The organism is Chromobacterium alkanivorans (assembly GCF_016937655.1).
Taxonomy (GTDB): domain Bacteria; phylum Pseudomonadota; class Gammaproteobacteria; order Burkholderiales; family Chromobacteriaceae; genus Chromobacterium; species Chromobacterium alkanivorans.
Genome location: NZ_JAFHKL010000001.1, coordinates 449051 through 563970, shown reverse-complemented (window position 1 = coordinate 563970; position 114920 = coordinate 449051). Strand labels below are relative to the sequence as shown.

Here is a 114920-nt window from a genome sequence, read left to right as displayed (position 1 = left end):
GTAAGCCAGGTAAGGGTAGACCGCGGTGGCGCCGTAGCCGATGATGCAGGCCATCTGGTGCGCGTCGCGCACCGTGCCGGTTTCCAGCACGATATTGGTTTTGCAACGCAGGCCGCTGTCGATCAGCGCGTGATGCACCGCGCCAGTGGCGAACAAGGCAGGAATAGGCAGCCGTTGCGCCGTCACGTGGCGGTCGGACAGCACGACGATGACAGTGCCCTCCTCCACAGCTTCGACCACATGCCGGCTCAGGCTCTCTATCGCCTGGCGCAGATCGGTCTCGACCGGGTCGTAGCACAGATCAAAGGTCGTCGCCTTCAGATAGGGCTCCGGCCGCGTGGTGACGCGGGTGAATTTCTCGTGCGACAGCACCGGCGAACGCACTTCCAGCCGCTTGGCGTGCTCGGCGCTCTCCTCGAACATATTGCGCTCGGGTCCGAACACCGTATTCAGCGACATCACCACCGCTTCGCGGATGGGGTCGATCGGCGGGTTGGTCACTTGGGCGAACTGTTGGCGCAGATAATCAAACGGCGAGCGCACCTTCCGGCTCAGCACCGCCATCGGCGTATCGTCCCCCATCGAACCCACCGCCTCCTGGCCGTCCTCGGCCAGCACGCGCAGGATCTGATCCCGTTCCTCGAAGCTGATGTTGAACAACTTCTGCAGGCGCGCCAGCTCGTCCTTGGACAAAGGTTCGACTCCGGCGTCGTCCTCGATCGACAGCTCCAGGTATTTGGCGCTGTCCTTGATCCATTGCCGGTACGGCTTGGCGCTCTTGAGCTGAGCGTCGATTTCCTCCGGCAGCAACAGCTCGCCGGTGGCCAGATCCGCGGCGAACAGCTGACCCGGCTTGACCCTGCCCTTGCGCACCACGTTTTCAGGCTGGTAGTCCCACACCCCCACTTCGGAGGCGATGGTCAGCACATTGTCCCGGGTCAACACCCAGCGCGCCGGCCGGAGACCGTTGCGGTCCAGCATGCAGGCGGCGTAGCGGCCATCGGTGAGCACGATGCCGGCCGGGCCGTCCCAGGGCTCCATATGCATGGAGTTGAATTCGTAGAAGGCGCGCAAGTCCTTGTCGGTGGAGTCCACATTCTGCCAAGCCGGCGGCACCAGCAGGCGCAGCGCGCGGAACAGCGGAATGCCGCCCATCAGCAGGCCTTCCAGCATATTGTCCAGCGACATCGAGTCGGAACCGTCGGTCTGCACGATGGGACGCACCGCGTCCATGTCCAGATGCGGAGAGGCCATGATGCGCTCGCGCGCGCGCGCCCAATGACGGTTGCCCTGCACGGTGTTGATTTCGCCGTTATGGGCGAGGAAACGGAAAGGCTGCGCCAGCTTCCATTGCGGCCAGGTATTGGTGGAGAAGCGCTGATGGAACACAGCCAGGCTGGACTCGAAGCGGGGATCGTTCAAATCCAGAAAGAACTTGGACAGGTTCTCCGGCGTCACCAAGCCTTTGTAGGACAGGGTGTGCGGCGACAAGGTCGGCAGATAAAAAAACGGGTCGTCCGCCTTATTGGCTTTCTCAGCCTGGCGACGACCCATGTACAAACGGCGCTGGAACATTAATTCGTCCATGCCGAACGGACAGTTAACAAAGACCTGGACCATGGCGGGAAGCGATGCCAAGGCCGCCTCCCCACAGGCGCTGTCGTCGGTGGGAACCTGCCGAAAGCCGGCCACCTCCAATCCCTGGGATTCCAGGAACTCGCGCAGACGGCGCAAGCTGCGCTCGCCCTGTTCCGAATCGGGATGGTGGAACACCAGACCGGCGGCGTACACTGGCTTCAGCGCCAAGCCGGCCTCAGCGGCGACTTCGCGCAAAAAACCGTCCGGCTTGCGAAACAGCAGGCCGCAGCCATCGCCGGATTTGCCGTCGGCGGCCACTGCGCCGCGATGAGTCAGTTTGGCCAGCGAGGAAATGGCGGTATCCACCAGCCAGTGACTGGGTTTATCGTCAAGCTGGGCGATCAAGCCAAAACCGCAGCTATCCTGTTCGAAGTCCGGATGGTACAGGGTGCCCTGTAGCCAGCGTTGTCTGTCCATAGCTTTGTCCTGCTTATAATGTGAAACGAATGTTTCGATTCTAAGGGCAAGGAGCTTGACCCTGCAACCGGTTTTTGTGCACCGCATTAGACGATAAAAATCATCAAGTTACAGCATGTTTTTTAATTTTTCGATGTCGAAAAATCGTATTTTTACGACGGATTAATTGTGATTTTGTGACGCGAACGTTCAATAAAACGACTGTCAAGCCGCCTTGTCAAGGACATCCAAAATGGCTCTTTTAATCGAATCAAGTATATTGTCAAACAATAGCCAAGCATAATGCCCATCCTGTCCCCTTCCCCCGCCAATCAGGAGCTGATCCGTCACCTGGCCGAGCAGGCGTTTTCCCGCTCCGCCGGCGCCCCGCTGGTGGGCGGCAATCACCTGGAATTGCTCTACGACAGCGCGGAGAATTTCCCGGCCTGGGAACAAGCCATCGCCGACAGCCGGGAGTCGATATTCATAGAGATGTATATCTTCGCCAACGACGCGTTCGGCCTGCGGGTGCGGGACCTGCTGACCGAGCGCGCGCGCGCCGGGGTGAAGGTTTGCGTGCTTTACGACTGGCTGGGCAGCTGGAAAACCCATCTGGGCAGTTTTTTCAAGCCCTTGCAGGCCGCGGGAGCGGAATTGCGCGCCTACAACCCCCCGTCGCTGACCGCCGGCCTCAGCATGCTGGGCCGCAACCATCGCAAGCTGATCGTGATTGATCGCCAGACCGTCTTCGTGTCCGGCCTGTGCATCAGTTCCAGTTGGGAAGGGCGGCCGGAACGCGGCCAAGAGCCCTGGCGCGATACCGGCGTCAAATTCAGCGGACCGCTGGCGGCCGACGCGCTGGCCGCCTTCGCCGACAGCTGGGCCAGCTGCGGCGGCCCGCTGCCCGAGGAATGGCTGACCCCGCCGCCGGCGGAGAACCGCGGCGCCGTGGCGGCGCGTCTGATCGCCACCACGCCCGCCACCGCGCAAATGATGCGCCTGGATTTGCTGATCGCCTGCTTCGCCCGACGCACGCTGTGGCTGACCGACGCCTACTTCATGGGCACCAGCATGTATCTGACCGCGCTGAAACAGGCCGCGCGCGACGGCGTCGACGTCCGCTTGCTGGTGCCGCGCTCCAGCGACATCGGCTGGATCGCCACCGTGTCGCGCACCCAGTATCGCCCGCTGCTGGAAGCCGGCGTGCGCGTCTTCGAATGGGACGGCCCGATGATCCACGCCAAGACCGCGGTGGCGGACGGCCGCTGGGCGCGCATCGGCTCCACCAATCTCAATCTGTCCAGCTGGCTGGCCAACCGCGAACTGGACGTGGCGGTGGAGGACCAGGCCTTGGCGGAAAAGCTGGCCGAGCAATTCCTGCAGGATCTGGACCACGCCACCGAAGTGATTCTGGCCGGTCAACGCCGCCGCCCGACGCTGACCAAGCCGCGTCCCAAGGACTATCACGGCCTGCTGTTGCCGCCGCACACCGCCGCCATCAGCGGCGCCAGCGCCGCCGCGCGGCAAGCTGCGCGGATCGGGGACGCGCTGGGCGTGGTGGTGCGCGGCACCCGCAACGTCGACGCCAGCGAGGCGTCCGCCTTCCTGACCATAGGCATGGCCCTGCTGATCTTCGCCGGCCTGATCGCCTTCTTCCCCTGGCTGGTGGCCGCGCCCTTGCTGTTTCTGCTGCTGCTCAGCGGCGGCGCCATCGTCGCCAAGGCCCTGGGCTTGTACTGGGCCCGACGTGGCAAAAAACAACAGCCGCCGCCGGCTGCGCCGGCAAGCGGTCAAGATGGCGCGCCTCAGGACAAATGCGATTAAAAACAATCCGTTGACCAGGGGCTGCGTTCCCCTGGCCGCTTCGCCGCACCGCGCCTGGCCGCCGCCGGGCGTTTTTTTCGCCGAAAAGTTTTTGCTGCGCAACAACATGACAAGCAAAAGGTCTAAAATGCGCGCTTTCTTGGGATGTTCTCCAGGCCGGCAGACGTGAAGCCCGCGCGGATTCCAGCGCGAGCCGACTACGGACCGCGGCGCAAAGCGCCCTGTTTTTATTCGCGCCTCAAGGCCAGCCTCCATGGCGGCGGCGGACCCCGCGTCTGCCCGTGCGTACAGAACTGCGCCCCAACGCGCACCGAGTGACACCGCAAAGGGTTACAGGTGCCCGCGGCTCCGGCCCCGCCTACGGCGAACCGGCGGCCAACCCGCGTCCCGCCCCGCGCGTGTCCGAGTTAAAGCAACTAAGGACTCAGGTATGCGTTTTCATTTCCCCATCGTGATCATCGACGAGGACTTCCGCTCGGAAAACACCAGCGGTTCCGGCATCCGCGAACTCGCCGCCGCCATGGAGGCGGAAGGCATGAGCGTGATCGGCTACACCAGCTACGGCGATCTGACTTCCTTCGCCCAGCAGCAAAGCCGCGCCGCCGGCTTCATCCTGTCGATAGACGACGAGGAATTCCACACCGAGGACGCGGCGCAGGAAGCGCTGGGCAAGCTCTACGGCTTCGTCGCGGAAATCCGTCGCCGCAATCCGGACATCCCGGTCTATCTGTACGGCGAAACCCGCACCGCGCGCCACATCCCCAACGACATCCTGCGCGAGTTGCACGGCTTCATCCACATGCACGAGGACACGCCGGAGTTCGTCGCCCGCCACATCATCCGCGAAGCCAAAAGCTATCTGGACAGCCTGGCGCCGCCGTTCTTCCGCGCGCTGGTGGACTACGCCCACGACGGCTCCTACTCCTGGCACTGCCCCGGCCACTCCGGCGGCGTCGCCTTCCTGAAAAGCCCGGTGGGTCAGATGTTCCACCAGTTCTTCGGCGAGAACATGCTGCGCGCCGACGTCTGCAACGCGGTGGACGAACTGGGCCAGTTGCTGGACCACACCGGCCCCATCGCCGCCTCCGAGCGCAACGCCGCGCGCATCTTCAACGCTGACCATCTGTTCTTCGTCACCAACGGCACCTCCACCTCCAACAAGATCGTCTGGCACAGCTGCGTGGCGGCCGGCGACATCGTGCTGGTGGACCGCAACTGCCACAAATCCAATCTGCACGCCATCATGATGACCGGCGCGATCCCGGTGTTCCTGATGCCGACGCGCAACCATTACGGCATCATCGGCCCGATTCCGAAGTCCGAATTCCAGCTCGACAACATCAAGAAGAAAATCCAGGCCAATCCCTTCGCCCGCGAAGCGCTGGCCAAGAACCCGCAGGCCAAGCCGCGCATCCTGACGCTGACCCAGTCCACCTACGACGGCATTCTCTACAACGTGGAGGAAATCAAGCATCTGCTGGACGGCGAGGTCGACACCCTGCACTTTGACGAAGCCTGGCTGCCCCACGCCGGCTTCCACGATTTCTACGGCGACTTCCACGCCATCGGCGAAGGGCGGCCGCGCTGCAAGGACAGCCTGATCTTCTCCACCCAGTCCACCCACAAGCTGCTGGCCGGCATCAGCCAGGCCTCGCAGATCCTGGTGCAGGACCCGGAGCAGCGTCAGCTGGATACCGCCTGGTTCAACGAGGCCTATCTGATGCACACCTCCACCAGCCCGCAATATTCCATCATCGCCAGCTGCGACGTGGCCGCGGCGATGATGGAACAGCCGGGCGGACAGGCGCTGGTGGAAGAGTCGCTGGTGGAGGCGCTGGACTTCCGCCGCGCCATGCGCAAGGTGGACGAGGAATACGGCCGCGACTGGTGGTTCAGCGTCTGGGGCCCGGACGACCTGTCCGACGACGGCATCTGCGACCCGGCCGAGTGGCAGTTGCGTCCGGACGAGCGCTGGCACGGTTTCGCCGGCATCGAGGACGGCTTCAATATGCTGGACCCGATCAAGGCCACGGTGCTGACCCCGGGCCTGGATGTGGACGGCAGTTTCGAAGAGATGGGCATTCCCGCCGCCATCGTCACCAAGTACCTGACCGAACACGGCGTGGTGGTGGAAAAGACCGGGCTGTACAGCTTCTTCATCATGTTCACCATCGGCATCACCAAGGGCCGCTGGAACACGCTGATCTCCCTGTTGCAACAGTTCAAGGACGACTTCGACAAGAACCAGCCGATGTGGCGGGTGATGCCGGAGTTCATCGCCAAATATCCGCAATACGAGCGCGTCGGCCTGCGCGATCTGTGCCAGCGCATCCACCAGCTCTACAGCAAGCACGACGTGGCCCGCATCACCACCGAGATCTATCTGTCGGAAATGGAGCCGGCGATGCGCCCGGCCGACGCCTTCGCCAAAATGGCCCACCGCGAAATCGAGCGCGTGCCGGTGGAACAGCTGGAAGGCCGCGTCACCGCGGTGCTGTTGACGCCGTACCCGCCGGGCATCCCGCTGCTGATCCCCGGCGAGCGTTTCAACAAGACCATCGTCGACTATCTGCGGTTCGCCCAGGACTTCAACCGCGAGCTGCCCGGCTTTGAAACCGATGTGCACGGGCTGGTGGCGGCGGAGCTTGACGGCCGCAAGGTCTACTGCGTCGACTGCGTGAAATGAGGAACGGCGGGCGGCGCTCCGCCCGCCGCACACTTTCTACACAATAATCCTTAACACACCAGGCTGGCGCGCCCTCGGCGGCGTGCGATAATCGCCGCCATGATGTCATTGGATCGCCGCTACGCCCTCACCGCCTGGCTGTTGCTCAGCCTGGCGGGCTGCCTATGGCTGGGCTGGCGCCAGTTTGGCGAATTGGAGCAGCGCTTCCGCCAGGAATCCTTCATCACCCTGCGCCTGCTGAGCCAGAAAGCCTCGCAACACGACGCGGTGCTGGCCACGCTGGCCGCCTCGGAGCAAAGCCGTTTGCCGGCCGACATGCTCAAGCGCCTGCAAACGGCCATGCCGCAGTTGAGCGCCATCGGCTACTGGCGGCAGCAGCAATGGCATGGCGACCCCGGCGGCCTGCGCCCGCCTCTGGCCTTGCTGTGGCAGGCCCAGCAACAAGGCCAGACCATTCTCGGCTTCGACTCGCAACAACGCTACTGGCTGCAAAGCCCAGACGGCTGGGCGCTGCTGATCGACCCGCTGCGCATGCTGGTCCAGGCCGAACTGCCCGAACCTCTGGAAAACATCTCGCTGCAATTGCGCGGCCACCGCATCGAATTGCTGCAACGCAAGGCCGGCGGACAAGCCAATGACTGGGACTTGAGCCTGGATCGCAAGCTGCCCAGCGCCAGTCAGCCCTTCCGCCTGTCCAGCCGCACCGCCTTGAGCTGGAACAGCTTGCCTTGGATGGAAATCCTGTTGTGGAACGCGCTGCTGGCCGCCGTCGCCGTCGCGCTCTACGCCAGACATCGCCAACGCGCCTCGCAACAGCGCCAGCAGCAGCAGGACCGGCTGGCCGCTCAAGCCCGGCTCAATACCCTGAATGAAATGATGGCCGGGCTGGCCCAGGAACTCAACCCGCCGCTGACCGCCATCATCGCCAATACCCGCCAGCTGGAACGGACGCTGGACGAACCCTCGCAACGCGAAGCCGCGCGCGATACGCTGCAGGCTACCGGCGCGCAGGCGCGCCGCGCCGCGGCGCTGATCAGCCGGCTCAGCCGTCTGCTGGCCCATCCCAAAGCCACGGAAACCACCCCGCTGGATCCCGACGCGCTGGTGAACTCCCTGCTGTTCCTGCGCCAGGCCGAGCTGGCCAATCAGAACATCACGCTGGAGTGGCATAACTTAAGCCCGGAAGAATGGCCGCGCGCGGAGCGCACCGCGCTGGAGCAGATCCTGCACAACCTGGTGCAGAACGCCTGCGACGCGCTGCAGGAACAAGGCGGCCGCATCGTGATCAGCGGCGAAAGCGACGGACACAACTACCGCTTCAAAGTCATAGACAACGGCCCGGGCATTGCCGACGCCATCCTGCCCAAGATTTTCCTGCCCTTCTTCACCACCCGCTCGCGCGGCATGGGCCTGGGCTTGCCGCTCTGCGAAACCTTGGCGCGGGCCCAGGGCGGCAAGCTGCACGTGCAAAACGCCGCCAACGGCGGCGTCATCGCCCAACTGATCCTGCCCTGGGCCAAGCGCGGCGCATGAGGCGTTGAACAGGCGCTATCAGTCCTTGCTCGCCAGCGCCAAGCGCAAAGCCAAGCCGCCAAACACCGAGGCCAGCAGCCATTGCGGCAGCCGGCTGCTTCCCAGCCTGTCGCCAAGCGCGCGCCCGAAACGGCTGGCCGCCAGGATGATCGCGCCGTTGATCAGCAAGCCTATCGCGTTCAGCAAGGTCGCCAGCACCATGATCTGCAACGAGACCGGCCCCGCGGCCGGATGCACGAACTGGGGAAACAAGGCCAACACGAAGAGCGCCATCTTGGGATTGAGCAGATTGGTGATCAGGCCCTGGGCCACGATGCGCGGCATCGACTGCGCGCCCGCCGCGCCGGGAACGCTCAACACGCTGCGGCTACGCAGCGTCGTCCAGGCCAGGTAGAACAGATAAGCGGCGCCGGCGATGCGCACCGCATCGTAGGCCAGCGGCGCGTGCATGAACAGCTGCGCCAGGCCGAAGGCCGCCGCCAGCGCATGGCAGTAAGTGCCCATCTGGATGCCCGCCAAGGTGGCGAAACCGGCTCGGCGTCCCTGGCTGGCGCTGCGGCTGGCGATCAACAGCATGTCCGGCCCCGGCGTCGCCGCCAGCGCGACGCAGGCGAGGCTGAACAACAATAGCGTGGACAAATCAGGCATGACGGACATTCCGGATAAATACAAACCGATATGATACGAGCCTGCCCGGCGGAATCAAAGCCTCACTCCAGCGCCGCGCCGCGTTCTCCCAGCAAAGCTCTCAACACCGAACGGTGGCAGCGCGTCTCGTCCTGGCAATAACAGCCGATGGAAAAGTGGCTGCCGTGCGACAACGCCGCCAGCAAATCCAGCTCGCGGCTTTGCGCCGGCGCCTTCATCTCGGCGCGATACGCGCGCTCGAACGCCTGCCACTCGGCGGGACTCTGCGCCGCCTGCGCCTGTTTCACCAGTTCCGCGCTGGGCGCCAGGTTGGGAAACCACACGTCGTACCAGTCGCCGCTGGCAAACGCCTCCTTGGGCACCCCGCGCGGCGGCCGCCGCACCGTGCCGATGCGCGTGCCCTCCTGCGGGTGGCGCGGACTGCCCAATTGCACGACGCGTACCGTCATAGCTCGTTCTCCCAAACCGCGCGGCCCAGGCGCGCGCGCAACAACATTGTCATCGATGGCGAACCCTGCGTAGACTAAGGGCCCGCCCCCCCAACCAGAACAATCCTCATGCAACACTATCCGCTTTATCTGCTGATGGCCGCCGCCACCGTGCTCAGTCCCGGCCCCGGCATTTTGATGACCCTGACCAATTCGCTGCGCTTCGGCCTGCGCGGCACGATGGGCGGCATTCTCGGCACCGCCTGCGGCTCCTTCATCGTCGCCGGCGTGTCGGCCACCAGCCTCGGCCTGCTGCTGGCCGCCTCGGCGCTGGCCTTCACCGTGATGAAGTGGATAGGCGCCGCCTATCTGTTCTACCTGGGCGTCAAGCTGCTGCGCGCGCCGGCTTTCCGCTTCGATGAGATCCAAACCCAGCCGCGCGGCTTTGCCCGGCGCTTTGGGGAAGGCATGGCGGTGCAACTGACCAATCCCAAATCCATTTTCTTCTTTCTGTCCATCTTCCCCCAGTTTATCGACACCCAGGGCGCTTACGCGCCGCAGTTCCTGCTGCTGGTCGGCACCTTCAGCAGCCTGATCATCCTGATCCACACCGTGTACGCGCTGACCGCGCAACGCGCGCGGCGCTGGCTGGCCAGCGAACGCGGCGGCAAGTGGGTGAACAAGGCCGGCGGCATAACTTTTCTGCTGTTCGGCGCCCTGCTCGCCAACGCCAACAAGTAATAGCGCCATGCATCTGCAACGGGAATCGCCGCGGCAACGCGATGTATTGGAACTGATTCGACAACTGGACGAATACCAGGCCGCCCTCTACCCTGCGGAAAGCAATCACTTGATGGCCCCGGCGGAGCTGGAGCGCCAGCAGGTTTGCTTCATCGTCGCCCGCGACGACAAGCATGCGGCGGTCGGCTGCGCCGCGCTGGTGCCGCATGAGGATTACGGTGAAATCAAGCGCATGTTCGTGGCGACGTCCCAACGCGGCAAGGGCGTGGCTCAGGCGCTGCTGGCGCGCCTGGAGGAAGAAGCCCGCGCCGCCGGCCTGTCCGCGCTGAAACTGGAAACCGGCGTGTCGCAGCCTGAAGCCATCGGCCTGTACCGGCGCGCCGGATTCGATCCCTGTCCGCCGTACGGCGACTACCGGCCCGACCCGCTCAGCCTGTTCATGAGCAAGGCCTTGTAGGCCGGCCGGCTTGCGACGGCTACCAGCCGTTCTCCAATACCAGATGGCCCGGCGCGCTTTGCCGGCTCATCCGGTAGCCCATCTTCATCAGCTGCCTATGGGTGTCCTCCACCATGGCCGGGTTGCCGCAGATCATGAAGCGCGAGTGCTCCGGCGACATCGCTAGCCCCGCCGCCCGCTCCAGGCCTCCATTGGCCAGCAAGGCCGGAATGCGCTCGTTCAACACCCCCTCCGGAGCGTCGCGCGTCACGATGGGCAGGTATTGCAGCTTGTGCCCGTGCTCGTCCCACAGCGGATGCTCGCATAAAGCGGCGATGACATCCTGATAGCTGAGCTCAGCTGCGTGCCGCACGCAATGCGCCAGCACAATGCGTTCGAAGCGCCGCCACTGGCCCGGATCCTGCAGAATCGACAAATACGGCGCCAAGCCGGTGCCGGTGGCCAGCAGCCACAAATCCTCGCCCGCCGGCAGCCGATCCGCCAGGAAGAAGCCCATCGCCTTCTTGTCCAACATCACTTCCGCGCCCACTTGCAGCCGCGCCAGGCGCGAACTGAACTGGCCGTCCGGCACCACGATGGAATAAAACTCCAGATACTCGTCGGTCACCGCGGAACACATCGAGTACGCCCGCCACACCTGGCCGCCCTGTTCTCCCAGCGGCAAGCCCAGCCGCGCGAACTGCCCCGGCTCAAACCGATAGGCGTCCGGCCGCCGCAAGCGGAAGCTGAGCAGATTGTCCGCCCAGCGCCGCAGCCACAAGATGGGTTGAACCGTGTATTTCTCTTCGATCGCTGTATCCATTGCTCGCCAATACCCAAGTAAATTACTCAAGTATTGTGCTCCAGATCGACCCCGGCTTCAAGCCTGCGCCGCCGCGGCGCTCAACGGTAGGCGGCCAGCCACTCCTCGTGCAGCGTGGCGACCAGCTGCCCGGCCGGCAACTCGCGGCCGGCGGCCACGTTCTCCCCCGCCCACAAGGACAAAAAGTCGCGCAACCCGGCCTTGGCCGCCGCGGCGCGCAAGGGCCCGGTCAAGGCGTTCATCACCGGATACGCGGGCACCAGCTCTTCCTTGTCGGCCATCAACTCCATATAACGGTTGTTCAGGCCGCGCGCGGGGCGGCCGGAAAAGGCTCGGGTCAAACGGGTGCCGCCGGGCGCGGCCTTGGCCAGCTCGCTTTTCCACAAGGCGGAAATGCCGGATTCCGGGCAACGCAAAAACGCGGTGCCCAGCTGGCACGCCTGGGCGCCGTGGCGCATCGCGGCGGCGATGTCGCGTCCATGCATGAGGCCGCCGGCGGCGATCACCGGCAGCGGCTGGTTCTGCGCCAGCTCGTAAACCAGCGACAACGTGGGCCGCAGGCTGTCCTGCGGCCGGCCGATGAAGGTGCCGCGATGGCCGCCGGCCTCCCGGCCCTGGGCGCAGATCGCGTCCGCGCCCAGCTCGGCCCAGGCCAGCCCTTCCGCCATATTGGTGGCGGTGCCGATCACGTCTATCTTGGCCTGCTTCAACAATTTGAGCTGATTGCGGTTGAGGATGCCGAAGGTGAAGCTCGCGACCGCCGGCTTGGCTTCCAACAGCGCTTCGAACTGGCGCGCGAACGGCTCGCAGAAGCGCTCCGGGATTGCCGGCGCCGGCAGGCCCAGCTCGCGGTGCAGCGGCGCCAGCCACTCCAGCGCCTGCTGCAAGACCTCCCGGCTGGGAGCCGGATCGTCCTGCACGAACAGATTGATGCCGAAGGGCTTGTCGGTGAGACGCCGCACCGCGGCGGCTTCGCTGAGTAAGCGTTCGGGCGGCAGCAGCGCCGCCGCCAGGAAGCCCAGGCCCCCGGCCTGGCTGACCGCGGCCACCAGGGCCGGGGTGGTGGCGCCGCCCGCCATCGGCGCCTGAATCAAAGGGGTGTGCAACTGCCAGCGACGGCACAAAGCGGAAGCCATATTTTTCCTCGATTACGCCCTCTCGGGCGTCGGTTGAAAGACAGCCCAGCCAGATCAGTCCGCCAGAGCCTGCTCCAGGTCGGCCAGGATGTCGTCGATATCCTCAATGCCTATCGACAGCCTTACCCCGCCTTCGCGTATGCCCAATTGCGCTTTCTGCTCCGGCGGCATGCCGCCATGCGACATGGTGTAGCTGTGATTGATCAGCGACTCGACTCCGCCCAGCGACTCGGCCAGCGCGAACAGACGCAAGCGCTCGGCCAGCCGGCTGGCGGCCTCGCGGCTGTCGTCCTTCAGCCAGATGCTGACGATGCCGCCGAAGCGGCGCATCTGACGGCCGGCCAAATCATGCCCCGGATGCTCCGGCAGCCCCGGGAAGAACACCCGCTCCACCTTGGGATGCGACCGCAGATAATCCGCCACCCGCTCCGCGTTGTCGCAATGCCGATCCATGCGCAAATGCAGGGTTTTGATGCCGCGCAGGGTCAGGAAGCAATCCTGCGGCCCCGGCACCGCGCCGGCGGCGTTCTGAATGAATTTGATCTCGCGGTGCAGCGCGTCGTCGCTGACCGCCACCAGGCCCAGCAGAACGTCGGAGTGGCCGGCCAAGTACTTGGTGGCGGAATGCACGACGATGTCGGCGCCCAAATCGAGCGGGTTCTGCAGATAAGGCGTGGCGAAAGTGCTGTCCACCGCCACCCGGACGCCGTGCGCGTGCGCGGTCTTGGCCAGCTCCGCGATGTCCACCATGCCCAACAGCGGGTTGGTGGGCGACTCCAGCCACAACAACTTGGTCCGCGCGCTGATCAGCGTTTCCAGCTTCCGGCTGTCGCTCAAATCCGCGAAAACGACCTTGACGCCCGCCGGCTCCATCACCTTGGTCAACAAGCGGTAAGCGCCGCCGTAAAGATCCGCCACCGCAATCACTTCGTCGCCCGGCTTCAGGCAGCCGCGCAGCACCGCGTCTATGGCCGCCATGCCGCTGGCGAAGGCCAGGCCGTGACGGGCGTTTTCCAGGCTGGCCAGGCAGGCTTCCAGCGCCGCCCGCGTGGGATTGCCGGTGCGGGCGTAAACAAAGGGCATGGATTCGCCGACATGCCCGTATTCGAACACCGAAGTCTGGTACACCGGCGGCATCACCGCCTTGCCATGATCTGCGTTGTCATAGCCGACATGAATGGATCTGGTTGCAAATTTCACGGCTTTTCCTCAAAAAATCATTTACTTGTCCGCTTTGTCGGACAAACCGACCGCAATCAAGCGCCTAGCGCGCCGCAGCCATGACTCTTTCATCATTTTTCGAAAACTTCAAGGAAACCGCCGCTAAAACGGCGACTACTCCCTTGATCTTGACTAAATTCTTAGCAGCTTTGACTTTACATCCACGCGCTTTAGGACTATTTTGCAGCGTTTCGCATTCAAACAATTGTACGAATGAAGCTAGAACGCGTATTTGACATCCTGCCCCGCCAACTCGAACGCCACCCGCGCACCGACTGCCTCGCCGCCAAGGCCGGCAAGGAATGGCGCAGGCTGTCCACCGAGGAAGTCGCGGACAGCGTCAACCGCTTCAGCCTGGGTCTGCTGGAATTGGGCATCGCCAGCGGCGACAAGGTCGCCATTGCCGCCGACAACTCCATCGAATGGGTGCTCGCCGATCTGGCGCTGCAACAAATCGGCGCCGTCAGCGTGCCGCTCTACCCCACAATGACCCTTGATGATGCACGCTATATCCTGACTCATGCCGAGGTCAAGCTCGCTTTCGTCGGCAATGCCGCATTGCAACGCAAATTGCATGAGGCGCTGGGCAAGTTCAGCTGCCCGATCTACGGCCTGAGCCAGATCGAAGGCTGCCCGTCCTGGACCGAGATCCTGGCCTTGGCCAAGCCGGAACGGCAAGCCGAGCTGGAAGGCCGCCGCGACGCGATCCAGCCGGACGACGTTTACACCATCATTTACACCTCCGGCACCACCGGACGCTCCAAAGGCGTGATGCTGTCGCACCGCAACGTGCTCAGCACCGTGATCGCCACCGCGGAGTTCACCCGCCTGCCGCACGGCGAATGCCGCGCGCTGAGCTTTTTGCCGCTGTCGCACATCTTCGAGCGCGCCGGGGTGTTCTACTATATGTACAGCAGCGCCGGCGTTTACTTCTCCAGCGTGGAATGCCTGTCCTCCGCGCTGGCCGACATCCGTCCGCACACCTTCAGCGCGGTGCCGCGCGTGCTGGAGAAAGTCCACGACAAACTGGTGGGCAAGGCCCGTGAATTCAGCGGCCTCAAGCGTCGCCTGTATCTGTGGGCGGTGGAGCGCGCCGAGCGCTTCGACCCCAATGCGCGGCGCTCGCCGCTGGAGGCCGCCAAGCACGCGCTGGCCGACAAGCTGGTCTACCGCAAATGGCGCGCCGCGATGGGCGGCGAACTCAAATGGATCAATGTCGGCTCCGCCGCGCTGCAGCCGCGGCTGGCGCGGCTGTTCTGGGCCTGCGGCGTGTCGGTGGCGGAAGGCTACGGCATGACCGAATCCGCGCCGGTGATCTCCGCCAACCCGTTCAACGCCAGAGACACCCGCATCGGCAGCGTGGGCCTGCCGCTGCCCGGCGTGGAAGTGCGCCTGGCCGACGACGGCGAAATCCTGGTGCGCGGCGACAATGTGATGCTCGGGTATTACAAGGAGCCGGCGCTCACCGCCGAAGCGTTGAACAACGGCTGGCTGCACACCGGCGACATCGGCGTGCTGGAACACGGCTACTTGCGCATCACCGACCGCAAGAAAGAAATGTTCAAAACCAGCAACGGCAAATACATCGCGCCGCAAGCGCTGGAGAACAAGCTGAAGGAATCCGCCTTCATCGACCAGATCATGGTGGTGGGCGACGGTCAGAAATACGCGGCGGCGTTGATTGTCCCGCTTTTCGAAAAACTGAAGGAATGGTGCGCCGAACACGGCGTCGCCTACACCACCGACAGCGAGATGAGCAGCCATCCCAAGATCGTCGAGCTGATAGACCGCGAAATCAAGCGCTTCAACCGCTACTTCGGCAACTGGGAGCACATCAAGAAATTCACCCTGGTCGACAAGCCCTGGTGCGTCGACGCCGGCGAATTGGCGCCCACGCTGAAGCTGCGCCGCAAGGTGATTGCCGAGCGCTGCCGCGCAATGATAGAAAATCTCTACGCTCCGGCCTGAGCCCGATGCGACAAAGCCCCGCAACGCGGGGCTTTTTCTTTGGACACGTTCAGCGCTTGTGCGCCAGCTCCAAGCGCTGCTCCACATAGCGCTGCACCCGCTCGAAGCTGGCGCTCAACACCCAATAGATCGCCGCCGCCGCCAGATACAGCGGCAGAGGCTGGAAGGTCTGGGCGATCACCTCCTTGGTCGCCAACATCAACTCGGTCACGGTGATCACCGAGACCAGCGAGGTGTCCTTGATCAGACTGATCAGCGAATTGGACAGGCTGGGCACCGACAAGCGCAGCGCCTGCGGGGCGATGATGTGACGCATGGTCTGCCACCAGCTCAAGCCCAGCGACAGGCCGGCGTCCCACTGCCCGCGATGCACGCCGGCGATGCCGCCGCGCAGGCTTTCCGACAGGTAGGCGGCCACGTTCAGCGTCAAGGCCAGAATGCCCGCCGTCACCGGTCCCAATTCGATGCCCGCGCCCGGCAAACCGTAATAAATGACGAAAATCTGCACCAAGAGCGGGGTGCCGCGCATTGCGCTGACATAGAAAGCGGCCAGTTGAGCCAGCAGCGGCACCCTTGCGACGCGCAGCAAGGCCACGACAAAGCCCAGCGCCAGTCCCAGCACCATCGCGGCCACCGCGAACATCAAGGTATAGCCCGCGCCTTGCAACAACACCGGCAGCGCCGATTCGAACAGGACGATCCAGTCAGTCATTCACGTTTTTCCAAAAAACCGACGCCCCCGCGCAAGCAGGGGCGTCTTGCCCTATCCACTCGAAACCGAACGGCCGCTTATTTCTTGGCCGCCGCCGGCGCTTTCGACACATCGATGCCGAACCATTTCACCGAGATCTTTTTGAAGCTGCCGTCGGCCTTCATCTCGCCCAGCGCCTTGTCTATCGCCGCCTTGAACTGCGGATTGTTCTTGGCGAACGGAATCGCCATCGTCGCCACCTCGCCCACCGGCGCGCCGGCCTTCAAGGGCAGCTTGGCCTGCTTGATGGCGAAGGGGATCAGCAAGCTGTCGTTCAGCGCCGCGTCCACGCGGCCGCTGGCCAGGTCCTGCAGATACTCAGGCGCGCCGGGATAGGTTTTCACCTCGATGCCGGGCACGGCCTTGGCCATATCGGCGTAATTGCTGCCCTGACCCACGCCCAGCTTCTTGCCTTTCAGTTCCGCCAGGCTCTTGAAGGCGCGGGTCTCGTTCTTGCGTACGATCAACTGCGCGCTGGAGTAAGTGTAGGGCTGGGAAAAGTCGAACACTTCCTTGCGCTTGTCGGTCACGCCCACTTGGTTGACCACGATGTCGAACTTGCCGGCCTGCAAGCCCGCCAGCAGGCCGCTCCACTCCGCGGTAGTGAACTCCGGCTTCACTTTCAGGCGCTTGGCGATTTCGGTGGCGATCTCGACATCGAAGCCGGTCAATTGCTGTTTGGCGTCCTTGAAATTGAACGGCGGATACGTGCCTTCCAAAGCGATTTTCAGACTGCCGCGCTGCTTGACCGTGTCCAGCAAGTCCGCCGCGAACGCCTGGCCAGCCAGGCCCGCCATTACAAGAACCGTCATCAGCTTGCGCATATCAATATAACCTTTAGTGATTTTGAAAAACAAAATAACAAAAAGCGAGAATATCACCAGCCATGGCCGCTGCCAAGTTCTAGATAGAACAATGGCCGCGAACCGCGGCCATTTAGTCAAGCCCGCCTTACACGGCGACTTGCAAGCGCTGACGCATGGAGCCCCAAGCTTTGCGCCCCAAGCCAATCAACACCGCCAAGGCAACCCCTCCCAGACCGGCCAGCAACACCATCGCCGCGCGCTTGGGTCCGGCCTTTTCCAGAGGCTGACTCGCCGGCAACACCACCTGCACATCCTGCGACATCAGGGCTTTGGCCACCAAAGCCTGTTTCTGCAGTTCCTCCAGCGTGGCCTGGTAGAAGAACAAATCTCGCATCGTGGCCAACTGCCGCGGGGAGATGGACTTTACCAATGGATTGCTGCGCTCCAATTCCGCGCGCAATTGCAATAAGGACGACTGTACCGGGCTATTCCCCTCCATTTGCTGGGCGTTCATTTGCGCTTCCAGACGCGCGAAACTCTCGATCACTCGCGCCGACTCGCTGTTCAAGAAGGCCTCCGCCACGCTGCCCAACTGTTTCTGCTGCCGTCTCGCCTCCGACACCTGGCCTTGTACCGCCTTGATCCGCTCCTGCACTACCAGGTATTTCTTGCTCTGCTCCGTCACATGCAAGCCCAGAATCCGCTGCCGGGTCTGCTCCACCAGGTAGTTGGCGAGCTGGGCGGCAAATGCCGGGTCCACATCGGTGACCGAGACCTCAAGCAAACCGTCTTTGCCGGCGGTGACTTTGAGGTTGTCCAACAGGCTGAGCTTGGCCTTGTCCGCTCCCTCCACGTCGTAATGCTTGGCCAGCTCAAAATGAGCCGCAGTCACACCCAGCATCGCATTGTCCTTCAACACGCTGGCTCCGCCCTGAGGGCCTAAGGGCGCCGGCACCAGGAGCAGGGAGGTTGCCGCGTACCTGTCCTGCATATTCAAAACCAAGGCCACTGCCGCCAACGCAGCGATGATGGGCAGAAACACCATCAACCGCCATTGTTCCTTACAAAAACGAACGACATCAATCAAACCAATCTCATCAACAATTTCAGCTTGGCGTTCCAAAACGTATTCCCTTTTATCAACATCCAGCCGGCATCACATTGCCGCGTTCCAGTTTACTTCCAAAAAAAAGGCATGAGCCAGAGCTGCATGCCTTTATTTTCGATCCGTTAAGATCACACATTAAATAAGAAGTTCATCACATCGCCGTCCTGCACCACATACTCCTTGCCTTCGGCGCGCATCTTGCCGGCCTCCTTGGCCTTGGCTTCGCCGCCCAGCGCGATGAAATCAGTATAGGCGATGGTCTGCGCGCGGATGAAGCCGCGCTCGAAGTCGGTGTGGATCACCCCGGCCGCCTGCGGCGCGGTGTCGCCGATGTGTATAGTCCAGGCCCGCACTTCCTTGACGCCCGCGGTGAAGTAGGTCTGCAGGCCCAGCAGTTTGTAGCCGGCGCGGATCAGGCGATCCAGGCCGGGCTCTTCCAGGCCCAGCGTTTCCAGGAACTCGGCCTTGTCGGCGTCGTCCAGTTCGGCGATTTCGGATTCGATCGCCGCGCACAGCGCCACCACCGGCGCGCCCTCTTTGTCGGCCAGCTCTTGCACCCGCTCCAGCAGCGGGTTGTTGCTGAAGCCGTCTTCGGCCACGTTGGCCACGTACATCGCCGGCTTGATCGTCAGCAGGCACAGCGGCTTGATCAAGACCTTCTCTTCCGGGCTCAGCTCCAGCGAACGCGCCGGCAGGCCCTGGTCCAGATGCGGCACCAGTTTTTCCAGCACCGCGATCAGCGCGCGTGCGTCCTTGTCGCCGGACTTGGCTTTCTTGCCTTCGCGCGTCATCGCCTTTTCCACCGCGGACAGATCGGCCAGCGCCAGTTCGGTGCCTATGGTTTCGATGTCGGCGATCGGATCCACCTTGCCGGCGACGTGAACGATGTTCTCATCCTCGAAGCAGCGCACCACGTTGACGATGGCGTCGGTTTCGCGAATATTGGCCAGGAACTGGTTGCCCAGGCCCTCGCCCTTGGAGGCGCCCGCCACCAGGCCGGCGATGTCGACGAATTCGACGATGGCCGGCTGGATGCGTTGCGGATTGATGATCTTGGCCAGTTCGGCCAGCCGCTGATCCGGCACTTCCACGATGCCGACATTGGGCTCGATGGTGCAGAACGGATAGTTGGCGGCTTCGATGCCGGCCTTGGTCAGCGCATTGAACAGGGTGGACTTGCCCACATTGGGCAGGCCGACGATACCGCATTTCAGACTCATGTCCGCATTCCTTCGAATTCTTGAAAAATCTTGTTCTGCCGCAGCATAGCGGCTAGCCGGCGATTTGCCCAGCCGCTCATTTGGCCGCGGTGTGCAATTCCTTCATCGCCGCCGCCATCTTGCCGCCTACGGCCGCCGGCAACTGCCGCAAAGCCTGTTCGATCGCCTCGTCCAGCGCCTGTTGCTCCTCGGCGCGCGGCTTCTTCAACACGAAATTGGCGACCTCGTTGCGGTCGCCCGGATGGCCGATGCCCAGTCGCAGGCGCCAGAAGGCCGGCGAACTCAGCCGCGCGACGATGTCCTTCAAACCATTGTGGCCGCCGTGGCCGCCGCCCTGCTTGAAGCGGGCCGCGCCCGGAGGCAGGTCCAGCTCGTCGTGCACGACGAGAATCTGATCCGGCAGAATCTTGTAAAAATGGGCCAGCGCCAACACCGCCTGCCCGGACAGATTCATATAGGTCATCGGCTTGAGCAGCCAGACGTCCTGCCCCTCTATCTCCACGCGGGCCACGTCGCCGTGGAACTTGCCGTCCGTGCGCCAGCTGCCTTTATGGCGCCAGCACAACTCGTCCAGCAGCCAGAAACCGGCGTTGTGGCGCGTTCTTTCGTATTCGGGGCCGGGGTTGCCCAAACCCACTATCAGGCGAATGCCGGACATATTCTCTTGTTCCAAATGAAAAAGCTCGTTGCGGGCCGACGGCTAGCAACGAGCTTTTCAACCGTTACCGTCAGACGGCACGGCAGCTAGATTACACGCGAGCGAAGTCGATGTGCATCACTTGCTGTTTGTACGGGTGCATTTGGAACGCAGCCACTTTAACTTGTTCTTTCTGGCCGTCGATCACCAGATCCAGAACGGAAGTGTGGAACGCTTCGTTCTTCAGCGCGTAGTACATGGTGTTGTGGTCCAGAACGATGGATACGGCTTCTTTGGAAGCGCCGTAAACAACGGCCGGAACCTGGCCGGCGTGACGCAGGCGGCGGCTCGCACTCGTACCCGACTCTTCACGCTTGCTGGCGGTAAATTCAAAAGACATGGCAAAACTCCAGTTTCAGATTAAAAGCACCCGGCCCGCCGCGACCAGCGGGCCCGATGTTCACGGCAGGCAGGCGCCCGCCGCAACCAGTTCCTCATTGAAGAGGTAGGACACCGATTCTTCGTTGTTGATCCGGCGCAGCGTCTCGGCCAGCAGGCCGGCGATGGAGGCCACCCGGATGTTCGGGCAGGCTTTGGCCTCGGCGGTCAACGGGATGGTGTCGGTCACCACCACCATATCGATGTCGGAATTCTTGATGCGATCGATCGCCTGACCGGAGAAGATCGGGTGAGTCGCATAGGCCAGCACGCGCTGGGCGCCGCGCTCTTTCAGAGCGCTGGCAGCCTTGCACAGGGTGTTGGCGGTGTCGATCATGTCGTCGACGATCAGGCAGGTGCGGCCGGACACGTCGCCGATGATGTTCATCACTTCGGCCACATTGGCCTTGGGGCGGCGCTTGTCGATGATGGCCAGATCGGTGTTCAAGGCCTTGGCCATCGCGCGGGCGCGGACCACGCCGCCCACGTCCGGGCTGACCACGATCAGGTCTTCGATGCGCTGCGAGCGGATGTCCTTCAACAGCACCGGCGTCGCGTAGACGTTGTCCACCGGGATGTCGAAGAAACCCTGAATCTGGTCGGCGTGCAGGTCGACGGTCAGCACGCGGTCGATGCCGGCGCTGGTCAGCATATTGGCCACCAGCTTGGCGGAAATCGGCACGCGGGCGGAACGCGGACGACGGTCCTGGCGCGCATAGCCGAAGTACGGGATCGCCGCGGTAATACGACCGGCCGAAGCGCGTTTCAGCGCGTCGGCCATAGTCAGGATTTCCATCAGATTGTCATTGGTCGGCGCACAGGTCGACTGCAGAATGAACACGTCGCGTCCGCGGACGTTTTCCAGCAGCTCCACCGCCACTTCGCCGTCGCTGAACTTGCCGACGTCGGCGCGTCCCAACGAGATATCCAGATGTTTGACTACGTTTTGGGCCAGTTCCGGGTTCGCGGTCCCGGTGAATACCATCAAACTGTCGTATGCCGCCATGATTCTTGTGCCTTAGCTAGATAAAGAAAAAGCGTGTAAGGGATTCTTACACGCTTTTTTCATGCTCTCTCTTATTGAGAGAAAGTCTTGGCTGGGGAGGTAGGGATCGAACCTACGAATGCCGGAATCAAAATCCGGTGCCTTACCACTTGGCGACTCCCCAGTAACCTTTATTCAGCGTTGTCGATCAAGGGATGGACATCGAGTCCTTTTGCTAAAAATCCCTTATATTTTATCGACACCGCCTGATAAACTTTATCGGCTTCGTCTTTAGACTGGCACTCCAGAAACACACAGGAGCCGGAACCAGTCATCAGCGGCGAACCATATTTTCTTAATTCGGTCAGCACTTCATTCACCGCTGGGTACATATTCGAAACAACGTTTTGCAGATCGTTTCGTCGTTGCTGCGTTGTTTCGAGGATTCGCATTATGCCCACGCCCCCTACCTCTGTCAACACCTCTTGCGAAAAATTTTGAAATACTTTGCCGGTGGGCACCTGCACCTGAGGATGAATTACCACATACCATGCCGGCTTCAATTTGATTTCATTCAGTTTTTCGCCCACGCCGGTGGCCAGCGCGCTGCGGCCGAAAATAAACACCGGAACATCCGCTCCCAGCTTCAAACCCAATTCCTGCAACACCGCCCGCGGCAGATTCAGTCCCCACATGCGGTTAAGGGCCAGCAAAACGGTGGCGGCGTCGGAGCTGCCGCCGCCCAGACCGCCCCCCATCGGTATCTTTTTGTCCAGGCGGATGCCGACCCCCTGCCGGCAAGCGGCATGGGCTTGCAACAGCCGCGCCGCGCGCACCGTCAGATCCTGCTCCGAGTCCATGCCGGCGATCGGCGTTTCCAGCACGACGCGGCCGTCGTCGCGCAAGGCCAGCGACACCGTGTCGTTGAAATCGATGAAACGGAACACCGTCTCCAGCAGATGATAGCCGTCCGGGCGTTTGCCGACGACGTGCAATAAAAGGTTGAGCTTGGCCGGAGCCGGAAAGTCTTGGAATACGGGGGAACTCATCAACAGAACACCATGGCAATCATTGAAATCACACGAGCGGAGCAATGCGCGTCAGCGCCAATCGCGGGCCACCACTCTTACCGTCAATCCGTCTCGGACCAAGTCCACGCGCTTGGGATAGCGCTCGCCGGACTCGGCTTCGCGCACGAAGCGGATGCGCCAGCCCTGCTGCAACAGCTCGCCGTCGGGACGGATCTCGCTCGCCTCGCCCGGCACCGGCATGCCGCGGATCCACCAGGCCAAGCCGGACAGCGGCAGCGGCCAGCCCAGGGTTTTCTCGGTCAGGCTTTCCACATCCGGCGCCTGCCAGGCCTTGCCGTCCGCCAGCAGGGTGACGCCGCCGGCGTCGCGGATCACTTCGGCCACGGTATTGCCCAACGGCGAGTTGATCGCCAGTTGGTCGCGCTCGGGCTGATGCCGCCAATCGAAGTTGGCGACATGCCCCTTGCCGTCCAGATTGACCGACAAACGCCCGCTGACCGCGAAGGGCTGGTCCGCGGACTGCGTCGCGGAGGGCATGAACACCGCCTCGCGCGTCGCGCAGCCGGTCGCCGCCAGAGACAAGGCCAGAATCAGACCGCCCCACCTCATCAATGCGCTCCCAGGCGGCGCATGGTCTCGCGCAGCACGTCATGATCTGGGCTCGCCTCCAAGGCCTTGTTCCACACCGTCAGCGCCTCGTCCTTCTTGCCCAGCTTCCACAGCACTTCGCCCAGATGGGCGGCCAGCTCCGGGTCCGGCAACAGCGCGTAGGCCTTCTGCAGCGTCTTCAAGGCCGCGTCCAGGCGGCCCAGCTTGTACTGCGCCCAGCCCAGGCTGTCCAGGATGGTGGGATTGTCCGGCTCGCTCTTCAGCGCCTTCTCGATATAGCCCAGCGCTTCCTGATGACGGCTGGTGCGATTGGTCAGGGTATAGCCCAGCGCGTTCAGCGCTTGGGCGTCGCCCGGCTTTTCCTTCAGCACTTGCTTGAGATCGCGCTCGGCGTTGCCGACATTGCCCAGGGTGTCCGACACCAGCGCCCGCTCGTACAGCAGCTCAGGCGCCTTGGGCATGCGCAGCAGCGCCTTGCTCAGCAAATCGTGGGCCTTGCCCGGCTGCTTGGCTTCACGCGCCAGCTGGGACTGCAGCAGGGCCAGGGTGATTTTCTCCTGGTCGTTGCCGCCCAAGGGCGCCAGACGCGCCAGGGCCAGGTCCAGCTTGCCGTCGCCGGCCTCCATCACCGCCAGCCGGCCTTGCGCCGGCAGGAATTGCGGCCCGGCGCCCACCATCTCGTACCAGCCCTTGGCCGCGCCGACGTCCTGGCGCTCCTCGGCGATCTGCCCCAGGGTGTAGCGAATGAAATTGGCCTCGGGATGCCCTGCCGCCAGCGCCTGGCGCAGATGCCGCTCCGCGGCGGGCAGATCGCGCATCTGGTAAGCCATCAGGCCGGACGCGTAGAGCAGGTCGGGATTGTTGGGATTGCCGGGCAAGAGCTGATCGAAAGCCTGTCTCGCCTCGGCGAAGCGCTTGGCGCCCACCAGCAGCCGCGGCTTGGCCAGCTTCAGCTCCAGGCCGGCGTTAGGCCGCCGCGCCAGTTCGCGCTGCAGAAAATCGATAGCCTGATCCAGCTGCTCGCGGCGCAGCCGATCCACTTGCCAGGCCACCGGCAAGTCCCAGGCCGGCGCGATCTGCGCCAGCCGGTCGAACTCGCGGTTCATCGTGGCCTGGTCGCCGGCTTCGGCGGCCACGGCCAGCAGCGCGAAGCGCGCCTCGGCCAGGTCCGGATAACGGGCGGCGAACTGCTTGACCAGCTCGTAAGCGGCTTGTTTGTCGCTCTGGCGCGAGGTCAGCCGCGCCAGCTGAACGAAGATGGCCGGCGCGCGCTCCGGCTCTTTCTGCAGCAGCGCCTCGATCAGCGGCTTGCTTTCCGCCAGCTTGCCGGCGCGCAGCAGGGTGATGAACAGCTGTTCTCTCGCCGGCACCGAATCCGGCGCCAGCTCCATCCACAGGGTCAAGGCTTCCGAGGTTTCCTTCAGCAAGCCGGCGAACATCGAGAATTCAGCCGCGCGCTGCGCCAGCCGCGGATCTCGCGTCTGCCGCGCCAGCTCCAGATAGGTCACGGCGGAAGCGCCCACCGAGCCGCGCTGGGCGGCGATTTCGCCCGCCACCACGCCATAAAGGATTTCCGGCGTCAGCTCCGCCTTGGGCAATAGGGTTTCGTCTTCTTTCTGCGTTATCGCGGCCTCGTCGCCGGCCGGTTTGCCGGCGTCGACCGCCTTCGCCGCGCCCGGGTGCTTGAAATTGGCGCATGCCGACAGCAGCGCGACCATCAGCAAAGGGAGTGTTTTTTTCAGCCGTTGCATTCGCATGGAGTCAGAGACCTGCTTATAAACCTGTTGAATGCGTAGAATAGCATGACCTGTTTTTATCTTCGCGCCATTCTACCCATGCCTGAACTGCCAGAAGTCGAAACCACCCGCCGCGGGATTCTGCCCCACCTCTTGAACGCCAAACTGGACGGCGCCGTGGTCCGCCAAGCCGGATTGCGCTGGCCGGTGCCGCCGGAACTGCACGCCGCCTTGCGCGGCCTGACGATACGCTCGGTGGAGCGCCGCGCCAAATATCTGCTGCTGGGCACCGACGCCGGCACCCTGATCATTCACCTGGGCATGTCCGGCAGCCTGCGCTTCCTGCCGGCGGACACGCCGCCGGAAAAGCACGACCACGTCGACCTGCTGCTGGGCCCCAATGTGCTGCGTTACCGCGATCCGCGCCGCTTCGGCGCGGTGCTGTGGCATGTCGGCGCCATCGAACACCACCCCCTGCTGCAAGCGCTTGGACCCGAGCCGCTGTCCAACGGCTTTGACGGCGACACGCTGATCCGGGCCTCGCAACGCCGCGGCAGCGCGGTCAAGCTGATGCTGATGGACAATCACGTGGTGGTGGGCGTCGGCAATATCTACGCCAACGAAGCCTTGTTCCACGCCGGCATCCATCCCGCCCGCGCCGCCAACGCGGTGCGCGACGGCGAATACCGCCGGCTGGCCGAGGAAATCCGCAGCGTGCTGAGCCGCGCCATCCAGGCCGGCGGCAGCACGCTGCGCGACTTCGTGCACAGCGACGGCAAGCCCGGCTACTTTCAACAAAGCTATATGGTGTACGGCCGCCAGGATGAAGCATGCCGGCAATGCGGCACGCCGATCCGGCATTTGCGCCAGGGCCAGCGCAGTTCCTACTATTGTCCGCTGTGCCAGCCATGCTAGAGTTACGGCCTCAACCTTGCGCACCGAGCCTCGAAGCATCTTGAAGTCAATCGCCACAACCTCTTTGCTCACCCGGATAGCACGCGTCGCGCGCCTGTTCGGCCACCTGGCCATCGGTGTCTTCATCCTGGTCACCCGTTATTCCCGGCTGGCCCACGCCGAGCGCGCCGTCGTCACCCGGCGCTGGGCCGCTCACGCGCTGAAGATTCTGGGCATCAGCGTGCGGATCCAGGGCGTCAATCCCGGCTTTTACCCGCCCAACACCCTGCTGGTGGCCAACCACATTTCCTGGCTGGACATCTTCGTGCTCAATAGCTGCACGGTGTCCCGCTTCGTCGCCAAGCGCGAACTCCGCTCCTGGCCGGTGCTGGGCTGGCTGGCGCATTTGGGCGGCACCCTGTTCATCGACCGCAGCAAGCGCAAGGACGCCAGCCGCGTTTACAAGGCGCTGGCCCACGCGATGGAAAACGGCGCCTGCATGGCGGTGTTCCCCGAGTCCACCACCTCGGACGGCCTGAACCTGCTGCCGTTCAAGGCCTCGCTGTTCGAAGCCGCCTTGCTGTCGCGCGGCACCGTGCAGCCGGTGGGCCTGCGCTATTACGACGCCGATGGCGAGCAAACGCTGGTGCCGGCCTTCATCGGCGAACTGACCTTTCTGCAAAGCGTGCGCAAAGTGCTGGCGATGCCGGCAATGGAGGTGGAGGTCAGCTACGGCCAACCGCTGAAAGCCTGGGAAAACGGGCTGGACACCCGCTTCGCGCTGGCGCAGCAAGCGCAGCAGGAAGTGGCGCGCGCGCTGCGCCTGAGCCCGCCTCCGGCCGCGGAAGCGCCGCAGGAACAGAATGCGGAGCGGCAACTCTGAAAACCTGGGCCAAGTCCCGCCCATGCAAAAGCCCCCGTTCCGGGGGCTTTTCTCATCCATCGCCGACTACGCTCACAGACTGAGCCGCGCCATCAGATTATCGAACAAATCGTCGGCCAGCTTGGCGTAGCCCTGCTGCGAGAAGTGCACCATGTCCGGCCGCGCCAATTGCTGCGCCTGCCAGCGCTTCATGCTGCACGGTCCGCCCATCGCCTGTTCCCAGTCCCAGTACAGCACATGGCTGTCGCGCGCGACTTTCTGCTGGATGCGCTTGACCGCCGCCAATTGCAGCGGCCGCCCCGGCGAGCACTCCTTGCTGGCCGCGCCGCGCTTGCGGCCGGCGTCCTGCGCGCCCAGCATCAGGATGGCGGCCTGCGGCAGGTCGCGGCGCACAGTGTTGATCGCCGCCTGCAGATTGAGCTGGTACTCGATCAGGTCCAGGCGGTCATCAAAGGCTTCGTTGGCGCCGTAGGCCAGGATCACCAGATCGCTGTTGCGCTCCGCCAGCTGGGCGCTCCAGTTTTTGCCCCAACGCTGCCAGATCGACAGCTGGGCGCCGTTGCTGCCTATGCTGTCCAGCACCACGCCGGGCGCCAGCCGCTCCAGCTCGACGCCGCCCAACTCCACCGCCGGCAGCGCGCCGGCGCGCACCACGAAGGGGAAGTACAGCTTCTGCTCCACCGTCTGCCAGCCCTTGCCCGGCTCCGGCGGATTCAATTTGCGGCTGCCGTGGCCGTCGTCCACTTCCAGCGCTCCGGCGCCGTCCTGAGCCGCGCGCACGCGGAAACGCGCCCGCCACAAGCCGTCCAGCGGGTTGCGCGGCAACACGCTGATGGCGGCGCCCGGCCTCTGGGCCTGGGCGATATAGCCGCCCAGCGGGAAGTCCGGATCGCCGTCCTTGCGGCTATTGATCAGCGCCCAGCCCTCGCTGCGCTGGATCACCAGGGCGTGGCGCTGGCCGGGCACCGCCATTGGCGGCGTCCAGCCGATGCCGGCGTCGCCGAACTTGGCTTGGAAGCGCTCGCGCAGCGTGCCGGTCAGATAATCGGCCGCGGTGTGCGAGTCTCCCAGCTGGGTGACGCGCACCGGCTGCACCGCGGTGGAAATCGCCTTCAGCCGCGAGGCCAGCCTCGCCAGATTGATCTCGCCGAAATCCTGCACCGGCGCGGCCAGCGCCGATGCCGCCGCCAGCCAGCCGGCCAATGCCGCGCTGATTCTCAACTTCATTCAAACCTCAATTCTGCCAACACGCGCCGCGCCAGCAATACCTGGCCCTGGCGCGTGAAATGAATGCCATCGGCGGTGCGCACCGCCACTTCGCCCTGATCGGGCAGGGTCATGAATTTGGTGAACGCCTCGTCCGCGCTGCCCAGGGCTTCGCGAGTGGACAGATAACGCTGGCCGGCGCCTTCGACTTCCTCGCGGAAGAGGCCGTTGATGTAATGCACGCCGCGATTGAGCTTGTCCTTGCCCATATTCGGCGCACCCAGCCACAGCAACTGCGCCCTATGCTTGCGGGCCGAAGCCAGGATGGCGCGGATGCGTTCGCGGTAGCGTTGTTCCCACTCCTCGGAAGCGAAGCGGATGTAGCGGCTGCCGCCCACCATGTCCCAAGTATCGTTGGCGCCCAGGAAGACCACCACCAGGCCGGCGTCGGGATTCGCCGCCAACTGCCGTTCTATCGTGTCCGGCCAATTGAAAAAGTCCGGATAGGTCAGCCCCGTGCTCTGCTTGCTGAGATCCAGCGCCTTGATCTGGTGCAGCTTGAACAAGGGCCGCAACAAATGCGGCGCCACGCCCTGCATCATGGAGTCTCCGGCCAGCAACACCTTCTGCCCCGGCCGCAGCAAGATGCGAACGTCCTTGGCCGCCGCGGGCGGCGGGGCCGACGGCAATGACGACGGCGGCAACGGAACCGCGTTCGACGCCGGCGCCGTAATCCGCTGCGCGGCGGCTTCCGCCGGCGCTGCCGGCGACGGCAAGTCCGGCCGCAGGCAGCAGGCGTTGAAATAGGCGATCATATCGTCGTCCCAGCGATCCAGCCGGGTCAACAGCCCTCGGCTCTGATCGCGGAATTCCCGCCCCAGTTCCGCGCCCAGACGCCAGACGCTCAACTCGGACAGGGCTTCCAGCTGGCTGGGACGATGAAAAGTCTGCCGCCAATAGGCGTTGATCGAACTCTGTTCAATCCAGCACAACAGCAACATGCTGCTGCCGAGGATGGCCAGGGCCTGGCGGATGGCGGAACGGGCGATCATGTGACGCTTGCCTCAATGCGGTAAGAGATGAAACGCGCAGCGGCGCGACTAAAACTGGTAATAAATAAAACCCGGAATGCCCGGCGGCGACACCACGATGATCAGCAAGGCGCAGCCCGCCAGCAAGCTGGGCTTGCCCCACCACGGCAGGCGGCCCAGCTGGGCGATGCCGCGTTCACATGCCGCGCCCAGATAGGGCAGCGCGGCGAACGCCGCGGCGCTCAGCGCCAGAAAGCCAGGCGCGTTCAGCGTCAGCTCCTGGCCGGTGCCGGCCATGGCTTCCAAAAAGCTCCAGGCGTCCTCCAGCGAAGCCGCGCGGAAAAACACCCAGGCCAGGCAGACGTAATGAAAGGTCAGCAGGCGCGCCAGCCAGGCCAGCCGCCGCGACAAGGCCTCCTTGCCCAGCAGCTTGTCGCCCAGGTTCAAGCCCACCACGCCCAGGCCGTGCATGCCGCCCCACGCCAGGTATTTCAGGCTGGCGCCGTGCCACAGGCCGGACAAGAGCATCGCCAGCAGCAAATTGAGCTGGGCGCGGGCAAAGCCCAGCCGGTTGCCGCCCAGCGGTATATAAATGTAATCGCGAATCCAGCTGGACAACGACATATGCCAGCGCCGCCAGAAATCGCGCAGATTGTGGGCCAGATACGGCGCGTCGAAGTTGCGCGGCAGCTGAATGCCCAACAGCAAGGCCAAGGCGGTGACCAGATCGGTGTAGCCGGAGAAATCCAGATAGATCTGGAAGGCGTAGGCGTAGAAAGCCGCCCAGACCTCCAGCGCGTGATAGGTTTCCGGCGCGCTGAACACCGGGTCCACCCAGGCGCTGGCCAGCCAGCCGGCCAGCCACAGCTTCTTGGCCAGGGCCAGCACGATCAGGCCCAGCGCACGGTCCAGTTGCAGGATGTGACGGCGCGCGCCGCTGCGCAGCTGCTCCAGCAGGCCGGTGGCGCGGCAGATCGGCCCGGCCAGCAAGGTGGGGAAGAAGGCCAGAAACAGCCCCAGCTCCCTGGCTCGGGCGAAACGCAATTCGCCGCGGTACAAAGACACCAGATAACTGACCGATTGAAAGGTATAAAAGGAGATGCCCACCGGCATCAGGAAATCCACCGCCGGCAATATCGCGGCAATGCCCAACGCGTGCAGGCCCGCTTGCGCGCTTTCGCGGAAGAAATCAAAGTATTTGAATACCGCCAGATTGCCCACCGCCATCAATAAGCCCGCGCGCAACCAGCGCTTGGGACGGACGGAATCGAGCATCCGCGACGATATCAGGGTCAATAACAGGGTATAAACGGCCAGAATCAGCGCAAAACGCCAATCAAGCTTGGCATAAAAGGCGTAACTGCCCAATAACAGCAAACCATTCTGCCAATCCGTGCGCTTGCGGCACAGCCAATACAGGGCGAAAAAGGCCAGGAATGCCAGTGCGAACTCAATCGAAAGGTAACTCATACAAATAAAAAAACGGCTCTGGCAAGAGCCGCGATTATGACAGCCCTAGGGCCCGGCTGACTATGGCTTGCCGATATTTTATTTACGGCGGCAACGCCGCCGATACTCTTTAAGCGGTGATTTCGCGATAAGCCGAACACGGCAAGGAGAATAAGGCCTGGTCGCCCAAACGCATCGCGGTCAGGCTGCCTCCCCACAAGCAGCCGGAGTCGATCGCCGCCACGTCATCGGTGATATGCACGCCCAGCGCCGACCAGTGGCCGCAGATAATCGGCATCTCGCCCTGCCAGCGCCCCGGCGCCTCGAACCAGGGTGTCAGGCCGGCCGGCGCGTTTTCCAGCTCGCCCTTGTAATTCAGGTCGATTTCGCCGTCGCGGTTCAAGAAGCGCATCCGGGTCATCGCGTTGACGATCACGCGCAGCCGGTCCGAGCCGCGCAGCTCCTCGTTCCAGCGCGTCGGCCGGTTGCCGTACAGGCGCGACAGGAATTCGCGATGCCTGGGGCCGGACAGCCCGGCCTCCACCTCTTCCGCCAGATCCAGCGCGCGGTCTATGCTCCACTCCGGCAGCAGGCCGGCGTGCACCATCGCGTAGCCGTGGCCGGCTATCATCATAGGCTGGCAGCGCAGCCAGTCCAGCAGCACCTTGCCGTCGGCGGCGTTGAGGATGTCCAGCACCGTGTCGCTGCGATGCAGTTTGCCGAAGCCCTCGGCCACCGCCAGCAAATGCAGGTCGTGGTTGCCCAGCACGATCTCGACCTGATCCTGATGCTGGAACACCCAGCGCAGCACTTCCAGCGACTGCGGGCCGCGGTTGACCAGGTCGCCGGTCAGCCACAAGGTGTCCTTGCCCGGATTGAAATCGATTTGCCGCAACAATTGCTGAAACGGCTGGAAGCAGCCCTGGATGTCGCCGATAGCGTAGATGGCCATATGCACCTCATGAGTGGCGGATCGATCTTGAGACGTCATCCGCGGATAGCGCCATGATACCGCATGCTACAATGCACTGGCTGAGTTACCGATTTACTGCGCCCCGCCGGGCCCCTTCCCCGATACCGCCATGTCCGCTCCCTTGCTCAATCCGCCGCAACGCGCGGCGATCCAGTATCTTGACGGCCCCTTGCTGGTGCTTGCCGGCGCCGGCTCCGGCAAAACCCGGGTCATCACCTTCAAGATTTCGCACCTGATCCGCGAAGGCGGCATCAATGCGCGCAATATCGCCGCCATCACCTTCACCAACAAGGCCGCGCGCGAGATGCTGGAACGGGTGGGCAAGCTGATGACGCCGGCGGAAATCCGCGGCATCACGGTCTCCACCTTCCACTCGCTGGGCATGCAGATGCTGCGCCAGGAAGCGCCGCATCTGGGCTATAAGCCGCAATTCTCCATCCTCGACGCCTTCGACGCCGGCAAGATCATTTCCGACATTCTGAAGACCACCTCCAAGGACGAGGTGCGCAAGGTGCAGAGCCAGATTTCGCTGTGGAAGAACGACCTGAAAACGCCGGACCAGATGCTGCTGGAGGCCCAGGACCAGTGGGAAAGCGTCTGCGCCACCACGTACTCGGCCTACCAGGACACCCTGAGCGCCTACCAGGCGATGGACTTCGACGACCTGATCCGCCTGCCGGTGCAACTGTTCCAGCGCAATGAGGAGGTGCTGCAGAAGTGGCAGCACAAGCTGCGCTACCTGCTGATAGACGAATACCAGGACACCAATACCTGCCAGTACCAACTGGTCAAGCTGCTGACCGGCCTGCGCGGCATGTTCACCGCGGTGGGCGACGACGACCAGTCCATCTACGCCTGGCGCGGCGCCAATATGGAAAACCTGCGGCTGCTGCAAAGCGACTTCCCCAAACTCAAGATCATCAAGCTGGAGCAGAACTACCGCTCCACCGCCCGCATCCTGCGCGCCGCCAACTCGGTGATCTCCAATAACCCCAAGCTGTTCGAGAAACAGCTGTGGAGCGAACTGGGCCTGGGCGAACCCATCCACGTGATCCAGTGCAAGGACGAGGAGCACGAGGCCGAGACCGTGGTGCAAAGGCTGCTGGCGCACAAATTCGAATACCGCACCGAGTTCAAGGACTACGCCATCCTCTATCGCGGCAACTACCAGGCGCGCATCTTCGAGCAAGCCCTGCGCAACCAGCGCATCCCTTACCAAATGGCCGGCGGCCAGAGCTTTTTCGACAAGCCGGAAATCAAGGACATGCTGGCCTATATGCGCTTGATCGCCAATCCCGACGACGATCCGGCCTTCATCCGCGCGCTGACCACGCCCAAGCGCGGCGTCGGCGCCGCCACGCTGGAGCGCCTGGGCGCCTGGGCCGGCGAACGCGGCAAGAGCCTGTTCGCCAGCGCCCATGAGGAAGGCTTCCGGCTGCAGGTGCAAAAAGCCCAGCTTGAACCGCTGGAACAGTTCTGCGACTTCATCGCCAACCTGCAATACCGCGCCACCCGCGAGGACGGCGGCCCGCTGGCGATGGAGATGATGCAGGCGATAGGCTACGAAGCCTGGCTTTACGATAGCGAGGACAGCCCGCGCATCGCCGAAACCAAGTGGAAGAACATCCTGGAAATGGTGGCCTGGCTCAGCCGCAAAGGCGAAGACAGCGGCAAGAACCTGGTGGAGCTGACCCAGACCATCGCGCTGATCACCATGCTGGAAGGCCGCGAGGAAGGCGAGGTGGACGCGGTGAAGATGTCCACGCTGCACGCGTCCAAGGGTCTGGAGTATCCCTACGTGTTCCTGGTCGGCACCGAGGAAGGCATCCTGCCGCACAGCGAATCGGTGGACAACGGCATGGTGGAGGAAGAGCGCCGGCTGATGTACGTCGGCATCACCCGCGCCCAGCGCACGTTGACGCTGACCTATTGCGTCAAGCGCAAGCGCGCCGGCGAATGGCAGTTCGTCGAGCCTTCGCGCTTCATCAGCGAAATCAACGGCGACGATCTGCGTCATTTCGGCAAGCCCGGCGCCGAGCCCATCGTCAGCAAGACCGAAGGCAAATCGCGGCTGGCCAGCCTCAGCGCGATGCTGGCCAATAAGGAAAAGCCGGCCGAATCCTGAGAAGCGGTTCACGATGCGCTATGCGTCAGCGGCGCCGCATTGAAAACCGCGAAGCATGCTCGGCGCCACTCGCGCATTCCGCTTTCTCAGCGGCATTCGCCTTAGCGCATTCTAGCGCGCCACATCATGGGCGACATCCGAGAAACGCTCGCTCCGCGCGAACTTAGGAGCGCGCGGCCGGTCCATCTAGTCGGTCCCGCAACGCAAAAGAAAATGGCGCCAGCGGCGCCATATGAAGAATGAGGAACATCTCTGGGTGAAGCGAAAGTGGAAAGCCACTGAATCCCCACACCAAGCCGCGAAGCGCCTGACGCTTCACGACCTAAACAGATGAACCCATCATGCACCATGCGCACCCCGAGGGCACCTGTCCCTTGTTACAGCGGGGTTTTGTTGACATAGCACATTGCCATTTCATCCGAGCAAAATCTCCCAAAAAACATAGAAAACCCGGCTTTTTGGCGATAAAAAACGCCTTGCAGCATTGCAAGGCGTTTTTTGCTGCGGCGATCAGCCGCTTACTTGGAATTATTCACCATGTACTCAACAGCCGAGCGGAATTCGGCGTCGCTGCCGGTATAGCCGCCCTTGGCCGGCATCGCGTTCAAGCCCTTGATGCCGATCTTGACCACTTCGTCCAGGCCCGGCTTCAGGCGCTCGGCCCAAGCCGCCTTGTCGCCGAACTTCGGCGCGCCGGCGATGCCTGCCGCGTGGCAAGCCATGCACACACTGTCGTAGATTTTCTTTCCCACCACGGCCGGATCTGCCGCCGCGGCCGCGCCGCCTGCGCCGCCCACCGGCGGCTCAGTGAACTTTCCGCCCGCGGAGTTGCCCATATAGGCCACCGCGCGTTTCACTTCGTCATCGCTCAGGTCGGTGGCGCCGCCCTTGGCCGGCATCGCGTTGAAACCCTGCAGCGCGTGCTGGGTCAGCGTGTCCCAGCCCTTGGCGATGCGCGAACCCCATGTGGCGGTGTCGCCGAACTTGGGCGCGCCGGCCAGGCCGGTGCCGTGACAGGAAATACAGATGCCTTTATAAACCTGTTCGCCAGTGCGCATGCCCGGAGGCGCGTCGCTGGCCTTGGCTTCGCCGACCGGTTTCAGGCGAGACGCGATGGCCTCCTTGGTCATTACTTCGGCATCCACGTTGTAACCGCTGGTGGCCAGCTTGGCCAGAAGCCAAATCGCCACCACAAGAAAGACAACGACGCCAACCAGCACTTTGATGACCTGGCTGGGAGCCATTACGTTCTCATTACTCATTACGAGCCTCGCCTGGAATTAATGACATTTAAAATAGGATAATTATACGGTAAGCCTGAAGGCAAGGCAAAACCATACACTGGACTCGGGTAAGGAAGTTGCGCTATGATGCGGACCTGCCTCAAAGCAAGCACAGCGCACCCGTAGCTCAGTTGGATAGAGTGTCAGTTTCCGAAGCTGAAGGTCACAGGTTCGATCCCTGTCGGGTGCGCCACAACTCCTCGATATTTTCCGTTTTCCCGCTTTTTCCCCTCTATTTTCAGCGCCGCGCGCCAAAACCGCGTTTTCCTCGCATTGCGTCCGCGCCGCCGCAATGAAAAAAGCGGGCCGCTCACGCGTCCCGCTTCGTTCAATCCGCTCGGCCTCAGGCCAGCGTGGCCACCGGCTCGGCGGCGTCGTCGTCTTCTTCGCCGAGGAAGCCGCCGCTCTGATGCGCCCACAGCCGCGAGTACAGGCCGCCCTTGGCCAGCAGGCTGCGGTGGTCGCCCTCTTCCACGATGCGCCCCTTGTCCAACACGATCAGCCGGTCCATTGCCGCGATGGTGGACAGGCGGTGGGCGATGGCCACCACGGTCTTGCCTTCCATCAGCCGGTACAGGCTGCGCTGGATCGCCGCTTCCACTTCCGAATCCAGCGCGCTGGTGGCTTCGTCCAGCAGCAGAATGGGCGCGTCCTTCAACATCACCCTGGCGATGGCGATGCGCTGGCGCTGGCCGCCGGACAATTTGACGCCGCGTTCGCCGACATGGGCTTCATAGCTGACGCGGCCCTTGGGATCGGTCAGGGTCAGGATGAAGTCGTGCGCCTCGGCGCGGCGCGCGGCGGCCTCCATCTCGGCGTCGTCGGCGTCCGGCCTGCCGTAGAGCAGGTTGTCGCGCACCGAGCGGTGCAGCAAGGAAGTATCCTGCGTCACCATGCCCACCTGGGCGCGCAGGCTGTCCTGCGTCACCCGCGCGATATCCTGGCCGTCGATCAGAATTCGGCCGCCGTCCAGATCATAGAAACGCAGCAGCAAGTTGACGATGGTGGATTTGCCGGCGCCGGAGCGGCCGACCAGGCCGATCTTCTCGCCCGGACGTATCGTCAGCGACAGCTGCTCGATCACGCTCTTGCTGCCACCGTAGCTGAAGTCCACCTGATCGAAGTGGATCTCGCCCTGCTTGACCACCAGCGGCTTGGCGTCGGCGCTGTCGTTGACCAGCACCGGCCGCGACAGGGTGGCGATGCCATCTTGCACCGTGCCCACTTGCTCGAACAGCGAGGCCATCTCCCACATGATCCAGTGCGAAATGCCGTTCAGGCGCAGCGCCATCGCCGTGGCCGCCGCCACCGCGCCGACGCCGACTTCGCCCATGCTCCACAGCCACAAGGTGGCGCCGGCGGTGCTGGCGATCAGCAACATGCTCAGGCTGTGGTTGATGATTTCGAAACCGCTGATCAAACGCATCTGGCGATAGGCGGTGGCCAGGAACTCCTGCATCGCGCCGCGGGCGAAGCCGGCCTCGCGCTGCGCATGCGAGAACAGTTTCACCGTGGCGATATTGGTGTAGGCGTCGGTGATGCGGCCGGTCATCAGGCTGCGCGCGTCGGCCTGGGCGGTGGCGGCCTGGCCCAGCCGCGGCACGAAGAAGTACAGCGTGGCCACGTACAAGGCCAGCCAGGCCAGGAAGGGCCACAGCAGGCGGCTGTCGAAACTGCCGACCACGGCGATCATGGTGACGAAGTAAATCACCACGAACACCAGGATGTCGGCGACGATCATCACCGTTTCGCGCACCGCGATCGCGGTCTGCATCACCTTGGCGGACACCCGGCCGGCGAATTCGTCCTGATAGAAATTCATGCTTTGCCGCAGCAGGTGGCGGTGGAAGTTCCAACGCAGCAGCATAGGGAAGTTGGCGGACAGGCCCTGGTATTTGATCAGCGCCTGCAAGGCGATCAGCAAGGGGCTGGCCAGCAGAATGCCCGCCAGCAGCAATAGATTATGGCGTTGCGCGTTCCACAACAGCGCGGGCTTGACCGCGCTCAGCCAGTCCACGACGGAGCCGAGCATGGAGAACAGCAAGGCCTCGAAAGCGCCGATGCCGGCGGTCAGCAGAATGACGGCCGCAATCAGGCCGCGCAGGCCGCGGGTACAGAACCACAAAAATGGGAAAAAGCCCTTGGGAGGTTGGGCCGGGGACGTGTCGGGATACGGATTGATCCGCTTTTCGAACCAGTTGAACAAAGATCGCTCCAGTGCAGAGGCCGCCGCTTGGACCGCGCCTGCTTTGGGTTTAATAGGAAGTAGGACAATAGCCAAGCGCGGAAAATCGCGCAATGGAAAATTAGCGCCGGCCATGCCTGCATTTGTCATATTCAGCCAATAAACACGAACAGGGTTTATTTGTCGGCAACTACATTGGCTAAAACGCGACAGTCAGCACAACTCCTCGAGCTTTTCCGTCTTGCGGCTGCGCAGGTCCACCACGCGGTGAATCTCGATCCGCAGCTGGCCGCGGTAAACGTTCCACATCACCAGCGCGGCCCGCCGCGCCTGTTCCTGGCTGGGATGCAGCGGCCCGCTGTCGTCGACGCCGAACTGCTCCGAGATCAGTTTCAAACGATACATCCCCCTTGCGCCCCCCAAGACCGCGGCGACGGCGTTCAGCGCCGCCGACGCGCCGTCGACAAAAAGTGAGAAACTCGCCATGCCGCTGTTTCGTTAATCCTGCCAATAAAATTTCATTGGCATAATTTTGCGCGAAGCAAGCCCCCATCCGCAGACGGCGGCGCTCAATGGCGCGGTGTTTGGCGTGGGGAAACAGCGCGGGCTTTGGGCCCTTGGCATTTATTGACGGCTTTTGCCGCTCTTAAGGAATGATTCTACCCATTACCTGCGGTATCAGGCAAAGATTCCTGAATTAATTCACGCAGTTGTAACATAAACCAATGGGAAAGCCGTGCAAACGCGCGCCGGGCCAGGCGGAACCGCCGCGGAGGCGGCCCGGCGCTTGCGGAACCGGCTAGTGGGCCAGCGCGTGCACGTCGTGCCGCTGCGGGTGACGGATGCGCGCCAGCGCGGCGTCTATCGTCGGCGTGCGCTCTCCCCAATAACCGTGGCGGGCCAGACAGTCGGTGGCCACCAGCGCCGCGTCTATCATGAAGCGTTCTTCCAGCAGCAAGCGCTCGACTTCGGCGAACGGCGTCAGGATGTGCTCGGCCACCTCGCCGTCCTGGTTACAGGGCGTTTCGCCCGGCTCCAGCCACAGGTCGAAAGCGTAAATCCATTCGCGGTGCAGGCCGCGCTGCACCGGGCGCTCGGCCAACAGCAAGCTGGATTGTGGCAAGTCCCGCACCTGCTCGCGACGCACGCCGGCCTCTTCCCAACCCTCGCGCTCCAGCGCCAGTTCAATGGTTTCGCCGGCGGCCACGCCGCCGCCGACCAGATTGTCCATGCGATTGGGGTCCACCGCCTTGTGCGGGCTGCGGCGTCCCACCCACATCCGCACTTCGCCGGACGGCAGCCGGGTCAGGCCGTTCAGATGCACCGCGCGGCTGGTCAGGCCCAGCGGGCGGAAGGCGGCGCGCTCCAGTTCGAAATACGGGGAGCCGTCGTGACGGAAGGCGGTAAAGTTCTCATTGCGCCAGCCATTCAGCCAGCCGGCCTGCTGCCAGCGTCGCGCCGCCTGCGCCAGCGCGTGGCTGATGCTGCGGTAGCTGCCGTCCAGCCGGCAGTGCAGCTTCTGGTATTGTTCCTCGAACAGCTGAGATTCGCTGCTCAGCAAGCGTTCCCTCCACGCCGCGTTGACCCAGCCCAGTCGCTCTTTGCCGATGTACAAAGGCGTGAACTGCTGACGATCAAAACGGGTGATCTTGTCGAGATAGGCCAGAACCGCATCCACTTGCATTGCCGACTCCGCTGCGATGTGTTTCGGGAAGGCTGCATCTTAGGATGCTTCTTCGGCTTTGACTATATCTGGCGTAACAGCCGGCAAATAAACAGATTATTTTGCGGTGGGATGTTGCGGAATTGTCGCGGCGGCCGGCGTACAAACCGCCGCTCCCGGCAAATTTAACGCCATTGTCATCTAAGTTTGTCGGCCAAACCGGAGTAGCGCTGCGGCGCCGCCGCGGCCGCCTGCTCCCACACCGGCTGCGCGCCGGAGACGAGGAAGCGCTCTCGCGCCCGGGTGATCGCGGTATACACCAGCGCCCGGTTCAGCAAGGGTCCCGCCGCTTCCGGCAGCTGCAAACAGACTTCGCCGAACTCGGAACCCTGGCTCTTGTGCACCGTCATCGCGTACACGGTGTCGTGCTGCGGCAGACGGCCGGGGGCGAACTCGCGCCAGCCGCCGTCGTCGCCGGGAAAAGCCACGCGCAAACCGGCCTCGCGCTGCACCGTAAAACCGATGTCGCCGTTGAACAGGCCCAGGCCGTAATCGTTCTCGCTGATCATCACCGGCCGCCCCGGATACCAGTCGCGGCCGGCCGGCTTGTCGCCGTCGGCTTCCAGCTGCCGCTCCACACGCTGATTGAAAGCCTCCACCTGCCGCCGCTCCGCCGCCAGCAGCATGAAGCCGGCGAAAGCCCGCTGCCGCTCGGCCAGCGTCGCGCCGGCGCGCACGGCCCGCCAATAAGGCCGCCAGCGCGCCAGCACCTCGGCCGCGTCCAGCGCCGGCACCGCCTCCACGTCGCGCCAAGCCGGGTCTTGCAACACCGCCCAGCTGCCGGCGCCGTCGCCGCCGTTCACCCGCCGCGCCAGTTCGCCGATGCCGGAGTCGGCGCCGAAACGATGGCTGTGGGTGAGCAGCGCCACGCAGTCGGTAAGCTTGCCGCCCGCGCCCGGCGTCGGCGGCAGGGTGTCGCCGCAATTTGCCCGCAGCCAGTCCAGGGTGTCCGGGCGGTAATGGATGTCGGCGCACAGATCGCCCAGCACCGCGCCGGCGTCCACCGAGGCCAGCTGGTCGCGGTCGCCCAGCAGAATCAGCCGCGCCTGGGACGGCAGCGCCTCCACCATGCGCGCCATCAGCGACAGATCTATCATCGACGCCTCGTCCACCACCAGCACGTCCAGCGGCAAGGGGTTGCCGGCGTGGTGGCGCGGCGCCGCCGCGCCCGGGCGCAGGCCCAGCAGCCGGTGCAAGGTCTGCGCCTGCTGCGGCAATTGCCGCAGCGTGCCCTCGGCCAGGTCCAGCCCCGCGCGCGCGCCGCGCACCGACTCCGACAGCCGCGCGGCGGCCTTGCCGGTGGGCGCCGCCATCGCCATCACCAGCGGCCGCGGCGACAGGCCGGCGAGCAAGGCCAGCAGCTTGAGCACGGTGGTGGTCTTGCCGGTGCCCGGACCGCCGGAAATAATCATCAGCCGCTGACGCGCCGCCAGCGCCGCCGCCAACTTCTGCCGGTCCGGCCCGGCCGCGGACGCCGATCCGAACAAGGCCTCCAGCAGCGGGCGCAGCCGCGCGCCGTCCGGCGCCGGCCCCGGCTCGGCCAAGGCGGCCAGACGCTCGGCCAGCCGCGCTTCGTCGAACCAGTGGCGGGCGAAATACAGCCGCCCCGCCGCGTCCAGGATCAAGGGCGCGTAGTCGCCGGGCCGGCCGACCAGCGCGCTGGCCTGCAAGGCCTTGCGCTCCGGGCGCTGCGCCAGCGGCAGGCAGACGTGGCCGGCCTGGTTGGCGCTGGCCAGTTCGTGGATCAGCGCCAGCGCGGCCTCGTCCACGCCGGGATCGAGACGGGCGAACAAGCGCGCCAGTTCGGCGGGCAATAGGGCTTGCTGGACAGACATGGGCTGGAATCCGGATGCTTTGCGCTCCGCGATGCGGAGCCGGGATGGGGAAGCTCGAAGCGCTTCAGCGCAATTTGCCGCTATCTTGCAGCTGCTGAATCGCCTTGTCCAATTGCGGCAACAGCTGCCGGTATTGCGGATGCAGCCGCAACATCACCGGCACGCCGCCCACCGCGTCGCCCGCCGCGCAGGGCTGCGCCTCCGGCGCGCGGCTCAGCAGCGAGTCCAGTTGGCGCTGGCTCAAGACGATGGCCTGCATGCTGCCCTGGCGCAGGCCGCTGAGCAGATCGCTCTCGCTGGCGGCCTCCACCCGCTTGAACTGGCCGCTGGCGAAACCGGGCTCCAGCACGGGATAGCCGCGTCCCTGCAACACCCCCAGGCTCAGGCCGCTCAAGCTGGCCGGCGCCGCGCCCTTGCGCCGCTTGCCCGGCGCGAAGCACAGCCTCAGCGTCTGCACGTCGATGGGCCGGGTGTAGAAGCCGGCCACCGGCGACAGCGCGCGCCAGGACGGATTGACGCCCACCTCCACGTCCACCTTGCCCACTTCGAACAATTGCTGCAGCCGCGACGACGGGTAGTACTCCAGCTCGAAGCGGACGCCGCTGTGCCGGCCGATCAGTTCCAGCGCGGCGCGGTACTGAGTGGCCAGCGCGCCGTCCTGGGCGCTGTACAGCAGGCCGAAGCTGTCGTTGGCCACGCCGGCGCGCAGGACGGGCGCCGCCGCGGACGCGGCCTGCGCCGCCAGCAGCAGGGCGATCATCCAAGCGCCGCGCTCAAGCAAGCCGGGCTTCCAGCGCATCGCAAATGGTTTTGAGAATTTTGATGCGGGCATAGTATTTGTTGTTGGCCTCCACCAGCGTCCACGGCACCTTGCTGGTGCTGGTGCGGTCCACCATATCGCTGACGGCCAGCTTGTAGGCGTCCCATTTGTCGCGATTGCGCCAGTCTTCCTCGGTGATCTTGAAGCGCTTGAAGCCGCTTTCCTCGCGTCCTTTGAAACGCTCCATCTGCTCTTCCTTGCTGATGGCCAGCCAGAACTTGACGATGACGGCGCCGTTTTCGCTGAGCTGATGCTCGAAGTCGTTGATTTCGTAATAGGCGCGCATCCAGTCCGCCTCCTTGGCGAAGCCTTCCACCCGCTCCACCAGCACCCGGCCGTACCAGGTGCGGTCGAAAATGGTGATGCCGCCCTTGCCCGGCACGTGGCGCCAGAAGCGCCACAACCAGGGCTTGGCCTTTTCTTCCTGGGTGGGCGCGGCGATGGGCACCACCCGGTAGCGGCGCGCGTCCAGCGCCTGGGTGATGCGGCGTATGCTGCCGCCCTTGCCGGCGGCGTCGTTGCCTTCGAAGGCCAGCACCAGCGAGTGCTGGGCGAAGCGCGGATGCCGGGTCAGCCGGTGCAGCCGGCCCTGCAACTGCTCCAGCTCCGCCTTGTACTCGGCCTTGTCCATGGATTGATCCAGTTGCAGGGTGTCCAGCAGCAACTTGTTGTCTATCGGCGCCAGCAGCGGCGGCGCGTCTATCAGCTCGGCCTGCGAGCCCTGCGCCTGCGCCAGCCGGTTGCGGATGGCGTTGAGCAGGGTGTTGCCCACGGTCAGGCTGCGGTAATTGGCGTCCTCGCCGTCCACCACCACCCAGGGCGCGGCGGCGGTATTGGTCAGCCGCAGAATGTGCTCGGCGGACTTGCGTATCTTGTCGTAGCGCTCGTAATGCTCCCAATCGGTCTTGGTCACGCGCCAGCTGCTGGCCGGGTCCTTTTCCATCTGCTTGAGCCGCTTGTGCTGCTGCTCGCGGGTCAGGTGGAACCAGAATTTCAGCACCAGCGCGCCGTCCATGGTCAGCATGCGTTCAAAGCGCAGGATGTCGAAAATCTGCTTGTCCAGCGCGTCGCGGTCGCTGCGGGCGAACACCCGGTCGAACAAGGCGTCGGAATAATAGGAGCCGAAGAACATGCCGATGCGACCCTTGGCCGGCAGCTGCATCCAGTAGCGCCACATCCACGGCCGGGCGCGGGCGTCGTCGTTGGCTTCGGCGAAGGCGACGGTGTCGATCAGCCGCGGGTCCAGCCATTCGTTGATCAGATTCATGGTTTCGCCGCGGCCGGCGCCGTCGAAGCCGTGGATCAGGATCAACACCGGAAAGTCGGCCTTCTCCTTCAAATCGTATTGCAGGTCCAGCAAGGCCTCGCGCAATTTGGGCATGGCTTCGCGGAAAGTCTTCTTATCGATGCTGTGGCCGATTTCGGCGGATTCGAACATGATGCGTCCTTGGTTTGAACCTGTTCTAAAGTCTCGCGAGCAAGAGCGAGACCAGGCGAAAACAGCTGAGAAAACGGAATGCACATGAGCATTTCGAATGCTGTACTCACTGTGTCACGCGCTCACGAAGCGCAGCAGACTTTGAACAGGTTCTTATTATCGGCCCGCGCCCGGCGCAACTCTCCCCTTCCGGCCGCGTTCCACTTCAGATAGTTCAGCTTAGTTCCATGACCGCGGCTTGCGCACTCCGCATTCCTACGCATGCCCGGCGAACCATTGGTCCAGCGCCGCCAGCAAGGCCGGCGCGGGTTGATCGCTCCAGATTCCGCAGGCGTCGACGCCGACGCCGCGCAGATACAGATAGCGCACGCCGCCGAAGCGGGCGGCGAAGTCCACGCCGCGCGCGCTGAAATAGCGCCGCAGCGCCACGCAGTAGATCAGGTATTGCAGGTAATAATGTTCTTGGGCGATGGACTCCGCCAGCCGCTCGGCGCGGTAGTCTTCATGCCGCCCTCCCAGGTGGTTGGACTTGTAGTCCACCAGATAGACGCGCCCGTCCGCCTCGAACACCAGGTCCATGAAGCCCTTGAGAAAGCCGCGCACGGTGGAGAAGTCCAGCTGCGATGCCGCCGCGCGCAAGGGCGCGGCCAGGCCGTGTTCCGGCGCGGACAGGATGGCGGCCAGCTTGGCCACCTCCAGCCTGGGCGCCGGCAGCATGAATTCCATTTCCACCAACCGCTTGCCGTCCGGCACCTCGGCCAGCCTTACCCCCGGGTCCAGCTCCGCGTTCAGCGTCGCCGCCACCATCTCGCAAGCCGCGTCGGTCCACTCCGGCGCGAAGCCGTGCCTGGCCAGGGCCCGCTCCACCGCCTGGCGCAAGCCGGCGGCGTCGACGCCGAAACTGATGGTTTCGAAAATCTCGTGCAGGCAGGTGCCGGCCTTGGCCCCGCGCGGAAAGCCGAAACGATCCAGCGCCGGCGGTGCTTGCGGTTCGGCCGGCGCCGCCGGCTGCCCCGCGTCGTGGTCCGGACTTTCCTGCCATTTGCCGGCCGCCTGCGCATGGGTCAGCGAGGTGAAGCTGGCCACTCGCCACGGCGCGGCCAGCCGGCGCGCGAACGCCTGGGCCAGATAATCCCTCCCGGCTTCGCGGCGCGCGGCCAGGGACGGCCCGGCCGCGCCCTCCTCCAGCACCGCGCAAGCGCCTTCCGCGGCGGCGTTGGCCGCGGCCGCGAAAACGTCCAGTTCGCGCCTGAGCACCGCGGCGTTCAGTTCCAGCGCCTCCAGTTCCGGCAGCGCGCGCGCGTCGCGGCCGTGCAGCAGCCAGCTCAGCGCCGCCGTCTCCATGCCGCGCACCCAACCCCAGCACAGGTATTGGCGATATTGCGCCCGGGTCAGCGCCACGTAGAGCAGGCGCAGCTTCTCCGCCAACAGCTCGCTGCGCGCCGCCAGCTTCACCTCGGCGTCGGCGGCGGCGTCCGGCGCCAGCCAGGATTGCTCCTCGGCGTGGTAGCGCCAGAACGCGGCGTCGCGCCGCTCCAGCGCGCCGCCCCACAGAAAGGGGCAGAAGGCCACCGGGTATTGCAGGCCCTTGGCGGTGTGGATGGTGACGATCTTGACCAGGGCCGCGTCGCTCTCCAGCCTCAGCACCGCCTCTTCGCCGCCCGGCGGCTGCGCCACCCGCGTCTCCAGCCAGCCCAGCAGCGGCGCCATGCCCTGGCGCTGATCGCTTTCTTGCTGCAGCAGCTCGGCCAGATGCGACAGATTGGTCAGCCGCCGCTCGCCGTCCGGCAGCGGCAGCAGGCGTTCCGCCACCCGTTCCCGCGCGAAGAAATGCCGCCAGGCCGCCATGAAGCCGCGCTCGCGCCATAGCAGGTGGTCGGCGGCGTTGGCTTGCAGCTGCGCCTCCCAGCGCGTCTCGTCCTCCACCCTGGCCAGCAATTCGCCGGCGTCGACGCCGGCCAGTTCCGTCACCAGCGCCGCGCGCAGGCGCGCCTCGCTGGCCGGCTCCGCCCAGGCGCGCAACAACGCCAGCATCTCGCCGGCCTCGCGGCTGGCGAACACGCTCTCCTGGGTCAGCGCCACGCTGGCCACGCCGCGTTCGGCCAAGGCCTGGCGCACCCGGTCGCCCTGGCGGTGGGTGGACACCAGCACCGCGATGTCGCCGCCGGCCAACGGCCGGCGCGCGTCGCCGGCGACGATGGCGGCGCGGCCGTCGGCCGCCAGCGCCAGCAAGCGCGCGATCTCGTCGGCGCAGGCGTCGGCGGCCAGCGCGGTGGCGGTTTCGCCGCTGGCGGCCTTGTCCGCCGTCTCCGGCCGCAGCCACTGGAAGCAGAACGGCGGCCTGTCGTCGTCGACCTCCAGCCGGCCGCCGGAGGCCGGCTGCGCCGCCACTGGCTGATAGGCGATGCCCTCGATCAGAAACGGCAGTTCGCGCGCGAACAGCGCGTTGACGGTGCTCACCAACGGGGCCTCGGAGCGGCGGTTGGTGTCCAGCGTGTAATGATGTTGCGCGTCGCCGCGCGCCGCCAGGTAGGCGAAGATGTCGGCGCCGCGGAAGCTGTAGATCGCCTGCTTGGGATCGCCCACCAGGAAGACCGGCCGCTGCTGCGCGACGAAGCAATGGCGGAAGATCGAGTACTGGATGGGGTCGGTGTCCTGGAATTCGTCGATCAGCGCCACCTGGAAGCTGCGCGCCACATGGGCGGCCAGCAGCGGGCCGCTGATGGGATCGGCCAGCGCCGCGCCCAGATCGGTCAGCAGGTCGTCGAAGCTGCGGCTGCGCTCGCCGGCGCGGCGCGCGCTCAGTTGCTCATTGGTCCAGGCGATCAGCTCCAGCTTGAGTTGAGCCACCGACAGCGCCACCTCGTCCAGATAAGCGTCCCAGGCGCCCAGCCAGTCCTCCACCAACGCGAACAAGGGGTGTTCCGGCGCGGCGTGGCCTTTCTTCATACCCTTGGCCAGCGAGGCCGGCAGCAGCTTGTCCAATTGGCGACGGCCGTCCTTGTCCAGCACCGGCGTGGCGTCCGGCGCGGCCAGCAGGCCGTTCAAGGCGCCGATGGCGCGCTCGATGATGGCCTGGCTGTAGCTGCGCGCGTTGAAGCCCGCGGCGGCGCGCAGCAGATCGGCCGCCTCCGCCGCCAGTTCCGGCCGCGCCGCCAGCGCCCGCCAGCCTTGCTCCACCGCGAGCAAGGCGCGCTCCAGTCCGGCGACGTGCGGTGCGCGCATGCGCAGATAGGGCTTGGACAGATAGGGCCGGATGTCCGCCAGCCAACCGTCCGGCGTTTCGCCGTTGTCCACCAGCACTTGGGCGAGCAAGGGATCGTCCACCACCCGCCGTCGCCAAAAATCGTCGACGATTTCGGTCAAGCGCTCCTCGTCGTCGCTGACCAGCTCGGCTTCGAAAGTCTGGCTGCTTTCAAAGGCGGCGTCGGTCAGCACTCGCTGGCAGAAGCCGTGAATGGTGTAGATGGCGGCGGCGTCGAAACCGGTGATCGCGGCCTTGAGCCGCTGCAATGCCCGCTCCCGCTCCGCGCCCGGCGGAAAACGCTTCGCCAGCGCCGACAGGAAGGGATCGCCGCCGGCCTCTCCTTCCCCGGCCAGCGTTTGCGCCAGCTCGCTCAGCCGCCGGCGCAGGCGCTCGCGCAGCTCCGCGGTGGCCGCCTTGGTGTAGGTGACCACCAGCACTTGATCGACGGTGGGCGGCGACTGGCCGTCGCGCTCTTCCAGCAAAAGCCGGGCGAACAGGGCCGCGATGGTCCAGGTCTTGCCGGTGCCGGCCGAGGCCTCGATCAGGTTGATGCCGCTCAGCGGGCAGTTCAGCGCGTCCAGCGCTTGGGGAAGCAGGCTCATGATGGCGACACTTTAATGCGATTCGAGCTTTTAAACGACCCGTAAGCGGGATGAGACGCGCTCGCCGCGTTCAGAAGCGTTCGTCCAGAATAGCCGGCAGAACGATTTCCCGCGCGAAGGAGGCGTCGGACAAATTCAGCACGGCGCGCGTCAGGCTCACCACGTCATGCAAGGGGACCAGCTGGCCGGCGCCGCGCTCGGCGGCCTGCTCGCGGGGCACGGACAAATCGTCCTCGGTATTGAGATAGCCCAATTGCAGGCAGGTCACGGCCAGACGCTGCGCGCGGTATTCCTCGCGCAGCGCGTCGGCCATGCCGCTCAAGGCGAACTTGCTCGCGGCGAAAGCCACTTCGGGGCGGCCGCTGCGCGACAGGCCGGATGTCGATCCCGTCAGGAACAGCTGCGGTTTGGCCGCGCCCGACATGCGCGGCAGCACATGCTTGAGCAGCAGAATGGTCGAAGCGATATTGACCTGGACCACGTCCAGCAGCTCCTGATCCGAGCAGCGGGAGAACGCATAGGACGGCTCGAACGCCTCCCGCTCCCAGACGCCCACATTGCACATCACCACGTCCAGCCGTTCCGGCAGCGCGCTGACGACCTGTCGCACGGCCTGGGCCGGATCGGACAAATCGGCTTCGATCCAGTCCAAGGCCAGGCCGGCCGGCGGCCGCAAACCCTCGGGCCTGCGCCTGGACACGCCGATCACGCGGTCCCCCTCAGTCCCCAATCCCTCAACAAAAGCCTTGCCAAGGCCACGGCTCGCTCCAATGATCAAGATATTCACGGCGACTCCCGAATCCGTCTGCGCGGCGGTTCCGCTGCAGTTCCAGATGAGAAGGATACCCGATTCGCCAAATTTGTCGGCCACGCCGGCAAAGGGGATAATCGCCGCCCGAACCCCGCATTCAAGGCCCGACACAATGAGCGACTCCGCAATCCGACTTTCAAAACGCATGGTGGAGCTGGGTCTGTGCACGCGGCGCGAAGCCGACGCCTGCATCGAACAAGGCCTGGTGAAAGTGGACGGCCAGACCGTCACCGCGCTGGGCAGCCGGGTGGAGCCGCAACAGCGCGTCGAACTCACGGGCCGGCCCGAAGTCCAGCGCGACGCGGCGGTCACCCTGCTGCTGCACAAGCCCGCCGGCGCCGAGCCGCTGGCCGTGCTGGGGCCGGACAGCCAGTTGCCGGGCGACGTCAGCGGGCTGAGCTGGCTGCCGCGCCATCGCCAGCATCTGCAAGGTTTCGGCGCCGTCGCCGAGCGCGCTCACGGACTGGTGGCGCTGACCCAGGATCGCAAGCTGGCGCAGCGGCTGGCCGATTGCCAGCTGGAATTCCTGATCAACGTCGACGCCGCGCCCGCCGCCGCCGAGCTGCAACAGCGGCAGAACGCCCTGCGCCCCGGCGGCAAGCCGCCTCGCGAGCTCAAGGTCTCGCGCCAGAGCGACCGCCAGCTGCGCCTGGTGCTCGCGGCGCGCGACGCGCGCTGGCTGGACGACATCTGCGCCGGCCTGGGCGTCAGCCCGCTGGCGCTGCGCTGCATCCGCATCGGGCGGCTGGCCATCGGCCAGTTGGCCGCCGGGCAGTGGCGTTATGTGCCGGACTTCGAGCGTTTCTGAGCTGTCAGCTTCATGCCCAAGGCCAATGCCGCCGCCGCGTTGCGCGCGGCGCGGCTGACATTGTCCGCGGCCTCCGCCAAGGCCTGTTCCTGACTGCACGGCCGGCTGACCGCGGCGAACACCGCGTCCAGGCCGTGCGCGTGGGTCAGCTCGCTGCCCGCGCCCAAGCAACCGCCTATCGCCAGCACCGGCACGCCATGGCGCTGAGCGACGCGGGCGACGCCTATCGGCGTCTTGCCTTGCACGCTCTGGCTGTCGATGCGGCCTTCTCCGGTCACCGCCAGATCGGCGTCGGCCAGCGCCGCGTCCAGACCGACGGCCTCGGCGACGATGGCGCTGCCGGAGCGCAGCCGGCCGCCCAGGCAGGCCAGCAGCGCGGCGCCCATGCCGCCGGCCGCGCCGGCGCCGGCCGCGTCGGCCGCCGCCACGCCCGACTCCCCTTCCATCAAGACCGCGAAGCGCGCCAGCGCCGCGTCCAGCTCCGCCACCATCGCCGGCGTCGCGCCCTTCTGCGGCCCGAACACCGCCGACGCGCCGCGCGGCCCGGTCAGCGGATTGTCGACATCGCAGGCCACGTCGATGCGGCAGGCCGCCAAGCGCGGGTCCAGTCCGGACAGGTCTAGCCGCGCCAGCCGCGCCAAGGCCGCGCCGCCGGCCGGCAACTCCGCTCCGTCCGCATCCAGCAGCCTGACGCCCAGCGCCTGCAGCATGCCGGCGCCGCCGTCGTTGGTGGCGCTGCCGCCTATGCCCAGCACGAAGCGGCGCGCGCCGGCGTCCAGCGCGTCGCGAATCAGATCGCCGGTGCCGTGGCTGCCGGTCAGCAGGGGATTGCGCCGCGCCGGCGACAACAGCGCCAGACCGCTGGCGGCGGCCATTTCTATCACCGCCACGCCGTCCGCGGTCAAGCCGTAGCGGGCGGACAGCCTGTCGCCCAGCGGGCCTCGCACGGCAGCCTCGCGCCACTGGCCGCCCAGCGCGTCCAGCATGGCCTGCACCGTGCCCTCGCCGCCGTCCGCCATCGGCAGCTTGCAATAGCGGGCGGCGGGAAACACCTGGCGGAAGCCGTCCTCTATCGCCTGGGCCACCTGCAGCGCGCTCAGGCTTTCCTTGTAGGAGTCCGGGGCAATCACGATTTTCATGCGGTTTTCAATCACAAGAGATGACAAGAGCAAGATATTAGCGATTGACCAGCCGCGGCGGAATCCTCAGCACCAGCAAGGCGCCGGCCAGCATCACGCCGGACAAGATGTACAGCGCCGGATCGGTGCTGTGGGTCATATCCTTGATCCAGCCCACCAGGAAGGGGCTGACGAAGCCTGCCACCTGGCCTAGCGAGTTGATCAAGGCCAGCCCGCCGGCGGCGGCGGCGCTGCCTAGGAAGGCGGTGGGCAGCGGCCAGAACATCGACAGCCCGGCCAAAGCGCCCATGGTGGCCAGGGTCAGGCCCAGCATGGACAGCCAGACCGCGCCGCCGCTATTGGCCGCCAGCAGCAGGCCGGCCACGCCCATCAGCAGCGGCAGCACCACATGCCAGCGGCGTTCGCCGCGCCGGTCGCCGGAACGGCCGACCCAGACCATGAAGAAGCAGGCGGCCAGATAGGGCAAGGCGCTGAGCCAACCGATGACGCCGGCGCTCTGGAAGCCCAGGCCCTTGATGATGGACGGCAGCCAGAAGTTGATCGCGTACACCCCCATCTGGATGGCGAAATAGATCGCGCCCAGCATCCAGACATTGGCGTTGCGCAGCACGCTGGCGAAAGACTGCTCCATCGGACGCTGCGCCGCGCGCCGCGCCTCGTCGTCGATCAGCGCCTGTTGCATCGCCGCCTTCTCTTCCGCGCTCAGCCAGCGCGCCTGGGCGATGCCGTCGTTCAGATAGAAGTACACGCCCAGGCCCAGCAGCACCGTGGGCAGGCCTTGCAGCAGGAACAGCCATTGCCAGCCGGCCAGGCCGCCCTGCCCGGCGGCGAAATGCTGCAGCATCCAGCCGGACAGCGGGCCGCCCAGCACGCCGGACACCGGAATCGCCGACATGAACAGCGCCATCACCTGGCCGCGCTTGTCGGCCGGGAACCAGCGAGTGAAATACAGCACGATGCCGGGGAAGAAGCCGGCCTCGGCCACGCCGGTGAAAAAGCGCAGCAGATAGAAGGACTGCGGCGTGGACACGAACATCAGGCAGGCGGACAGCGTGCCCCACACCAGCATCAGCAAGGCGATCCAGCGCCGCGCGCCCACCTTGTGCAGCATCAGATTGCTGGGCACGCCGCACAGCACGTAGCCGATGAAGAAAATGCCGGCGCCCAGGCCGTAGACGGTTTCGCTCAGACCCAGCGCGTCCAGCATCTCCAGTTTGGCGAAGCCGACGTTGACGCGGTCCAGATAGTTGAACAGATAACAAACGAAAATGAAGGGAATCAGCCGCCACACGGCTTTCTTGTAAGCGCCGGCCAGAATGTCCTGCCGCGGCGCGCTCAGGGTGTCGCTAGGGTTCAAATCCATCTCCTCTGCGCGCGGGGGCCATTCCCTCCGGCGCCTCTCCTTGGTTCCGATGAATATTGTTTTTGTATTGCATCGCTCATTCTGGTCAGCGCCGCCGGAAAATACCTCGTGCAAACGTCTGGTTTATGACGGGGAAAAACCGGAATATATTATGCAAACGCATAAATTCCGGAAACGCCATGCCCATTCTGACCGCCGAACTCGCGCAGGACATCGTCAGCCGCACCATGCGCATCATCCCCTTCAACGTGAACGTGATGGACGCCCAGGGCGCGATTCTGGGCAGCGGCGACGCCGGCCGGCTGGGGCAATTGCACGACGGCGCGCTGCTGGCGCTGGCGCAGCGGCGCACGGTGGAGATCGACGAGGCCACCGCCGGCAAGCTGCACGGCTCGCGTCCCGGCATCAACCTGCCCTTGCATGTGGACGGCCGCATTGCGGGCGTGGTCGGCCTGACCGGCCAGCCGGATCAGGTGCGCCAGTTCGGCGAACTGGTGCGGCTGACCGCCGAGATGATTCTGGAGCAGGCGCAGTTGCAGCGGGCGCTGCAACACGACGCGCGCCAGCGCGAGGCTTTCGTGCTGGAATGGATACGCGAGGAATCCGGCGCGGCGCTGGACGCCTGGGCCCAACGGCTGGGACTGCGGCTGGAGCAACACCACGTGGCGCTGAGCCTGCAGCTGGATGAAGAGAGCTTGGCCGCCGACCAGGCCCAGGCGGCGCTGCACCAACTGCAAGCGGCGCTTGCCGTGCGCTGGCCGCAGCTGTTGAGCGCGGCCGCCGGTCCTTATGAACTGGTGCTGGTGGAGGCCTGCGACGACAATGACGAGACCGAACGTGAAGCACTGCTGCAGCGGCGGCTGCAAGCGCTGAACGCCTGGCTGGAACAGGCGGAAGCGCCGGATTACCACTTGGGCATGGGCATTGCGTTGCCCGGCCGCGACGGCGCGGCTCAATCCTGCCGCAGCGCGCGCGCCGCCGCCCGCATCGGCCGGCAACGGCAAGCGGAACGGCGCTCGCACAGCTATTACGATCTGGCGCTGCCGGTGTTGTTGTCCGACCTCGACCACGGCTGGCAGGCCCGGCAACTGCGACTGCCGCTGCGGCGGCTGGAGCAGACCGGCAAGAGCGGACTGCGCCGCACCGCCGAAACCTGGTTCGCCCACCAATTCCATCCCGGCGCCACCGCGCGGGCGCTGCACATCCACCGCAACACCCTGGATTACCGGCTGGACCGCATCGCCGAGATCACCGGTCTGGACCTGCAACGGCACGAGGACCGTTTCCGGCTTTATATCGCGCTGCTGCTGGCTTGAGGCTCAGTCGTCGCCGGCCTCTGGCTGCTTGCCTATCCGCTTCAGCCGCGTCGGTTTCGCGCCCTGCTGCGCCAGCGCCACCTCCAGCAGGGTTTCCAGGCGGATCACCCGCTCGGTCAGGCTTTCTATCTTGGCTTGCTGGCTTTTCATCGCCCCGGCCATCCGTTCCACCTTGTCGTTCATCTTGATCACGGTGGTCAAGGCGTCCCACATCTTGTCGGCCGCTCCCATCACGCCACCCGCCTGCCGTTGGCGCGCGCCTCCATGGCGGCGATGCAGCGGTTGGAGGCTTCGATGCAACTCAAGGCCTCGTCGATGGCGGCCCCGCCCTGGGCGGTGGTTTTCTCCATCGGATCCATCATGCCGGCCAGCATCGCGTCGTCGTCCTCGGGCCGGAAGGCGTCGGCGCGACCGGATGCGCTACACTAGCGCTTTTCTCCCGAATTCGCTGCCATGACGCGGACCACCTCACTCTCCCGCCGGCTGGCCTGGACCGCCGCCGCCGGCTGCCTGGGCTACTACCTGCTGCTGGCGCTGCGCCCGGCCTGGCTGGAAGCCAAGCTCGCCGGCTGGCCGGCGTCCGTCCTGCTGGCGCTGGCCATGTTCCTGCTGTTCTTCCTGCTGGCTGCCGGCTACGCGCTGGCCGCCGGCCGCGCCGACGACTCGGAGCCTTCATGAGCCACGCCTCCGCCTTTTTCCTATTGTTCGTGCTGCTGACCCTGGCCATCACCGCCGCCGCCGCGCGGCGCACCGCCTCGGCCGGCGATTTCTACACCGCCGGCGGCCGCATCCGCGGCTGGCAGAACGGCCTGGCGCTGGCCGGCGATTATCTGTCCGCGGCGGCCTTCCTCGGCGCCGCCGGCATGTATTTGTCCCAGGGCTACGATTCGCTGGCCTACGCAGTCGGCACCCTGGCCGGCTGGCCGCTATTGCTGCTGTTGCTGGCGGAGAAACTGCGCGGCAGCGGCTGCTACACCGCCGCCGCGGTGCTGGGCCGGCGCTTCGACCACGACGGGGTGCGGCTGGCCGCCAGCGTCAACTCGCTTACGGTGACGCTGTTCTACCTGATCGTGCAGATGGTGGGCGCCGGCAAGCTGATCGAGCTGCTGTTCGGCCTGCCCTATCTGGCCGCCGTGAGTCTCGTGGGGGCGCTGATGGTGCTCTACGTGGCGCTGGGCGGCATGCTGGCCACCACCTGGGTGCAGATGGTCAAGGCGGCGCTGATGTTCGGCTGCGCGCTGCTGCTGGCCGGCGGCGTGCTGGCGCGCTTCGACGGCGATCCGGCGCGGCTGTTCGCCGCCGTCGAGGCGCTGCGCGGGCCGCAGGCCTTTCTGCCCAGTCCGGCGCTGAGCGAGCCGCTGGAAGTGTTGTCGCTGGGCCTGGGCCTGTGCCTGGGTCTGCTGGGCCTGCCCCATGTGCTGATGCGCTTCTTCACCGTGCCGGACCGCCGCGCCGCGCGTCAGTCCGCCTGCTTCGCCACCGGCCTGATCGCGCTGTTCTTCGCCGTCAACATCGTCATCGGCTACGGCGCGCTGGCCTTGGTGACGGCGGAGCCCGGCTTCCACGACGCCGCCGGCAAGCTGCTGGGCGGCGGCAATATGGCCGCCATCCACCTGGCCACCCTGCTGGGCGGACCCGTCTGGCAGGGCCTGGTGGCGGCGGTGGCCTTCGCCACCATTCTGGCGGTGGTGGCCGGCCTGGCCATGGCCGGCGCCAGCGCCATCAGCCACGACCTCTACGCCGCCTGGTGGCGGCGCGGCCGCGCCGACGCCAACGCTGAACTGCGGGTGTCGCGATGGGCCACCGTCGGCCTGGGCCTGCTGGCGCTGCTGCTGTCCACGCTGTTCCAGCAACAGAACATCGCCTTCCTGATGGGCCTGGCCTTCGCCATCGCCGCCTCCGCCAACTTCCCGGTGCTGCTGCTGGCCCTGCACTGGCCCGGCCTCAGCGCGCGCGGCGCGCTGTGGGGCAGCCTGGGCGGGCTGGCCGCGGCGGCGGCGCTGATCGTGGCCGGTCCGGCGGTCTGGGTGGGCGCGCTGGGCCACGCCAAGCCGCTGTTCCCTTACGCCAACCCGGCCTTGTTCTCGGTGCCGCTGGCCTTTGCGCTGGCTTGGCTGGGTTCGCGCCGCGGCGCAACGGCGGTATCATCGGCTAGCGAAACTTCGAATCGATCCCAACGCTCATGACCACACTGACTCTTTACGGCAACCGCCTGTCCGGCCACAGCTACAAGGTGCGCCTGGCGCTGATGCTGGCCGATGTTTCCCATGATTACGTCCACGTGGACCTGGCCGTGCCGCGCGAGCAGCGCCCGGAAGATTTCCGCGCCGCCAGCCGCTTCGGCGAAGTGCCGGTGCTGGTGGCCGACGGCACCGCGCTGTGCCAGTCCAACGCCATCCTGCAATGGCTGGCCAATAATTTCGGCCAGCTCAGCGGCGAGCACGGCAGCCGCGAAACCGTGCGCGAATGGCTGAGCTGGGAAGCCAACCGCGTCGGCCTGTCGGTGCCCAATCTGCGCTGGTCGCGGCTGAACCGCCTGCCGCAGCCGGAAGTGGAGGCCTGGCTGGAACAGCGCGCGCGCGCCGATCTGGACACGCTGAACGCCGCCCTGGCCGAACAGCCCTTCCTCGCCGGCCAGCGGCTGAGCATCGCCGACCTGTCCGCCAGCGCCTACCTGTGGTGGCTGGCCGACGCCGGCCTCGACGTCGCCGGCTGGCCGCAGGTCCAGGCCTGGCTGGAACGCATCGCCCAGCAGCCGGGCTGGCAGCACCCCGACGTGCTGATGGCGCCCGAGATTCCCGACTGAGCCCCCACGGAGCCCGCCCATGCCGTCCCGTCCCGATTGCATCCGACACTGGAGCGAGTTGATCGAAGCCGACTCGCATAGCTACCCCGACAGCCGGGAGCCGCTGGCGCGCGGCGCGGCTCTGGGCAAGCATTACGGCTTCGCCCGCCTCGGCATCCACCACGAATTGCTGGAGCCGGGCCAGCGCACCAGTTGGCCGCACGCTGAAAAAACCGAGGACGAGTTCGTCCACGTGCTGGAGGGCGAGCCCGACGTCTGGCTGGACGGCGCGCTGCACCGGCTGCGGCCCGGCGATTCGGTGGGCTTCAAGGCCGGCACCGGCCTGGCCCACACCTTCATCAACAATACCGAGCGACCGGTGCGCCTGCTCTGCGTCGGCGACGTCAATCGCGCCGACAATCAGGTGCACTACCCGCTGCACCCGGCGCGCAACGCCGCCATCGGCGCGCTGCACTGGGGCGACGCGCCCGAGCGGCCGCTGGGCGATCACGACGGCCTGCCCGACCTGCTGCGCGCGGCCGGAGGCCCTTTCTGACATGAACGATTTTCTCCAGGCCGCCGCGTCCCTGATCGGCCCGGCCCATCTGCTGACCGACGCCGCCGACACCGCGCCCTACACCCTGGACTGGCGCCGCCGCTATCAGGGCCGCCCGCTGGCGGTGGCGCTGCCCGGCAGCGCCGCCGAGGCCGCGGAGCTGGTCAAGCTCTGCCGCCGCCACCAGGTGGCCATCGTGCCGCAGGGCGGCAACACCTCCACCTGCGGCGCGGCCACGCCGGACGCCAGCGGCCGCCAATTGGTGGTGGCGATGCGGCGGCTGCGCGCGGTGCGCAGGCTGGACGCGGACAACAACGCCATCACCGTGGAGGCCGGCGCCACATTGCGCGAGGTGCAGTTGGCGGCGGAACAGGCCGGCCGGCTGTTTCCGCTGTCGCTGGCCTCGGAAGGCAGCTGCCAGATTGGCGGCAACCTATCCACCAACGCCGGCGGCGTGGCGGTGCTGCGCTACGGCACCATGCGCGAACTGACGTTGGGCCTGGAGGTGGTACTGCCGGACGGCCGGGTGCTGGACGCGCTGGCCGGCCTGCGCAAGGACACCACCGGCCTGGACCTCAAGCAATGGTTCATCGGCGCCGAGGGCCAGCTGGGCCTGATCACCGCCGCCACGCTGAAGCTGTTCCCGCAGCCCAGCGCCCGCGCCACCGCGCTGATCGGCGTCGACGACATCGAAACCGCCATCGTCTGGCTCAACGGCCTGCGTCAACGCTTCGACGACCGCCTCACCGCCTTCGAGGTGATAGAGGCGGACTGCCAGCAGGCGATAGCACGCCACCGTCCCGGCCAGCTGCCGTTCACCGCGCCGTGGCTGCTGTTGATCGAATTGTCCGACGGCGGCGACGACGCCGCGCTGAACGAGGCGCTGCTGGAATGGCTAGCCGGGCAGACCCCGCGCGACGGCGTGGTGGCGCAAAGCGAGGCCGAGCGGCGCAAGCTGTGGCTGCTGCGCGAGGAGATTTCGGAAATCCAGAAACAGGACGGCCCCAGCATCAAGCACGACATCGCGGTGCCGACCTCGGCGCTGCCGCAACTGGTGCGCGACTGCGGCGCCGCGCTGCGCCGGGCTTATCCCGGCGTGCGCATCGTCGCCTTCGGCCACGCCGGCGACGGCAATCTGCACTACAACATCAGCTACACCCGGCCCGGCAACGTCGACCTGTTCGACGACGAGCCGGCGGTCAACGCCATCGTCTACGACCATGTCTACCGGCTGGGCGGCACGCTGGCGGCCGAGCACGGCATCGGCCAGCTCAAGCCGCAGTGGCTGGAACGCTACAAGGACCCGCTGGCGCTGGAGCTGATGCGCGCGCTCAAGGCCGCGCTGGATCCGGAGCGGCTGATGAATCCGGGCAAGTGGTTGTGAGTTGGCGGCTCAAGCGCTGATCCCCAAGCCGTCCGGCAGCGCCCGCGCCAGCCGCGCCAACGGCTCCGCCCAGTCCCCCGGCTCGCTTTGGCGGAACAAACGATGTCCCGGATACCAGGGCGTGGTTTCGCGCTCCAGTCCCCAGCGCCAGTCGGCGTGCCGCGCCGACAGCAACAAGGCGCAGGGCAGCCCCAGCGCGCCGGCCAGGTGGCCGAAGGCGGTGTCCACCGTCGCCACCCCGTCCAGCTCCGCCAGCAAGGCGGCGCTGGCGGCGAAATCCGCCAGCTCATCCCCCAGCGCCGGCACGCCGCGCGCGCGCAGCCAGTCGCGCTCCGTCTCGCTCAGGCCCGGCTGCAAGGCCAGCCACTGAACGCCGGGCAGCGCCAGCAGCGGGACCAGCGCCTCCAGGTCCGGCAAGGAGCGGCAATGGTCGAACTCGTGCTCCGGCCGGCCGCGCCACACCAGTCCCAGCTTGCGGCCGCCGGCCGGCAAGCGCGCGCGCCAGGCCGCGCGCGCGGCGGCGTCGGCGCGCAGATAGGCCGGCTCCGGCGTCGGCTCCGGCTGCAGCAGGCCGGGCAAACTCATCGAAAACACATGGCAATCATGCTCCGGCCACGGTCCGTCCAGGCCTGTGATCGGCAGCCACTCCACCGGCCAGCCCTGGGCCGCCAGCAAGGGCAGCAAGGCGGGACGGCAGGCGGCGATCACCCGCCCGGGCCCGCGCCGCAGCAACTGCGGCAGATAACGCGCCATCTGCAAGGCGTCGCCGTAGCCCTGCTCGAACCACAGCAACAGCCGGCGACCGCCCAGCTCCTCGCCGCGCCAGCGCGGCGACGCCAGGGCCGGCGACGGCGCGGTTTCCAGTCGCGCCTCGTGCAAGGGCCAGCCTTCGCCCCAACGCCGCTGGGTCAGCAGCAGATAAGCCAGATTGCGGCGCAGCCCGGCGTGCAGCGGCTGAGCGTCCAGCCCGGCGCGCAGCGTCGCTTCGGCCTCTTCCCAACCGCCTTGCTGCGCCAGAGTCAGCGCCAATTGCTGGTGCGCTTCCGCTCCGGCCGGCTCCAGCGCCAAGGCGCGGCGCGCCAGCGGCTCCGCTTCCGCGCTGCGCCCTTGCCGCCACAGGCACAAGGCCAGATTGCCCAGCACCTGCGCCTGTTCCGGCGCGCGCTCCGCCGCCGCGCCCAGGCAGGCTTCCGCCTCCGCCCAACGCCGCTGCGCCTGCAACAGCAAACCCAGATTGGTCAGCGCGCCGGCATGGCCGGCCTCCAGCGCCAGCGCCCGGCGCAACAGCGTTTCCGCCTCGGCCCGCTCGCCGCGCTCGGCCAGCCGCTGTCCCAACAGATTGAGCGCGTCCACATCGTCCGGCGCGCAGGCCAGCGCCCGGCGCAGCCAGTCCTCGGCCTCCTCCGGCCGCCGCCGATACAATAAGCGGCCCAGATTGAAGCAATGGGCGGCGGACTGCGGCCGCAGCCGCAAGGCCAGCCGATACTGGGCCTCGGCCTCGTCCAGCCGTCCCGCCTCCTCCAGCAATACGCCCAGATTGCCCTGGCAGGCGGCGTGCTCGGGGCGCTGCGCCAGTTCCGCGCGGTAATGCGCCTCCGCCTGCGCCAGCTGGCCCTGCGCCATCAGGCAACGTCCCAGGTTGTAATGCGCGTCCGGAGTCCGCGGATCGCATTGCAGCGCCTGGCGCCAACACTGCTCGGCCATCGCCAGTTGCTCCAGCCGCGCGGCGCACACGCCCAGCAGGTTCCACAATTCTGCGTTGTCCGCCTGGGCCTGCAAGCCGCTTTGCGCGGCCAGCAGCGCGCCGTGCAGGTCGCCGGCGGCCAGCAAGGCGCCCGCTCGCAGGGCGTCGGAAGTCGATTCGGTCATAAGTTTTCAGCGCCCGGAACGCGCCTGGCCGGCGTCGTCCCGATAAGCGCTTTTTGAAATCCGCTGAATATCGTCTCCCGCATAGTAACCAGCATCTCTTCCCGCTGTAATGCCCTTCGCCATGCTTGACCTGGATTTTCCAGACGCAACGGCCCTTTCTCTGGATAAGCGGCAATGAAGCCCACCTCGCCTCAAGCCTCAAACCCGTCCCTACCGGCCGAACTGGGCTGGATGTGCAAACAGGCGGCGCCTTCAGATACGAAAACGGCCGGAAGAGCATGCTCCCCGGCCGTGTGTTGTTGCCTTCGCCGTCTTACAGGCGGAACTTGTCGAACTCGGCGTTCATCTTGCCGGCATTGAGCGACAAGCCGGTCAGCGTGCTGCTGACGTTCTGCAAGGCGTCGTCGTTTTCCAGCACGTGACCGTTGATCGCCTCCGAGCTTTGCGCGATCGAGGTGGTGGCCTTGTGCTGCTCGCTGGTCGAATCCGAGATTTCATTCATCTTGGCCACCACGTCCAGCATGGAGGCGCGGATTTCCTCTATCTTGGCCACCGCTTCGCGCGTCAGTTCCACGCCCTCGTCTACCGCGGCCACGGTCTGGTTGACGTCGTTGACCGCGCGGCCGGTTTCGTCGCGGATCGCGCTGACCATATTGGAGATTTCCAGCGTGGCCTGGGCGGTGCGCTCGGCCAGCTTGCGCACTTCGTCGGCCACCACGGCGAAGCCGCGGCCCTGTTCGCCGGCGCGCGCCGCCTCGATCGCCGCGTTCAAGGCCAAGAGATTGGTCTGGTCGGCGATGTCGCGGATCACATTGGTGATGCCGGAAATTTCCTGCGAACGCTTGTCCAGCGAGGACAGCATGGTTTCCAGGCCGCGCACCGACTGCACCGTGCCCTCCATGCCGCTGGACAGGCGCTGCATATTGCTGGCGCTGGCCTCCAGGCTGGCGCCGGTCAGGCTGGTCAGTTCGTCGGCCTGGCGCGCGCTGTCGGCGATGTGGGAGATCGATACCGTGATCTGCTCCAGCGTGGCCGCGTTGGACGAGGACACGTCGGAAATGTGGCGCGAGCTGTCGGCCACGCCGGCCACCAGTTGGCTGGCGTCCTGCACCCCGTTGACCACGCCGGCGGCGTCCTGCTTCAGGCCGCGGAACAGCTGCGCCAGCTGGGCGACGAAGGTGTTGAAGGCGCGCGCGGTGGCGGCGATTTCATCCTGGCCGTCGTCCTTCAGCCGCAAGGTCAGATCGCCCTCGCCGTGGGAGATGTCCTCCATCGCGTTTTTCAGGCGCACCAGGCCGGCCAGCATGCGGCCTATCACCAGGCTGGCCAGCGGGATCATCAGCACGAACACCAGCGCGGTCAGGCCGGCGATGGTGTAGAGCAAGGTGGTCAACGGCGCCAGCACGGTGGCGCGGTCCGCCGCCAGCGCCATCACCCAGTTGGTGCCGGGGATTTCCTGCGCCGACAGCAACATGGCCTGGCCGGAGATCTGCACTTCCGACGCCTGGTCGTGGCTGACGATGTCGGCCAAGCGCTCCGGCGTCAGTTCCGGCGCCACGCTGGTGATGGGCTTCAAGGCCAGGTCGGTTTGCGGGTGGGCGATCACCGTGCCCTTCTTGTCCACGATGAAGGCGTAGCCGTTGCCGCGCACTTTCAGGCCCAACACCGATTTCACCAGCGCGTCCACCATCACGTCGCCGCCCACCACGCCGGCGAAGACGCCGTTGTGGTTGAACGGGGCGGAAATGGTCACCGTCAGTTTCTTGGTGGCTTCGTCCAGATAGGGGTCGGTCACCACCGCCTGGCCGCTATCCTTGGCGCGCTTGTACCAGTCTCGGTCCGCCACCTTGTAGTCGGCCGGCGCCGTCCAGTCGTCGGAAAACAGCGAGCGGCCGTCGGCGTAGCCGGCGTAGTTGACGTTGAAACCGCCGGCCTTGGCGCCGGTCTTGAGGAAGCGGATGGCGTCGGACTCGGACGCCATCGTGCTCTGCGCGACGATCTGCTGTTTTTTCTCGCCCAGCCAGGTGGTCACCACCGCGCTTTGTCCCATCAGGCTGGCCTCGAACTCCTGATCCAGACCCTGCAATATTTCCGTGCGCATCTGCACGAAGACGATGACCACCAGCACCAAACCAAACAGCGCCATCAATAGCGCGTTCAGGGCAATCAGCCGGCTACGGAGCGATTTCATAACAGTCCTTTTTTCTCGCGTGATTGACAACCATGGCTTTGATGCCGCGCGTTTCCGGCGACACTCCCCTTACCGTTGGCAGCCAATTGTTATTGTTGATTTATATTCTGATCAGTTTAACGGATGTCACCCGTTATAAATATCAAATATGGGTAGGGTTGTGACAGATTATGATTTTGTTTGATCAAACGCAGAGGCAAAAGACAAGGCGGGAGCGGACGGCGGGCAAAAAAAACCCCCTGCGGTTTGACAACGGCAGGGGCCAACACGAGGAAGAAACGTCGTCCGGCGGACCGGCCGACATTTCGAGGGGCTAACACCTCAAAACCATACGGTTTTCAGTGCAGCCGCCACTGTAGCGTAATTACTCTATTTCGTCCACCCTATTCGGCTGATCGGATCAATCCCGCCAGCGATAATCGCGGAACTGCTCGCGCAGCCGCACTTTCTGCAATTTGCCGGTGGCGGTGTGCGGCAGCTCCTCGACGAAGACCACGTCGTCCGGCGTCCACCATTTGGCGATCTTGTCTTCGTAAAAGCCCAGCAATTCCTCCACCGAGGCGTCGGTGCCGGGCTTGAGCACCACCACCATCAGCGGCCGCTCGTCCCACTTGGGATGCGGAATGCCGATGGCCGCCGCCTCCGCCACCGCCGGATGGCCCACCAGGATGTTCTCCAGCTCGATGGAGCTGATCCACTCGCCGCCGGACTTGATCACGTCCTTGGTGCGGTCGGTGATGCGCATGAAGCCGTCTGCGTCTATTGTCACCACGTCGCCGGTGTTGAACCAGCCGTCGGCGCTGTGGCTGGCGTCCAGTTCGCGGCGGAAGTATTGCGACAGCACCCACAGGCCGCGCACCTGCAGATTGCCGAAGGCCACGCCGTCGTGCGGCAACGGCTTGCCGGCGTCGTCGACGATGCGGAGCTCAACGCCGTAGATTGGCCTCCCCTGTTTGGAGAGCAGCGCGTGCAGGCGGGACGGCTCCAGCCCCTCGTGCTTGAGTTTGGGCGTGCCGGTGGTGCCGCACGGCGACAGCTCGGTCATGCCCCACAGCTGACGCATTTCCACGCCGTGCTCCGCCAGTTGCTCGATCATGCTTTCCGGCACCGCCGAGCCGCCGGCGATCACCCGCTTCAGGGAGTGCAGCTTCAGATGGTTCTTCTGGCAATGCTGCAACAGCATCATCCACACCGTCGGCACTCCGGCGGTGACGGTGACTTGCTCGGTTTCGATCAGCTCGTACAGATTGACGCCGTCCAGCTTGGGTCCGGGCAGCACCAGCTTGCTGCCGTTCATGGTGCAGCTGTAGGGCAGGCCCCAGGCGTTGACGTGGAACATCGGCACCACCGGCATCACGCAGGCGCGAGCCGAGATGTCGAAGCTGTCCGGCAAGGCGCTGCCGTAGGCGTGCAGCACGGTGGAGCGGTGCGAGAACAGCACGCCCTTGGGGTTGCCGGTGGTGCCGGAGGTGTAGCACAGGCTGGACGCGGCGTTTTCGTCCAGCAGCGGCCATGAGAACTGGTCGCTGTGGCTGTTGACCAGGTCTTCGTAGCACAAGAGATTGGGCAGCCCCGTCTGCGCCGGCATGTGCGCCTTGTCCGTCATCAGCACGAAGGTTTCCACCGTGCCCAGCTGCGGGCCGATCTGCTCCACCAGCGGCAGGAAGCTCAGGTCGAACATCAGCACCCGGTCTTCCGCGTGGTTGACGATCCAGGCGATCTGTTCGGCGAACAGCCGCGGGTTCACCGTGTGGCACACCGCGCCGTAGCCGGACACCGCGAAATAGGTTTCGTAATGGCGGTAGCCGTTCCAGGCCAGAGTGCCGACGCAATCGCCCTGGCGCACGCCCAGCGCCGCCAGCGCGTTGGCCAGCTGGCGCGCGCGCCGCGCCGCCTCGCGGTAGGTGTAGCGATGGATGGGCCCCTCCACGGTGCGCGACACGATGGGCGTGTCGCCATGGTAGGTTTCGGCGTGGCGCAGCAAGTCGGAAATCAGCAAAGGCCGGTCCATCATCTGTCCGCGAAGCATGGTTGTCCCCTCCATTGGCATGGTTATGGACATTCACCATACGGCGGCTAGAGTGGACGCTCCAATCAATTTTTCTGATGGCGCGGCCAAGTCGGATTTATACCCTCGTCATTGACGGGTAATTGAAGAACAAAGACCGCCGCCGTCCGCATTCGGCCAATCGGCCGCGGCGGGCCGGCGCTGTAGCAATGCAACAACCGGGATTCAACTCTTCACCGGCTTCTTGGCCAGCATCCGCTGCAAGGTGCGTCGGTGCATGTTCAAGGCGCGCGCGGTGGCGGAGATATTGCCGTCGTTCTCGCTGAGCACCCGTTGCAGATGCTCCCAGGTCACCCGTCGCAACGACATCGGCTGCGGCGTCAGCGGCAGCTCCGGATTGGCCTGCTGCTGCTCGAAAGCGGCCAGGATCTCGTCCACCGTCGCCGGCTTGGCCAGGTATTGCACCGCGCCCAGCTTGGTGGCCTCCACCGCGGTGGCGATGCTGGCGTAGCCGGTCAGGATCAGGATGGCGCTGCGCGGGCAGGCGGCGTGCAGGGCAGGCAGCAGGCGCAGCCCGCTGTCGCCGTCCAGGTTCAGGTCCAGCACGATGCGCGCCGGCGCTTGGCCGGCCAGCTCCAGCGCCTGCGCGGCGCTCTGGGCCGCCGCCACCTGAAAGCCGCGCCGGCTCAGGGAGCGCGCCAGAATGGCGACGAAGGCCTCGTCGTCGTCCACCAACAGAAAATCCAGCATCAAACTCCGTCCTTATCGTCCGCCAGCAAGGGCAGCCGCACCTGCGCGTGCACGCCGCCCTCCGGCCGGTTCAGCAGGCTCAGCGAACCGCCCAGCCGCGCCAGCGTGGCGTGGCTCAGCATCACGCCCAGCCCCATGCCCACCGGCTTGTCGGACGGCAGCGGAGTCAAGCCGGCGCGCTCCAGCTGCTGCTCGGTCAAACAGCCCTGATGGTTGACGATGTCCAGCAGCAAGGCGCCCTGCTCCAGTCTCGCCGCCACCGTCAGCTCGCCGCCGCCGGCTTCGGCCGCGTTGTTGATCAGATTGAAAAACGCCGGCCAGAACGCCGGGTCCAGCGCCACCAGCGGGTCCGGGCCGCGCGGCGTCTGCCAGTCCAGCCGCACGTCCGGCCGCAGCGAGCGCCAGCCGGCCAGCCGCTCCGCCAGCGCGGCGAACAGCGCGGTCTCGCCCGGCGCGGACTCCGAGCCCAGCTTCAAGCGCGCCAGCGCGCTGCCGCAATTGGCCAGTTGCGCCTTCATCAGCCGCAAGTCCTCCATCAGCTCGGCGTCACGCTGCCGCGTGGCCAGCAACTCGTCCACCAGCAGGGTCATGGTGTTCAGCGGCGTGGACAGCGAATGGGCTGCGCCCGCCGCCTGCATGCCCACCGCCAGCAATTGCTCGTCGCGCAGCTGGGTTTCGCGCGCCGCCGCCAAGGCCGCCTCGCGCAGCGCCAGCTGCCGCGCGAGCCAGGACACGAAGCCGGCGATCAACAGCGCCGACAGCGCGAAGCTCAACCACATCCCGGTCAGGTGCATGGAGAAGATATGCAGGGCGTTGCCGTGATCCACCGGCCAGGACAGATGCCATTCGAACAGCAGGCCGTAGGCGGCGACGCTGGCCAGCGCCAGGCCCCAGGCGAACAGACCCGGCGACAGCAAGGCGGCGAACAGCACCGGCGGCAGGAACAAGGAGGCCAGCGGGTTGGCCGCGCCGCCGGTGAAGGCCAGCAGCTCGGTCAGCACCAGCACGTCGGCGGCCAGCCCCAGGCGCAGGGCCAGCATGGGGTCGCCGCCGTGGCGCAGCCACCACGGCAGGCAGACGTTGACCGCGGCCAGGGTCAGCAGGGCCTGGGACAGCAAAGGCCAGGGCAGGTAGACGTGCTGCCACCAGCAGACCAGCGCCACCGTCGAGCCCAGCAACAGCATCAGCCAGCGCAGCCAGCCTATCAGCCGCGCCGAGCGCGCGATGTCCGCGGTCAGGCCCAGCCGCGGAGAGGAAACAGGGAGTCCGGCAATCATGGCCGACACTTTATCACCATGGCGCGCTCAGGGGCGCTGCGACACTTTGCCGCATTGGGCCGCCGCACCCCGCAACTTAGAATTGTCACCTCTAAATTTGTTAACGTTAGTTTCTAAAAAATGACTAAAAAACCGTATTTGCTGCCGATCCCGCTGGCGCTCGCCGTCGGCCACGCCTTTGCCCAGGAGCTGCCGGAATTCCGCGGCGAGGAAGTGCTGGTCACCGCCACCAAGGCGGAACAGCCGCTGAAAATGTCGGTGGACCCGCGCGCGCCGCGCCAGCCGCTGCCGTCCGCCGACGGCGCCGGCCTGCTCAAGGGCCTGCCCGGCTTCAACGTGATCCGCAAGGGCGGCGCCTCCGGCGACCCGCTGCTGCGCGGCTTGGGCGGCTCGCGCCTGGCCATTCTCGCCGACGGCAACTTCGTGTTCGGCGGCTGCGGCGGCCGCATGGACCCGCCCACCGCCTATCTGTATCCGGACGCCTATGACGAGGTGAACGTGGTCAAGGGCCCGCAAAGCGTCAAGCTCGGGCCCGGCCTGATCAGCGGCGGCGTCAACTTCGAACGCAAGACCAAGCGCTTCGACGAGGCCGGCGTGCGCTTCAACGGCAGCCTGACCGGCGGCAACGCCGACCGCAACGACGTCTACGCCGACGCCGCCTTCGGTTCCAGCCTGGGCTATGTGCGCGCCATCGCCAGCCGCAACCACGGCGGCGACTACAAGGACGGCAACGGCGACAAGGTTCATTCCAGCTTCGACCGCGACAGCCAGACCCTGATCGCCGGCCTGACGCCGGATCAGGACACCACGCTGGAACTGGCGCTGGACCGCAGCCGCGGCCAGGCCGCCTACGCCGACCGCGGCATGGACGGCAGCAAGTTCGACCGCGACGCCTGGAGCTTCAAGGCCGAGCGCCGCCGCCTCAGCGGCTGGCTGGACGCCGTGCGGCTGCAACTGGGCCACAGCGAGGTCGATCACGTGATGGACAACTACTCGCTGCGCCCGCAGACCCCGCCGGCCGACCGTGCGGCGATGAACCCGGACCGCAGCGCCGACACCGGCCGCCTGGCCGCCGACATGGCCTTCGGCGACTGGGAAGTCAGCGCCGGCTTCGACTGGCTGCGCGACCGCCACCGCAGCCGCATGGGCAAAGGCCCCAACGCCGGCCAGTACGTGGACCAGCCGCGCACGCCCAACCAAAGCTTCGACAACCGCGGCGTCTACGCCGAAGCCAGCCGCCCGCTGGGCGACGGCGGCAAGCTGATCGCCGGCCTGCGCCGCGACCAGACCCAGGCTGTGTTCGAGCCCAAGGCCGCGACCATGGGCAAGCCGGCCCAAGCCCGCCAGGAGACCCAGTACCAGCTCAACGCCGGCTTCCTGCGTTACGAACACAGCGCCGGCAATTGGACCCGCTACCTCGGCTTTGGCCAGGCGGAGCGCGCGCCGGACTTCTGGGAGCGCAACAAGAACGACAGCCTGAACAGCGAAACCAACCGCCAGCTGGACGCCGGCCTGCTCTACCGCGGCGACAAGCTGCAAGGCTCGCTGTCCGCCTACGCCAGCCGCGTGCAGAACTTCATCCTGGTGGAAGGCAGCGCCGGCGGCATCGGCAACAAGGCCCGCAATATCGACGCGCGCCGCTACGGCTTCGAAGGCGATCTCAGCTGGCGCTTCGCGCCGGAATGGACGCTGTCCGGCAGCCTGGCCTGGGTCTGGGCCGCCAACCTCGACGAGAACCGCCCGCTGGGACAGACCCCGCCGCTGGACGCCAAGGCGGCGCTGAAATGGGACAACGGCAAATACGCGGCCGGCCTGACCGTGCGCGGCGTGCAGCGCCAGGACCGCGTGGCCCCGGGCCAGGGCAATATCGTCGGCACCGACATCGGCGCGACCCCGGGCTTCGGCGTGGTGTCGCTGGACGGCGGCCTGAAGCTGAACAAGCACGCCAAACTGCTGTTCGGCGTCGACAATCTGTTCAACAAGGCCTACGCCGAAAGCGTCAGCAAGGGCGGCGCGATGGTGGCCGGCTACGACCGCACCCTGCAGGTCAACGAGCCGGGCCGCACCGTGTGGGGCCGCGTGCAGCTGCAGTTCTAAGAACCTGTTTACGATCTGCTGCGCGTCGGCGATACGGCGTTGAAAACAACTTCGAAATGCTCATGTACCACGCGTACATTCCGCTTTCTCAGCCGTTTTCGCCTTGTCTCGCCTTAGCTCGCGAGATCGTAAACACGTTCTAAGCGCGCGCCCTCTCGCCGCGATGCCTCCAGTCTGCTAGGCTGGAGGCCTTTTGCCACCGCCCTCTCCCGCCGGATGAAAACGCCCTATCTGAAAATCCTCGCCTGCGGCCTGACCCTGTTCATCCTGCTCGGCCCGCTGGTGGCCCTGCTGGCCAGCGGCGTGGTGCCGATGATGGCCTATTTGATGGGCGCGATTCCGGCGCTGGGCTTCGGCCTGCTGCTCTGCCTGCTGCGCATGCTGCTGGCCCGGCCCATCGCCGGCTGGCAGCAACACTGGCCGCGCTGGCTGCTGGCCCTGGTCGCCTTTCTGCCCGGCGCCTTCAGCGGCAGCGCGGTCACCTTCGTCTACGCGCGGCTGGCCGAGCCGCTGCTGTACAACGACCTGATGAATCTCTACCTCGGCGCCGTGGCCGGCGGCGTCTGCAACGCGCTGTTCTGGCTGATGCGCTTCGGCGCGTCGTCCCGCCCGAGCTAGGCAAAAAGAAAGCCCGCCGAAACCGGCGGGCCGCAACCAAATGTAGAACGCTGGCTGCGTCAGGGCCAGCGCAGCCAGCATAGCCGGATTCGCCCGGCCCTCCCATGCGGCGAATTGCCGCAGCCTCAGCGCCGCCGCAAACAGGCCTCCAAGCCACCGCCTTCGCGATTGGACAGGCTCAGCCGCAGGCCGTGCAACTCCGCCACCCGCTCGACGATGGACAGGCCCAGGCCGCTGCCGGCCACGTCCTGGCCCGGCGGCCGGAAGAAGCGTTCGCGTATCCGCTCCAGCCATTCCGCCGCCACGCCCGGACCGCGGTCCTGCACGCTGACCGCGTCCTCGGCCAGCACCAGCCGCGCCTCGCCGCCCTCGCCGCCGTAGCGGATCGCGTTCTCCAGCAGATTGCGCAGCATCAGTCCCACCAGGGTTTCGTCGCCGCTCAAAGGCAGCGCCCGTTCCGGCACGCAGCGCCATTCCGTCTCCAGCCTCACGCCCTTGAGCGCCGCCTCCGCCGTCATCTCCGCCAGCAGGCGCTCCGCCAGCGTCGCCCAGGCGATGGGCTCGCCCTGGCGCGGGCGGCTCAGCGGGTCCAGGCGCGACAGCGCCAGCAACTGCTCCACCAGCCGCGTGGCGCGGTCTATGCCCAGCATCAACTGCCGCAGCGCGTGCCGGCGCCGGCCCTCGTCCGGCAGCAGCTCCAGCACCTCGGCCTGCACTTTCAAGGCCGCCAGCGGCGTGCGCAGCTCGTGCGCTGCGTCGGCGGTGAAGCGGCGCTCGTGTTCCAGCGTGGCCGCGATGCGGGCGAACAAGGCGTTGAGCGCGTCCACCAGCGGCAGCACTTCGCGCGGCACCTCGCGCGACACCGGCTCGCTGTCGTCCGGCGCGCGCTGGGCGATGCCGGCGGCCAGCCGCTTGAGCGGCCCCAGTTCGCGGCGCACCGCCAGCAGGATCAGCAGCAGCATCACCGGCAAGCCCACCAGCCAAGGCAGCAGTTGGGCGGACACCACCTTCAGCACCATGTCGTGGCGCAGGCCCTGCTTCTGCCCCACCGCCACCAGCCGCGAACCGTCCGGCGCGGCCAGGTAGATCAAGCGCCAGTTGTGATCGCTGTCCTTGCCGCGGTAATCGTAGAAGCCGCGCCGTTCCGGCTCGAAATCGAAGCGACGGCCGCGGCCGTCGCTAAGCAAGAGATTGCCGCGGCGGTCCCAGACCGCCAGACCGAAGTCGTCGTTTTCCAGTTGCCCCTTGTCGGCGTGCTTGAGCAGATGCTTGAGCTTGGGCAGGTCGATCAGCGAGTCCTCGCTGACATCCACCAGCAACAGCTGGCGGGCGAACTGCCCCATCTGGGTGTCGAACAGCTCGTCCACCTCCTCGTGCGCCAGCCAGGCCGCGGAGGCGGAAGCCACCAGCCAGATCGCCGGCACGATCAGCAACAGCAGCAGCAATAGCCGCGCCTGCAGGCTGCGCGGCCCCCTCATGCCGGATCTCCCAGGGTGTAGCCGACGCCGCGCAGCGTGCGGATGAAGGCGCTGCCCAGCTTCTTGCGCAAATGGTGCACATGCACCTCCACCGCGTTGCTTTCCAGTTCCTGACCCCAGCCGTAGAGCTTGTCCTCGATCAGCTCGCGCGGCAGCACCCGTCCCTTGTGGCTGAGCAGCAACTCCAGCAGCGCCAGTTCGCGCGCGGTCAGCTCCAGCGGCGCGCCGTCCAGCGTGGCCGCGCGCGCCACCGGGTCCAGACAGAGGCGGCCGTGCCGCCATTCCGGATGGCTCTGACCGTGGCGGCGTCTATGCAGCGCGCGCAGCCGAGCCGCCACCTCGCTCAGCGCGAAGGGCTTGACCAGGTAATCGTCGGCGCCGGCGTCCAGGCCGCCGACGCGGTCCGCCAGCGCGTCGCGCGCGGTCAACACCAGCACCGGCACGTCCTGGCCCGCGCGTCGCCAGGCGGACAGGATGTCCATGCCGTCCATGCCCGGCAGCCCCAGATCCAGCACCACCGCGTCGTAGGGCGCGGCGCCCAGCGCCGCCAGGCCCTGCTTGCCGTCGCGAAACCAGTCCGCGACGAAACCCAGCTGCTCCAGGCCTATTTTCAGGCCGTCGCCGATCTGGGCGTCGTCCTCCACCACCAAAACCCGCATATCCGTCTCCCCGTCGCCGGGCGTTCAAGGTCCCGGCAGCCTAACGCGCTCTCGCCGCCGTCACAAGCGCCGCCGCAATGCCCGATTGCAACAGACCGCGCTTAAGACAATCTTAAAGGCCGCGCTCAAGAAATTTCATCGCGTCGTCACCGAAATCTCACGCGACTGTCACCTGCCGCTGTCAGCATCGCCAGCAGTCCACAGGCCGACGGAGCCGCCATGCAGCCAGACCCCGCCCCCGACAGCGCCCGACAACTGCGCGCGATCTGGATTTCCGACGTCCACCTCGGCACCTCCGGCTGCCGCGCCGACCATCTGCTGGATTTCCTGCGCTGCCACGAATCCGAATACCTGTATCTGGTCGGCGACATCGTCGACGGCTGGCAGCTGAAAAAATCCTGGTACTGGAAGCAAAGCCACAACGACGTGGTGCAGAAAGTGCTGCGCAAGGCGCGCAAGGGCACCAAGGTGATCTACGTGCCCGGCAACCACGACGAGGCGGCGCGCCAGTACGCCGGCCTGGACTTCGGCGGCATCGCCATCCGCCAGGAGGCCGAGCACCGCACCGCCGACGGCAAGCGGCTGCTGATCCTGCACGGCGACGAATTCGACGGCGTGATCCAGTACGCCAAATGGCTGGCCTATGTCGGCGACACCCTCTACACCCTGATCCTGGAGCTGAACCGCGGCTTCAACTGGGCGCGGCTGAAGCTGGGCCTGCCCTATTGGTCGCTGTCGCAATACCTGAAGCACAAGGTCAAGAACGCGGTCAACTTCATCAGCAACTTTGAAATCATCCTCGCCGGCGAGGCGCGCCGGCGTGGTTTCGACGGCGTGATCTGCGGCCACATCCACAAGGCCGAGGTGCGCGACATCGACGGCATACTCTACGGCAACAGCGGGGACTGGGTGGAGAGCCTGTCCGCGCTGGTGGAACACCCCGACGGGCGGCTGGAAGTGCTGTACTGGACCCAGCTGGGCCAGCCGGCCGCCGAGCCGCAACCCCAAGCGGCGCAAGCCGACCACAAGGAGCCGACATGCGCATCCTGATCGTCACCGACGCCTGGCTGCCCCAGGTCAACGGCGTGGTCCGTTCGCTGACCGAAACCGCGCGCGAACTGGCCGGCTTCGGACACCGGGTGGAAATGATCACGCCTCAAGACTTCCGCACCCTGCCCTGCCCCACCTACCCGGACATCCGGCTGTCGCTGTTCCCCTACCGCAAAGTCGCCGCCCGCATCGCCGACTTCGCGCCGGAGGCCGTCCACATAGCCACCGAGGGGCCGCTGGGCCTGGCCGCGCGCCGCTACTGCCTGCGCCACGGCCTGGCCTTCTCCACCGCCTACCACACCCGCTTCCCGGAATACGTGCACGCTCGCTGCCGGCTGCCGCTGGCCGTCAGCTACGCCTGGATGCGCCGCTTCCACAACGCCGCCCATTGCGTGATGGTGCCCACCCAATCCATCGCCGACGACTTGAACGCCCGCGGCTTCCGCAACGTCAAGCTGTGGAGCCGCGGCGTGGACACCGCGCTGTTCAGCCCCGGCCCGCGCGAGCGGCTGGACGGCACCGCGCCGCCGCGCTTCGTCTACATCGGCCGGGTGGCGGTGGAAAAGAACATCGAAGCCTTCCTCAAGCTGGACTTGCCGGGCAGCAAATGGGTGGTGGGCGACGGCCCGCAACTGGCGCGGCTGAAACAGCAATACCGGGACGTCCACTTCGCCGGCATCTTTCCCCAGCACGAACTGGCGCGCTTCTACCGCGCCGCCGACGTCTTCGTGTTCCCCAGCCTGACCGACACCTTCGGCCTGGTGCTGCTGGAGGCGATGGCCTGCGGCACGCCGGTGGCCGCCTACCCGGTGGCGGGCCCGCTGGACGTGGTGGGCGACAGCGGCGCCGGCGTGCTGGACGCCGACCTGCGCGCCGCCTGCCTGAAGGCGCTGGAACTGGACCGCGGCCACGTGCGCGCCGTCGCCGAGCGCTACTCCTGGCAGGCCGCCAGCCGCCAGTTCGAACAGCATCTGCGCCCCGCGCGGCTGACGCTGGCCGCGCCGCTGGCCGACCCTAAGGCCAGTTGAGGCCGCCGTCCGCCGGCTTGCATTGGAAACGTCAGCGTCTATAGTGAGAAGGTCAACACGACAGGGAGGGTTCCGAATGCTTTCATGGCAGTATGCCGGCGGCCATCCAGTTTTCCACGCGTTGAGCATTGGCCAATAACCACGGCCAGCCAAATCGGCACAGTCCGCAACGCCAAGCCAGCCTCCAAGACGGAGCGCATGCGACACCGGCCCGGCCGGCCCGCCAAATCCAGAGTCAATAAACTTGTGATTACCGTTTGTCGATTTGCCCATTTAAGAAAGAAGCGGTTGGTCTTTCTGTGATGTCCATCAAGGACACGGTGCGCGGCAAGCTGCCATGATGGCGGCGCCGCCACGACACGGCAACATCGTAGCGCTGTCTTGCACAGCCCGATCTTTGGTAACGGCCTTGCGGTAAAGCGGTGGTCGTGCAGTTCTGCAAGGCTAAAGCGCATAGTCTTTCTCTGTTAAGTTGTCTGAGAGGGCGTCCCGCCATGGTGACGCCCTCTTTCGTTGCGCCGCCCACAAATAACGCACAGCGATAAACACATCAGAAAACAATCGTTCGGCTGCGGCGGCAATGTCGGTTAACATGCTGTTCCAATTGAATTTAACGTCGGTCGCGCCGGGCTTGCCCAGCAAGAGCGAGCGGCGAAGCGACAAACCGGTTAAAATCGGCCCCAATACTTTTCGAGCTTCTACTTCATAAATTAGCGAGCAGCAAACCTTATGTCCTCTCCCAACCTGACCTCCGAAAAGGTCCTGTCCGTCCATCACTGGAACGACACCCTGTTCAGCTTCACCTGCACCCGCGACGCCGGCCTGCGCTTCATCAACGGCCAGTTCGTGATGATAGGCCTGGAAGTCAACGGCAAGCCGCTGATGCGCGCCTACTCCATCGTCAGCTCCAACTACGAAGAGCACATGGAGTTCTACAGCATCAAGGTGCAGGACGGCCCGCTGACCTCCCGCCTGCAGCACCTGAAGGTGGGCGACACCGTGATGATCAGCAAGAAGCCCACCGGCACCCTGGTGCAGGACAATCTGCTGCCCGGCAAAAACCTCTATCTGCTGTCCACCGGCACCGGCCTCGCCCCGTTCATGTCCATCATCAAGGACCCGGACGTGTACGAGCGCTACGACAAGGTGATCCTGACCCACGGCGTGCGCTGGGTCAGCGAACTGGGTTACCACGACTACATCACCAAGGAACTGCCGGAGAACGAATTCTTCGGCGAGATGGTGCGCGAAAAGCTGATCTACTACCCGACGGTGACCCGCGAGCCCTTCCGCAACCAGGGCCGGCTGACCGATCTGATCACCAACGGCAAGCTGTGCGCCGACATCGGCCTGCCGCAAATGAATCCGGAGCACGACCGCGCGCTGATCTGCGGCAGCCCGTCCATGCTGCACGATCTGTGCGAGATCCTGAACGGCATGGGCTTCAAGGAATCGCCGCGCATGGGCGAGCCGGCCGACTACGCGATCGAACGCGCCTTCGTCGAAAAATAAGCCGGAGCCAGGCTCCCGCCGCAAGCAAAACGCCATCCCTGAAGGATGGCGTTTTTCTATTCCAGCGGCCGGCGCCCTGTCTCGCGGCGCCCGCCGGACATGGAGGCGGTTCTTACTTCAACACGCTCTCCAGCGCCTTCAGGCACAAGGCCACGTTCTCGCGGCGCGCGCCGTAGCCCATCAGCCCGATGCGCCAGGCCTTGCCGGCCAGATCGCCCAGGCCGCCGCCTATCTCCAGGTTGTACTCCTGCAACAGGCGGTTGCGCGTGGCCGCGTCGTCGATGCCCTCGGGGATATAGACCGCATTCAGCTGCGGCAGCCGCGCCGCCGCGTCCACCACGAACTTCAGGCCCAGCTTTTCCAGGCCGTCGCGCAGGATCAGATGCATGTCGCGGTGGCGCTGCCAGGCCGCCTCCAGGCCCTCGTCGGCCAGCTGGCGCAGCGATTCATGCAGCGCGTACAAGGCGTTCACCGGCGCGGTGTGATGGTAGCTGCGCTTGCCGCCGCCCCAGTAGGCCATCACCAGGGTCTGGTCCAGGAACCAGCTGGGCACCGGGCTTTGCCGCGCCTGCAGCTTGTCCACCGCCGCCGGCGAGAAAGACAAGGGCGACAGGCCGGGCACGCAGGACAGACACTTCTGGCTGCCGGAATACACCGCGTCCACGCCCCATTCGTCCACCCGCAGCTCCACCCCGCCCAGCGAGGTCACCGCGTCGACGATGCTCAGGCAGCCGTGGCGCTTGGCCAGCGCGCACAGCGTCTTGGCGTCGGACAGCGCGCCGGTGGAGGTCTCGGCGTGAACGAAGGCCAGGAAGCGCGCGTCCGGATTGGCCTTCAACGCGCTCTCCACCGCGTCCGGATCCACCGGCCGGCCCCAGGGACTGTCCACCAGCACCGGCACCGCGCCCAGCCGCACCACGTTCTGGCGCATGCGCTCGCCGAACACGCCGTTGCGGCAGACGATGACCTTCTCGCCCGGCTCCACCAGGTTGACGAAGCAGGCCTCCATGCCGGCCGAGCCCGGCGCCGACAGCGCCACCGTCATCGGGTTTGCGGTCTGGAACGCGTATTGCAGCAGGCTTTTCACCTCGTCCATCATGCCGACGAACAGAGGGTCCAGGTGGCCGACGGTGGGGCGGGCCTGAGCGGCCAGCACTTCCGGATAAACGTCGGACGGACCCGGCCCCATCAGGATGCGGCGCGGCGGCAGGAAGGCGGAAACTTGCGGGGCGGCTAACATGGAAGCTCCTTAAGCGCGAAATGAACGGACGAAAGCGGTTTCAAGGCCGGGGCATGCGGCCGGCATCGAACCGCTCGAGTGTAACAGCATAAGGCCGCCGGGCGCGCCTGCCCGAACGGCTGCGCGCCAAAAGAAAAAGGAGGCCGCAGCCTCCTTTGAATGTCAGCCTCCCTGAGGGGCCTGTTTTTTTAGCGAGCCAGACGCGAAGTCCGGTTTATTTGGCAGCCGAAGCAGCGGCCTTCTTGGCCTTGCCGGCGTGCTTCTTGTGAGCGGCTTTCTTCTCGACCTTCTTGGCCGGGGCGGAAGCTTCAGCCTTGGCGGCCTGGGCTTTCTGAGCGGCGGCGGAAGCGGCCTTCTTCGCATGCTTGGCGTGCGGTTTCTTGGCGGCGTGCTTGGCCTTGGCCGGAGCGGAGGCTTCGGCCTTGGCGGCCTGGGCTTTTTGCGCCGGAGCGGAAGCGGCTACCTTTTCGCCTTTCTTGGCGTGGTGGATCTTGGCCGGGTGCTTTTCAGCTTTCTTGGCGGCCGGAGCCATCTTGGCTGCCGGAGCGGAAGCGGCCGGCTTGGCGGTTTCGGCGGCGAAGCCAGCGGCGGAGCTCAGGCCGAAAGCGGCGGTCAGGGCAAGCAGAGTCAGTTTGTTCATGATGCATCTCCAGTTTCAGGCTTGGGAGCCTGGGCTCCCGTTCACCGATCAATCGCGCCGGATTCGGCGCTTCCTTGAGACGTATCCTAGCCCTGCCCCCTTCCCGGGTCTGTTAGTCGCTTGTAAGCCCGTGTAACGTCAAGTACGGCGCGCCCTCAAGGCTGCCTCTTGGCCGTCGTCACCTGATACACCCCGCCGAACAAGGTGCGCTTGCTCCAGTCGAAACCGTCGGCCTCTTGCGCGTAGTCGCGGATCTCATGATTCCACAAGGCCTCGGCGAACGGCTCCAGCGCGCGGTTCACCCATTTGAGCAGCCAGCCTATCGGCTGCCACGGCTTGGGCCTATGGTAGTCGACGAACACCGCGCGACCGCCGGGCGGCACTTGCGTCAGCATATTGTCGACGATGGCGCGCTTCAGGTGGTCCGGCACCTCGTGCAGCAGGAAGAAGCTGCAGATCAAGTTGAAGTCGTCGGACTCCAGCCGGTAATTGCCGGCGTTGGCGCGCACCACCGCGGCCTGCGGCCGGTCGCGCAGCTTGCGCTCGGCGTGCTCTATCTGCACCGGGGTGATGTCGGTGAGCACGAAGCGCCCGTCGCCGCCCACCCGGTCCGCCGCGCGCTGCACCAGGTCGCCGTAGACGTGGGCCACCTGCCACACCTTGTCGCCGGGACGGATCTGCTCCAGGTAGGCGCGCATCAGCCTTTGATCGTTGAAGAACAGCAACACGCGCACCACCAGGTTGCGGTCCAGCCAGCCGGCCTTGCGCGGGTTGACGTAAGCCCAGTCGTACACCTGGGTCATGTATTCCGGCACGCCCTCGTAATACGGGTCTACCGGCAGTTTGGGGTGGTTTTGGGTCATCGCACAGCCATCTGAAAGCGGAAAAGCTCCAGACTAGCAAAACCGGCCGGCGGTATTTTTGAGGCAAGCCAAGAAAGCTGACGGATAGGCCGGCTGAGGCCGGCCTTTAGAGCGGGGGAGACTCAATCCGCCAGCGTCAGCACCACCGGGGTATGGTCGGACGGGCGTTCCCACTTGCGCGGCGCCTTGTCGATCACGCACTCCAGCGCGCGCGGCTTCAGCGCGTCGCTGACCAGAATGTGGTCGATGCGCACACCCTTGTTGCGGCGGAACATCATCGCGCGGTAATCCCACCAGCTGTATTGCTTCTCCTCCTGGTTGAACAGGCGGAAGCTGTCGCTCAGGCCCAGCGCGATCAGGCGGCGGAAGGACTCGCGCTCCGGCGTGCTGCACAGCACTTGCTCGTGCCAGCTCTCCGGGTCGTACACATCGCGGTCTTCCGGCGCGATATTGTAGTCGCCCAGCAGCAGCAACTGCGGATGGCGCTGCAATTCGGCGGCGACGTAACGCTCCAGATTGGCCAGCCACTCCAGCTTGTACGGGTATTTGGGCGAATCCACCGCCTCGCCGTTGACGAAATAGCCGCAGATCACGCGGATGCCGTTCACCGTGGCGGCGATCACCCGGCGCTGCTCGTCGCCGTAATCGGGGATGCCGCGCACCACGTCTTCCAGCTCCAGCGGCTCACGCACCAGGATGGCCACGCCGTTGTAGGTTTTCTGACCGAACCAGGCCGCGCGATAGCCGGCCGCTTCGATCTCGGCCAGCGGAAACACGTCCTGATCCATTTTCAGTTCTTGCAGGCAGAGCACGTCCACCGGGCTGTCGGACAGCCATTGGATCACCTGCGGCAGGCGGACCTTGAGGGAATTGACGTTCCAGGTGGCAAATTTCATTTTGCATTCATCCTTTTGATTATATTGATGTTTTATTTACACACATTCAAAGATACCCGCTTGGATACCCGCATCTGTCATGCGCTGTGCGCGACGCATTGAGGAGTAAGGCCTCGTATCATCTTCTTAATTGCGTGAAGTCTATATTGCCTCCTCGCCCCTTTGAGCATGCCTACGGACTTGTCACATGGGTTCACCGTAGCCCACAAAAAGGATGACCTTTTGGGACCTCACAGCACCCAATAAAAGCTATCAATTCTTGTTTTATGATAGAAAAATACAATAACAATACTCACACCAATTTTTCATGATTTTGCCTATACGGTCATAGACATCAATTGACGTCACCGGACACTGGCGGAATCACCCCGTTTGCCAGTTGAGGCATATTAGATTCGCGAGGACACATTTCCCGGCAAACCCATTGGGGATGGAAATGCGTAATGACCACTACTGATTCTTTTCTGCGTCTGCCGGAAGTTCTAGCAATTATCCCTGTCTCTCGTGCAACTTGGTACGAAGGTATCAAAAATGGCCGGTTCCCGGCTCAAGTCAAGCTCGGTCCGCGCGTCTCGCTCTGGCGGCGCAGCGATATTGAGCAGCTGGTCGCTTCTATCAGCGCCAGCACTGTCGCTACCCCCAACTAACTCGCGCCGTATGCAGCGCGAGGGCATATCGACTATTTGAGGACAACATTTATTGCTGCATGCGGCACGCCCTTGATTGGAGCGTGCCATGGCATCTGCCGCCCTCGCTGCGCTGGTTGAAGCGCACGCACCCCGCCGCCCATACTGCGGCGATGACAAGCACTTCGCTCGTATTCGACCCAAGAGCACAGCACTTGGCGAGCGATACATACAACTTAACCCACCGGCTCACCAGGCTTGGTTGATACTTGACATTGACCGTCCCCGTGCTGCTTCGGCGTGGGACGACGCTGGTCTACCCTCGCCTACGTATGTCGCCATCAATCCAGAAAATGGCCGCCCACATATCGGCTATGCCTTGTCATCGCCGGTTTGTACCACCGATGCTGCCCGGCTAGCGCCAATGCGCTACCTGGCTGCCATTGAGCGCGCTTACACGGCGCAGGTCAGAGCGGATTTCGCCTTCGCTGGCCCAATGGCCAAAAATCCCCTGCATCCCTTCTGGCGACTATGGGAACCGGCCAATGCACCCACTTATGAGCTCAGCACCTTGGCCGAGTTCGCAGACTTGTCGACCAGACCGGCCCCCACACCGGAGGGTGTGGGCCGCAACTGCGAACTATTCGACAAGCTGCGTGTATGGGCTTACCGGGCGGTCAGAGAGTTTTGGCGTCCTGGCGGACAGGGTATTTGGGCCGAAGCGGTAAGGCGGCAGGCAGAGGCGTTAAATAGCTTTCCAGTGCGATTGAGCAATGCAGAGGTGGCAGGCATTGCCCGCAGCGTGTCACGCTATGTCTGGCGGCGCTTCTCTCCTGCGGACTTTCGCGAGCTGCAAGCGGAACGCGGACGTCGTGGAGCTGAGGCGGTTGCGGCCCTGAAGCGTGACCGCCGCGAGCAAGATATTCAGGACGCTATTTCCCGGCTATCGGTTGAGGGCTGGAAGCCCTCGATGCGGACCGTGGCACAGGCGCTCGACTGCTCGGTGTCGACGCTATCGGAAGGGTATGGCCATCTCTGGACGTAGCCTGACAATGTGTTCGGTTAGGCCATATCAGGTAGCAGCACCCAACGGGTGGGGAAGCAGCGCAAGGCCTAAGATTCGGGGAGGCTCGCCTAGGGACTCCGAGCTGAAGCGGTGGTGACAGGGCGAGGGGCGGAGCCCACCAAAACCAGGGAGCACACCGCAATGATATGAGCAAGGTAGTGCTTCAATGCTGAAGGGGCAGGCCCCGCCGAGAAGGAGAGTGGCGGGGCCTGCCAGAATGCTTGACCTCTGAGTACGGCTTGCCCTGTGTGTGGTTGGTTTGTGGGGATGGCAAGCTGTCACAGACACGCTCGACCACAACATATGAGACCTCCGTCCGCCAAGACAGGAAGTCAGCTCGCAACGCGCCAACGCCGCGAGCCTGTTTCATCATCACGCTACTCTCTTCGTTCTGTCAGCCTCACAACTCGCCCCGGATTTCCGCCGGGGGTCATCATCGAAAAGCCTCGCTCATACTCTCTCGGGATTGTCAGAGTCGTTACCTCTGTGCCGGTCAGTGCCACCTGACCGACCCTCCGAGAGCATTTCGCACCACTTAGACAACTTCTTACGTTCACAGGGAACGCCGCTGGCTCGCAGCAAGCATCGACGGCCGGGCTGGATACCGGATTTCAGGAGGGAGAACCGGGAGAAGTCCCTTCCTTACTCAATCGTCGTTTTCAGCTTGCAGCTTCCACCACATCGCAGGCACTGCAGGCCCTAGACGGCACCACTGCTTTCTCGACTGCACCGGGACTCGGCGCAGGTACAGGTTTAAGCTCTCAGCGCGGCTCGAAGCTCGCCAGGCGCTACCCTGGGTCACTATCGCGCTCGCCCGGCTGGTCTGGGGCACTTACCCCATCCAGCCGAGGCACACCTCGCGGTGTGCGATTACGCAGCCATCCTGTCGAGCACACGTCATGCAATTCCTTGCATGCCGTGGAGGGGACTCGCACCCCTTGGTCATGTTGTCAGGAGCATCGGGGCATTTGCTCCCCGAGTCCGTTTCGTGTTCGCACCAGTTACACCTGGTCGGTCACCAGATTGGACATGGGATAAAGCAGAGGGGTTACTCCGGTGTTAGCCGGGATTAGTCCCCTGCCTCCCCCTCGCACCGTACAAGCTCCATTACGAGCATACGGCGCCACAGAACTACCCTCTGGCGGAGGATGGGAGCACGGCTCCAGAGTGGGTGAGGGCGTTGGCGCGCCTCTCACCCCATGCATGATGTGGAAGAGGTTGGCGCCTCGATAGGTACGCATTCCTGGTTGCGTCTTTCCTACTGGTGTATAGCGCCAAAAATCCGCGCGACTCTCCCAGTTCATTCATGCGATTAGAGAAATCTCTAATCGCATGCCGCTACGCGGCGCTATACGGGGTATGACGACGCGCAAAACCATCAAACTGCCCCGCTCCAAAACCGCCGCGATGCTGCTGATGCAGCAGTTGGCTGCGGCTGGCCATTACTACTACCTATCTGGCCAGCTACCCGCCACCAAGCTAGGACGGTTCCTGCCCAAGGTCGAACAATTCGGCATCTATCGCGATGCGCCTGGCCGCGCATATGACCGACGCAAGCGGAGGGCGTCCGTGCACCTGATTCTGGTGGAGCACGATAACCGCGAGGTGTTCTGGTGCTTGCTCTCCACCGCCGGCAAGGGAGGACTTGCTGACCCAGATGCTCCCAGCCTCGGCGCGGTCAAAGATAGCCGCCTCCGTGGCCAGCACCTGCGCTTCCTCGGCTACGAGCTGCTGGAGTACGAAAAGCGTATGCCCAAGGTCAAGACAACGACATGGACCTGGCGAATCGAGCCGACCCGCTATGCCGAGTTTGAAGCAGCCGCTGTACAAACCGTCCGAGAGAGAGATAAACCGGCCATCATCGCGATGATTGAGCGGCATTCCGCCATGCCGCTATTCAGCGGCGTGCGCGGTCAGGTTCTCAAGCTCAACCAGTTGGCAGCTAAGCTGGCTGGTAAGTTCGGCCATGGCGTTGTTGAGCTGCCCACGCTGCCGTACATGGTCAAGCTCCCTCTCTACGACAGCCCTCCCCGCACCCTAGCCGGATTTCTTGACGAGTAATGTAGTGGGCGACTGTAGTTTCAGGCTCGAAGTCAACGAGTACCTCGACTCTTCATATATGCAGAAGGTTAGTCACGGCGAGCGGTTGGGGCTGGACACCTGAAACGATGCGCTCAAAGTGGTTTTTCAATGCTTCGGCAACCCTTTTCACAGCTAGCTAAAGGATTGAACGGTTCTCGTAGAGAGCAAAGAGTGTAGATCTCCGTGCGCTAAGCTTTCGCCTGCCCGTATGCCAAAACCTTAAAATCACCCATGAACTTAAGTGATGGTGCCGAACATCCAGATATAATCTCGGCATGAGTACCACGTGCCAGGTTACGGTTTATGGATAAGAAAAAGCTGTCCGAGCGGGATATTTGCACCAAATTCATCACCCCGGCCCTTGAGGATGCCGGGTGGGACAAGCAGCGTCAGTTGCGAGAAGAGGTTGGCCTCACCACCGGCCGGGTGCTAGTTCGAGGCAACAAGGGGATGCGGGACCGTAAGTCGGTTTTGCGTGCTGACTACGTACTGTACTTCAAGCCAGACCTGCCGCTGGCGGTGGTTGAAGCTAAGGACAACAATCATTCAGTGCGGGATGGTATTCAGCAGGCACTGAAGTATGCCGAGATGCTGGATGTGCCGTTTGCCTTTTCCAGCAACGGCGATGGTTTTGTCTTCCACGACAAAACCCTGACCGATGGCGTGCTGGAACGCGAAACCAGCCTGGACGAGTTTCCGTCACCGGACATGCTCTGGCAGCGTTACCTGGCATGGAAAGGCATCAGCACCGAACAAGCCCCCATATACGCCCAGGATTATCACGCAGGCCGCTCTGCCCGTTATTACCAGGTCAATGCCATTAACCGCACGGTAGAAGCAGTCATCAAAGGCCAAAAACGGGTATTGCTGGTGATGGCCACCGGTACCGGCAAAACCTACACGGCATTCCAGATTATCTGGCGGCTGTGGAAGTCTGGCACGGCCAAACGCATCCTGTTTCTGGCGGACCGTAACATCCTGGTCGACCAGACCATGGTCAACGACTTCAAGCCCTTCAAAGGCGCCATGGCCAAGCTTAGCGTCAATCAGAAAGGGGTCGAGAAGGTCGATAGCTCGGGACAAGTTAGTACCGAGATGGTGGAACTGGGCGTCAATGCCCAGACCAAGAAGGTCGACAAATCTTACGAGATTTATCTCTCGCTCTACCAGGCCGTCACCGGCACCGAAGAAGAGCGCAATATCTACAAACAGTTCAGTCCGGACTTCTTCGACCTGGTGGTTATCGACGAATGCCACCGCGGCAGCGCGGCGGAAGACTCCGCCTGGCGAGAAATCCTCGATTACTTCGGCAGTGCCGTGCACCTTGGCCTGACCGCCACCCCCAAGGAAACGGCAGAGGTATCCAACATCACCTACTTTGGCGAGCCGGTGTACACCTATTCGCTCAAGCAAGGCATAGAAGACGGTTTTCTGGCACCTTACAAGGTTATCCGCGTCGACCTGGACAAGGACTTGGGTTGGCGCCCACCCGCAGGCAAAGTCGATGCCAAGGGGCAGATTATCGAGGACCGCATCTACAACCAGAAAGACATGAACAAGGCGCTGGTGCTTACCCAGCGCGACGAAGCCGTCGCTAAGCGTATTACCGAGCTGCTCCATGCGACAGGGCGCATGAACAAGACCATCGTGTTCTGCGAAGACATCGACCATGCCAGCCGTATGCGGCAAGCGTTAATAAACGCCAACTCAGACTTAGCTGCGGCCAACCCCAAGTATGTGGTGCAAATCACCGGGGATAACGCCGAAGGCAAGATGGAGCTGGACAACTTTATCGACCCCAAGCGGGCCTACCCGGTGATTGCCACCACCAGCCGACTGATGACCACTGGTGTCGATGCCCAAACCTGCAAACTCGTGGTGCTCGACCGCACCATCAACAGCATGACCGAGTTCAAGCAAATCATCGGTCGTGGTACGCGCATCAACGAAGACTACGGCAAGCTGTGGTTCACGATTCTGGACTTCAAGAAAGCCACTGAAAACTTTGCCGACCCAGCCTTCGATGGCGAACCGACGGTGATTTATGAGCCGGATAGTGATGAAGCCATCACGCCACCAGAAGAAACTGGCTTGCCGACAGACACGTTGGCGGAGGACGACGGCCAGTCTGTCAAAGAGCCGCGCGATAGTTATGGTTGTGATGACGGCATGGATGGCAATACAGGGTCGGGTAGTGGACGCATCAAATATGTGGTTAATGACGTGCCCGTTTACGTTGCCAACGAGCGCGTGCAATACATGGGTGCCGACGGCAAACTGATTACCGAATCTCTCAAGGACTACACCCGCATTCAGTTGAACAAGCGCTTCGCCTCGCTGGACGACTTTCTGCAAAGTTGGACCGATGCTGACAAGAAACAGGCCATTGTCGACGAGCTGGAAGCCCAAGGCGTGTTCTTTGACGAACTGGCCAAGGAAGTAGGCAAAGACCTCGACCCGTTCGACCTTATCTGCCACATCGTCTTCGGCCAGAAGCCACTTACCCGCCGCGAGCGCGCCGACAACGTGAAGAAAAGAGACTACTTCACCCGCCACAGCGGCACCGCCCGCAAAGTGCTGGAAAAGCTGCTGGACAAGTACGCAGACGAGGGAATCGCCAATATCGAGAAAGTCGAAGTCTTGCGCACGCCAGACTTCGCTTCCCTGGGTTCACCCGTGGAGCTGATTAGGTCGTTTGGCGGCAAACCACAATACCAGACAGCCCTGCGCAACCTAGAACAAGCCTTATACCAATAGCCAATGCCCATCGATAATTGTCAGCACACCTTTGCGAGCTTGGCCGCCAACGTCTTGCCCAACTACATGGCAATGCTGCAAGCAACCATCACACACCAATCGAGCTAGCCCGGTTTGCCCAGCCGGGCGTCGCCGAAAAAACACTCACCAAGCAACTGGGCTTGAGCAGTGATTTTTCCGGCTGCTATGTCCTTATCGAGCAAGGCCGCCCGTTCTATGTCGGCATCTCGCGCGGTGTCATCAAGCGCTTGCGTCAGCATGTTACAGATAAAACCCATTTCGGTGCCTCACTTGCCTATAAAATGGCGAGCCAGACGGTGGGCCATCAACTTACCCGCGATGAAGCCATGAAAGACCCGCAAATCGCTTTGGCCTTTGCACAGGCGCAACAGCGCCTCATCGCGGCAGATGTTGCCTTTATCCGCATAGACAATCCGCTGGAGTTGTACCTGTTCGAAGCCTACTGCGCCATGCAGCTTGATACGGCCGACTGGAACACCTTCCGCACTCATTAAGAAGCACGAGACGGTCATGACCATCAGCACCACCCTCATCAAATCCATCCAGGACATCATGCGCCAGGATGCCGGCATCGATGGCGATGCCCAGCGTATTTCGCAACTCTCCTGGCTGCTGTTCCTCAAGATATTCGACGACCAGGAAACCGAAATCGAGATGATGCGGGATGACTATGTCTCGCCCATTCCCGAAGAATACCGCTGGCGAAATTGGGCGGCAGATGCCGAAGGCATCACCGGCGACACCTTGCTAAACTTCGTCAACAACCAGCTGTTCGATGAGCTCAAGGAACTATACACCGCCACCAATCCGCGAGCTGAAGTGGTGCAGGCCGTCTTCGAAGACGCCTTCAACTACATGAAGTCGGGGCAGTTGCTGCGCCAGGTCATCAACAAAATCAACGAGATTGACTTCAACAGTCAGCAAGACCGCCATCAGTTCAACGACCTGTACGAAAAAATCCTCAAAGACCTGCAAAGCGCCGGCAACGCCGGTGAGTTCTACACCCCACGTGCTGTCACCCAGTTCATGGTGGATATGGTCAACCCGCAGTTGGGCGAAGCGGTACTGGACCCGGCCTGCGGCACCGGCGGTTTTCTGGCCTGTGCGCTGGAGCATCTGCGCAAGCAGGTCAAGTCCGTCGACGACGAGGCCCTGCTGCAGCAGGCTATCCACGGCGTGGAAAAGAAGCAGATGCCGCACCTGCTGTGCGTCACTAATATGCTGTTACACGGCATCGAGGTGCCGCACCAGATTCGCCACGACAACACCCTGGCCCGCCCGCTGGTGAGCTACGGCCCGCGCGACATGGTGGATGTGATTCTGACCAACCCGCCGTTCGGTGGCACCGAAGAGCCAGGCATCGAGGCCAACTTCCCAGCCGATGTGCGCACCAAAGAAACCGCCGACCTATTCCTCGTGCTGATTGTCGAGCTACTCAAGCAAAACGGCCGCGCCGCCGTGGTATTGCCCGATGGCACACTGTTCGGCGAAGGCGTGAAAACACGCATCAAGGAAAAACTGCTCACCGAGTGCAACCTGCACACCATCGTGCGCCTGCCCAATGGCGTGTTTGCGCCCTACACCGGCATCAAAACCAATCTGCTGTTCTTCACCAAAGGCCAGCCGACCAAAGACATCTGGTACTACGAGCACCAGTATCCAGCCGGCTACAAGAGCTACAGCAAAACCAAGCCTATCCGCATCGACGAATTCGACGTGGAAAAAGCTTGGTGGGGCAGCGAGGCCGACGGCTTTGCTAGCCGCGTCGAAAACGAATTCGCGTGGAAGGTCAGCATCGACGACATCCGCGCCAAGGGCTTCAACCTCGACCAGAAAAACCCGCACGTTGGCGAAGTCATCAGCCATGACCCGGACGAGCTGCTGGCGCAGTACCAGGCGCTACAGGCCGATGCCCAGTCCCTGCGCGACCAGCTTAAAGCCATCCTCGCCGCCGCGCTGGAGGGCAAGGCATGAGGCTGACCGAAGGCTTTAACCTGCTGGCCACCGCGCCGGACGGCATCAAGCGTCTGCGCGAGCTGATACTGAGCCTGGCGGTACAGGGCAAGCTGGTGCCGCAAGACCCGAGCAACGAACCGGCCAGCGAGCTGCTGAAGCAAATCCGCGCCGAGAAAGACCGGCTGATTGCCGAGGGGAAAATCAAGAAGGACAAGCCACTGCCTGCGATTCGTGACGACGAAAAACCATTTGAACTGCCGGATGGGTGGGAGTGGGTGCGTTTAGGGGATTTGGGTTTCACCCAAACTGGGGGCACGCCGTCGAAAAATGAGCCTGCTTCATTTGGTGACGATGTGCCATTTGTTAAACCCGGTGACATTTTTCCAAACTATGTCGAGTATAAAAATGAAGGTTTGTCTACTGCTGGCGCAGAGCAATTAGGGCGACTTGCTCCGGCAGGCTCAATCCTCATGGTTTGCATTGGAACAATTGGAAAATGTAATTTCATCACACGACCTTGCGCTTTTAATCAGCAAATCAATTCAATTTCTCCGCTTGGAGGAAATTCGCTGTTTTGGCTATCGGTTTTACGAAGCTCCTATTTTCAAGCTGAGGCATGGTTACGTTCATCAAGCACCACCATCGCGATTTTAAATAAGGGTAAATGGGAGACCATCCCTGTTCCAATGGCTCCAGCTTTAGCACAATCCCGCATCGTCGCAAAAGTCGAAGAGCTGATGGCGCTATGCGATGCGCTGGAAACACGCGGCCAACTGGAAGCCGAGCAACACGCCCGTCTGACTACCACGCTATTCGACGCGCTGGCCGCCAGCGAATCGGCGCACCAGCTGCAGGAAAACTGGGCGAGGTTGGCCGCAAGCTTCGACCTGGTGCTGGACCGGCCGGAAGCCGTTGATGCGCTCGAGCAAACCCTGCTGCAACTGGCCGTGCGCGGCCTACTGGTGCCGCAAGACCCGAACGATGAACCGGCCAGCGAACTACTGAAGCAGATACGTGCAGAGAAAGACCGGCTGATAGCCGAGGGCAAGCTCAAGAAAGACAAGCCACTGCCGGACATCACCGATGACGAAAAGCCGTTTGAGCTGCCGCAGGGATGGGAGTGGGTGAGGATGGCAGATATCTGTAGGCCTATCTCATCCGGCTCAACTCCAGCTGCACATGAATTTTTGCCTGATGGTGATGTGCCATATTTGAAAGTTTATAATATTCGCAATCAGGCAATAGATTTTGAATATAAAAAACAATTTATTAGTGAGGAACTAAATCATTCCAAACTAAGTCGTTCGGTGCTTTACCCGGGAGATGTGGTTATGAACATTGTTGGCCCACCTCTTGGTAAAGTTGCAATTATTCCAAACACATACCCCAAGTGGAATTGCAATCAAGCAATTGCTTTTTTTGGTCTTATTCCACCAATGAGCTCCAAATATGTTTGGACATTCCTTTGCGAAAATTCATTTTTGAATAGCATTCAGCTTATAGGCACTGCCGGTCAAGATAATATCTCCGTGACAAAGTCTAAAAATATTCTTGTGCCAGTTCCACCGCTATCCGAGCAGGTCCGCATCGTCGACCGCGTCGAAGCGTTGCGTGTTCTCTGCGCTCAGTTGCGCGAGCGCCTGGCCACCAGTCTCCAAACCCAGGCCCACCTCGCCGAAGCGCTGGTAGAACAAATGTAACAACAACACAAAGGCAAGGTGCTGGCGGGGTCCCCGCCACACCTGCCAGCCTTGCCGATAGCGGGTGACTACGTATCGGGTGCAGGAATAAGCGGGTCGCTGGCGGCCCGCTTTTCTATTGGCGTCACAAGGTGCACGCTGCCAGATGCAGGCGTGCCTGCCAGGGTAGGCCACAACCCATCTCGGCTTCCTGTTAGTGAACGTGTCCTGCCGGCATCCGGCCAACCGCCATCTCACTGGGGCATGCCGCAGGTACGGGCACGCTGGCACAGCATCAAGCCTGCCATCGCGTCATCCGCAGGGTAATCACCTGTCAGAAGGAAAGGTCACCAAAATTGTACGAGGCAACCAGCCAGCTGGCCGCCGCCGGAGGGAAAGGTCACCAAAATTGTACGGGATTGCCTCGTAACGGTAGCTAGCAGCCAATATCCGGCGAATTTCGGCTTGGATTCCCATCTTAAGAGAACAATTTTGGTGACCTTTCCCGGCCCCACGTACAAATCTTGTGACCTTTCCCTTTAGCGACGTCCCAGAGTCGAACAACTCTTGTAACTTTTCCTGCTTGACCTCGCCAGATAGCACAATTTCGGTGACCGTTCCCGGCCTCACGTACAAATTTGGTGACCTTTCCTCGGATAGTGCTTATGCCCCGAACAATTCCGGTGACCTTAACTATGGGAACGTACCCCCCCTTATTCCAAAACGCCACCATAGCCGAAAGCCTTGTGGCAGAAAGCATCCGGCAGTCTTGTCCACACAGCATGCGCATTTTTTGGGGTTTTAATGGTGGCGGATTGGAATACGCTTCGGAATACGCGTGGTGGCAGTTCACTTACGTAAGCGGCCACCATAGAGACCCTAGGTGGCAGTTTCATCTACGGGAGGCACTGCAACGCCCCCCCGAAGCTTCCGTCCAATTAGCTCAGAACTAACAGACAGAAATCTTCTTTCCTGATAACTGCAATTATCAGGAAAGATGGTACCAATACGTGTGCCATCCGAAGTCAGGTCTAACTTTGTTGCATTTCGCGAATAAGGGAGGTGTCGGTTACAGTAACCGCCATGGTATGGAATAAGTTGCAGATGTTCGGTCACAACCGAAAAACTCTGCAACTCGAAAAGGATAGTATGGCCATCTTGCAGAAATTTTCTGAGGCGGTGAATCGACTGTATAAGCCACCGGAAGACGGCATACGCCAGGTTATCGCGTTATCTCGACACGATGCAGGAAGGCTTCCGCGCTTGTCGTCGGTTGCTGTCATCTCCATTACGGCGCCAGAACGGCCTCCAGCCACTCTCGATGGATTCGACTACATCCTGCGGTTGCGCTTTGATGACGTGGACTTCCTTAATCCACCGATGAAAACTAGGAAGAGGCTCAGTCATGTATTCACTGCGGAGCATGCCCAGGCAATTTGGACATTCGTTGACACCTTGCCAGATGAGGTTTATTCAGTGGTCGTCCATTGCGAGGGTGGTTACTCTCGCTCGTGTGCAGTCGCGCTCGCACTCCACCGCCGATGTGGTTACCACACAGAAACAAAATACCTTTCCCAAGCAAATCCATCAATAGTTCAACTAATGATGGAGAATTAGGAGGTTGCCAGATGACTCAAGAAAACGACATCGACATTGATATTGCTCTTCGAAAAATACATGAGCTGGGGCTGGAAGATGGCGACTTGGGCTATGCGTATTGGTATCAAATCAGTCAGTTGTTAAAGCGCGCTGCGGGCATGCAAAAAGAAATAGATGCTCTCGCAAAAGCACTCGAAATTTGCAGGGCAAAACTTCGTGGATAGTTACTAGCTTAAGGTCTGTCATGCTAAAAATTACCGTAGAAATTATTTCACCAGGGAAAGAGTGCGGCCGAATTATCGCCAGTGTGAAGCTAGGCCGGCTTAACAGAAGTCAGAATCCAGACTATGTGATGGAATTGCAAGAAGACTTTTATAACCAACCCGAAAGCGGGACGATTCACAAGTATCCAAGATTAGCGGCCTCAGTCTGGGACCTTGTCGCCCGCTCAATTGCAGTAGCGTTGACCGGCGAGGAAAAGCTCCCCTCGCCCTCAGCCATTAAATGTTCCTGTCCATCATTCTGGCGGCACCGACTATATTCGCCTGAATGAGATACCTGAACCCGTCGCAACCATATTCAGAAAACGAATTGAATATTCAACGAGCCCCGTCATAGAGGAAGACCCCACGCCCATGCAGTGCGCCTATGCATCCGATTGGGTCAACTTCCTATCTGGCAGAAGATAGTGTGCCATTCGACGCATCGGTCCCCAGGAAACGGCCTACGATGACCACCACCGACTTGCTGGCGGAGGCCCAAAGAGGTGATACGGCGGCTTCCACGGCTTTGGGCTCCAGACATCTGAGTTCAACCACGACTAGCCATTGACGCTTTAAACCGATAACACTCGCGTTTTTTGGTTTGAACTCCAGGCAGCTGGCAATCAGCGGCGCGGTCACGGCGTCAGGTAGATTGTGGGTTGTTATGCGGACACCAGCATGAGGCTTTGTTGCACAAATCAGATTTATTACTTGAAACTGTGAAAAGTTAAATAAAATTGCGCCGCATAGCGTGCAACTTTTAACCAAAAAATAGGTGATTTTTGGCATTGTTTTGGCTCATGCAATCCAAAGGCCCAGCATGACAAAGTACTTGAAAACCAGAGGTTCCGAGTACGATAATGCCTGTCAGCAATATCAATTGCTACACGGACACCAAGGTCCGTATAAACACTGTTATAGCATCAGGGAGAGAGTCATTGAGTAATCGAGATTTTATTTGGGAATGTGATTATGGCGAGCATACTCGGTTTACGAATGCGCTCAAAATATTAGCGTCCGAACAAAATGCCTATGAATTAGGCATGTGCGCACTATTCGTTAATAACAATCCATACAACTTGGAATTTTTTGTCGTACTAAGCTACGAAAATCCAAAAGATGGTCAAATTGAGAAAATGCTCGAAATGATGACTGGTGTTGGTGCTCGCCAAAGGCCAGACATACCAATGAATGAGCTAATGGTGGAAATTGGTGGGAAAAGATTTAATTCCATGACTGTTGTGGGGGTTGATAGCCTTGAACAAGCTGAGCATGGCCTTTTTCAATTTAAGGAACGCAAAGATGTTTCTAAAATAATTTCCATGAAGCCACTAGGGAAAAGGCTTCCCGTTTTTCTTAGTCACTCTTCATCGGACAAGCCATTTGTCGAAGATGTCATACCTTATCTGAGCAGTCAAGGATTGCCTGTGTGGTATGACAAGTTATCAATTGACTATGGGGAAAGCATACTATCTGCGGTTCAAAGTGGCGTAAAAGACTCGGGGGCAGTTATTTTCTTTATAACCAAGTCATTTATTAATTCATCTTGGTGCAAGTTGGAGATGGAAGGGTTTCTGTCGAGATACGCTGGCGGACATGGAGTTCTGCTTCTTTCTGTGGTTGCTAATGATGTAAATCATGAAGATTTACCGTTCTTTTTGCAAAATATAAAATATCTAAAGCTTAGTGGTGAATATGACCATAAATCGGTTGCAAGTGAATTGCTTCCGGTTCTCAAAAAGCACTTTAAGCTCTAACAGTTGGGCACCTCTAAAAACCTCATTTTTCAAAGCTATTGCACAACAAAATCAAAAAGTTACGAGGCAATCATTGCCAAAAGGTGGGTTTTTCGAGGTGCCCAATTCAATCCAACGGACCAGCTTGAGCAGGCCGCTGATTTCAAGCATTAGACGTAGCATTTGTGGCGCATATCAGGAATTCTATGGAGCCAAATTTTTCTATTATTAGCAGTTTGCTAAAGATTTCTTTTGCACCATTCCGCTGGGCTTGGGCGAAAGTATCGCAACCCAGCATCCCATATTCCACAGCGCCAAAAAACATCCTGCACTGCATGCTTCCTCGTACACCAAAGCGTCAAATTGAACAAAGGTTTGGTGTGCCTTCGAACGAAGATGCTTACCCAGATGGCAGGACGATTGTTGGATATGTATTCTCCAATGCTCTCATTCAAATAGAATACGATAATCAGAATACAGTAGATTCAGTTTTGCTAGTCAATCTTCACCGGGCGGCATACTTAAAATGGCCTCTAAACCGTTTCAGGGGATTTCAAATTCCATATTTAAGCTTTATAGTAGGAAGAAGTACGCTTGGGGATGTCTTCGGTCCTGAGAAACTTATTCTGAGCAAGGATTATTCTTCCAAATTTTTCATACTATGGAGGAAGGAATATTATGGAAACCCAGGTCGATATAATACTTATCAATTTGGTCTTTTTTCGGCAGATACCTATCCTGGCTCAGACTTTGAGATACCTGATTGTGAGAGCCTTGAAGGAGGCACTCAGGGGTTGGCTTGTATTGCCAACCCAAACAAACATCTATTTAATGCCGTAAGAATAACCAAAGAAGATTTTGACAGCGTTGAATATTTTGGATACTCGCACGGAATATTCCCTTGAGTAGAGGTGTGCTCAAATAAGTCTAACATCAAAATTAACCGGACGTGCTACGCGCGCCGATTATTCTGCACGTTAGACGGAAGCACGCAATAGCATGCCAATCTGTATTAGGTCGTACATTCGAAAGTTTGAAAATGAAGTCGCTCAATTTAGATATTGATGATTATCATAAGGCAGTTGAAGCATTTCATAGCGAGACGGATAGGGGCGCAGCTGTTCTGGCAGGAAGCTTCGTAGAAAGTTATTTGGCCAGGTATTTGCGAAGCTTCATGATTGCAGGAAAAGATATCGAAAATTTATTCGACGGCTTTGGCCCGTTCTCGACTTATTCTCAGCGAATCGAGTCCGCATATGCATTTTCCTTAATCACACAGCAACAGAGAACAGATTTACAAACCATTGGCAAAGTACGCAACCATTTAGCCCACCATCCATTGGAAGCATCCTTCGATAAGCCTCCGGTTATAGACTGGTGCCATAATCTATCAACCCACTCCATCTTTTAAGAAGATAGGGATGAAAGCGGGCGACGGTTGAAAAATAGAAACTGCTATATTGTCGCAGTTAGCTTGCTTGTGGCGAACTGGCACAATTCAATGCTTCAGAGCTCGCAAGCCAAACAATCATAACATGGTAATTTATTTCAAGTATTCTGAATAACTCCCCCCGAAGTAGCACCGCAATCACTTCGGGAGCGTCAATGCACAAGCCCAGTACCAGCCGCTCGCCATGGCTGTTTGGTTGCCCGGATAGACTCATAAGGCGTGCTCAAGTGGCAGGAGACTCTTTGGTATTGAAAAGGTAGTCGGCCCAGTCTTGAAGTAATTTTCGGCGTTCAGGTGCATAGTCCCAACGGTTATAGGCTGCCCGAATTTTATTTCCAGGTTCGTGCGCAAGGCATCGCTCAATTGCATCCTTGTCCGCGCCCAACTTATTGAAATGAGTGCTGAATCCTGACCGCAGTCCATGCGGCGTACCTTTTCCCTTTAGTCCATGACGGCTCATGATGGCGTTAAGAGTATTGCCAGCCATGGGGCGCATAGGGTCTCGCCGGTTCGGAAAAACATAGGGTGAATTCCTGTTAGAGTAGCGCCGCCATTCTGTAAGCAGGGCCACCGTCTGCGTAGACAATGGAATCCAATGCGCCACGCCCATCTTCATCCGCGTCTTAGGGATAAACCATTCACCCTGCTCTAGGTCAAACTCATCCCATCGTGCAGATGTAGCTTCCGATTTTCGGCATATGGTTAGCATGACAAGCTTGATGGCCACTATGCTTTTAACATCACTAGATTTGTCCTGGTTGAGACATCCCATGAATTCGACGATAGCGTCTTCCAATATGGCAGGATGATGCCGGACTGGTCCCCTTTTAACATTCCGCCTTGTTGGACATGGATTGCTTACCAAAATGCCGTCATCAATAAGCAATTCAAAGATTGCCATAAAATATTGACGCATATTGCGCGCCACTTCAACAACGCTCTTCTCCAGTGGCTCCAGAATTTCTACAATATCTTTCCTGGTTATCTTGTCCACAGGTCTAGCAAAGAGAGATTTAGCGTGGCGCTCAATATCCCTTCTCCGCTGAGAGATTGTTTTCGGGTCAACGTTTTTCTCAGTAGCAGCTAACCATTTCTCATACGCTGCTTTGAATGTATTGGTCTTTTTGAGCAGCTCCTCCTGCGCAACCCGACGCTTTTCCTCTTGGCGGACCGTGTTGGGATTGAGTCCCTGGCTGACAAGCTCACGAGCGGCATTGCGCCGGCGCCTGGCTTCTCGCAGCGACAGCGTCGTTGGATGGTACTCGCCAATCGCATGCGTACTTTCTTTTCCAAGTATCTTGAAACGGTATTGCCACAACTTGGTGCCGTTTGGCTTAACGAGCAGATACAGGCTACCGCCGTCAGAGAGCTTGTCGCCGGGCTTGGCTTGCCTGACTTGAATGTCAGTGAGGAGGTTTTCGCTTCGCATGCAGAAACGATACCCGCTTGGATACCCGCTCGCAACCCCAGCTGCAGTCAGACGTCAATAGACGACACCAGACAAAAAATCAATTCAACGCACTGTTTTTAAAAGTAAATTTACAAAAAATCATACAATATCAGCCATCATCAGACACCATTTCACGTTCCAGGTGGCAAAACGCATCGACGGGCTCTCCAAGTGTTGTTCATGCAAAGGCCGACACCATAACCGCAGCGCGCGGCACTGCCAAGCTTTGGGCGACGACAGTCGCCGGCGTCGAATATTTGATGGTTGATTAAACAAAAGTGTTTAAACAAATAAACAACAGCCGGGCGACGGGAATTTGCCAAGGCCCGGAACGCCGGCCTATGATCGAAAGCGTCGTCGTAACCGGAGCAAGTTCTTGACTATCAAGCACAAGCAGCACGACGCGCAACAGGCATTATGCCCGACGCGCAATCCCAACCGCCCCCGTCTGGCGCCGTTGACCCCGCCGTTCTCGATGCGGACCCCCACCTTCCAGCACCGCCACACCCTGCAGCCGCCGACGCCGTCCGCCAAACCCGAGCGAGACAGCTGACTCTTTTCGCCGCGCGATCCGCGGCAAAAAAAAGGCGCCTCCGTTCTACACGGAGGCGCGCAATAGACACTATATCAATCTACCCTGATATGCGTCTGGCTCGCTTGCTGCTCTGGAGATAACCCACTGAGCAAAAAATTAGAGCCGCGGCGCTTCACAAGAGTTCCGGCAAAGCCCGGAATATTTTTCTCCCGGCATAAAACGGCCGTTTCAAACCGTCTCCACCATGCCGGAATGGCGCAGCAAGGCGTCGATCTGCGGGTCGCGGCCGCGGAAGGCGCGGAAGGACTCCAGCGCCGGACGGCTGCCGCCCACCGCCAGGATTTCGTCCCAGAAGCGCTTGCCGGTGTCCGGATTGGCGCCGCCGGCCTCCTCGAAGGCCGCGTAGGCGTCCGCGGACAGCACTTCCGCCCACTTGTAGCTGTAGTAACCAGCCGAATAGCCGCCGGCGAAGATGTGGCTGAAGCTGTTGGGGAAGCGGTTGTAGGCCGGCGGGAAATTCACCGCCACCTCGCGGCGCACCTCCTCCAGCAAGGCCAGCCAGTCGCCCTTGTCGGCGTCGAAGACGCTGTACAGCTGCAGGTCGAACAAGGCGAACTCCAGCTGGCGCACCGTGGCCATGCCGCTCTGGAAGTTCTTGGCCGCCAGCATCTTGTCGAACAGCTCGCGCGGCAAGGCCGCGCCGCTGTCCACGTGGCGGGTCATGCCCTGCACCACGTCCCATTCCCAGGCGAAGTTTTCCAGGAACTGGCTGGGCAGCTCCACCGCGTCCCACTCCACGCCGTTGATGCCGGCCACGCCCAGTTCGTCGACGCGGGTCAGCATATGGTGCAGACCGTGGCCGAACTCATGGAACAAGGTGATCACTTCGTCGTGGGTGAACAGCGCCGGCTTGTCGCCCACCGGGCGGGTAAAGTTGCAGGTCAGATAGGCGATAGGCGTCTGCACCTGGCCGCTCTTGCTGCGGCGGCCGCGCGCGTCGTCCATCCAGGCGCCGGAGCGCTTGCCGTCGCGGGCGTACAGGTCGAAATAGAAGCTGCCGACCAGTTGGCCGTCCTTGTGGATGTCGAAGAAGCGCACATCCGGATGCCAGACCGGCGCGCTGCTCGGGCGCACCTCCACGCCGAACAGCGTGGACACCACGCCGAACAGGCCGGGCAGCACCTTGCTCTCCGGGAAGTACTGTTTGACCTCCTGCTCGGAGAAGGCGTAGCGCGCCACGCGCAGTTTTTCCGCGGCGTAGGCCAGGTCCCAGGCCTCCAGCTTGGCCAGGCCCAGTTCGGCGGCGGCGAAAGCCTCCAGCTCCTGGCGGTCCTTGATCGCGAACGGCTTGGCGCGCGCGGCCAGGTCGCGCAGAAAGGCGATGACCTGTTCCGGGCTTTCCGCCATCTTGGTGAACAGCGACAGCTCGGCGAAGTTGGCGAAGTCCAGCAGCTGGGCCTCCTCGCGCGCCAGTTGCAGCTTCTCGCGGATGATGGGGCTGTTGTCGCGTTCGGCCGGACCGAACTCCGACGCGCGCTGCACATTGGCCTGATACAACTTTTCGCGCAGCGCGCGGTTGTCCGCGTACTGCAACACCGGGAAATAGAACGGGAACTGCAAGGTGATCTTGTAGCCGCTCTTGTCGTCGCCGGCCGCGGCGGCGGCGAACAGCTCCAGCGAATCCTCCGGCACGCCGGCGAGCTCGGCCTTGTCCTCGATGTACAGGCTGAAGGCGTCGGTGGCGTCCAGCACGTTCTGCTCGAACTTGGCGGACAGCTCGGCCAGCCGCGTCTGGATGGCTGCGAAGCGCTCTTTTTCCGCCTGCGGCAACTCCGCGCCGGACAGGCGGAAATCACGCAGATCGTTGGACACGATCTTCTTGCGCGCCGCGCTGTAATCCGCGTGTTCCGGGCTGGCCGCCAGCGCCTTGAAGCGGGCGAACAAGTCCAGGTTCTGGCCCATCTCGGTCCAGAACTCGGAAATGCGCGGAATATTGGCGTTGTAGGCCTCGCGCAGCTCCGGCGTGTTCACCACCGCGTTCAGATGGCCCACCACGCCCCAGGCGCGGCCCAGATGCTCGGTGGCGTCGGTCAGCGGATCGACGAAGCTTTCCCAGCTGGGCGCGCCCTGCTCCGCGGTCAGCCGCTTCACCGCGGCGCGCGCGGCGGACAGCAATTCGTCGATGGCGGGGGAAATGTGCTCCGGCTTGATCTCCGCGAAACGGGTCAGTCCGGAAAAGTCCAGCAAGGGGTTCTGGCTCATATTGGCATCCTGTGGGGGTATGATAGGAACTTTACCCGATTTCAGATGAGGACAGACCGATGAAAAGCAATATCCGCCCTTATGACGGGCATCAGCCGCAAATCCACGACAGCTGTTACATCGACCCGGCTGCGGTGGTCATCGGCGAAGTCTCGTTGGCGGAAGGCGCGTCGGTCTGGCCCTATGCGGTGATCCGCGGCGACGTCAACGCCATCAGCATAGGCGAGAACTCCAACATCCAGGATTTCGCCATGCTGCACGTCAGCCACAAGAGCGCCGCGGACCCGGACGGCGCGCCGCTGGTGATAGGCCGCAACGTCACCATCGGCCACCACGTCACCCTGCACGGCTGCACCATAGGCGACGAAGTGCTGGTCGGCATCGGCAGCATCGTGCTGGACCGCGCGGTGATCGAGCCGCGGGTGCTGATCGGCGCCGGCAGCCTGGTGCCGCCGGGCAAGCGGCTGGCGTCCGGCTATCTTTACCTGGGCAACCCGGTCAAGCAGGCGCGGCCGCTGACCGAAAAAGAACTGGCCCACTTCCAATACTCCGCCGAACACTATCTGCGCGTGGCGGCCAAGCACAAACCCAATCTGGAGGATTGAAGATGCAAGAAGGCGCGGAAGAACTGGAATACGTCGGTTTCTGGCTGCGGGTGCTGGCCAGCCTGATCGACACCCTGCTGCTGTGCCTGGTGCTGGCGCCGGCGATCTGGCTGCTGGCCGGCGGCGGCGGCGAAAGCAGCCGCGTGGCGGAAAGCGGCGACGGCTGGATGATGCAGGCCTTCATGATGCAAGGCGGTTTCGAGTTGAGCCCGCTGGCCGGCCTGATGGTCAACTGGGTGCTGCCGGCGGCGGCGGTGCTGGCCTTCTGGTGGTTCAAGAGCAGCACCCCGGGCAAGATGCTGCTGGGCGCGCGCATCGTGGACGCCAAAACCGGCGCGCCGATGACGCCGGGACAGGCCGCGCTGCGCTATCTCGGCTACTTCGTCTCCTGCTTCCCCTTCTTGCTGGGCCTGATCTGGGTGGGCCTGGACGCCCGTAAGCAGGGCTGGCACGACAAGATCGCCGGCACCGTGGTGGTGCGGGCCAAGCGCCTGGGCAAACAGCCTGTGCGCTTTGAGCAACAAAGCTGATTTCCCCTCGCGCCGCCGGCCCCGGCGGCGCGCTGTTCCTCCCTCCCTGCCCTAGCCCCGCGCGCCAGCCCCATCCCCTCTTTATTTCCAACTGCCATTAAGTACGGCTGAAAATAAAATCAAAGGTTATATAACTACAGGGCAGCCGCGGTTACCGCCACGGTTCGCACATCGCCATTGGGCCTGGACGCCCCACCGGGCGTTCCAACTTCTCTGATGTTATTGATCTCAAGGAGTCCAAACATGACTATCGATCGCGATCAAAAATCCGGCCTGTTCATCGTCAGCTACAACGTCAACAAACCCGGCCAGGCGGGCGGCCTGAACCTGCGGCTGGATCTGACCGTGTACACCCCGTCGCGCCATATCACCGGCCGCGCCACCATCACCCACGCCACGCTGCAGCCGCTGGTGTTCGAGCACCCGATCCAGGGCCGCTACGAAGAGCAGGGCCGCGACATCGAACTGCATCTGGTGGGCGCGTCGCGCCTGCACGAGCAGCACGCGCAAAACCAGGCGCACGCCGCCGGCCACGCGCTGCTGGAACAGTTCTTCTTCGACGGCCAGTTGAAAGACGGCTGGCAAGCCGGCAACAACTCCAAGGCGCGCTACGCCTTCTTCCAGAACCAGCAATGGCATGAGCAGCTGGGTCAGGAAGTGCGCCTAGCGGATGAAATCAACAACGCGATCAAAGCGTTGAACCTGCGCTAAGAACATGTTTACGATCTCGCGAGCTAAGGCGAGACTAGGCGAAAACGGCTGAGAAAGCGGAATGTACGAGTGGTGCATGAGCATTTCGAAGCGGGCACTCATCGCACAATGTCTCTACCGACGCGCAGCTGATCGTAAACAGCTTCTAAGCGCATGCGCCCGGTTCCGGGACCGGGCCATCCATCAGTACCCGAAGCCCGCCCCCAGGCGGGCTTTGGGCGTCTTGGCGCTGGCTCAGGATCGCGGCCATGGCGGCTGGCGTAAAAAACAACACCCCGGCTGGGCGGGGTGTTGGCCTGCAATGGACGAAGCCGCGCGGGAGTCCTCTACCCGTCGCCCTCGTCCCGGCCGTCCTCGACATCGTCCCGGGCCTGGAAGAACACATGCTTGAACACATCCAGCCGCACCGGGTCCAGACGCCGCTCCGCGGCGCTCAAAATCGCCTCCGGATCAAAGTCGTTGTCGGACTCGTAGACGAAAAATGGCTCTTCGTCGTCGATCTCGTACACCGAAATGACCAATACGCCATTCGCGCGCAGTTCCAGCTTGAGCTGCGCCATGGGAATGGCGCTGCCCACCAAGTCGCGTTCTTCCATTTCAAACCCGCTTTCCCGCAACGCCCATGCCTCCCTCTCAGCATAGGCCAGAGGCGGCGGGCCGCCATCCCCGCGACCCCGTCCCGCTCAAGCGCGCCATCGTCGCCCGGGCGGCCCGGCCTTAAGGACTGGCATGCAACGCTTGCTGATCGCTCCGCGCTCGCCTATCTTCACAATCCAAATGACATTAAAAAACGAAAGATAATTGCCATTCGTATAAATAGGCGACATTTAAGCGCTATTGCACGACGCTAACGCCTCGCCGGCAAGGCCGCTCGCTTGCCGACGGTTCTCAACCATGATCCGAAGGAGCACCATGCATCCCCCACTCAACTTCCTGTTCCGCCGCGTCGCGGCCTTGCTGGCCGTCGGCGCGCTGTCGCTGACCGCCGGCGGCGCGCTGGCTGCCAACATCAGCGGCAGCCTGTCCAATTACAAAAACAGCGGCATCACCTTCAACTACGTGGAGCAAAAGAGCGGCGGCTCCGGCCCCGGCGCGCGCGGCATCCGCATTTACATTGCTGGCGGCCGCGACCAGAGCTACAAGTTCAGCCCCAATCCCCACGACGACCCCTGGTACAACAAGAACCAGACCAAGTTCTACCGGCAGGCGGCCGAGGCGCTGGCGGACGCCTACCTCGCCAAGAACCCGAATCCGGCCTTCCCGCGCTACGGCTTCAAGTCCACCATCAACGGCATCGAGTACAGCTACAACCAGCCGTGAGCGGCGACGATAGCCCCAGCCCAGCAAGCTGCTTGGATATCGGCAGTTGGTGGGTATCGCCTGCGGCTCCTCCCACCCTACACACCACTCGCCGTAGGGTGGGTTGAGCGCAGCGATACCCACGCGGACATGTGGCGAGATTGAGCTTTGGGTTTCGATGGCGGGGTTTGGTGGGTATCGCCTACGGCTCCACCCACTCTACCCACTGCTCGCCGTAGGGTGGGTGGAGCGCAGCGATACCCACTCGGACATGTGGCAAGGCCCACACTCGGGTTTCGATGGCGGAGCTTGGTGGGTATCGCCTTCGGCTCCTCCCACCCTACACACCACTCGCTGTAGGGTGGGTGGAGCGCAACGATACCCACGCGGATGTGGCAAGGCCCACTCTCGGGTTTCGATGGCGGAGCTTGGTGGGTATCGCCTTCGGCTCCTCCCACCCTACACACCACTCGCCGTAGGGTGGGTGGAACGCAGCGATACCCACGCGGATGTGGCGGGACCCACTCTCGGGTTTCGATGGCGGAGCTTGGTGGGTATCGCCTTCGGCTCCTCCCACCCTACCCACCGCTCCTCGTAGGGTGGGTGGAGCGAAGCGATACCCACGCGGGAACAAGACCTACCGCCTCAATCCCCTGCAATGGAAACCCTCCGTTCTCCAAACCCGTCCCCTTCGTCATCGCCTCCGGCCCAATCTTCCGGCAATAATCCATGCCTCACGTAACGATGGAACGAAGACCACGGCCAGTCTGCGAGTTTGGAGACATAGCCATGCTTGAGCGGGTTGTTGTGGATGTAATCGATATGGCGGGCAAAGTCTTGCTCATCCCTCAGCCGATGTTCCCAATAACGCCGCTGCCAGACATACCGCTCGCCCTTGTCCCGGCGCGAAGCGCGGACCCTCTCCTCAGGCGGCAACGATCGGGTAAACATGGTTTTGATCAAACGCCAACGTAAAGGGTAATCCGCGTCCGCGGCCGGCAGAGTCCACACCGCATGCCGATGGTCGGGCATGATCACGATGGCCTCGATGCGGAATGGATGGCGACGCAAGGTATAGCGGAAGGCTTCCCGCAGCGCGTCAACGTGATCAAGCAGCAGGCGCTGCCGTCTATCCGCCAGGTTGACGGTGAAGAACCAGCTGCCGCCAGCGCTGCGATCGCGTCGATAATTGGACATGGGCTCTCTCCTGGCAAGGCTAGGATCCGTCCATGCTAACAAGCAAAAGCCGCCCCTGAGGGGCGGCTGCTTGCTCTGGCTCAGGCCGGTTCGCCGCCGTCCGCGCGGCGACGGGTTTGCAGGATGGGCGGCGCCCATTGCTCGCCCGGCCGTTTCTTGCGGGTGGCCAGCGTCAGTTCCGACGGCGCGAAGATATTGATGTTGTGGGTGTTGGGCGTAGTGATCAGGTACTGCGCCTCGGTGGCCTTGAGGAAGCCGGCGACGCGGTCGATGTTGAAGATGTCCAGGTGGGCGAACGGTTCGTCTATGAAGACGAAGCCGGACGGGTTGGACTCGTCCATCATCAGGCCGATCAGCAGGATCAGCGACTTCATCACCTGCTGGCCGCCGGAGGCTTCGCCGTCGTTCATGCCCATCAGGCCCTTCTGGTCGAAGTTGAACTTGAGCACCAGCCCGGCCTGGGCCAGCGCGGCGTCGTCGTTGGACAGCTGCGGCAGCTCCACTTCCACCTGGATGCCGGCCAGTTCGCCCAGGCGCTTGACGTTCTGGCCGTAGACGCGGACGGTGGCGCGCAGCTTGCCCATATAGGCGGCGCGCGCTTCGTCGGTCAGTTCCCGCGAGCGGTCCACTTCGCTCTGGCGGCGCTGGCGTTCGCGGTCCAGACCGGTCAGGTCCTCCACCAGCTTGTCCTTCAGCGCCAGCACGGCTTCGTCCTGCTCCCAGTCCCCGCTTTGCAGTCGCTCTTCCAGGTAGTTGAGCTGATGCTTGGCGTCGGCGGCGGTGTCGAACTCGCTTTCCAGCGCCTCGACGTTCTCCGGCGCCAGCGCCGCGTCAGGCAAGCGCTCCGCCCATTCGCGCAGCTCGGACAGCAGCCGGCGCACCTGGCGGCGCGCCTGCTCCACTTCCTGCTGTTTTTGGCGGAAGGCGGCCAGGCTGTCCTGCTCGCGCTGGCAGACGCGGTCGTGCGCCAGCCGCGCGTCGCTGTAGCGCTGATCGGCGGCTTCCTTCTCCGCGCTGGCGAGGCCCAAAGCCGCGCCCAGGCGGGCGATTTCGCTTTCCAGCCCCTGCTTGCGCGTTTCCAGCGCAGCGAATTCTTCGGCGCGGCTGTCCAGCTGGCGGATGGCGTCCATGCCGCCCAGGTATTCGGCCAGGCCGGCGGCCTCGCGGGTGGCCGCCACCAGCCGCTCTTCGTCGGCGAGGATGCGGGTGTTCAATGCCTTCAAGGCTTCGCGCACCGCCAACAGCCGCGATTGGCGCGCGGCTTCGCCGAAGGCGAATTCATGCGCCGGCACGCCGATGTGGCGCGCGCCGCGGCGTTCGCGGAAGTAGCCGTCGCGGGTGATCCAGTCGCCGCTGACGTCGGCGCCCTGCTCGGCGTCGTCGACGCGGCTGACGCTGTTCAGCTGACGGTACAGCCACTCGGGAGCGTCGGCGGAGAAGCGCACCACTTCCATCAGGCTGCCGGCGTTGGCGCGCGGCGGGTGGCTGCGTTCCGGCACCACGAAGTGGCGGTAACGCAATTTCTCGCCGATGCGCCAGGCTTCGCGGCGGTCGGATTCGCGTTCCAGCAGCACCACATGACGATAACCGCGCAGCAGCGCTTCCACCGCCGCCTGCCAGTCCGGATCCATCACTTCCACGATGTCGGACAGCATCAGGTGGCCGATGCCGGCCTCGTCCAGCGCCGCCTTGAACTGGCGCACGTCTTCCGGCGCGCGGCCGCGGCCGATTTCCAGCGCCTCCAGGTGCTGGGAACTGTCCTGGCGCTGCTTTTTCAGTTCGCGCAGGCCGTCTTTCAACTGCTCGGCTTCGCCGCGCAGCGCGGAGAGCTTGTCGGCCAGTTGGGCGGCGTCGGCGCCGTACTCCTTGCTGGCCAGCGCTTGCAGCCGGTCGCGTTCCTTGAGCTGGCCGGCCACGCCGGCGTGTTCGCCCTTGGCCGCCATGAAGGCTTCCTGCGCGCCGACGCGGGCGGTTTCGGCCGCCTTGCGCGAGGCGTCTGCGGCCACTTCCGCCGCCTTGAGCTTGGCCACCAGTTGCAAGGTGTCGGCGTGTTCGCCCTGGGCCTGGTTCAGCGTGTGGAAGTTGCCGCGGTAGTTTTTCCAGACATTGCCGAGCGCGGACTTGGCGTCCAGATAGGCCAGCACCGGCAGCGCCTCGTCGCGCAGCCGGGCGATGCCGGTTTGCAGCTGCCGCCATTCCAGATAGCGGTTGGCGCGGGTCTTCATGGTTTCCACCCGCGTCTGCAGCGCTTCTTCCTGGCGGCTCAGCGATTCCAGCTCCAGTTCGGTGGCGCGCTGCTCGTCGCGGGCGCGCTGGTAGTTGTCCAGCACGTCCTTGTCGCCGAAAACCTGGAACACCAGGTCCAGCAGTTGGCGCGGGCTGTATTCGGTCAGCTTGTCGGTGTCGCCCTGTTCCAGCGCCAGCACTTCGGCCACCGCCGGGGTCAGGCCGGCCATTTCCAGCCGGCGGCGGTATTCCTGCACGCCCATCCATTGGGCCTGGCCTTCGGCCAGCTCCAGCGGCACGTCGCCGTCCAGGATGGCGTAGTGGCGCACCCAGTCACCGCCCTGTTTCTTGATCCGGCACAGCAGGGTGACGGCGTCGGCGACGATGGGGAAGAAGGGGGTCGGATACAGGCCGCCGCTGGGGCGGCGCGGATTGTCCACCACGCCGCGCAGATAGGCGAAGGCTTCCTTGTTGTTGCGCACATAGCGCTTGTAATCGCGCTTGCCCGAGCATTTGATCGCCAGCAGGGTGCGCATCGCGTCCAGCAAGGTGGTCTTGCCGGAGCCGTTGGGGCCGATGATGGTGACGATCTGCGCGTCCAGCGGCACGGTCAGCCGCTGCCAGAAGTCCCAGTGCACCATTTCCACCGATTTCATCTGGAACATCAGCGCGTCTCCTCGTGGGCCGCGTCCTCGTCCGGCGGCAAGTCAAACAGCGGGCCGGCGGAGTCGTCGACGGCTTCGGCCTCGTCCTCGGCCGCTTCCGCGCGCTTGTCGGCCAGCGCGTCGCGGCCTTCGCGGCGCAGCAGCACGTCGGCCAGCGCGCCTTCGATGATGCGCGGCGCCAGCTGGGCGTAGTCAATCATCAGGTCCAGCATCGGCCCTTCGTCCAGCCAGCGGTTGCGGCGCACGATGAAGCCCAGGTTGACCAGGCGGCCCAGGTTGGCGTTGAAACGGGTGCGGCCGCCCAGCGCCTTGCCGAAGTCGGCGTAAAGCGCGTCCTCGGACACGCCGGTGGACACAGCCTCGCCGGTTTCCAGCGGCTTTTGCGCGCCGAACATATCGCTCTGGCTTTCCTTGCCGGCTTCGACGCGGGCGATCTGGCGCTCGCGCTTGGGCAGGATGATCAAGGACCACAGGATGACCAGCAGCGCCACGCCGTCGCGCGGCAGGCCCAGGTTGTTGTTGAGCCAGGCGTCGCCGGAGCCGAACACCGGCTCGGTCATTTCCGGCAGCAGCGCCACGGCGACGTGCTCGGCGTAGGGGTTCTCCACCAGGCGCAGGCCGACGGCGGCCAGGCTCTTGTCCAGTTCCAGGCGGAAGCTGTCGTCCAGCAGCGCCTTCTTCGCCAGCGCGTCGCCGCGCGGCACCACCCGGTGCGCCAGCAGACGGGCGGTCAGGGTTTTGATTTCTGTTTCCATTAAGAACCTTTTTGCGCCGCGGCCACCAGGCGCGCGTCGGACAGCGACGCCACTTCCGGGTGGTCAGGCTCGATCACGCGCTCGCCGCCTTGCAGGCTGAACGGCAGCTTGGCCAGCGCGGCGACTATGCTTTGGTCGTTGCTGGTTTCCGGGTCGCCGATCAGGGACAGCAGCGACAGCCGGTAGGCGGTTTCGTTGTAGCTGTCGGCCAGCACCGCCTGGCTGATGTGGGCGTCGGCCGCGCCGGACATGCCCAGCTCCAGCAAGACGTCGTACATGGCCTCGGCCTCCAGCAAGCGCTCCATTTCCGGCGCGTCGGCCAGCGGCGCGGCTTCGCCGCCCGGCAGCGTCATGGTGCCGGCCTTGGCGCGCTCGCGCGCCAGCAGTTCGAACTCGGCCACGTCGGCCAGCTCCGGCGTGGACAGGAAGGCGGGCTCGGGGGCGATGGACAGGCAGGCGTCCAGCTTGTGCGCCAGCTGGCCGGCCGCCATGCGGCGCAGCCAGTCGGCGATGTCGGTGGAAGTGAGGCCGGAGCCGCCCAGATGCACGCGCTGCGCGGCCAATTGCGCCAGCCGGCGTTCGAAGGTGCCGGCCAGCGCCAGCATGCGGCTTTGCGCCAGCGCGATGGCCTGGGCCTGGTTGAGCACCAGCAGGCTCAGCGTGTCGTCCTGGGTCAGGCTCTTGACCACTTCGGTGGATTTGGCCACCCAGCGCCACACCGCCTCCAGGCGGTGCTGGGCGGCGCGGATGCGGAATTCGGATTGCGATTCCAGCGCTTCCTCGAATTCCGCGTACAGTTCGTTCAGCCGCGCCAGCAGGTGTTTGAGCGCTTCGTCCGAGACCTGACCCACCGCCTGGCCGGCGGCCACCTGGCTGGTCAGATAGCCCAGCTCCACATCGTCGCCGGCGAAATCCACCATGGTGGCCAATGCCGCCAGCGCGACGCGCGCGCCTTCGGACAGCTGGTAGACGCCGCCGTCGCTGTCGTAGACCAGCAGGCCGCCTTCGCGCAGCCGGCCCAGAATGGTGGCCAGCTTGGTGTCGTTCAGATAGGCGAAACGCTGGGCGATTTCCTGCGGCGTCCATAGCGGCGCTTCGGCGCGGCCGCCCAGTTCCCGCAACACCAGCAGCCGCATCAGCACTTCTTCGTCGCCGCCGCGGAACAGGGTGACGAAGACGGCGAGATAGGGCCAGGCGCCGGTCAGGCGCGACACCGCCTGCAAGGAGGCGGGCTCGATGCCGGGCTGGAAGAAGTCGGAGAGAGAATCCAAAGGCACTCCACCACGCGCGCGGGCGTGGAATGGCAAAAGCCATGATTGTCCGGGGGGCATGCTCGTTCGTCAACGCATGTCCGCGCGGCGGCCCTATCTTGCCCGGGGCGGTTTGGCATAAGATTTGACCACAGAGCCGCCCACCGCCAAGGAGAATCCATGTACACCCACCGCCAGCCCTTGTTGTCGCCCAGCCTGGGCAGCCAGCGCGATCTGACCAGCTTCCATTTCGGCGTGCCGCAAAGCGGCCAGAAAATCTATATCCAGGCCAGCCTGCACGCCGACGAACTGCCCGGCATGCTGGCCGCCTGGCATTTGAAGCAAGGCTTGCAGCGACTGGACGCCGCCGGCCTGCTGCGCGGCGAGGTGATCCTGGTGCCGGTGGCCAACCCCATCGGCCTGAACCAGAACCAGAGCGAGAAGATGCTGGGCCGTTTCGATCTGCAAAGCGGCCAGAACTTCAACCGCCATTACCCGGTGTTGTCCGAAACGATTTTCGAGGCGGTGAAAGGGGAGCTGGGCCGCGACGGCAAGGCCAATACCGCGCTGATCCGCGCGGAGGCGCGCCAGCAACTGGGCGCGCTGCGCGCCGACAGCGAGCTGCAGTCGCTGCGCCACACGCTGATGAAGCTGGCCTTCGACGCCGACGTGGTGCTGGACCTGCATTGCGACTGCCGCGCCGGCCTGCACCTGTACACCGGCACCCCGCTGTGGGAACAGTGCGAGCCGCTGTCGCGCTACCTGGGCGCTTGCGCCACCTTGCTGGCCACCGACTCCGGCGACCATCCCTTCGACGAAGCCTGCGGCCAGCTGTGGTGGCAGTTGCGCGATCTGGCGACGGCGGAGGGCCTGGACGCGCAGATCGACATGGCCTGCCTGGCGGTGACGGTGGAACTGCGCGGCGAAATCGACGTCCATCACGATTACGCGCGCCGGGACGCGGAAGGCATCCTCAACTTCCTGCGCCACCGCGGCGTGATCGCCGAAGCCGCGCCGCCGCTGCCGGGGCTGCCGTTCCCGGCCACGCCGCTGGCCGGATCGGAAAACCTGTACGCGCCGCACGCCGGCGTGGTGGTCTACCACGCCCAGCCGGGCAGCGAGGTGGCCAGCGGCGAGCTGCTGGCCGAGGTGATAGACCCGATAAGCGACCGCTGCAGCGAGATCCGCGCCAACCGGCCGGGCATGTTGTACGCCACCAGCGCCCGCACCTACACCACCGCCGGCCTGTCGCTGGCCAAGGTGGCCAGCCGCGAGGCCTTCAAATCCGGCAAGCTGTTGTCGGCCTGACACTGAAAGGAAAACCGCATGAGAATCTTGATTTGCGCCGCCGCGCTGCTGGGCCTGAGCGCCTGCAGCCAGACCAAGCCGCCTGAGCGCCCGGTGGTGGGCATGGCCAATCCGGCCTCGGTCTATTGCGTGGACAAGGGCGGCAAGCTATTGCCGCAAAAAGACGCCCAGGGCAACGAGTACGCGCTGTGCCAGCTGCCGGACGGCCGCACGGTGGAGGAATGGACGCTGTTCCGCGCCGACCATCCCAAATAGCCGTTCCCGGCTTATCCACAGTTTTTTCGGTTTTCCTGATTTATCCACAAGCCTGAAAACAACGAACCCGCCGGTCATATTGCGCCGGCGGGCTGTATCCCCCTTGAGCAGGGTAAAACTAAGAACCGGTTTACGATCTGCTGCGCGTCGTGACACGTGACACGGTGAGTACGGTTTCGAAATGCTCATGTACCCTCTGTACATTCCGCTTTCTCAGCCGTTTCCGCCTTGCCTCGCTTTAGCTCGCAAGATCGTAAACACGTTCTAAGATCACTTCAGGCTGCCCGACAGGAAGGCCTTCAGGCGCTCGCTCTTGGTGTTGCCGAACACCTCGTCCGGGCAGCCCTCCTCCTCCACCCGCCCCTGGTGCAGGAACATCACGTGATTGGACACATTGCGGGCGAAGCCCATCTCGTGGGTGACCACGATCATGGTGCGGCCTTCCTCCGCCAGCGCCTGCATCACTTTCAGCACCTCGCCCACCAGCTCCGGGTCCAGCGCCGAGGTGGGCTCGTCGAACAGCATCACCTCCGGCTCCATCGCCAGCGCGCGCGCAATCGCCACCCGCTGTTGCTGGCCGCCGGACAAATGCGCCGGGTATTTGTCCTGGGCGCGTTCGTCCAGGCCCACTTTGCGCAGGTATTTGATCGCGCGCTGGGTGGCTTCCTCCTTGGAAATCCCCAGCACGTGCACCGGCGCCTCGATGACGTTTTCCAGCACCGTCATGTGCGCCCACAGATTGAAGTGCTGGAACACCATGGCCAGCTTGGTGCGCATGCCCTGCAGCTGCTTCTGGTCCGCCGGCGTCAGCTCGCCGTTCTTGGTGGTGGCCAGCCGGATGGGCTCGCCATTGAGGCTGATGCTGCCCTGGTTCGGTTTCTCCAGGAAGTTGATGCAGCGCAGAAAGGTGCTTTTGCCGGAGCCGGATGAGCCGATGATGCTGATCACGTCGCCGGCCTTGGCCGTCAGCGAGACGCCCTTGAGCACCTCGTGGCTGCCGTAGCTCTTGTGGATGTTCTGGATAGTCAGCTTGTCCATCTTCTAGTCCGTTTCTCAGGTTTTCGCCGGCTGCAGATAGGCCAGCCATCGGGTCTCGGCCTTGCGGAACAGGCCCACCAGGATGAAGGTGACGCCCAGATAGATCAGGGCGGCCAGGCCAAAGGCGTTGAAGGAGTCGTAGGTGGCGGCGTTGACGTCGCGCGCCACTTTCAGCACGTCCGGCACGGTGGCGGTGAAGGCCACGGTGGTGGCGTGCAGCATCAGGATCACTTCATTGCTGTACGCCGGCAACGCGCGGCGCAGCGCGGACGGAATGATCACCCGACGGTAGAGGGTGAACTTGCTCATGCCGTAGGCCCGTCCGGCCTCGATCTCGCCGTAAGGGGTGGCCTTGATGGCGCCGGCGAAGATCTCGGTGGTGTAAGCGCAGGTGTTGAGCGCGAACGCCAGGATGGTGCAGTTGTAGCCCTCGCGGAAGAAGTGGTTGAGGAAGCCCACCTCGCGCACCGCGTCCAGGCTGTACATGCCGGTGTAGAAGAACAGCAGCTGCACGTAAAGCGGCGTGCCGCGGAACACATAGGTGTAGAACCAGACGCAGCGCGCCAGCCATTTGACCTTGGACACCCGCGCCACCGCCAGCGGGATGGAGACGACGAAGCCGAAGGCGATGGACAGCACCAGCAGCCACATGGTGACGGCGAGGCCGGACAGATGGTAGCCGTCCGACCACAGGAAGGGGCGCCAGTATTGTTGAATGATGTCTATCATAGCTCGGCCTCCCGCACGCCCATGGAGTAACGGCGCTCCAGCCACATCAACGCGAAGTTGGACACTGTGGTGAGCAACAGGTAGATCGCCCCGGCCACCAGGGTGAAGAAGAACACTTTGTAAGTGCTCTTGCCGGCGTCGATCGACACCTTGACCACGTCGGTCAGGCCGATGATGGACACCAGGGCGGTGGCTTTCAGCATCACCTGCCAGTTATTGGAAATGCCGGGCAAGGCGAAGCGCATCATCTGCGGAAACTGGATGCGGGAAAACACCTGCCAGTGGCTCATGCCGTAGGCGGTGCCGGCTTCCAGCTGGCCCTTGGGCACCGAGATGAAGGCGCCGCGCAGCGTTTCGGTGAAATAGGCGCCGTAGATGAAGCCCAGGGTCACCACGCCGGATACGAAGGGATTGAGGTCAATCCGCTCCATGCCCTGCCATTCGGTCAGATGGTTGATGCCTATCTGCAGGCTGTAAAAAATCAGCAGCATCAGCACCAGGTCCGGCACGCCGCGGATCAAGGTGGTGTACAGCGTGGACACGCCGCTCAGCAAGGGATTGCTGGACAGCTTGGCGCCGGCGCCTACCAGGCCGATCAGAAAGGCCAGCAACAAGGACAGCACCGCCAGCTCCAGCGTCACCAGCGTGCCTTCCCAGATAATGGAACCGAATCCATGCAAAAACATGCTCTTCCCCTTTCAGGAGCGGCGGCGAGCGCCGGGCCGGTCCTGACTTGCGCAAAAGACGAGCCGCCGACAAAACGGATGGCCAGCTCCGGCCACGGAGGCGCTGCGGGTTCCAATGCAGCGGTTTTGTCGGCGGCTTGGCTACCTGTTCAAAGTCCGCCGCGCAGCGGCGCTGCGGCCTTGAACAGGTTCTTGCCGCTTACTTGCCGTAAACGTCGAAGTTGAAGTATTTCTTCTCAATCTTCTGGTAAGTGCCGTCTTTGAGCATGCCGGCGATGGCTTTGTCGATATCGGCCTTCAGTTCCTTGTCTTCCTTGCGCAAGCCGATGGCGGCGCCTTCGCCCAGGGTTTTCGGGTCCACCAGTTCTTTGCCGGCAAAAGCGAAGCCCTTGCCTTCCGGCTTCTTCAGGAAGCCTTCGTCAGCCTGCACCGCGTCTTGCAGCGAGGCGTCCAGGCGGCCCGCCGTCAGGTCGGACAGCACTTGGGTCTGGTTCTGGTAAGGCACCACTTCCACGCCGGCCGGCGCCCAGTGTTTCTTGGCGTAAGCTTCCTGGATGGTGCCCTGCTCCACGCCCACGCGCTTGCCCTTCAGCGAAGCCGGGGTGGGCATCAAGCCGGAACCGCTCTTGGCCACCATGCGCGTCGGAGTGTTGAACAATTTGGAGGAAAAGCTGATTTCCTTCATCCGGGCTTCCGTCATCGACATCGAGGACAGCACGCCGTCGAATTTCTTGGCTTTCAAGGCCGGGATCATGCCGTCGAAATCGTTTTCCACCCACACGCACTTGGCTTTCAGGCGCTTACAGATTTCATTGCCCAGATCGATGTCGAAGCCCACCAGCTGGCCATTGGGCGCCTTGGATTCAAACGGCGCGTAACTGGCGTCCACGCCGAAACGGACTTCCTTCCAGTCCTTGGCCCATGCCCCGATCGACGCGGTCATCAGACCCAAGGCCATCACAGCCAATGCTTTCTTCATTTGCTTCTCCTCATAGACTTCATCAACAGCCAACGGTGAAAATCCCGAGCCGACGCAGCCGGGCATATGCATTTCACAAGTTAAAGCGTTCGGGGCTTTTCGCCCTCTGATCCGGCATCGCCCCCGGAGGGGCTGAGCGCTTCATGTTATATAAATAGAGCAATTTGTCTATACCGTCTCCGCCGCCCGCCGCCCACGCCGCTCTTATCTAAGCTTACGTCATGCCGTCATGGAAAATTAATGACTTGGTATTTCAGCGCCAGGGCGAATTTGCGGCTTGTTGAGGACAAAATACAACATCCAGACACCCACTCAAGTAACGCTTGGTATCGGAATGGGTGTACCTGCAAATGAAAAAGTCTTCATATGAACAATCTACTTCCACCCGCCGGAGGGGCTGTTCAAATGGCAGACAAGGACAAGGCGGACCGGGAAGAACGCGGGAAGGGTAATGGGCCGCAGCCCTGAAGAATGCGGGAAGGGACAACCGCCAGCTCAGCGCATGGCTGCACCGCGGCTCCGTCTTTGTCTCGGCCGATCGGCTCAGGCCAGCTTGCGCACCTCGGTGGCCTCGGGCGCCAGTTCGACACCGTCCGCGTCCCTGGGCGACATCAAGGGCACGCGCTGGCCGGTCCGCTTGTCTATCAACAGCGAATGGCCTTCGCCCGCCTCAAACAAATGCCCTTCGCCCCACTGGCGCAAGGCCAGCACCACCGCGAACAGGCTTTCCCCCTTGGCCGTCAACACATACTCCTGGTAAGCGGAGCCATCCGAGGCCGCCTGGGTGGCGAGCACCTCGGCGTCCACCAGCTTGCGCAGCCGATCGGACAGGATGTTGCGGGCCATGCCCAGACCGCGCTGGAAATCGCCGAAGCGGCGCACGCCGTCGAAGGCGTCGCGCACGATCAACAAGGACCAGCGATCCCCGATCACGTCGACGCTGCGCGCCACCGGACATGGCTCCTGATTCATTGTGTTATGGCGCGTCATGGGCTCTCCTTGGGTTATGCGGCGGCGGGATCAATCAGTTGCATTTTAAAACTGCTTGCCCTAGCATTCAATCGGTTTCATTTTGCAACTAGATTGAACGGACTCGGGATCATGAACGCCAGGCACGCCCCATCACCACTCTTGAAACACAAGCAAGCGAACACGCCCGCCAGCCTGGTATGGCTGTTCGCCGCCGCCAGCGGCTTGAGCGTGGCCAACGTCTATTACGCCCAACCCTTGCTGGACGCGCTGGCCCGGGATTTCGCCATCAGCCAGGCTGCGGTGGGCGGCGTAGTCACCGCCACCCAGATAGGCTGCGCGTTGGCCTTGCTGCTGCTGGTGCCGCTGGGCGACCTGCTGGAGCGCCGCCGCCTGATGGCGGCGCAACTGCTGGCGCTGGCGGCCGCGCTGACGGCGGTGGCCATGGCGCGCACCGCGCCCGCGCTGCTGGCTGGCGTGCTGGCGGTGGGCCTGCTGGGCACGGCGATGACCCAGGGGCTGATCGCCTACGCGGCCAGCGCCGCCGCGCCCCATGAGCAAGGGCGCGTCGTCGGCGCGGCGCAAAGCGGCGTCTTCATCGGCTTGCTGCTGGCGCGGGTGTTCGCCGGCGCCGTCAGCGACCTGGCCGGCTGGCGCGGCGTCTATTTAAGCGCCGCGGCGCTGATGCTGGCGATCGCGCTGCCGCTGTGGCGGCGGCTGCCCGCGCTCGCCCCCGCCGCGAACGCGATGCGCTACCCGGCGCTGCTCGCCTCCATGCTGACCCTGCTGCGGCGCGAGAAGGCGCTGCAAGTGCGCGGCATGCTGGCGCTGCTGATGTTCGCGGCCTTCAACATCTTCTGGAGCGCGCTGGCGCTGCCCTTGAGCGCGCCGCCCCACAACTATTCCCACACCGCCATCGGCGCCCTTGGCCTGGTGGGCGCGCTTGGCGCGCTGGCCGCCGCGCGCGCCGGTCAGTGGGCCGACCGCGGGCAGGGTCAACGCACCAGCGCGGCGGCGCTAGCGCTGCTGCTGCTGGCCTGGTGGCCGCTGTCGCTGATGCAGCAATCGCTTGCCGCACTGCTGGTCGGCATCCTGCTGCTGGATCTGGGCGGCCAGGCGCTGCACGTCACCAACCAGAGCCTGATTTTCCGCGCCTGCCCCGAAGCCCATGGCCGGCTGGTCGGCCTTTACATGCTGTTCTACGCGCTGGGCAGCGGGCTGGGCGCCATCGGCGCCACCACGGCCTACGCCCATGCCGGCTGGCAAGCCGTGTGCGGGCTGGGCGCCGCCGTCAGCCTGCTGGCGCTGCTGTTCTGGCGGGCGACGCGGCGGCTGACGCCCACTGTGGCGGTGAAATGAAAAAGGCCAGTCGCGAGACTGGCCTTTTGCTTGCCGTGAATGCCGGCGCCTAGAGGTAGAACCAGCCCAAAGTCTAGCGAGCTAGAACGAGACAAGGCGAAAACGGCTGAGAAAGCGGAATGTACATAGGTACATGAGCATTTCGAAGACGGTTTCAACGCCGTATCGTCGAAGCGCAGCAGGCTTTGGACCTATTCTTATTCTTCGGTCGTGTCCTGATGCATGGCCGCATCCGGCGTAATCACCGTCTGGCGCGCGGCGGCGGCTTGCTGCTGCGCCTCGTCCGCCTGCTTGCGCTGCTCGGCGCGCACCACGTCCAGATAGGACATGATGGCGAAGGTCAGCTCGCGGGTGCCTTCGTGATTCAGCGCAGAGATGCTGAACACGCGCGGCGCCTTGATATCGAAGCCGAAACGGTCGTCCGGCTGCTCTTCCGGCCAACCGTAGGCCTGGAGGAAGGCGGAGATGGTCAGCTCGCGCTCGTCCGCCGGCAACATGTCCACCTTGTTCAGCACCAGCCAGCGCGGCTTGCCGTGCAGCTCGTCGTCGTACTTCTTCAGCTCCTCGACGATGGCGCGCGCCTCGCGCACCGGGTCGACGTTGGGATCGAACGGCGCCACGTCCACCACGTGCAACAGCAGGCCGGTGCGCTGCAAATGCTTGAGGAAGCGGTGGCCCAGGCCGGCGCCTTCCGCCGCGCCTTCGATCAGGCCCGGAATGTCGGCGATCACGAAGCTGCGGGTATCATCCATGCGCACCACGCCCAGATTGGGGTGCAAGGTGGTGAACGGATAATCCGCCACCTTGGGGCGCGCCGCCGACACCGCGCGGATGAAGGTGGACTTGCCGGCGTTGGGCATGCCCAGCAGGCCCACGTCGGCCAGCACTTTCAACTCCAGCTTCAGCGTGCGCTGCTCGCCCTGCTCGCCCGGCGTGCACTGACGCGGCGCGCGGTTGGTGGAGGATTTGAAATGGATGTTGCCCAGGCCGCCCTTGCCGCCGCGCGCAATCATGATGCGCTGGCCGTGATGAGTCAGGTCAGCCACCAGCTCGCCGGTGTCGTGGTCGGTGATGACCGTGCCCACCGGCATTTTCAGTTCGATATCGTCGCCGCCCTTGCCGTAGCAATCCGCGCCGCGACCGCGCTCGCCGTGTTCGGCCAGGTATTTTTTGACGAAGCGGAACTCCACCAGGGTGTTGACGTTCTCGTCGGCCACCGCGTACACGCTGCCGCCCTTGCCGCCGTCGCCGCCGTCCGGGCCGCCGAAGGGTACGAACTTCTCGCGACGGAAACTGGCCACGCCGTTGCCGCCGCGGCCCGCGAACACTTCAATGCGGGCTTCATCGATAAATTTCATGTTTTCAACCTCTGTCTGGCGAGGAGTCAGGGGTCAGGGTGGACTCGCGGCCGCCCTCACGCCTTGCCCCTCGGGTATGAAAAAAGCCCTATCGCAGGATAGGGCTTTCTCGGTCACTAGAAAGCGAAAAATTATTCGCCGTCTACGCCGGTGTACGGAACCACATTAACGATCTTGCGCTTCATTGCACCTTTGATGGTGAATTCAACGTAACCGTCAACCTTGGCGAACAAGGTGTGATCCTTGCCCTGACCAACGTTTTCACCTGCGTGGAAGCGGGTGCCGCGCTGACGCACGATAATGGAACCTGCCGGAATCAGTTCGCTGCCGTAAACCTTAACGCCCAGGCGTTTGGCTTCGGAGTCACGACCGTTGCGGGAGCTACCGCCTGCTTTTTTGTGTGCCATGACTGTTTATCCTTACTTCGAAATCGCGTCGATGCGGATTTCGGTGAAGTTTTGACGATGACCCTGATGTTTCTGGTAGTGCTTGCGACGACGCATCTTGAAGATGCGGATCTTGTCGCCACGACCGTGGGAAACAACGGTGGCCTTAACAGTGGCACCGGCAATCATCGGGGCGCCTACAACAACCTGTTCACCGTCAGCAATCATCAGCACTTCTTCAAGTACGATCTGGCTGTCGACGTCTGCAGGTATCTGTTCTACTTTGAGTTTTTCACCAACGA

Annotated in this window: 99 protein-coding genes, 2 tRNA genes and 1 pseudogene (2 of these 102 running past the window's edge); 41 read left to right on the top strand and 61 right to left on the bottom strand. The window is 63.4% G+C overall.

What is annotated here, in order from left to right; translation table 11 throughout:
• Positions 1–2055, bottom strand: the 5' portion of a protein-coding gene (gltB, locus tag JW897_RS02640) for a glutamate synthase large subunit (RefSeq protein ID WP_205465097.1). It extends 2394 nt beyond the left edge of the window; 2055 of the gene's 4449 nt are visible here — the first part of the coding sequence; the start codon lies at positions 2053–2055; the stop codon falls past the left edge of the window.
• A gap of 282 nt (positions 2056–2337) precedes the next feature.
• Between gltB and JW897_RS02635 the strand changes: the two genes are divergently transcribed.
• From JW897_RS02635 to JW897_RS02625, 3 genes are all read left to right on the top strand, one after another.
• Positions 2338–3858 carry a phospholipase D-like domain-containing protein gene (locus JW897_RS02635; protein WP_205465096.1) on the top strand — a complete coding sequence of 507 codons (1521 nt, stop codon included), beginning with the start codon at positions 2338–2340 and terminating at the stop codon, positions 3856–3858.
• A gap of 430 nt (positions 3859–4288) precedes the next feature.
• Positions 4289–6544, top strand: coding sequence for an arginine/lysine/ornithine decarboxylase (locus JW897_RS02630; protein WP_043589911.1), 2256 nt, complete (start codon positions 4289–4291; stop codon positions 6542–6544).
• Between the two features lie 99 nt (positions 6545–6643).
• Positions 6644–8077, top strand: a complete 1434-nt coding sequence (locus JW897_RS02625) for a sensor histidine kinase (protein WP_205465095.1) — start codon at positions 6644–6646, stop codon at positions 8075–8077.
• An 18-nt stretch (positions 8078–8095) separates the two neighbouring features.
• Here the strand turns inward: JW897_RS02625 and JW897_RS02620 are convergent, their stop codons facing one another.
• A complete protein-coding gene (locus JW897_RS02620; RefSeq protein ID WP_205465094.1) occupies positions 8096–8725 on the bottom strand; it encodes a LysE family translocator in 630 nt (209 codons plus the stop codon).
• 62 nt (positions 8726–8787) lie between these two features.
• The gene (locus JW897_RS02615) at positions 8788–9174 is read right to left on the bottom strand and encodes a DUF488 domain-containing protein (protein WP_205465093.1); all 387 of its coding nucleotides are present in this window, start codon (positions 9172–9174) and stop codon (positions 8788–8790) included.
• A gap of 108 nt (positions 9175–9282) precedes the next feature.
• Between JW897_RS02615 and JW897_RS02610 the strand changes: the two genes are divergently transcribed.
• Positions 9283–9894 (top strand): LysE family translocator, encoded by a 612-nt coding sequence (locus tag JW897_RS02610; RefSeq protein WP_205465092.1) that lies wholly within the window; start codon positions 9283–9285, stop codon positions 9892–9894.
• A gap of 7 nt (positions 9895–9901) precedes the next feature.
• Positions 9902–10351 (top strand): GNAT family N-acetyltransferase, encoded by a 450-nt coding sequence (locus JW897_RS02605; protein ID WP_205465091.1) that lies wholly within the window; start codon positions 9902–9904, stop codon positions 10349–10351.
• A 19-nt stretch (positions 10352–10370) separates the two neighbouring features.
• Here the strand turns inward: JW897_RS02605 and JW897_RS02600 are convergent, their stop codons facing one another.
• From JW897_RS02600 to JW897_RS02590, 3 genes are all read right to left on the bottom strand, one after another.
• Positions 10371–11153: a ferredoxin--NADP reductase gene (locus JW897_RS02600; RefSeq protein ID WP_205465090.1), complete on the bottom strand. Its 783-nt coding sequence runs from the start codon at positions 11151–11153 to the stop codon at positions 10371–10373.
• Positions 11154–11233: 80 nt separating this feature from the next.
• Positions 11234–12289 carry an NAD(P)H-dependent flavin oxidoreductase gene (locus JW897_RS02595; RefSeq protein ID WP_205465089.1) on the bottom strand — a complete coding sequence of 352 codons (1056 nt, stop codon included), beginning with the start codon at positions 12287–12289 and terminating at the stop codon, positions 11234–11236.
• Between the two features lie 54 nt (positions 12290–12343).
• Positions 12344–13489 carry an aminotransferase class I/II-fold pyridoxal phosphate-dependent enzyme gene (locus tag JW897_RS02590; RefSeq protein WP_205465088.1) on the bottom strand — a complete coding sequence of 382 codons (1146 nt, stop codon included), beginning with the start codon at positions 13487–13489 and terminating at the stop codon, positions 12344–12346.
• A 234-nt stretch (positions 13490–13723) separates the two neighbouring features.
• On the opposite strand from JW897_RS02590, the gene JW897_RS02585 reads away from it, so the two are divergent.
• The gene (locus JW897_RS02585; protein ID WP_048414146.1) at positions 13724–15478 is read left to right on the top strand and encodes an AMP-dependent synthetase/ligase; all 1755 of its coding nucleotides are present in this window, start codon (positions 13724–13726) and stop codon (positions 15476–15478) included.
• A gap of 49 nt (positions 15479–15527) precedes the next feature.
• On the opposite strand, the gene JW897_RS02580 is transcribed toward JW897_RS02585, so the two are convergent.
• From JW897_RS02580 to JW897_RS02530, 11 genes are all read right to left on the bottom strand, one after another.
• Complete coding sequence (locus JW897_RS02580) at positions 15528–16190, bottom strand: amino acid ABC transporter permease (RefSeq protein ID WP_205465087.1); 663 nt, start codon at positions 16188–16190, stop codon at positions 15528–15530.
• A 77-nt stretch (positions 16191–16267) separates the two neighbouring features.
• Positions 16268–17041 carry a transporter substrate-binding domain-containing protein gene (locus JW897_RS02575; protein WP_231589262.1) on the bottom strand — a complete coding sequence of 258 codons (774 nt, stop codon included), beginning with the start codon at positions 17039–17041 and terminating at the stop codon, positions 16268–16270.
• A 139-nt stretch (positions 17042–17180) separates the two neighbouring features.
• Positions 17181–18158: a GumC domain-containing protein gene (locus JW897_RS02570; RefSeq protein WP_205465086.1), complete on the bottom strand. Its 978-nt coding sequence runs from the start codon at positions 18156–18158 to the stop codon at positions 17181–17183.
• A 113-nt stretch (positions 18159–18271) separates the two neighbouring features.
• Positions 18272–19363 (bottom strand): redox-regulated ATPase YchF, encoded by a 1092-nt coding sequence (gene ychF / locus JW897_RS02565; RefSeq protein ID WP_048414142.1) that lies wholly within the window; start codon positions 19361–19363, stop codon positions 18272–18274.
• A 76-nt stretch (positions 19364–19439) separates the two neighbouring features.
• Entirely contained in the window at positions 19440–20021 is a 582-nt protein-coding gene (gene pth, locus JW897_RS02560; protein ID WP_205465085.1) for an aminoacyl-tRNA hydrolase, read from the bottom strand.
• Positions 20022–20112: 91 nt separating this feature from the next.
• The gene (gene rplY, locus JW897_RS02555; protein ID WP_048414140.1) at positions 20113–20400 is read right to left on the bottom strand and encodes a 50S ribosomal protein L25; all 288 of its coding nucleotides are present in this window, start codon (positions 20398–20400) and stop codon (positions 20113–20115) included.
• A 60-nt stretch (positions 20401–20460) separates the two neighbouring features.
• On the bottom strand, positions 20461–21444 hold the full coding sequence (locus JW897_RS02550) for a ribose-phosphate pyrophosphokinase (RefSeq protein ID WP_043589892.1): 984 nt from the start codon (positions 21442–21444) through the stop codon (positions 20461–20463).
• An 88-nt stretch (positions 21445–21532) separates the two neighbouring features.
• A tRNA-Gln gene (locus JW897_RS02545) sits at positions 21533–21607 on the bottom strand.
• A 7-nt stretch (positions 21608–21614) separates the two neighbouring features.
• Positions 21615–22472: a 4-(cytidine 5'-diphospho)-2-C-methyl-D-erythritol kinase gene (ispE, locus tag JW897_RS02540; RefSeq protein WP_205465084.1), complete on the bottom strand. Its 858-nt coding sequence runs from the start codon at positions 22470–22472 to the stop codon at positions 21615–21617.
• A gap of 51 nt (positions 22473–22523) precedes the next feature.
• A complete protein-coding gene (gene lolB, locus JW897_RS02535; RefSeq protein WP_205465083.1) occupies positions 22524–23063 on the bottom strand; it encodes a lipoprotein insertase outer membrane protein LolB in 540 nt (179 codons plus the stop codon).
• Complete coding sequence (locus JW897_RS02530; RefSeq protein ID WP_205465082.1) at positions 23063–24820, bottom strand: tetratricopeptide repeat protein; 1758 nt, start codon at positions 24818–24820, stop codon at positions 23063–23065. Before JW897_RS02530 ends, lolB begins: the two co-directional genes overlap by 1 nt.
• Before the next feature lie 78 nt (positions 24821–24898).
• On the opposite strand from JW897_RS02530, the gene mutM reads away from it, so the two are divergent.
• Complete coding sequence (gene mutM / locus JW897_RS02525; RefSeq protein ID WP_205465081.1) at positions 24899–25714, top strand: bifunctional DNA-formamidopyrimidine glycosylase/DNA-(apurinic or apyrimidinic site) lyase; 816 nt, start codon at positions 24899–24901, stop codon at positions 25712–25714.
• Positions 25715–25754: 40 nt separating this feature from the next.
• Positions 25755–26576: a lysophospholipid acyltransferase family protein gene (locus JW897_RS02520; RefSeq protein ID WP_048414136.1), complete on the top strand. Its 822-nt coding sequence runs from the start codon at positions 25755–25757 to the stop codon at positions 26574–26576.
• Positions 26577–26648: 72 nt separating this feature from the next.
• Here JW897_RS02520 and JW897_RS02515 read toward each other — a convergent pair whose 3' ends face one another.
• The 4 genes from JW897_RS02515 to JW897_RS02500 all read right to left on the bottom strand — a co-directional run bounded on the left by JW897_RS02515 (position 26649) and on the right by JW897_RS02500 (position 31214).
• Positions 26649–27803, bottom strand: coding sequence for an SGNH/GDSL hydrolase family protein (locus JW897_RS02515; RefSeq protein WP_205465080.1), 1155 nt, complete (start codon positions 27801–27803; stop codon positions 26649–26651).
• On the bottom strand, positions 27800–28834 hold the full coding sequence (locus JW897_RS02510) for an SGNH/GDSL hydrolase family protein (protein ID WP_048414135.1): 1035 nt from the start codon (positions 28832–28834) through the stop codon (positions 27800–27802). The genes JW897_RS02515 and JW897_RS02510 overlap by 4 nt, the downstream gene beginning before the upstream one ends.
• Positions 28835–28882: 48 nt before the next feature.
• Positions 28883–30088 carry an MBOAT family O-acyltransferase gene (locus JW897_RS02505; RefSeq protein ID WP_231589261.1) on the bottom strand — a complete coding sequence of 402 codons (1206 nt, stop codon included), beginning with the start codon at positions 30086–30088 and terminating at the stop codon, positions 28883–28885.
• Between the two features lie 304 nt (positions 30089–30392).
• The gene (locus tag JW897_RS02500; RefSeq protein ID WP_205465079.1) at positions 30393–31214 is read right to left on the bottom strand and encodes a symmetrical bis(5'-nucleosyl)-tetraphosphatase; all 822 of its coding nucleotides are present in this window, start codon (positions 31212–31214) and stop codon (positions 30393–30395) included.
• A gap of 130 nt (positions 31215–31344) precedes the next feature.
• Here JW897_RS02500 and JW897_RS02495 point away from each other — a divergent pair, with 130 nt between their 5' ends.
• On the top strand, positions 31345–33360 hold the full coding sequence (locus JW897_RS02495; protein ID WP_205465078.1) for a UvrD-helicase domain-containing protein: 2016 nt from the start codon (positions 31345–31347) through the stop codon (positions 33358–33360).
• Between the two features lie 518 nt (positions 33361–33878).
• On the opposite strand, the gene JW897_RS02490 is transcribed toward JW897_RS02495, so the two are convergent.
• Entirely contained in the window at positions 33879–34604 is a 726-nt protein-coding gene (locus JW897_RS02490; RefSeq protein WP_240352042.1) for a c-type cytochrome, read from the bottom strand.
• A 155-nt stretch (positions 34605–34759) separates the two neighbouring features.
• Between JW897_RS02490 and JW897_RS02485 the strand changes: the two genes are divergently transcribed.
• Positions 34760–34836: transfer RNA gene (locus tag JW897_RS02485), tRNA-Arg, on the top strand.
• 150 nt (positions 34837–34986) lie between these two features.
• Here the strand turns inward: JW897_RS02485 and JW897_RS02480 are convergent.
• The 8 genes from JW897_RS02480 to JW897_RS02445 all read right to left on the bottom strand — a co-directional run bounded on the left by JW897_RS02480 (position 34987) and on the right by JW897_RS02445 (position 47451).
• A complete protein-coding gene (locus JW897_RS02480; RefSeq protein WP_240352041.1) occupies positions 34987–36849 on the bottom strand; it encodes an ABC transporter ATP-binding protein in 1863 nt (620 codons plus the stop codon).
• Positions 36850–37041: 192 nt separating this feature from the next.
• Positions 37042–37314, bottom strand: a complete 273-nt coding sequence (locus JW897_RS02475; RefSeq protein WP_205465076.1) for a hypothetical protein — start codon at positions 37312–37314, stop codon at positions 37042–37044.
• A 313-nt stretch (positions 37315–37627) separates the two neighbouring features.
• Positions 37628–38512 carry an NUDIX hydrolase gene (locus tag JW897_RS02470; protein ID WP_048414129.1) on the bottom strand — a complete coding sequence of 295 codons (885 nt, stop codon included), beginning with the start codon at positions 38510–38512 and terminating at the stop codon, positions 37628–37630.
• 176 nt (positions 38513–38688) lie between these two features.
• On the bottom strand, positions 38689–40386 hold the full coding sequence (recD, locus tag JW897_RS02465; RefSeq protein ID WP_205465075.1) for an exodeoxyribonuclease V subunit alpha: 1698 nt from the start codon (positions 40384–40386) through the stop codon (positions 38689–38691).
• Positions 40387–40450: 64 nt separating this feature from the next.
• Positions 40451–41146 (bottom strand): substrate-binding periplasmic protein, encoded by a 696-nt coding sequence (locus JW897_RS02460; RefSeq protein WP_205465074.1) that lies wholly within the window; start codon positions 41144–41146, stop codon positions 40451–40453.
• A gap of 13 nt (positions 41147–41159) precedes the next feature.
• Entirely contained in the window at positions 41160–42644 is a 1485-nt protein-coding gene (gene pap, locus JW897_RS02455) for a polyphosphate:AMP phosphotransferase (RefSeq protein WP_205465073.1), read from the bottom strand.
• A gap of 255 nt (positions 42645–42899) precedes the next feature.
• A complete protein-coding gene (gene recB, locus JW897_RS02450; protein ID WP_205465072.1) occupies positions 42900–46493 on the bottom strand; it encodes an exodeoxyribonuclease V subunit beta in 3594 nt (1197 codons plus the stop codon).
• A 70-nt stretch (positions 46494–46563) separates the two neighbouring features.
• Positions 46564–47451 carry an SDR family NAD(P)-dependent oxidoreductase gene (locus tag JW897_RS02445; RefSeq protein WP_240352040.1) on the bottom strand — a complete coding sequence of 296 codons (888 nt, stop codon included), beginning with the start codon at positions 47449–47451 and terminating at the stop codon, positions 46564–46566.
• On the opposite strand from JW897_RS02445, the gene JW897_RS02440 reads away from it, so the two are divergent.
• A complete protein-coding gene (locus tag JW897_RS02440; RefSeq protein WP_205465070.1) occupies positions 47417–48112 on the top strand; it encodes a S4 domain-containing protein in 696 nt (231 codons plus the stop codon). The two genes, JW897_RS02445 and JW897_RS02440, sit on opposite strands and share 35 nt — an antisense overlap.
• Here JW897_RS02440 and JW897_RS02435 read toward each other — a convergent pair.
• Together JW897_RS02435 and JW897_RS02430 are read right to left on the bottom strand one after the other, a co-directional pair.
• Complete coding sequence (locus JW897_RS02435; protein WP_205465069.1) at positions 48085–49251, bottom strand: glycerate kinase; 1167 nt, start codon at positions 49249–49251, stop codon at positions 48085–48087. The two genes, JW897_RS02440 and JW897_RS02435, sit on opposite strands and share 28 nt — an antisense overlap.
• Positions 49252–49288: 37 nt before the next feature.
• Complete coding sequence (locus JW897_RS02430; RefSeq protein ID WP_048414121.1) at positions 49289–50614, bottom strand: MFS transporter; 1326 nt, start codon at positions 50612–50614, stop codon at positions 49289–49291.
• A gap of 179 nt (positions 50615–50793) precedes the next feature.
• Between JW897_RS02430 and JW897_RS02425 the strand changes: the two genes are divergently transcribed.
• On the top strand, positions 50794–51930 hold the full coding sequence (locus JW897_RS02425) for a sugar diacid recognition domain-containing protein (RefSeq protein WP_205465068.1): 1137 nt from the start codon (positions 50794–50796) through the stop codon (positions 51928–51930).
• Between the two features lie 3 nt (positions 51931–51933).
• Here JW897_RS02425 and JW897_RS02420 read toward each other — a convergent pair whose 3' ends face one another.
• Positions 51934–52161, bottom strand: a complete 228-nt coding sequence (locus tag JW897_RS02420; protein WP_205465067.1) for a hypothetical protein — start codon at positions 52159–52161, stop codon at positions 51934–51936.
• On the bottom strand, positions 52161–52304 hold the full coding sequence (locus JW897_RS02415; RefSeq protein ID WP_205465066.1) for a hypothetical protein: 144 nt from the start codon (positions 52302–52304) through the stop codon (positions 52161–52163). The genes JW897_RS02420 and JW897_RS02415 overlap by 1 nt, the downstream gene beginning before the upstream one ends.
• 73 nt (positions 52305–52377) lie before the next feature.
• On the opposite strand from JW897_RS02415, the pseudogene JW897_RS02410 reads away from it, so the two are divergent.
• The 5 genes and pseudogenes from JW897_RS02410 to JW897_RS02390 all read left to right on the top strand — a co-directional run.
• Positions 52378–52608 (top strand): annotated as a pseudogene (locus tag JW897_RS02410) (DUF485 domain-containing protein); the annotation flags it as partial.
• Positions 52605–54116, top strand: coding sequence for a sodium:solute symporter family transporter (locus JW897_RS02405; RefSeq protein ID WP_205465065.1), 1512 nt, complete (start codon positions 52605–52607; stop codon positions 54114–54116). The pseudogene JW897_RS02410 and the gene JW897_RS02405, both read left to right, overlap by 4 nt.
• A complete protein-coding gene (locus tag JW897_RS02400; RefSeq protein ID WP_205465064.1) occupies positions 54113–54736 on the top strand; it encodes a glutathione S-transferase family protein in 624 nt (207 codons plus the stop codon). The genes JW897_RS02405 and JW897_RS02400 overlap by 4 nt, the downstream gene beginning before the upstream one ends.
• 19 nt (positions 54737–54755) lie before the next feature.
• Positions 54756–55271: a cupin domain-containing protein gene (locus JW897_RS02395; protein ID WP_205465063.1), complete on the top strand. Its 516-nt coding sequence runs from the start codon at positions 54756–54758 to the stop codon at positions 55269–55271.
• 1 nt (position 55272) lies between these two features.
• Positions 55273–56655 carry an FAD-binding oxidoreductase gene (locus tag JW897_RS02390; RefSeq protein ID WP_205465062.1) on the top strand — a complete coding sequence of 461 codons (1383 nt, stop codon included), beginning with the start codon at positions 55273–55275 and terminating at the stop codon, positions 56653–56655.
• A gap of 9 nt (positions 56656–56664) precedes the next feature.
• Here JW897_RS02390 and JW897_RS02385 read toward each other — a convergent pair whose 3' ends face one another.
• The 5 genes from JW897_RS02385 to JW897_RS02365 form a co-directional block, all read right to left on the bottom strand.
• Entirely contained in the window at positions 56665–58524 is a 1860-nt protein-coding gene (locus JW897_RS02385; protein WP_205465061.1) for a tetratricopeptide repeat protein, read from the bottom strand.
• Between the two features lie 313 nt (positions 58525–58837).
• Positions 58838–60715, bottom strand: a complete 1878-nt coding sequence (locus JW897_RS02380; RefSeq protein ID WP_048414114.1) for a methyl-accepting chemotaxis protein — start codon at positions 60713–60715, stop codon at positions 58838–58840.
• A 400-nt stretch (positions 60716–61115) separates the two neighbouring features.
• Positions 61116–62744 (bottom strand): 3-(methylthio)propionyl-CoA ligase, encoded by a 1629-nt coding sequence (locus tag JW897_RS02375; RefSeq protein ID WP_205465060.1) that lies wholly within the window; start codon positions 62742–62744, stop codon positions 61116–61118.
• 204 nt (positions 62745–62948) lie between these two features.
• Entirely contained in the window at positions 62949–63473 is a 525-nt protein-coding gene (locus JW897_RS02370; RefSeq protein WP_048414112.1) for a response regulator transcription factor, read from the bottom strand.
• Positions 63473–64750 carry an ATP-binding protein gene (locus JW897_RS02365; RefSeq protein ID WP_048414111.1) on the bottom strand — a complete coding sequence of 426 codons (1278 nt, stop codon included), beginning with the start codon at positions 64748–64750 and terminating at the stop codon, positions 63473–63475. Before JW897_RS02365 ends, JW897_RS02370 begins: the two co-directional genes overlap by 1 nt.
• Before the next feature lie 120 nt (positions 64751–64870).
• On the opposite strand from JW897_RS02365, the gene JW897_RS02360 reads away from it, so the two are divergent.
• Both JW897_RS02360 and JW897_RS02355 read left to right on the top strand, forming a co-directional pair.
• On the top strand, positions 64871–66847 hold the full coding sequence (locus tag JW897_RS02360) for a TonB-dependent copper receptor (protein WP_205465059.1): 1977 nt from the start codon (positions 64871–64873) through the stop codon (positions 66845–66847).
• A 216-nt stretch (positions 66848–67063) separates the two neighbouring features.
• The gene (locus JW897_RS02355; RefSeq protein WP_048414109.1) at positions 67064–67465 is read left to right on the top strand and encodes a hypothetical protein; all 402 of its coding nucleotides are present in this window, start codon (positions 67064–67066) and stop codon (positions 67463–67465) included.
• Positions 67466–67590: 125 nt separating this feature from the next.
• Here JW897_RS02355 and JW897_RS24460 read toward each other — a convergent pair whose 3' ends face one another.
• A complete protein-coding gene (locus tag JW897_RS24460) occupies positions 67591–68943 on the bottom strand; it encodes an ATP-binding protein (RefSeq protein WP_205465058.1) in 1353 nt (450 codons plus the stop codon).
• Positions 68940–69602 (bottom strand): response regulator, encoded by a 663-nt coding sequence (locus tag JW897_RS02345; protein WP_048414107.1) that lies wholly within the window; start codon positions 69600–69602, stop codon positions 68940–68942. The genes JW897_RS24460 and JW897_RS02345 overlap by 4 nt, the downstream gene beginning before the upstream one ends.
• 219 nt (positions 69603–69821) lie before the next feature.
• Between JW897_RS02345 and JW897_RS02340 the strand changes: the two genes are divergently transcribed.
• The 3 genes from JW897_RS02340 to JW897_RS02330 all read left to right on the top strand — a co-directional run bounded on the left by JW897_RS02340 (position 69822) and on the right by JW897_RS02330 (position 73192).
• Positions 69822–70652 (top strand): UDP-2,3-diacylglucosamine diphosphatase, encoded by an 831-nt coding sequence (locus tag JW897_RS02340; protein ID WP_048414106.1) that lies wholly within the window; start codon positions 69822–69824, stop codon positions 70650–70652.
• Positions 70640–71680: a glycosyltransferase family 4 protein gene (locus tag JW897_RS02335; protein WP_205465057.1), complete on the top strand. Its 1041-nt coding sequence runs from the start codon at positions 70640–70642 to the stop codon at positions 71678–71680. Before JW897_RS02340 ends, JW897_RS02335 begins: the two co-directional genes overlap by 13 nt.
• A 729-nt stretch (positions 71681–72409) precedes the next feature.
• Complete coding sequence (locus JW897_RS02330; RefSeq protein ID WP_048414104.1) at positions 72410–73192, top strand: ferredoxin--NADP reductase; 783 nt, start codon at positions 72410–72412, stop codon at positions 73190–73192.
• Between the two features lie 112 nt (positions 73193–73304).
• On the opposite strand, the gene JW897_RS02325 is transcribed toward JW897_RS02330, so the two are convergent.
• The 4 genes from JW897_RS02325 to xth form a co-directional block, all read right to left on the bottom strand.
• On the bottom strand, positions 73305–74432 hold the full coding sequence (locus tag JW897_RS02325) for a pyridoxal-phosphate-dependent aminotransferase family protein (RefSeq protein WP_205465056.1): 1128 nt from the start codon (positions 74430–74432) through the stop codon (positions 73305–73307).
• Between the two features lie 214 nt (positions 74433–74646).
• Positions 74647–75072 (bottom strand): hypothetical protein, encoded by a 426-nt coding sequence (locus JW897_RS24215; protein ID WP_240352039.1) that lies wholly within the window; start codon positions 75070–75072, stop codon positions 74647–74649.
• Between the two features lie 155 nt (positions 75073–75227).
• The gene (gene rquA, locus JW897_RS02315) at positions 75228–75935 is read right to left on the bottom strand and encodes a rhodoquinone biosynthesis methyltransferase RquA (RefSeq protein WP_205465055.1); all 708 of its coding nucleotides are present in this window, start codon (positions 75933–75935) and stop codon (positions 75228–75230) included.
• A 122-nt stretch (positions 75936–76057) separates the two neighbouring features.
• A complete protein-coding gene (gene xth, locus JW897_RS02310; protein ID WP_205465054.1) occupies positions 76058–76831 on the bottom strand; it encodes an exodeoxyribonuclease III in 774 nt (257 codons plus the stop codon).
• Positions 76832–77274: 443 nt separating this feature from the next.
• On the opposite strand from xth, the gene JW897_RS02305 reads away from it, so the two are divergent.
• From JW897_RS02305 to JW897_RS02270, 8 genes are all read left to right on the top strand, one after another.
• Entirely contained in the window at positions 77275–77478 is a 204-nt protein-coding gene (locus JW897_RS02305) for a helix-turn-helix transcriptional regulator (protein WP_205465053.1), read from the top strand.
• A gap of 88 nt (positions 77479–77566) precedes the next feature.
• Positions 77567–78502: a replication initiation protein gene (locus JW897_RS02300; RefSeq protein ID WP_205465052.1), complete on the top strand. Its 936-nt coding sequence runs from the start codon at positions 77567–77569 to the stop codon at positions 78500–78502.
• Between the two features lie 1380 nt (positions 78503–79882).
• On the top strand, positions 79883–80584 hold the full coding sequence (locus JW897_RS02295; RefSeq protein ID WP_205465051.1) for a hypothetical protein: 702 nt from the start codon (positions 79883–79885) through the stop codon (positions 80582–80584).
• A gap of 324 nt (positions 80585–80908) precedes the next feature.
• Positions 80909–83362, top strand: coding sequence for an EcoAI/FtnUII family type I restriction enzme subunit R (gene hsdR, locus JW897_RS02290; protein ID WP_205465050.1), 2454 nt, complete (start codon positions 80909–80911; stop codon positions 83360–83362).
• 17 nt (positions 83363–83379) lie between these two features.
• Positions 83380–83877: a GIY-YIG nuclease family protein gene (locus JW897_RS02285; protein WP_205465049.1), complete on the top strand. Its 498-nt coding sequence runs from the start codon at positions 83380–83382 to the stop codon at positions 83875–83877.
• Between the two features lie 16 nt (positions 83878–83893).
• Positions 83894–85357: a type I restriction-modification system subunit M gene (locus JW897_RS02280; protein WP_205465048.1), complete on the top strand. Its 1464-nt coding sequence runs from the start codon at positions 83894–83896 to the stop codon at positions 85355–85357.
• Positions 85354–87039 carry a restriction endonuclease subunit S gene (locus JW897_RS02275; RefSeq protein WP_205465047.1) on the top strand — a complete coding sequence of 562 codons (1686 nt, stop codon included), beginning with the start codon at positions 85354–85356 and terminating at the stop codon, positions 87037–87039. Before JW897_RS02280 ends, JW897_RS02275 begins: the two co-directional genes overlap by 4 nt.
• 1607 nt (positions 87040–88646) lie before the next feature.
• Positions 88647–88841, top strand: a complete 195-nt coding sequence (locus JW897_RS02270; protein ID WP_205465046.1) for a hypothetical protein — start codon at positions 88647–88649, stop codon at positions 88839–88841.
• Positions 88842–89288: 447 nt separating this feature from the next.
• On the opposite strand, the gene JW897_RS02265 is transcribed toward JW897_RS02270, so the two are convergent.
• Positions 89289–89669, bottom strand: coding sequence for a hypothetical protein (locus tag JW897_RS02265; protein ID WP_205465045.1), 381 nt, complete (start codon positions 89667–89669; stop codon positions 89289–89291).
• Positions 89670–89818: 149 nt separating this feature from the next.
• Between JW897_RS02265 and JW897_RS02260 the strand changes: the two genes are divergently transcribed.
• From JW897_RS02260 to JW897_RS02250, 3 genes are all read left to right on the top strand, one after another.
• Positions 89819–90637 carry a toll/interleukin-1 receptor domain-containing protein gene (locus JW897_RS02260; RefSeq protein ID WP_205465044.1) on the top strand — a complete coding sequence of 273 codons (819 nt, stop codon included), beginning with the start codon at positions 89819–89821 and terminating at the stop codon, positions 90635–90637.
• Positions 90638–90822: 185 nt separating this feature from the next.
• Positions 90823–91521, top strand: coding sequence for a hypothetical protein (locus tag JW897_RS02255; protein ID WP_205465043.1), 699 nt, complete (start codon positions 90823–90825; stop codon positions 91519–91521).
• 134 nt (positions 91522–91655) lie between these two features.
• Positions 91656–92027 carry a hypothetical protein gene (locus JW897_RS02250; RefSeq protein ID WP_205465042.1) on the top strand — a complete coding sequence of 124 codons (372 nt, stop codon included), beginning with the start codon at positions 91656–91658 and terminating at the stop codon, positions 92025–92027.
• A gap of 262 nt (positions 92028–92289) precedes the next feature.
• Here JW897_RS02250 and JW897_RS02245 read toward each other — a convergent pair whose 3' ends face one another.
• Positions 92290–93495 carry a tyrosine-type recombinase/integrase gene (locus tag JW897_RS02245; protein WP_205465041.1) on the bottom strand — a complete coding sequence of 402 codons (1206 nt, stop codon included), beginning with the start codon at positions 93493–93495 and terminating at the stop codon, positions 92290–92292.
• A 397-nt stretch (positions 93496–93892) separates the two neighbouring features.
• Between JW897_RS02245 and JW897_RS02240 the strand changes: the two genes are divergently transcribed.
• Entirely contained in the window at positions 93893–94069 is a 177-nt protein-coding gene (locus tag JW897_RS02240; RefSeq protein WP_205465040.1) for a hypothetical protein, read from the top strand.
• Between the two features lie 210 nt (positions 94070–94279).
• On the opposite strand, the gene JW897_RS02235 is transcribed toward JW897_RS02240, so the two are convergent.
• Positions 94280–96313, bottom strand: a complete 2034-nt coding sequence (locus JW897_RS02235) for a M3 family metallopeptidase (RefSeq protein ID WP_205465039.1) — start codon at positions 96311–96313, stop codon at positions 94280–94282.
• A 59-nt stretch (positions 96314–96372) separates the two neighbouring features.
• Between JW897_RS02235 and JW897_RS02230 the strand changes: the two genes are divergently transcribed.
• From JW897_RS02230 to JW897_RS02220, 3 genes are all read left to right on the top strand, one after another.
• A complete protein-coding gene (locus JW897_RS02230; protein WP_048414098.1) occupies positions 96373–96918 on the top strand; it encodes a gamma carbonic anhydrase family protein in 546 nt (181 codons plus the stop codon).
• 2 nt (positions 96919–96920) lie between these two features.
• Positions 96921–97448 (top strand): RDD family protein, encoded by a 528-nt coding sequence (locus JW897_RS02225; RefSeq protein ID WP_205465038.1) that lies wholly within the window; start codon positions 96921–96923, stop codon positions 97446–97448.
• A 243-nt stretch (positions 97449–97691) separates the two neighbouring features.
• Positions 97692–98159, top strand: a complete 468-nt coding sequence (locus tag JW897_RS02220; RefSeq protein ID WP_205465037.1) for a DUF1842 domain-containing protein — start codon at positions 97692–97694, stop codon at positions 98157–98159.
• A gap of 326 nt (positions 98160–98485) precedes the next feature.
• On the opposite strand, the gene JW897_RS02215 is transcribed toward JW897_RS02220, so the two are convergent.
• The gene (locus JW897_RS02215; protein ID WP_048414095.1) at positions 98486–98755 is read right to left on the bottom strand and encodes a hypothetical protein; all 270 of its coding nucleotides are present in this window, start codon (positions 98753–98755) and stop codon (positions 98486–98488) included.
• A gap of 316 nt (positions 98756–99071) precedes the next feature.
• On the opposite strand from JW897_RS02215, the gene JW897_RS02210 reads away from it, so the two are divergent.
• Positions 99072–99479: a hypothetical protein gene (locus JW897_RS02210; protein WP_205465036.1), complete on the top strand. Its 408-nt coding sequence runs from the start codon at positions 99072–99074 to the stop codon at positions 99477–99479.
• A gap of 624 nt (positions 99480–100103) precedes the next feature.
• On the opposite strand, the gene JW897_RS02205 is transcribed toward JW897_RS02210, so the two are convergent.
• From JW897_RS02205 to JW897_RS02190, 4 genes are all read right to left on the bottom strand, one after another.
• Positions 100104–100655, bottom strand: a complete 552-nt coding sequence (locus JW897_RS02205) for an REP-associated tyrosine transposase (RefSeq protein WP_205465035.1) — start codon at positions 100653–100655, stop codon at positions 100104–100106.
• 80 nt (positions 100656–100735) lie between these two features.
• A complete protein-coding gene (locus JW897_RS02200) occupies positions 100736–103546 on the bottom strand; it encodes an ATP-binding protein (protein WP_205465034.1) in 2811 nt (936 codons plus the stop codon).
• Positions 103546–104301 carry a hypothetical protein gene (locus tag JW897_RS02195; protein WP_205465033.1) on the bottom strand — a complete coding sequence of 252 codons (756 nt, stop codon included), beginning with the start codon at positions 104299–104301 and terminating at the stop codon, positions 103546–103548. Before JW897_RS02195 ends, JW897_RS02200 begins: the two co-directional genes overlap by 1 nt.
• Positions 104301–105578 carry a hypothetical protein gene (locus JW897_RS02190; RefSeq protein ID WP_338030544.1) on the bottom strand — a complete coding sequence of 426 codons (1278 nt, stop codon included), beginning with the start codon at positions 105576–105578 and terminating at the stop codon, positions 104301–104303. The genes JW897_RS02195 and JW897_RS02190 overlap by 1 nt, the downstream gene beginning before the upstream one ends.
• Before the next feature lie 153 nt (positions 105579–105731).
• On the opposite strand from JW897_RS02190, the gene JW897_RS02185 reads away from it, so the two are divergent.
• A complete protein-coding gene (locus JW897_RS02185; RefSeq protein ID WP_205465031.1) occupies positions 105732–106859 on the top strand; it encodes a succinylglutamate desuccinylase/aspartoacylase family protein in 1128 nt (375 codons plus the stop codon).
• An 18-nt stretch (positions 106860–106877) separates the two neighbouring features.
• A complete protein-coding gene (locus JW897_RS02180; protein ID WP_205465030.1) occupies positions 106878–107114 on the top strand; it encodes a putative hemolysin in 237 nt (78 codons plus the stop codon).
• A 270-nt stretch (positions 107115–107384) separates the two neighbouring features.
• Here the strand turns inward: JW897_RS02180 and JW897_RS02175 are convergent, their stop codons facing one another.
• The 5 genes from JW897_RS02175 to JW897_RS02155 form a co-directional block, all read right to left on the bottom strand.
• Positions 107385–108152 carry an ABC transporter ATP-binding protein gene (locus JW897_RS02175; protein ID WP_048414088.1) on the bottom strand — a complete coding sequence of 256 codons (768 nt, stop codon included), beginning with the start codon at positions 108150–108152 and terminating at the stop codon, positions 107385–107387.
• A 15-nt stretch (positions 108153–108167) separates the two neighbouring features.
• On the bottom strand, positions 108168–108881 hold the full coding sequence (locus tag JW897_RS02170) for an ABC transporter permease (protein WP_048414087.1): 714 nt from the start codon (positions 108879–108881) through the stop codon (positions 108168–108170).
• A complete protein-coding gene (locus tag JW897_RS02165; RefSeq protein ID WP_048414086.1) occupies positions 108878–109567 on the bottom strand; it encodes an ABC transporter permease in 690 nt (229 codons plus the stop codon). The genes JW897_RS02170 and JW897_RS02165 overlap by 4 nt, the downstream gene beginning before the upstream one ends.
• A gap of 199 nt (positions 109568–109766) precedes the next feature.
• Positions 109767–110546, bottom strand: a complete 780-nt coding sequence (locus tag JW897_RS02160; protein ID WP_048414085.1) for an ABC transporter substrate-binding protein — start codon at positions 110544–110546, stop codon at positions 109767–109769.
• A gap of 543 nt (positions 110547–111089) precedes the next feature.
• Entirely contained in the window at positions 111090–111536 is a 447-nt protein-coding gene (locus JW897_RS02155; protein WP_205465029.1) for a winged helix-turn-helix transcriptional regulator, read from the bottom strand.
• Positions 111537–111647: 111 nt separating this feature from the next.
• On the opposite strand from JW897_RS02155, the gene JW897_RS02150 reads away from it, so the two are divergent.
• Entirely contained in the window at positions 111648–112874 is a 1227-nt protein-coding gene (locus JW897_RS02150) for an MFS transporter (protein WP_205465028.1), read from the top strand.
• Positions 112875–113071: 197 nt separating this feature from the next.
• On the opposite strand, the gene obgE is transcribed toward JW897_RS02150, so the two are convergent.
• From obgE to rplU, 3 genes are all read right to left on the bottom strand, one after another.
• Entirely contained in the window at positions 113072–114232 is a 1161-nt protein-coding gene (obgE, locus tag JW897_RS02145; protein WP_205465027.1) for a GTPase ObgE, read from the bottom strand.
• 131 nt (positions 114233–114363) lie between these two features.
• A complete protein-coding gene (gene rpmA, locus JW897_RS02140) occupies positions 114364–114639 on the bottom strand; it encodes a 50S ribosomal protein L27 (RefSeq protein ID WP_019099926.1) in 276 nt (91 codons plus the stop codon).
• A gap of 12 nt (positions 114640–114651) precedes the next feature.
• Positions 114652–114920 carry the 3' portion of a 50S ribosomal protein L21 gene (gene rplU / locus JW897_RS02135; RefSeq protein WP_039753142.1) on the bottom strand. The gene runs 43 nt beyond the window's last position, so only the last 269 of its 312 coding nucleotides appear in the window; its start codon lies beyond the right edge, outside the window; it ends in the stop codon at positions 114652–114654.

Coding starts and splice junctions, on each gene's coding strand:
- ispE (WP_205465084.1), bottom strand. CDS start 22,472: ATGAGTTCCCCCGTATTCCAAGACTTTCCGGCTCCGGCCAAGCTCAAC.
- JW897_RS02270 (WP_205465046.1), top strand. CDS start 88,647: ATGACTCAAGAAAACGACATCGACATTGATATTGCTCTTCGAAAAATA.
- JW897_RS02610 (WP_205465092.1), top strand. CDS start 9,283: ATGCAACACTATCCGCTTTATCTGCTGATGGCCGCCGCCACCGTGCTC.
- JW897_RS02345 (WP_048414107.1), bottom strand. CDS start 69,602: ATGCGGGTTTTGGTGGTGGAGGACGACGCCCAGATCGGCGACGGCCTG.
- rpmA (WP_019099926.1), bottom strand. CDS start 114,639: ATGGCACACAAAAAAGCAGGCGGTAGCTCCCGCAACGGTCGTGACTCC.
- JW897_RS02380 (WP_048414114.1), bottom strand. CDS start 60,715: ATGAAATCGCTCCGTAGCCGGCTGATTGCCCTGAACGCGCTATTGATG.
- JW897_RS02515 (WP_205465080.1), bottom strand. CDS start 27,803: ATGAAGTTGAGAATCAGCGCGGCATTGGCCGGCTGGCTGGCGGCGGCA.
- JW897_RS02275 (WP_205465047.1), top strand. CDS start 85,354: ATGAGGCTGACCGAAGGCTTTAACCTGCTGGCCACCGCGCCGGACGGC.
- JW897_RS02325 (WP_205465056.1), bottom strand. CDS start 74,432: ATGTTAGCCGCCCCGCAAGTTTCCGCCTTCCTGCCGCCGCGCCGCATC.
- JW897_RS02635 (WP_205465096.1), top strand. CDS start 2,338: ATGCCCATCCTGTCCCCTTCCCCCGCCAATCAGGAGCTGATCCGTCAC.
- lolB (WP_205465083.1), bottom strand. CDS start 23,063: ATGAGGTGGGGCGGTCTGATTCTGGCCTTGTCTCTGGCGGCGACCGGC.
- JW897_RS02440 (WP_205465070.1), top strand. CDS start 47,417: ATGAGCGACTCCGCAATCCGACTTTCAAAACGCATGGTGGAGCTGGGT.
- JW897_RS02605 (WP_205465091.1), top strand. CDS start 9,902: ATGCATCTGCAACGGGAATCGCCGCGGCAACGCGATGTATTGGAACTG.
- JW897_RS02505 (WP_231589261.1), bottom strand. CDS start 30,088: ATGCTCGATTCCGTCCGTCCCAAGCGCTGGTTGCGCGCGGGCTTATTG.
- JW897_RS02595 (WP_205465089.1), bottom strand. CDS start 12,289: ATGGCTTCCGCTTTGTGCCGTCGCTGGCAGTTGCACACCCCTTTGATT.
- JW897_RS02585 (WP_048414146.1), top strand. CDS start 13,724: ATGAAGCTAGAACGCGTATTTGACATCCTGCCCCGCCAACTCGAACGC.
- JW897_RS02425 (WP_205465068.1), top strand. CDS start 50,794: ATGCCCATTCTGACCGCCGAACTCGCGCAGGACATCGTCAGCCGCACC.
- JW897_RS02600 (WP_205465090.1), bottom strand. CDS start 11,153: ATGGATACAGCGATCGAAGAGAAATACACGGTTCAACCCATCTTGTGG.
- JW897_RS02230 (WP_048414098.1), top strand. CDS start 96,373: ATGAAAAGCAATATCCGCCCTTATGACGGGCATCAGCCGCAAATCCAC.
- JW897_RS02365 (WP_048414111.1), bottom strand. CDS start 64,750: ATGATTGCCGGACTCCCTGTTTCCTCTCCGCGGCTGGGCCTGACCGCG.
- JW897_RS02460 (WP_205465074.1), bottom strand. CDS start 41,146: ATGATCGCCCTGCTGCTGGCGGCGCAGGCCGCGTCCGCGGCGGCGCCC.
- JW897_RS02475 (WP_205465076.1), bottom strand. CDS start 37,314: ATGGCGAGTTTCTCACTTTTTGTCGACGGCGCGTCGGCGGCGCTGAAC.
- JW897_RS02370 (WP_048414112.1), bottom strand. CDS start 63,473: ATGCTGGATTTTCTGTTGGTGGACGACGACGAGGCCTTCGTCGCCATT.
- JW897_RS24460 (WP_205465058.1), bottom strand. CDS start 68,943: ATGAGGGGGCCGCGCAGCCTGCAGGCGCGGCTATTGCTGCTGCTGTTG.
- JW897_RS02580 (WP_205465087.1), bottom strand. CDS start 16,190: ATGACTGACTGGATCGTCCTGTTCGAATCGGCGCTGCCGGTGTTGTTG.
- JW897_RS02165 (WP_048414086.1), bottom strand. CDS start 109,567: ATGTTTTTGCATGGATTCGGTTCCATTATCTGGGAAGGCACGCTGGTG.
- JW897_RS02355 (WP_048414109.1), top strand. CDS start 67,064: ATGAAAACGCCCTATCTGAAAATCCTCGCCTGCGGCCTGACCCTGTTC.
- JW897_RS02335 (WP_205465057.1), top strand. CDS start 70,640: ATGCGCATCCTGATCGTCACCGACGCCTGGCTGCCCCAGGTCAACGGC.
- xth (WP_205465054.1), bottom strand. CDS start 76,831: ATGAAATTTGCCACCTGGAACGTCAATTCCCTCAAGGTCCGCCTGCCG.
- JW897_RS02500 (WP_205465079.1), bottom strand. CDS start 31,214: ATGGCCATCTACGCTATCGGCGACATCCAGGGCTGCTTCCAGCCGTTT.
- JW897_RS02225 (WP_205465038.1), top strand. CDS start 96,921: ATGCAAGAAGGCGCGGAAGAACTGGAATACGTCGGTTTCTGGCTGCGG.
- JW897_RS02385 (WP_205465061.1), bottom strand. CDS start 58,524: ATGACCGAATCGACTTCCGACGCCCTGCGAGCGGGCGCCTTGCTGGCC.
- rplY (WP_048414140.1), bottom strand. CDS start 20,400: ATGTCTTTTGAATTTACCGCCAGCAAGCGTGAAGAGTCGGGTACGAGT.
- JW897_RS02330 (WP_048414104.1), top strand. CDS start 72,410: ATGTCCTCTCCCAACCTGACCTCCGAAAAGGTCCTGTCCGTCCATCAC.
- JW897_RS02510 (WP_048414135.1), bottom strand. CDS start 28,834: ATGATCGCCCGTTCCGCCATCCGCCAGGCCCTGGCCATCCTCGGCAGC.
- JW897_RS02305 (WP_205465053.1), top strand. CDS start 77,275: ATGACCACTACTGATTCTTTTCTGCGTCTGCCGGAAGTTCTAGCAATT.
- JW897_RS02175 (WP_048414088.1), bottom strand. CDS start 108,152: ATGGACAAGCTGACTATCCAGAACATCCACAAGAGCTACGGCAGCCAC.
- rquA (WP_205465055.1), bottom strand. CDS start 75,935: ATGACCCAAAACCACCCCAAACTGCCGGTAGACCCGTATTACGAGGGC.
- JW897_RS02280 (WP_205465048.1), top strand. CDS start 83,894: ATGACCATCAGCACCACCCTCATCAAATCCATCCAGGACATCATGCGC.
- JW897_RS02575 (WP_231589262.1), bottom strand. CDS start 17,041: ATGACGGTTCTTGTAATGGCGGGCCTGGCTGGCCAGGCGTTCGCGGCG.
- JW897_RS02550 (WP_043589892.1), bottom strand. CDS start 21,444: ATGGCGGCATACGACAGTTTGATGGTATTCACCGGGACCGCGAACCCG.
- JW897_RS02620 (WP_205465094.1), bottom strand. CDS start 8,725: ATGCCTGATTTGTCCACGCTATTGTTGTTCAGCCTCGCCTGCGTCGCG.
- pap (WP_205465073.1), bottom strand. CDS start 42,644: ATGTTCGAATCCGCCGAAATCGGCCACAGCATCGATAAGAAGACTTTC.
- JW897_RS02150 (WP_205465028.1), top strand. CDS start 111,648: ATGAACGCCAGGCACGCCCCATCACCACTCTTGAAACACAAGCAAGCG.
- JW897_RS02495 (WP_205465078.1), top strand. CDS start 31,345: ATGTCCGCTCCCTTGCTCAATCCGCCGCAACGCGCGGCGATCCAGTAT.
- JW897_RS02415 (WP_205465066.1), bottom strand. CDS start 52,304: ATGCTGGCCGGCATGATGGATCCGATGGAGAAAACCACCGCCCAGGGC.
- JW897_RS02160 (WP_048414085.1), bottom strand. CDS start 110,546: ATGAAGAAAGCATTGGCTGTGATGGCCTTGGGTCTGATGACCGCGTCG.
- JW897_RS02255 (WP_205465043.1), top strand. CDS start 90,823: ATGGAGCCAAATTTTTCTATTATTAGCAGTTTGCTAAAGATTTCTTTT.
- JW897_RS02340 (WP_048414106.1), top strand. CDS start 69,822: ATGCAGCCAGACCCCGCCCCCGACAGCGCCCGACAACTGCGCGCGATC.
- JW897_RS02215 (WP_048414095.1), bottom strand. CDS start 98,755: ATGGAAGAACGCGACTTGGTGGGCAGCGCCATTCCCATGGCGCAGCTC.
- JW897_RS02420 (WP_205465067.1), bottom strand. CDS start 52,161: ATGGGAGCGGCCGACAAGATGTGGGACGCCTTGACCACCGTGATCAAG.
- pth (WP_205465085.1), bottom strand. CDS start 20,021: ATGTCCGGCATTCGCCTGATAGTGGGTTTGGGCAACCCCGGCCCCGAA.
- JW897_RS02630 (WP_043589911.1), top strand. CDS start 4,289: ATGCGTTTTCATTTCCCCATCGTGATCATCGACGAGGACTTCCGCTCG.
- JW897_RS02245 (WP_205465041.1), bottom strand. CDS start 93,495: ATGCGAAGCGAAAACCTCCTCACTGACATTCAAGTCAGGCAAGCCAAG.
- JW897_RS02185 (WP_205465031.1), top strand. CDS start 105,732: ATGTACACCCACCGCCAGCCCTTGTTGTCGCCCAGCCTGGGCAGCCAG.
- JW897_RS02205 (WP_205465035.1), bottom strand. CDS start 100,655: ATGTCCAATTATCGACGCGATCGCAGCGCTGGCGGCAGCTGGTTCTTC.
- JW897_RS02200 (WP_205465034.1), bottom strand. CDS start 103,546: ATGTTCCAGATGAAATCGGTGGAAATGGTGCACTGGGACTTCTGGCAG.
- JW897_RS02435 (WP_205465069.1), bottom strand. CDS start 49,251: ATGAAAATCGTGATTGCCCCGGACTCCTACAAGGAAAGCCTGAGCGCG.
- JW897_RS02470 (WP_048414129.1), bottom strand. CDS start 38,512: ATGCAAGTGGATGCGGTTCTGGCCTATCTCGACAAGATCACCCGTTTT.
- JW897_RS02170 (WP_048414087.1), bottom strand. CDS start 108,881: ATGATAGACATCATTCAACAATACTGGCGCCCCTTCCTGTGGTCGGAC.
- JW897_RS02625 (WP_205465095.1), top strand. CDS start 6,644: ATGATGTCATTGGATCGCCGCTACGCCCTCACCGCCTGGCTGTTGCTC.
- ychF (WP_048414142.1), bottom strand. CDS start 19,363: ATGAGTCTGAAATGCGGTATCGTCGGCCTGCCCAATGTGGGCAAGTCC.
- JW897_RS02530 (WP_205465082.1), bottom strand. CDS start 24,820: ATGCGAATGCAACGGCTGAAAAAAACACTCCCTTTGCTGATGGTCGCG.
- JW897_RS02155 (WP_205465029.1), bottom strand. CDS start 111,536: ATGACGCGCCATAACACAATGAATCAGGAGCCATGTCCGGTGGCGCGC.
- JW897_RS02430 (WP_048414121.1), bottom strand. CDS start 50,614: ATGGATTTGAACCCTAGCGACACCCTGAGCGCGCCGCGGCAGGACATT.
- JW897_RS24215 (WP_240352039.1), bottom strand. CDS start 75,072: ATGAACAAACTGACTCTGCTTGCCCTGACCGCCGCTTTCGGCCTGAGC.
- mutM (WP_205465081.1), top strand. CDS start 24,899: ATGCCTGAACTGCCAGAAGTCGAAACCACCCGCCGCGGGATTCTGCCC.
- JW897_RS02445 (WP_240352040.1), bottom strand. CDS start 47,451: ATGCGTTTTGAAAGTCGGATTGCGGAGTCGCTCATTGTGTCGGGCCTT.
- JW897_RS02180 (WP_205465030.1), top strand. CDS start 106,878: ATGAGAATCTTGATTTGCGCCGCCGCGCTGCTGGGCCTGAGCGCCTGC.
- hsdR (WP_205465050.1), top strand. CDS start 80,909: ATGGATAAGAAAAAGCTGTCCGAGCGGGATATTTGCACCAAATTCATC.
- JW897_RS02490 (WP_240352042.1), bottom strand. CDS start 34,604: ATGGCTCCCAGCCAGGTCATCAAAGTGCTGGTTGGCGTCGTTGTCTTT.
- JW897_RS02300 (WP_205465052.1), top strand. CDS start 77,567: ATGGCATCTGCCGCCCTCGCTGCGCTGGTTGAAGCGCACGCACCCCGC.
- JW897_RS02395 (WP_205465063.1), top strand. CDS start 54,756: ATGCCGTCCCGTCCCGATTGCATCCGACACTGGAGCGAGTTGATCGAA.
- JW897_RS02405 (WP_205465065.1), top strand. CDS start 52,605: ATGAGCCACGCCTCCGCCTTTTTCCTATTGTTCGTGCTGCTGACCCTG.
- JW897_RS02250 (WP_205465042.1), top strand. CDS start 91,656: ATGAAGTCGCTCAATTTAGATATTGATGATTATCATAAGGCAGTTGAA.
- JW897_RS02210 (WP_205465036.1), top strand. CDS start 99,072: ATGCATCCCCCACTCAACTTCCTGTTCCGCCGCGTCGCGGCCTTGCTG.
- recB (WP_205465072.1), bottom strand. CDS start 46,493: ATGAGCCTGCTTCCCCAAGCGCTGGACGCGCTGAACTGCCCGCTGAGC.
- JW897_RS02265 (WP_205465045.1), bottom strand. CDS start 89,669: ATGCCAAAAATCACCTATTTTTTGGTTAAAAGTTGCACGCTATGCGGC.
- JW897_RS02235 (WP_205465039.1), bottom strand. CDS start 96,313: ATGAGCCAGAACCCCTTGCTGGACTTTTCCGGACTGACCCGTTTCGCG.
- obgE (WP_205465027.1), bottom strand. CDS start 114,232: ATGAAATTTATCGATGAAGCCCGCATTGAAGTGTTCGCGGGCCGCGGC.
- JW897_RS02375 (WP_205465060.1), bottom strand. CDS start 62,744: ATGCTTCGCGGACAGATGATGGACCGGCCTTTGCTGATTTCCGACTTG.
- JW897_RS02615 (WP_205465093.1), bottom strand. CDS start 9,174: ATGACGGTACGCGTCGTGCAATTGGGCAGTCCGCGCCACCCGCAGGAG.
- JW897_RS02220 (WP_205465037.1), top strand. CDS start 97,692: ATGACTATCGATCGCGATCAAAAATCCGGCCTGTTCATCGTCAGCTAC.
- JW897_RS02400 (WP_205465064.1), top strand. CDS start 54,113: ATGACCACACTGACTCTTTACGGCAACCGCCTGTCCGGCCACAGCTAC.
- JW897_RS02295 (WP_205465051.1), top strand. CDS start 79,883: ATGACGACGCGCAAAACCATCAAACTGCCCCGCTCCAAAACCGCCGCG.
- JW897_RS02195 (WP_205465033.1), bottom strand. CDS start 104,301: ATGGAAACAGAAATCAAAACCCTGACCGCCCGTCTGCTGGCGCACCGG.
- JW897_RS02360 (WP_205465059.1), top strand. CDS start 64,871: ATGACTAAAAAACCGTATTTGCTGCCGATCCCGCTGGCGCTCGCCGTC.
- JW897_RS02390 (WP_205465062.1), top strand. CDS start 55,273: ATGAACGATTTTCTCCAGGCCGCCGCGTCCCTGATCGGCCCGGCCCAT.
- recD (WP_205465075.1), bottom strand. CDS start 40,386: ATGTCTGTCCAGCAAGCCCTATTGCCCGCCGAACTGGCGCGCTTGTTC.